This window comes from Desulfovibrio sp. 6_1_46AFAA (assembly GCF_000224635.1).
GTDB classification, from domain to species: domain Bacteria; phylum Desulfobacterota; class Desulfovibrionia; order Desulfovibrionales; family Desulfovibrionaceae; genus Desulfovibrio; species Desulfovibrio fairfieldensis.
The window spans coordinates 320,599-432,026 of the sequence record NZ_JH114304.1 but is presented as its reverse complement, the minus strand read 5'-3'; the positions used below and the strand labels follow the sequence as shown (position 1 = coordinate 432,026).

General features: G+C 60.1%; 98 protein-coding genes, 4 tRNA genes, 1 pseudogene and 1 riboswitch. Of the genes and pseudogenes, 42 read left to right on the top strand and 61 right to left on the bottom strand.

Going from position 1 to position 111,428, the window contains the following annotated elements; all coding sequences use genetic code 11:
• Positions 1-536 precede the first annotated feature (536 nt).
• From HMPREF1022_RS14555 to rsfS, 5 genes are all read right to left on the bottom strand, one after another.
• Positions 537-1,556 (bottom strand): tyrosine-type recombinase/integrase, encoded by a 1,020-nt coding sequence (locus tag HMPREF1022_RS14555; RefSeq protein ID WP_009303733.1) that lies wholly within the window; start codon positions 1,554-1,556, stop codon positions 537-539.
• A gap of 737 nt (positions 1,557-2,293) precedes the next feature.
• Complete coding sequence (locus HMPREF1022_RS14550; RefSeq protein WP_009303732.1) at positions 2,294-3,820, bottom strand: outer membrane homotrimeric porin; 1,527 nt, start codon at positions 3,818-3,820, stop codon at positions 2,294-2,296.
• Positions 3,821-4,021: 201 nt separating this feature from the next.
• Positions 4,022-4,267: a hypothetical protein gene (locus HMPREF1022_RS14545; protein ID WP_008685473.1), complete on the bottom strand. Its 246-nt coding sequence runs from the start codon at positions 4,265-4,267 to the stop codon at positions 4,022-4,024.
• Positions 4,260-5,828 carry a 2,3-bisphosphoglycerate-independent phosphoglycerate mutase gene (gpmI, locus tag HMPREF1022_RS14540; protein ID WP_009303731.1) on the bottom strand — a complete coding sequence of 523 codons (1,569 nt, stop codon included), beginning with the start codon at positions 5,826-5,828 and terminating at the stop codon, positions 4,260-4,262. Before gpmI ends, HMPREF1022_RS14545 begins: the two co-directional genes overlap by 8 nt.
• Complete coding sequence (gene rsfS, locus HMPREF1022_RS14535; protein ID WP_008685471.1) at positions 5,825-6,280, bottom strand: ribosome silencing factor; 456 nt, start codon at positions 6,278-6,280, stop codon at positions 5,825-5,827. The genes gpmI and rsfS overlap by 4 nt, the downstream gene beginning before the upstream one ends.
• A 401-nt stretch (positions 6,281-6,681) precedes the next feature.
• Here rsfS and HMPREF1022_RS14530 point away from each other — a divergent pair, with 401 nt between their 5' ends.
• The 5 genes from HMPREF1022_RS14530 to HMPREF1022_RS14510 all read left to right on the top strand — a co-directional run bounded on the left by HMPREF1022_RS14530 (position 6,682) and on the right by HMPREF1022_RS14510 (position 8,481).
• Positions 6,682-7,986, top strand: a complete 1,305-nt coding sequence (locus tag HMPREF1022_RS14530) for a phenylacetate--CoA ligase family protein (protein ID WP_008685470.1) — start codon at positions 6,682-6,684, stop codon at positions 7,984-7,986.
• Between the two features lie 143 nt (positions 7,987-8,129).
• Positions 8,130-8,204: transfer RNA gene (locus HMPREF1022_RS14525), tRNA-Gly, on the top strand.
• 11 nt (positions 8,205-8,215) lie between these two features.
• A tRNA-Cys gene (locus HMPREF1022_RS14520) sits at positions 8,216-8,289 on the top strand.
• Positions 8,290-8,320: 31 nt separating this feature from the next.
• Positions 8,321-8,395, top strand: a tRNA-Gly gene (locus HMPREF1022_RS14515).
• Between the two features lie 11 nt (positions 8,396-8,406).
• Positions 8,407-8,481, top strand: a tRNA-Gly gene (locus tag HMPREF1022_RS14510).
• 100 nt (positions 8,482-8,581) lie between these two features.
• On the opposite strand, the gene HMPREF1022_RS14505 is transcribed toward HMPREF1022_RS14510, so the two are convergent.
• The 9 genes from HMPREF1022_RS14505 to HMPREF1022_RS14465 are packed head-to-tail and all read right to left on the bottom strand — an operon-like array spanning position 8,582 to position 27,877.
• Positions 8,582-20,731, bottom strand: a complete 12,150-nt coding sequence (locus HMPREF1022_RS14505; RefSeq protein ID WP_009303730.1) for a PLxRFG domain-containing protein — start codon at positions 20,729-20,731, stop codon at positions 8,582-8,584.
• Positions 20,732-20,743: 12 nt separating this feature from the next.
• Positions 20,744-22,270 carry a hypothetical protein gene (locus HMPREF1022_RS14500; RefSeq protein ID WP_009303729.1) on the bottom strand — a complete coding sequence of 509 codons (1,527 nt, stop codon included), beginning with the start codon at positions 22,268-22,270 and terminating at the stop codon, positions 20,744-20,746.
• An 8-nt stretch (positions 22,271-22,278) separates the two neighbouring features.
• Positions 22,279-23,031 carry a hypothetical protein gene (locus HMPREF1022_RS14495; protein ID WP_009303728.1) on the bottom strand — a complete coding sequence of 251 codons (753 nt, stop codon included), beginning with the start codon at positions 23,029-23,031 and terminating at the stop codon, positions 22,279-22,281.
• Positions 23,032-23,041: 10 nt separating this feature from the next.
• On the bottom strand, positions 23,042-23,707 hold the full coding sequence (locus HMPREF1022_RS14490; protein ID WP_009303727.1) for a hypothetical protein: 666 nt from the start codon (positions 23,705-23,707) through the stop codon (positions 23,042-23,044).
• Positions 23,695-24,258, bottom strand: a complete 564-nt coding sequence (locus tag HMPREF1022_RS16765) for a hypothetical protein (RefSeq protein WP_009303726.1) — start codon at positions 24,256-24,258, stop codon at positions 23,695-23,697. Before HMPREF1022_RS16765 ends, HMPREF1022_RS14490 begins: the two co-directional genes overlap by 13 nt.
• Positions 24,255-24,878, bottom strand: a complete 624-nt coding sequence (locus tag HMPREF1022_RS14480) for a hypothetical protein (RefSeq protein ID WP_009303725.1) — start codon at positions 24,876-24,878, stop codon at positions 24,255-24,257. Before HMPREF1022_RS14480 ends, HMPREF1022_RS16765 begins: the two co-directional genes overlap by 4 nt.
• On the bottom strand, positions 24,868-26,661 hold the full coding sequence (locus HMPREF1022_RS14475; RefSeq protein WP_009303724.1) for a hypothetical protein: 1,794 nt from the start codon (positions 26,659-26,661) through the stop codon (positions 24,868-24,870). Before HMPREF1022_RS14475 ends, HMPREF1022_RS14480 begins: the two co-directional genes overlap by 11 nt.
• Positions 26,661-27,047: a hypothetical protein gene (locus tag HMPREF1022_RS14470; protein WP_009303723.1), complete on the bottom strand. Its 387-nt coding sequence runs from the start codon at positions 27,045-27,047 to the stop codon at positions 26,661-26,663. The genes HMPREF1022_RS14475 and HMPREF1022_RS14470 overlap by 1 nt, the downstream gene beginning before the upstream one ends.
• Before the next feature lie 8 nt (positions 27,048-27,055).
• Positions 27,056-27,877: a reverse transcriptase/maturase family protein gene (locus HMPREF1022_RS14465; protein ID WP_198005400.1), complete on the bottom strand. Its 822-nt coding sequence runs from the start codon at positions 27,875-27,877 to the stop codon at positions 27,056-27,058.
• Positions 27,878-27,943: 66 nt separating this feature from the next.
• Between HMPREF1022_RS14465 and HMPREF1022_RS18695 the strand changes: the two genes are divergently transcribed.
• The gene (locus tag HMPREF1022_RS18695) at positions 27,944-28,207 is read left to right on the top strand and encodes a hypothetical protein (protein WP_198005399.1); all 264 of its coding nucleotides are present in this window, start codon (positions 27,944-27,946) and stop codon (positions 28,205-28,207) included.
• Between the two features lie 177 nt (positions 28,208-28,384).
• Here the strand turns inward: HMPREF1022_RS18695 and avd are convergent, their stop codons facing one another.
• The 16 genes from avd to HMPREF1022_RS14385 form a co-directional block, all read right to left on the bottom strand.
• A complete protein-coding gene (gene avd, locus HMPREF1022_RS14460; RefSeq protein WP_009303720.1) occupies positions 28,385-28,792 on the bottom strand; it encodes a diversity-generating retroelement protein Avd in 408 nt (135 codons plus the stop codon).
• 61 nt (positions 28,793-28,853) lie between these two features.
• The gene (locus tag HMPREF1022_RS16760) at positions 28,854-29,198 is read right to left on the bottom strand and encodes a hypothetical protein (RefSeq protein ID WP_009303719.1); all 345 of its coding nucleotides are present in this window, start codon (positions 29,196-29,198) and stop codon (positions 28,854-28,856) included.
• Positions 29,195-29,611: a hypothetical protein gene (locus HMPREF1022_RS14450; RefSeq protein ID WP_009303718.1), complete on the bottom strand. Its 417-nt coding sequence runs from the start codon at positions 29,609-29,611 to the stop codon at positions 29,195-29,197. Before HMPREF1022_RS14450 ends, HMPREF1022_RS16760 begins: the two co-directional genes overlap by 4 nt.
• On the bottom strand, positions 29,604-29,882 hold the full coding sequence (locus HMPREF1022_RS14445) for a hypothetical protein (RefSeq protein WP_009303717.1): 279 nt from the start codon (positions 29,880-29,882) through the stop codon (positions 29,604-29,606). Before HMPREF1022_RS14445 ends, HMPREF1022_RS14450 begins: the two co-directional genes overlap by 8 nt.
• Positions 29,883-30,025: 143 nt before the next feature.
• On the bottom strand, positions 30,026-31,927 hold the full coding sequence (locus HMPREF1022_RS18320) for a collagen-like protein (RefSeq protein WP_009303716.1): 1,902 nt from the start codon (positions 31,925-31,927) through the stop codon (positions 30,026-30,028).
• Between the two features lie 138 nt (positions 31,928-32,065).
• Entirely contained in the window at positions 32,066-33,772 is a 1,707-nt protein-coding gene (locus HMPREF1022_RS16755; RefSeq protein WP_009303715.1) for a hypothetical protein, read from the bottom strand.
• Positions 33,773-33,781: 9 nt separating this feature from the next.
• Positions 33,782-34,366, bottom strand: coding sequence for a hypothetical protein (locus HMPREF1022_RS14430; RefSeq protein WP_009303714.1), 585 nt, complete (start codon positions 34,364-34,366; stop codon positions 33,782-33,784).
• On the bottom strand, positions 34,363-35,076 hold the full coding sequence (locus HMPREF1022_RS14425) for a phage adaptor protein (RefSeq protein WP_009303713.1): 714 nt from the start codon (positions 35,074-35,076) through the stop codon (positions 34,363-34,365). Before HMPREF1022_RS14425 ends, HMPREF1022_RS14430 begins: the two co-directional genes overlap by 4 nt.
• A gap of 2 nt (positions 35,077-35,078) precedes the next feature.
• Positions 35,079-35,624: a hypothetical protein gene (locus HMPREF1022_RS14420; protein WP_009303712.1), complete on the bottom strand. Its 546-nt coding sequence runs from the start codon at positions 35,622-35,624 to the stop codon at positions 35,079-35,081.
• Positions 35,625-35,636: 12 nt separating this feature from the next.
• Complete coding sequence (locus tag HMPREF1022_RS14415) at positions 35,637-36,665, bottom strand: N4-gp56 family major capsid protein (protein WP_009303711.1); 1,029 nt, start codon at positions 36,663-36,665, stop codon at positions 35,637-35,639.
• A gap of 25 nt (positions 36,666-36,690) precedes the next feature.
• Positions 36,691-37,599: a hypothetical protein gene (locus HMPREF1022_RS14410; RefSeq protein WP_009303710.1), complete on the bottom strand. Its 909-nt coding sequence runs from the start codon at positions 37,597-37,599 to the stop codon at positions 36,691-36,693.
• A 10-nt stretch (positions 37,600-37,609) separates the two neighbouring features.
• On the bottom strand, positions 37,610-37,837 hold the full coding sequence (locus tag HMPREF1022_RS14405; protein ID WP_009303709.1) for a hypothetical protein: 228 nt from the start codon (positions 37,835-37,837) through the stop codon (positions 37,610-37,612).
• Positions 37,834-39,987 carry a hypothetical protein gene (locus HMPREF1022_RS14400; RefSeq protein WP_009303708.1) on the bottom strand — a complete coding sequence of 718 codons (2,154 nt, stop codon included), beginning with the start codon at positions 39,985-39,987 and terminating at the stop codon, positions 37,834-37,836. The genes HMPREF1022_RS14405 and HMPREF1022_RS14400 overlap by 4 nt, the downstream gene beginning before the upstream one ends.
• 8 nt (positions 39,988-39,995) lie before the next feature.
• The gene (locus HMPREF1022_RS14395; RefSeq protein ID WP_232221616.1) at positions 39,996-40,235 is read right to left on the bottom strand and encodes a hypothetical protein; all 240 of its coding nucleotides are present in this window, start codon (positions 40,233-40,235) and stop codon (positions 39,996-39,998) included.
• Positions 40,236-40,242: 7 nt separating this feature from the next.
• A complete protein-coding gene (locus HMPREF1022_RS14390) occupies positions 40,243-40,539 on the bottom strand; it encodes a hypothetical protein (RefSeq protein ID WP_009303706.1) in 297 nt (98 codons plus the stop codon).
• The gene (locus tag HMPREF1022_RS14385) at positions 40,539-41,177 is read right to left on the bottom strand and encodes a pesticin C-terminus-like muramidase (RefSeq protein WP_009303705.1); all 639 of its coding nucleotides are present in this window, start codon (positions 41,175-41,177) and stop codon (positions 40,539-40,541) included. The genes HMPREF1022_RS14390 and HMPREF1022_RS14385 overlap by 1 nt, the downstream gene beginning before the upstream one ends.
• A 169-nt stretch (positions 41,178-41,346) precedes the next feature.
• On the opposite strand from HMPREF1022_RS14385, the gene HMPREF1022_RS14380 reads away from it, so the two are divergent.
• Both HMPREF1022_RS14380 and HMPREF1022_RS14375 read left to right on the top strand, forming a co-directional pair.
• Positions 41,347-41,679 (top strand): type II toxin-antitoxin system RelE/ParE family toxin, encoded by a 333-nt coding sequence (locus tag HMPREF1022_RS14380; protein ID WP_035061986.1) that lies wholly within the window; start codon positions 41,347-41,349, stop codon positions 41,677-41,679.
• A complete protein-coding gene (locus HMPREF1022_RS14375; protein WP_009303704.1) occupies positions 41,676-41,981 on the top strand; it encodes a helix-turn-helix domain-containing protein in 306 nt (101 codons plus the stop codon). The genes HMPREF1022_RS14380 and HMPREF1022_RS14375 overlap by 4 nt, the downstream gene beginning before the upstream one ends.
• A 6-nt stretch (positions 41,982-41,987) precedes the next feature.
• Here HMPREF1022_RS14375 and HMPREF1022_RS14370 read toward each other — a convergent pair whose 3' ends face one another.
• The 16 genes from HMPREF1022_RS14370 to HMPREF1022_RS14290 form a co-directional block, all read right to left on the bottom strand.
• Entirely contained in the window at positions 41,988-42,224 is a 237-nt protein-coding gene (locus HMPREF1022_RS14370; RefSeq protein ID WP_009303703.1) for a hypothetical protein, read from the bottom strand.
• Entirely contained in the window at positions 42,224-42,883 is a 660-nt protein-coding gene (locus tag HMPREF1022_RS14365) for a hypothetical protein (protein ID WP_009303702.1), read from the bottom strand. Before HMPREF1022_RS14365 ends, HMPREF1022_RS14370 begins: the two co-directional genes overlap by 1 nt.
• 8 nt (positions 42,884-42,891) lie before the next feature.
• Complete coding sequence (terL, locus tag HMPREF1022_RS14360; RefSeq protein ID WP_009303701.1) at positions 42,892-44,355, bottom strand: phage terminase large subunit; 1,464 nt, start codon at positions 44,353-44,355, stop codon at positions 42,892-42,894.
• Entirely contained in the window at positions 44,355-44,912 is a 558-nt protein-coding gene (locus HMPREF1022_RS14355; protein ID WP_009303700.1) for a hypothetical protein, read from the bottom strand. The genes terL and HMPREF1022_RS14355 overlap by 1 nt, the downstream gene beginning before the upstream one ends.
• A 174-nt stretch (positions 44,913-45,086) precedes the next feature.
• Positions 45,087-45,518, bottom strand: coding sequence for a RusA family crossover junction endodeoxyribonuclease (locus tag HMPREF1022_RS14350; protein ID WP_009303696.1), 432 nt, complete (start codon positions 45,516-45,518; stop codon positions 45,087-45,089).
• Entirely contained in the window at positions 45,515-45,814 is a 300-nt protein-coding gene (locus HMPREF1022_RS14345; protein ID WP_009303694.1) for a helix-turn-helix domain-containing protein, read from the bottom strand. The genes HMPREF1022_RS14350 and HMPREF1022_RS14345 overlap by 4 nt, the downstream gene beginning before the upstream one ends.
• A 2-nt stretch (positions 45,815-45,816) precedes the next feature.
• Positions 45,817-46,401 (bottom strand): hypothetical protein, encoded by a 585-nt coding sequence (locus HMPREF1022_RS14340; RefSeq protein WP_009303693.1) that lies wholly within the window; start codon positions 46,399-46,401, stop codon positions 45,817-45,819.
• A complete protein-coding gene (locus HMPREF1022_RS14335; protein WP_009303691.1) occupies positions 46,391-47,386 on the bottom strand; it encodes a hypothetical protein in 996 nt (331 codons plus the stop codon). Before HMPREF1022_RS14335 ends, HMPREF1022_RS14340 begins: the two co-directional genes overlap by 11 nt.
• Before the next feature lie 121 nt (positions 47,387-47,507).
• Positions 47,508-47,747: a hypothetical protein gene (locus tag HMPREF1022_RS14330; protein ID WP_156803004.1), complete on the bottom strand. Its 240-nt coding sequence runs from the start codon at positions 47,745-47,747 to the stop codon at positions 47,508-47,510.
• Positions 47,748-47,776: 29 nt separating this feature from the next.
• A complete protein-coding gene (locus HMPREF1022_RS14325; protein WP_009303687.1) occupies positions 47,777-48,139 on the bottom strand; it encodes a hypothetical protein in 363 nt (120 codons plus the stop codon).
• Positions 48,132-48,836, bottom strand: coding sequence for a hypothetical protein (locus tag HMPREF1022_RS14320; protein ID WP_009303685.1), 705 nt, complete (start codon positions 48,834-48,836; stop codon positions 48,132-48,134). The genes HMPREF1022_RS14325 and HMPREF1022_RS14320 overlap by 8 nt, the downstream gene beginning before the upstream one ends.
• The gene (locus HMPREF1022_RS18975) at positions 48,833-50,554 is read right to left on the bottom strand and encodes a DNA cytosine methyltransferase (RefSeq protein ID WP_009303683.1); all 1,722 of its coding nucleotides are present in this window, start codon (positions 50,552-50,554) and stop codon (positions 48,833-48,835) included. Before HMPREF1022_RS18975 ends, HMPREF1022_RS14320 begins: the two co-directional genes overlap by 4 nt.
• Positions 50,551-51,441 (bottom strand): hypothetical protein, encoded by an 891-nt coding sequence (locus HMPREF1022_RS14310; RefSeq protein WP_035061868.1) that lies wholly within the window; start codon positions 51,439-51,441, stop codon positions 50,551-50,553. The genes HMPREF1022_RS18975 and HMPREF1022_RS14310 overlap by 4 nt, the downstream gene beginning before the upstream one ends.
• A 241-nt stretch (positions 51,442-51,682) precedes the next feature.
• A complete protein-coding gene (locus HMPREF1022_RS14300; protein ID WP_009303677.1) occupies positions 51,683-52,732 on the bottom strand; it encodes a DNA-methyltransferase in 1,050 nt (349 codons plus the stop codon).
• Entirely contained in the window at positions 52,732-53,253 is a 522-nt protein-coding gene (locus HMPREF1022_RS14295; protein ID WP_009303675.1) for a phage regulatory CII family protein, read from the bottom strand. Before HMPREF1022_RS14295 ends, HMPREF1022_RS14300 begins: the two co-directional genes overlap by 1 nt.
• 48 nt (positions 53,254-53,301) lie before the next feature.
• On the bottom strand, positions 53,302-53,529 hold the full coding sequence (locus HMPREF1022_RS14290) for a hypothetical protein (RefSeq protein ID WP_009303673.1): 228 nt from the start codon (positions 53,527-53,529) through the stop codon (positions 53,302-53,304).
• 97 nt (positions 53,530-53,626) lie between these two features.
• Here HMPREF1022_RS14290 and HMPREF1022_RS14285 point away from each other — a divergent pair, with 97 nt between their 5' ends.
• From HMPREF1022_RS14285 to HMPREF1022_RS14205, 19 genes are all read left to right on the top strand, one after another.
• Positions 53,627-54,100 carry a hypothetical protein gene (locus HMPREF1022_RS14285; RefSeq protein WP_035061865.1) on the top strand — a complete coding sequence of 158 codons (474 nt, stop codon included), beginning with the start codon at positions 53,627-53,629 and terminating at the stop codon, positions 54,098-54,100.
• 29 nt (positions 54,101-54,129) lie between these two features.
• On the top strand, positions 54,130-54,549 hold the full coding sequence (locus tag HMPREF1022_RS18315) for a hypothetical protein (RefSeq protein WP_156803003.1): 420 nt from the start codon (positions 54,130-54,132) through the stop codon (positions 54,547-54,549).
• 478 nt (positions 54,550-55,027) lie between these two features.
• The gene (locus HMPREF1022_RS14280) at positions 55,028-55,264 is read left to right on the top strand and encodes a hypothetical protein (RefSeq protein WP_009303671.1); all 237 of its coding nucleotides are present in this window, start codon (positions 55,028-55,030) and stop codon (positions 55,262-55,264) included.
• Between the two features lie 201 nt (positions 55,265-55,465).
• Positions 55,466-55,666: a hypothetical protein gene (locus tag HMPREF1022_RS14275; protein WP_009303669.1), complete on the top strand. Its 201-nt coding sequence runs from the start codon at positions 55,466-55,468 to the stop codon at positions 55,664-55,666.
• Between the two features lie 183 nt (positions 55,667-55,849).
• Positions 55,850-57,151, top strand: coding sequence for a hypothetical protein (locus HMPREF1022_RS14270; RefSeq protein ID WP_009303667.1), 1,302 nt, complete (start codon positions 55,850-55,852; stop codon positions 57,149-57,151).
• 9 nt (positions 57,152-57,160) lie between these two features.
• Complete coding sequence (locus tag HMPREF1022_RS14265; protein WP_009303665.1) at positions 57,161-58,150, top strand: hypothetical protein; 990 nt, start codon at positions 57,161-57,163, stop codon at positions 58,148-58,150.
• Complete coding sequence (locus tag HMPREF1022_RS14260; RefSeq protein WP_009303664.1) at positions 58,143-58,733, top strand: hypothetical protein; 591 nt, start codon at positions 58,143-58,145, stop codon at positions 58,731-58,733. The genes HMPREF1022_RS14265 and HMPREF1022_RS14260 overlap by 8 nt, the downstream gene beginning before the upstream one ends.
• Positions 58,730-59,014, top strand: coding sequence for a hypothetical protein (locus tag HMPREF1022_RS14255; RefSeq protein WP_009303662.1), 285 nt, complete (start codon positions 58,730-58,732; stop codon positions 59,012-59,014). The genes HMPREF1022_RS14260 and HMPREF1022_RS14255 overlap by 4 nt, the downstream gene beginning before the upstream one ends.
• The gene (locus HMPREF1022_RS14250) at positions 59,011-60,789 is read left to right on the top strand and encodes an ATP-dependent helicase (protein ID WP_009303659.1); all 1,779 of its coding nucleotides are present in this window, start codon (positions 59,011-59,013) and stop codon (positions 60,787-60,789) included. Before HMPREF1022_RS14255 ends, HMPREF1022_RS14250 begins: the two co-directional genes overlap by 4 nt.
• Positions 60,790-60,834: 45 nt before the next feature.
• Complete coding sequence (locus tag HMPREF1022_RS14245; protein ID WP_009303657.1) at positions 60,835-62,220, top strand: hypothetical protein; 1,386 nt, start codon at positions 60,835-60,837, stop codon at positions 62,218-62,220.
• A 1-nt stretch (position 62,221) separates the two neighbouring features.
• Positions 62,222-62,401, top strand: coding sequence for a hypothetical protein (locus HMPREF1022_RS14240; RefSeq protein WP_009303655.1), 180 nt, complete (start codon positions 62,222-62,224; stop codon positions 62,399-62,401).
• 2 nt (positions 62,402-62,403) lie between these two features.
• Positions 62,404-62,601, top strand: coding sequence for a hypothetical protein (locus tag HMPREF1022_RS14235; protein ID WP_009303652.1), 198 nt, complete (start codon positions 62,404-62,406; stop codon positions 62,599-62,601).
• Positions 62,602-62,674: 73 nt separating this feature from the next.
• The gene (locus HMPREF1022_RS14230) at positions 62,675-63,082 is read left to right on the top strand and encodes a hypothetical protein (RefSeq protein WP_009303650.1); all 408 of its coding nucleotides are present in this window, start codon (positions 62,675-62,677) and stop codon (positions 63,080-63,082) included.
• 71 nt (positions 63,083-63,153) lie between these two features.
• Positions 63,154-63,672 carry a hypothetical protein gene (locus HMPREF1022_RS14225; protein WP_009303648.1) on the top strand — a complete coding sequence of 173 codons (519 nt, stop codon included), beginning with the start codon at positions 63,154-63,156 and terminating at the stop codon, positions 63,670-63,672.
• Positions 63,669-64,022, top strand: coding sequence for a hypothetical protein (locus tag HMPREF1022_RS14220; protein ID WP_009303646.1), 354 nt, complete (start codon positions 63,669-63,671; stop codon positions 64,020-64,022). The genes HMPREF1022_RS14225 and HMPREF1022_RS14220 overlap by 4 nt, the downstream gene beginning before the upstream one ends.
• Positions 63,991-64,299: a hypothetical protein gene (locus HMPREF1022_RS18310; RefSeq protein WP_156803002.1), complete on the top strand. Its 309-nt coding sequence runs from the start codon at positions 63,991-63,993 to the stop codon at positions 64,297-64,299. Before HMPREF1022_RS14220 ends, HMPREF1022_RS18310 begins: the two co-directional genes overlap by 32 nt.
• Positions 64,300-64,301: 2 nt before the next feature.
• Complete coding sequence (locus HMPREF1022_RS14215; protein WP_009303644.1) at positions 64,302-65,432, top strand: tyrosine-type recombinase/integrase; 1,131 nt, start codon at positions 64,302-64,304, stop codon at positions 65,430-65,432.
• 505 nt (positions 65,433-65,937) lie between these two features.
• The gene (locus HMPREF1022_RS14210) at positions 65,938-66,930 is read left to right on the top strand and encodes a tyrosine-type recombinase/integrase (protein WP_332248529.1); all 993 of its coding nucleotides are present in this window, start codon (positions 65,938-65,940) and stop codon (positions 66,928-66,930) included.
• A gap of 48 nt (positions 66,931-66,978) precedes the next feature.
• Positions 66,979-68,622 (top strand): hypothetical protein, encoded by a 1,644-nt coding sequence (locus HMPREF1022_RS14205; protein ID WP_009303641.1) that lies wholly within the window; start codon positions 66,979-66,981, stop codon positions 68,620-68,622.
• Between the two features lie 602 nt (positions 68,623-69,224).
• Here HMPREF1022_RS14205 and HMPREF1022_RS18680 read toward each other — a convergent pair.
• A complete protein-coding gene (locus tag HMPREF1022_RS18680; RefSeq protein WP_009303639.1) occupies positions 69,225-69,668 on the bottom strand; it encodes a hypothetical protein in 444 nt (147 codons plus the stop codon).
• 336 nt (positions 69,669-70,004) lie between these two features.
• Between HMPREF1022_RS18680 and HMPREF1022_RS14195 the strand changes: the two genes are divergently transcribed.
• Entirely contained in the window at positions 70,005-71,537 is a 1,533-nt protein-coding gene (locus tag HMPREF1022_RS14195; RefSeq protein ID WP_009303637.1) for a serine/threonine-protein kinase, read from the top strand.
• 202 nt (positions 71,538-71,739) lie between these two features.
• On the opposite strand, the gene HMPREF1022_RS18675 is transcribed toward HMPREF1022_RS14195, so the two are convergent.
• On the bottom strand, positions 71,740-72,192 hold the full coding sequence (locus HMPREF1022_RS18675) for a hypothetical protein (protein ID WP_009303636.1): 453 nt from the start codon (positions 72,190-72,192) through the stop codon (positions 71,740-71,742).
• A 468-nt stretch (positions 72,193-72,660) separates the two neighbouring features.
• On the opposite strand from HMPREF1022_RS18675, the gene HMPREF1022_RS17650 reads away from it, so the two are divergent.
• Together HMPREF1022_RS17650 and HMPREF1022_RS14185 are read left to right on the top strand one after the other, a co-directional pair.
• Positions 72,661-72,834, top strand: coding sequence for a helix-turn-helix domain-containing protein (locus HMPREF1022_RS17650; protein ID WP_083823328.1), 174 nt, complete (start codon positions 72,661-72,663; stop codon positions 72,832-72,834).
• A 386-nt stretch (positions 72,835-73,220) separates the two neighbouring features.
• Positions 73,221-74,477: a dicarboxylate/amino acid:cation symporter gene (locus HMPREF1022_RS14185; RefSeq protein ID WP_009303635.1), complete on the top strand. Its 1,257-nt coding sequence runs from the start codon at positions 73,221-73,223 to the stop codon at positions 74,475-74,477.
• Positions 74,478-74,750: 273 nt separating this feature from the next.
• Here the strand turns inward: HMPREF1022_RS14185 and HMPREF1022_RS14180 are convergent, their stop codons facing one another.
• The 6 genes from HMPREF1022_RS14180 to HMPREF1022_RS14155 all read right to left on the bottom strand — a co-directional run bounded on the left by HMPREF1022_RS14180 (position 74,751) and on the right by HMPREF1022_RS14155 (position 81,902).
• A complete protein-coding gene (locus HMPREF1022_RS14180) occupies positions 74,751-75,884 on the bottom strand; it encodes an MBL fold metallo-hydrolase (RefSeq protein WP_232221615.1) in 1,134 nt (377 codons plus the stop codon).
• Positions 75,885-76,005: 121 nt separating this feature from the next.
• Entirely contained in the window at positions 76,006-76,971 is a 966-nt protein-coding gene (locus HMPREF1022_RS14175; RefSeq protein WP_009303633.1) for a DUF362 domain-containing protein, read from the bottom strand.
• Positions 76,972-77,021: 50 nt separating this feature from the next.
• Positions 77,022-77,762 (bottom strand): carboxymuconolactone decarboxylase family protein, encoded by a 741-nt coding sequence (locus HMPREF1022_RS14170; protein ID WP_009303632.1) that lies wholly within the window; start codon positions 77,760-77,762, stop codon positions 77,022-77,024.
• A 476-nt stretch (positions 77,763-78,238) separates the two neighbouring features.
• Positions 78,239-79,675 (bottom strand): mannose-1-phosphate guanylyltransferase/mannose-6-phosphate isomerase, encoded by a 1,437-nt coding sequence (locus tag HMPREF1022_RS14165; protein ID WP_009303631.1) that lies wholly within the window; start codon positions 79,673-79,675, stop codon positions 78,239-78,241.
• 522 nt (positions 79,676-80,197) lie between these two features.
• Positions 80,198-80,812: a flavodoxin gene (locus tag HMPREF1022_RS14160; RefSeq protein ID WP_009303630.1), complete on the bottom strand. Its 615-nt coding sequence runs from the start codon at positions 80,810-80,812 to the stop codon at positions 80,198-80,200.
• Between the two features lie 406 nt (positions 80,813-81,218).
• Positions 81,219-81,902 (bottom strand): XRE family transcriptional regulator, encoded by a 684-nt coding sequence (locus HMPREF1022_RS14155; protein ID WP_009303629.1) that lies wholly within the window; start codon positions 81,900-81,902, stop codon positions 81,219-81,221.
• A 468-nt stretch (positions 81,903-82,370) separates the two neighbouring features.
• On the opposite strand from HMPREF1022_RS14155, the gene HMPREF1022_RS16750 reads away from it, so the two are divergent.
• The 7 genes from HMPREF1022_RS16750 to HMPREF1022_RS14130 all read left to right on the top strand — a co-directional run bounded on the left by HMPREF1022_RS16750 (position 82,371) and on the right by HMPREF1022_RS14130 (position 92,401).
• Positions 82,371-83,252, top strand: a complete 882-nt coding sequence (locus HMPREF1022_RS16750) for a Mor transcription activator family protein (protein ID WP_009303628.1) — start codon at positions 82,371-82,373, stop codon at positions 83,250-83,252.
• Between the two features lie 219 nt (positions 83,253-83,471).
• Positions 83,472-83,624 (top strand): hypothetical protein, encoded by a 153-nt coding sequence (locus HMPREF1022_RS18305; protein WP_156803001.1) that lies wholly within the window; start codon positions 83,472-83,474, stop codon positions 83,622-83,624.
• 441 nt (positions 83,625-84,065) lie between these two features.
• On the top strand, positions 84,066-85,028 hold the full coding sequence (locus HMPREF1022_RS14145; protein ID WP_009303626.1) for a tyrosine-type recombinase/integrase: 963 nt from the start codon (positions 84,066-84,068) through the stop codon (positions 85,026-85,028).
• A gap of 353 nt (positions 85,029-85,381) precedes the next feature.
• Positions 85,382-90,586 carry an autotransporter domain-containing protein gene (locus HMPREF1022_RS14140; RefSeq protein WP_009303625.1) on the top strand — a complete coding sequence of 1,735 codons (5,205 nt, stop codon included), beginning with the start codon at positions 85,382-85,384 and terminating at the stop codon, positions 90,584-90,586.
• 414 nt (positions 90,587-91,000) lie between these two features.
• Positions 91,001-91,150, top strand: coding sequence for a hypothetical protein (locus tag HMPREF1022_RS18300; protein ID WP_156803000.1), 150 nt, complete (start codon positions 91,001-91,003; stop codon positions 91,148-91,150).
• A gap of 325 nt (positions 91,151-91,475) precedes the next feature.
• The gene (locus tag HMPREF1022_RS14135; protein WP_009303624.1) at positions 91,476-92,054 is read left to right on the top strand and encodes an OmpH family outer membrane protein; all 579 of its coding nucleotides are present in this window, start codon (positions 91,476-91,478) and stop codon (positions 92,052-92,054) included.
• Positions 92,055-92,056: 2 nt separating this feature from the next.
• Entirely contained in the window at positions 92,057-92,401 is a 345-nt protein-coding gene (locus tag HMPREF1022_RS14130; protein ID WP_009303623.1) for a DUF3467 domain-containing protein, read from the top strand.
• A gap of 81 nt (positions 92,402-92,482) precedes the next feature.
• On the opposite strand, the gene HMPREF1022_RS14125 is transcribed toward HMPREF1022_RS14130, so the two are convergent.
• From HMPREF1022_RS14125 to HMPREF1022_RS14115, 3 genes are all read right to left on the bottom strand, one after another.
• Entirely contained in the window at positions 92,483-92,914 is a 432-nt protein-coding gene (locus tag HMPREF1022_RS14125) for a hypothetical protein (RefSeq protein WP_009303622.1), read from the bottom strand.
• 107 nt (positions 92,915-93,021) lie between these two features.
• Positions 93,022-93,597, bottom strand: a complete 576-nt coding sequence (rbr, locus tag HMPREF1022_RS14120) for a rubrerythrin (RefSeq protein WP_008685449.1) — start codon at positions 93,595-93,597, stop codon at positions 93,022-93,024.
• 552 nt (positions 93,598-94,149) lie between these two features.
• Complete coding sequence (locus HMPREF1022_RS14115) at positions 94,150-94,626, bottom strand: FlxA-like family protein (protein ID WP_009303621.1); 477 nt, start codon at positions 94,624-94,626, stop codon at positions 94,150-94,152.
• A gap of 340 nt (positions 94,627-94,966) precedes the next feature.
• Between HMPREF1022_RS14115 and HMPREF1022_RS14110 the strand changes: the two genes are divergently transcribed.
• Complete coding sequence (locus HMPREF1022_RS14110; protein WP_009303620.1) at positions 94,967-95,935, top strand: M48 family metallopeptidase; 969 nt, start codon at positions 94,967-94,969, stop codon at positions 95,933-95,935.
• A gap of 3 nt (positions 95,936-95,938) precedes the next feature.
• Here HMPREF1022_RS14110 and HMPREF1022_RS14105 read toward each other — a convergent pair whose 3' ends face one another.
• Entirely contained in the window at positions 95,939-99,079 is a 3,141-nt protein-coding gene (locus tag HMPREF1022_RS14105) for a sigma 54-interacting transcriptional regulator (RefSeq protein ID WP_009303619.1), read from the bottom strand.
• A 498-nt stretch (positions 99,080-99,577) separates the two neighbouring features.
• Between HMPREF1022_RS14105 and HMPREF1022_RS14100 the strand changes: the two genes are divergently transcribed.
• Entirely contained in the window at positions 99,578-101,188 is a 1,611-nt protein-coding gene (locus HMPREF1022_RS14100; RefSeq protein ID WP_009303618.1) for an amidohydrolase, read from the top strand.
• Positions 101,189-101,252: 64 nt separating this feature from the next.
• Entirely contained in the window at positions 101,253-102,680 is a 1,428-nt protein-coding gene (locus HMPREF1022_RS14095; RefSeq protein ID WP_009303617.1) for a sodium:solute symporter family protein, read from the top strand.
• Between the two features lie 137 nt (positions 102,681-102,817).
• Here HMPREF1022_RS14095 and HMPREF1022_RS14090 read toward each other — a convergent pair whose 3' ends face one another.
• Entirely contained in the window at positions 102,818-103,477 is a 660-nt protein-coding gene (locus tag HMPREF1022_RS14090) for a potassium channel family protein (protein WP_008685441.1), read from the bottom strand.
• Between the two features lie 148 nt (positions 103,478-103,625).
• Positions 103,626-104,975 carry a TrkH family potassium uptake protein gene (locus tag HMPREF1022_RS14085; protein WP_232221614.1) on the bottom strand — a complete coding sequence of 450 codons (1,350 nt, stop codon included), beginning with the start codon at positions 104,973-104,975 and terminating at the stop codon, positions 103,626-103,628.
• A gap of 296 nt (positions 104,976-105,271) precedes the next feature.
• On the opposite strand from HMPREF1022_RS14085, the gene HMPREF1022_RS16745 reads away from it, so the two are divergent.
• Both HMPREF1022_RS16745 and thiC read left to right on the top strand, forming a co-directional pair.
• Positions 105,272-108,799: a response regulator gene (locus tag HMPREF1022_RS16745; protein WP_009303616.1), complete on the top strand. Its 3,528-nt coding sequence runs from the start codon at positions 105,272-105,274 to the stop codon at positions 108,797-108,799.
• A 131-nt stretch (positions 108,800-108,930) separates the two neighbouring features.
• Positions 108,931-109,065, top strand: a riboswitch (TPP riboswitch).
• A 57-nt stretch (positions 109,066-109,122) separates the two neighbouring features.
• Positions 109,123-110,403, top strand: a complete 1,281-nt coding sequence (gene thiC, locus HMPREF1022_RS14075) for a phosphomethylpyrimidine synthase ThiC (protein ID WP_008685438.1) — start codon at positions 109,123-109,125, stop codon at positions 110,401-110,403.
• 680 nt (positions 110,404-111,083) lie between these two features.
• Here the strand turns inward: thiC and tnpA are convergent.
• A pseudogene (gene tnpA, locus HMPREF1022_RS14070) lies at positions 111,084-111,362 on the bottom strand (IS200/IS605 family transposase); the annotation flags it as partial.
• Positions 111,363-111,428: the final 66 nt, after the last annotated feature.

Here is a 111,428-nt window from a genome sequence, read left to right as displayed (position 1 = left end):
TTGCCGTACAGACAGTCCGTTGCCTCGCAGAAAGAGCCGTCCAGCCCACAGGCCAGCAGCGTCAGGGCATGGGCCTCCTGTCGCAACACTGAAGAGGCAAAAGCCGCTTCCCGCAGTCTTTCCTCTCGCCCGGTTTTTGCCGTCATCCGCTCTCTGGCGTTTTCCACAGACATAACACCTCTGACACATCCGCGCTCTCCGGTATTCGAGGGGAGCGGGACGTTACAAATGACTTCGACAGTCGCACTGTCAATTTTTGAAAGTCAAAAAGTGGACAGAAATGAAATATCAGGCTGGATTTTATAATTATCTTTAAAAAAGCAGTTATGGGAAAATTTTTAAAATGGACATGAATATTGTCACCAGGAGCCTTTGAGAGTATTGTTCCACAAACATTCATTGACAGTGCGACTGTCGATGAATGCTCCATGTACGGCCAAAGACGGTCAGGCAAGACCGCGTCTGGCCAGCGCCGTTCACAGAAATCCCCTATCCTTCACGTTCGTCGTCTTCTGTTTTTACGCTTTGCCCCAGCCCTACCACGCGGCGCGCGGATGTATGCGCCCCCTTCCTTTATATGTCCCGCGCGGCAAGGGCGGGATGACGTTCCTGTTTCTGTCGCCCCTGCTGTTCCGGGCAAGACACGCGCTTACGGTCTGGGCGGCGGCCAGCAGCGAGGCTTGTCCCAGATGGGCGTAACGCATGGTCGTTCTGGGATCGCCGTGCCCCAGCAGTTTCTGCACTTCGTAGAGCGAGTGCCCGGCATTGACCAGAAAACTGGCGAAGGTATGCCGCAGGTCGTGAATGCGTACATCCGCAAGCCCCAGGCCGCGCCGCAACCTGTTCCAGAATATGTAGATGTCGGAGAGAGGTTTGCCCGGCCCACGGCCGGGAAAAAGCCAGGGACAGCCCGGCACGCGGGGAATGGAACGGATGACTTCCACAGCTTCGCCAGACAGTGAAATATGGCGCGGTTTGCCGGATTTGGAGACCGGCACGGTCAGCAGGCGCTGATCCGGACGTATGTTCTCCCAGCGGGCCTTGAGGATTTCGCTCTTGCGCGCGCCGGTCAGCAGAAGCAGGCGGATGGCTTTGGCTTCCTGCCGGTCGCTTTTTTCCAGCGCCCGCATGAGCCGCTGTGCCTCGTCTTGCGTGAGATAGCGTTCCCGTTGCGCGTGGATTTTGAAAGGCGGCACGCCCGCGCAGGGGGATTGTCCGGCGGGCAGAAGCCCACGCATTACGGCCAGAGAGCAGATTGTCTTGAAGACTGCCAGAATACGGTTGCAGGTGGCCGGAGCCAGACCATGAACCGACAGCCCGTGCAGCCAGTCTTCCACTTCGTGGCGTTGTATGTCGGCAAGTTCCCGCGCTCCGAACGTCGGGGACAGATGCTGCCGCGCAATGCGCTCATCCACGCGCCAGCTCCGCTTGCGGAGTTTGACGTGCGGCAGATAGACGTTTGAGACAAAGGCGTCAAAGATGGTGGAAGTATCGTGCCGCCCGGCCTGTGCGGGCGACTGATGTGCCGGGGAAGCTGGCGGCTGGTGATGGGCCATGTGCGGTTCTCCTGCTGGAAAAAGGGAAATGGCTTGCCATCTTGCATCAACAGCCTTCTTTGTTGAGCAGGACGGAGTCCGCACAGCGTATCATGGCTTTTTCAGCCGACTCCTGATCTGAAGAAGAGGCCATAGCCGAAGCAATCCGCATACGTCCGACTGAATATTGCATGGGCGGCAATTTTTTGCTTGACATGGTTTGACGCAGAAAATTTTCTGAGCATCTCTTCACCGTTGAGCAGGATTTACGTGGAGAATTTGATGCCTTCACAAAGCGGCATGGCAGGCGTGGAGAAATGATGATGCCGGGAGGCGTTTGACCTGCCCGGCATCTGGAGACTGGCTGCTGAAGGCTCATATAGTCCTCTGAAAGCCAGAAAAAATGTTGGTATTATAGTTGGTAGAAATATTTTAGAAATATTTTTTTATAAAATATTTCAATTTGTTATATATCTAACACGACTCCACTTTGGAATTTTACAAATTTCAAAGTTGGCACCGTGTGCAGCGTTAGAGCAATTTGATTTTCAAATTGCTCTAAGGTGACCTCTCTACATACAAAATTACTCTGACTACAGGAGGAAAATGGAATGCCCCTGGTCACGCCCGTCGCCCATTTTTCGCAGCCTACTCCCCGCGCAACAAGCAGGCAAGCCGGAAAACAGACGCGAAAAGGGGGAGCCGAGGCTCCCCCTTTTACAATCATCCTACGGGATAAATCCCGCGCAGAATCGGGCTTAGAAGCTGTACGCGAAGATCAGCTGGGCTTTCCAGGCGTCCTGCTTCTGGAACGAGCTGGAGTTGTTGGCCTTCTTCCAGGTGTCGTTGTCCATGAAGTTGGCAATATAGCCCAGCTCCAGGTTCACGTCGAAGTTTTCGTACATCTGGTAGGAGTTGACCAGGTTGAATTCCAGCAGGCCGTCGTTGGTGGTCAGGTACGGGGAAGCATTGCTGCCCCAGCCTTCATTCCAGGAATAGGCGTTGTTCATGTACTTGGCCATGGAGGTGGAGTTGGTGCCGCCCCAGTAGGCCACGCGGAAGGTGTGCTTGAGGTCTTCCAGGAAACTCATATCACGGACCTGCAGGCCCAAGCCCCAGGTACCGGAGTATTCCAGAGAGTTGTCAACCCACATCCAGCCGTAGTTGCCGTCGCCCATAAAGGAGGTGAAGTTGCCCATGGGCACGATGGAAGGCATGCGCTCGGAACCGTTCTTCACGTTGCCGTCATCGCCGGAACCGTACCAGCCGAAGATGCCGGGAACGCCCCAATCCATCTTGTATTCCACCAGGGCTTTGGCCAACCAGCCCTGACGCTCGGTGCTGCCGCGCTTATAGACGGTGTTATGGTTCTTGTAGGCATCATAACGGCCCATGGCTTCCACATAGCCGTAGTTGATGTCCACTTCGATGTTCAGCGGATCCCAGGCGGTGATGGCGAAGGGCAGACCGGCCCAGAACATGGAGCCATAAGCCTTGCTGGTTTTGCCGATGGGCCATTCGTTATTGGGGGTGCCGAAATAGGGACGCGTGGTAAAGGGCAGATTGCCGTCAGCCGTGGAACCAAGATCCGTGAGGGTGTTCTTGCCGGCAGCGCCGTACATGGCCCACGGGGTGATTTCAAAGCCGTCCAGCTTCACGGGCACCATCAGGGCGAACAGATCCATGTTGTCCAGGAAGTTCTGATTGTAGTGCTTGTTGTCGCCCCTCTGATAACCGAGGTAGTTGTCATTGGCGGGACGCGCCCACAAGGCAGTCAGGCCGACATTTTCGTTGAACTGATAAGAGGCGGTGATGCCGGCGGCGTCGGTGTCCATGATGGCGGAACCACCGGCCTTGTTGGGCAGGGTCACGCCCTGGATGCCCATGCGGAACTTCAGGTCGGTCTGCGGCACCATCCAGTCGATGTAGGCGCGCTTGAGCTTAATGGTGTTGGCGCCGTCAGCGCCCAAAGCGCCGCCGCCCACGCCGGCTCTATTGGAACCCCAAACCTGGTTGCCGATTTCAAAGAAAACCGTGCCCGACAGAGATTCGGAAGCCACGGCGTCCAACTGCAAGCGCACGCGCTGCTGCGCGGCGAACTTGTCGTTGCTGTTCAGCTTTTCTTTAGGGCCGTTGCCGGTACGGGTCTTGTTGATCAGCTGATTTTCGCCGCCGGCGAAGCCCATCAGCCACTGGCCCTTGGCCTTGAAATCAATGGCGCTGGCGCCCGTCGCCACGCCCAGCAGCATGCCAGCCGCCAACAGAAGCGTACAGATACGTTTCATGTTTTTTCCTTCCTCTCGTTTGAGCCCTCAAAAAGTTAAAAAAGTTGTCCTGTCCCATACAGGTTGACATACTGTTTATCGGCTTTCGGGTAGGAAGGCAAGGCTTTTTGTAAAAAAATTTTTACCGCCTCGCGCTTCGCCCCAAGACAAAGAAAAACCGGCCCCGAAGGACCGGCTGCCGGCACGGCAACATATATAAAGCTATAAAAAGTCCGGGTCCGCCGCCGCCTTGCCCCCGGCCAGCATGATCCGCACATAATGCAGGCCGTGCTCGTCCACCGGGATGATGGGGAAGGCAAGGCCGCAAGCATCGCAGGAGATCATCCGAGGTTCCGTGGGGCTGACCAGCGGGATATGCTTGCCGCATTGCGGGCACTGGTAGAAGAAGAGGATTTCCATGCCGTCCGGCGGCACGGGCGTCAGGGGACGGTTTTTCTTGTCAGCCATGCCGCACCTCTTTGGCGGCCAGATTCCGGCCGGTCATGGGCGCTGAGGGCTCCATGCCCCAGAGCCCGAGCAGGGTCGGGGCCACATCGGCCAGCTTGCCGTCGGCCAGAGCTGTGACGGCGCCGCCCGGCTCCAGCAGAATGCAGGGCACGGGATTGGTAGTGTGCGCCGTGTGCGGTTGCCCCTCGGGGGTCAGCATGACCTCGCAATTGCCGTGGTCCGCGATGATCAGCATGCGGCCGCCGCGCGCCTCCACGGCTTTGAGCATGCGCCCCACGCATTCGTCCACCACGGCACAGGCCTCCACCGCCGCCTTGAGCACGCCGGTATGGCCCACCATGTCGCCGTTGGCCAGATTGCAGACCACCAGGTCGTAAATGCCCTTGTCCCAGGCTTCCACAAACTTGTCGGCGACCTGGCGGGCGCTCATGGCCGGTTTGAGGTCATAGGTGGGCACGTCGCGCGGCGACGGCACCAGAATGCGGTCCTCGCCGCGGAAGGGTTCTTCCACGCCCCCGTTGAAGAAGTAGGTCACATGGGCGTATTTTTCCGTTTCCGCCAGGCGGAGCTGGCGCAGACCGGCCCGCGAAACCACCTCGCCCAGCCCCATGGTCACGGCTTCCTTGGGAAAGGCCACGGGAATGCCGAAATGCGCCTCATAGGAGGTCATGGACCCGATGCCCGCCAGTTTGGGCAGCGTGCCGCGCTCAAAGCCCTTGAAATCCGGCTCGATAAAGGCCTGGGTCAACTCCCGCATGCGGTCGGCCCGGAAATTGAAGAAAAAGAGCGCGTCCCCGTCGGCCATGCCCACGGGCTCCTCGGCCCCATCCGGGAGGGGAGCGCTTGCGCAGCGCACGGGCTTGACGAACTCGTCGGTGATGCCCTCGGCATAGGAAACCTCAAGGGCCTTCACCGCGTCCGGGGCCACGCGGCCCTCCGCGCTCTGCCCGTGGACCAGCAGATCCCAGGCGGCCTTGACCCGGTCCCAGCGCTTGTCGCGGTCCATGGCGTAGAAACGCCCCACCAGACCGGCAATGCGCGCCAGAGGCTGGTCCTTGAGATGCTCCTCCAGCGCGCGCGCAAAGCCCACGCCGCTTTTGGGGTCCGTGTCGCGGCCGTCCATGATGCAATGCACCCGCACGGGCACGCCCGCACGGGCGGCCATATCGCAGATGGCTTCCAGATGCCGGATATGGCTATGCACGCCGCCGTCCGAGAGCAGGCCCGCCAGATGCAGCCTGCCGCCGCTCTTTTTGAGCGTTTCCAGCAGCCCATTGAGCACCGGGTTGGCGGCAAAGGAGCCGTCCTCCAGGGCCACATCGATACGCGTCATGTCCTGGTAGACCACGCGCCCGGCCCCGATGTTCAGGTGGCCCACCTCGGAATTGCCCATGTAGCCTTCAGGCAGGCCCACGGCCCGGCCCGAGGCCGTCAGTTGCGCATGCGGGCAACGGGCGTTGAGGTTGTCCAGATTGGGAGTGGGCGCGAGATACGGCGCATTGCCGGGAGTGGGCGCGGCCAGGCCCCAGCCGTCAAGAATCAGCAGCAAGGTGGGAGTCATGCCGAGGCCTCCCCCCCGGGTCCGGCCGCCGAAGCCGCATGGTCGGAGGCGCGGGCCGGAGACTGGCCCCAGAGGGCCTCCAGACGGTACAGCTCCCGCACGGGCTCCAGAAAAATGTTGATGACGATGTCGTTCAGATCCACAAGGATCCACTGTCCGGCCTCATAGCCCTCGACGCGCAGATATTCGTAATTGCGTTCGTGGCAGAGAGCGGCCACCCCGTCGGCCAGGCTCTGGGCATGGCGCATGGACCCTGCGGTGAGCACCAGCAGGGCGTCGGCAAAGCCCCCCTGCTCGGTGAGATTGAGACTGACGATGCGTTCCGCCTTGTGTTCTTCAAGCCAGGCCGTGATGACAGCCAGCTTTTCGGCCAGGGGAACGTCCGCATAACGCTTGCGGCCCGGGCGCGCGGCCTGGGCCTCGGTATTTTCGGTAGAAGGAATCTGTTCCATGTCAAGCACATATCCCAAAGCCGGACTGAGAGCAATGGCGTGGTGGCCAAGGCGGCGGCACCGCGGAGTTCCAATGGATAGCCGCCGGAAGGCAAAGCCGTGCGCCGGGCCGGTTGACCCGGCCCCCACATTGCGGCATACCGGAGTGACGCCGCGCGCCGCGCGCGTTTCCCTGTTTTTCTGTCCCAGGGCATTTCAACTTTGAAATTGCTCTAGCGCCGCACACGATGCGGCGCGGATTCTGACGAAGCGGCCGAAGGGCTGTCCCCGTTGGCGACAACGGAGCCATACGAAGATCGACAGCAGCGATAACCACGTTTTTCGTCAGAATGCCGACTTTGAAATTTGCAAAATTTCAAAGTTAATCTGCTCTAGTTCCGCCATATAATAAGGAGTGGCCCGTGCTCTTCAATATCAAACAGGAAACCCTGCCCCGCGAGGAACTGGAAGCGCTGCAATTGCGCCGCCTGCGCGATCTCTGCAACCGCGTGTACGCCAATGTGCCCTTTTACCGCAAACGTTTCGACGAGATCGGGATCACCCCCGCGGACATCAAAACCCTGGCGGACCTGCGGCTCCTGCCCTTCACCGAAAAGCAGGATATGCGCAATCACTATCCCTACGGCCTGTTCGCCGTGCCCAGAGAAAACATCGTGCGCCTGCACGCTTCCAGCGGCACCACGGGCAAGGCGGTGGTGGTGGGCTACACGGCCCGCGACCTGGAAAACTGGGCGGAACTGGCCGCGCGCAGCCTTTCGGCGGCCGGGGTGAACCGCACGGACATCGTGCACGTGGCCTACGGCTACGGCCTGTTCACCGGCGGTCTGGGCGCGCACGGCGGCGCGGAATACCTGGGGGCCACGGTGGTGCCCGCCTCGGGCGGCGCCACGCGGCGGCAGGCCTTTCTGCTGCGCGACTTCGCGGCCACGGTGCTCTGCTGCACGCCCTCCTACGCCCTGCACCTCTGGGAGGCCGGACAGGAAGCGGGCATCGACTTCCGCGACCTGCCGCTGCGCATCGGCGTGTTCGGGGCCGAACCCTGGACCGAAGCCATGCGCCGGGACATGGAACAGAAAATGGGCATCGACGCCCTGAACATCTACGGCCTTTCCGAGATCATGGGACCGGGCGTGGCCATGGAGTGCGTGGACGCCAAATGCGGCATGCACCTCTGGGAGGACCACATCCTGCCCGAAATCATCGACCCGATCAGCGGCGAGCAGCTGCCGCCCGGCGAAGTGGGCGAACTGGTGCTGACCACCCTGACCAAGGAAGGCATCCCCCTGCTGCGTTACCGCACCCGCGACCTGACCAGCCTGGATTACACGCCCTGTCGTTGCGGGCGCACCCATGTGCGCATTTCGCGCCTGCGCGGCCGCAGCGACGACATGCTGATCATCCGCGGGGTCAACGTCTTCCCACAGCAGATCGAAGGCATTCTCATGGAGAGCGAGGGCCTCACGCCCAACTACCAGATCATTGTGGACCGCTCCAATAATCTGGACACGCTGGAAGTGCGCGTGGAAGTGAGCGATTCGCTCTTTGCCGACGAAATCCGCAAGCTCCAGATGCTGGAAGGCCGTTTGCAGAAGAATATCAAGGAATTTCTGGGCGTCACGGCCAAGGTGCGCCTGATGGAGCCGCATTCCATCCAGCGCTCCGAAGGCAAGGCCCAGCGCATTGTGGACAACCGCCTCAAGGATTGAACGCCGCGCCGGGATGCGGGCCGGGGATGATTTCAACAGTCCGTATTCCGGCGTTTTTCCGGCACAAAAGAGCGATTGGGAAAAAAGTTTCAGCCCGGCGCTTGACAGCCGGGAAAGGAACGCGTAAAAGATTTTTTCGCTGAGCGGGAGTAACTCAGTGGTAGAGTGTAACCTTGCCAAGGTTGAAGTCGCGGGTTCAAATCCCGTCTCCCGCTCCAATTTTTTTATCGGCGGCATAGCCAAGTGGTAAGGCAGAGGTCTGCAAAACCTCCATCTCCAGTTCAAATCTGGATGCCGCCTCCAGAGTATTTTCACGCCTCGCCGTTTCGTATATGCGGGAGTAACTCAGTGGTAGAGTGCAACCTTGCCAAGGTTGAAGTCGCGGGTTCAAATCCCGTCTCCCGCTCCACCGCCCTTTCTGCGGGAATAACTCAACGGTAGAGTGTCAGCTTCCCAAGCTGAAGGTTGCGGGTTCAAATCCCGTTTCCCGCTCCATAAAATCAAGCACTTACGACAAAAATCGTAAGTGCTTTTTGTTTGGGCACATGGCTTGGGCACATGAGTGGGCACTCAACCGGCCCGCCTTCCCTTTTTTCTACCCCCATACCGCCTGCTGCCGCTCTCTCTTCTGCATGGCCTTCGGCGTCGCCCGGTTCTCCCGCCGCCGCGACTTCACCCGGCGCATGACGTCCTTGAGGTTGATCAGCATGTGCGGCTTGCCCTCGGCCTTCATTTTTTCGTTCCACTCCCGCAGTTCCCGGTTGGCTTCTCTCCGACCCGCCGAATCGCCGGTATCGTAGGTTTTGAGCGCCAGCACGGTCAGCTCGTCAATCTTATCGCTACGCACCTGATCCGCGTGCTTGGTGGCCGCATAGGCGTCATAACTCTTGGTACTGCTGACCGGCTGGAAGCCAAGCAGCTTTCCAACGGATTCACCGCTGGTCAGACGCCGCGCGCCCTTCTCGCCGGGGTCGTTGATGGGCCGCCCGCTCATGGTGGTCTGCCCCTCGGAGTAAAGGCGCCATGCCTGCATCCCGTTTTTCACGGCCACCGGGGCCGTCTCTTCCAACATGCGCCACGTATTGCCCTTGCTGTGGGCTTCCATCACACGGGAAGGCTTGACTACGAGCAGGTCATACGGAATGCCGATAATGTCCCCAATGCTGTCCGTGAGGACTTCCTGCGGCGTTTTGCCGCCCGTCAGCCCCTTGGTCAGGGGCGTCTCCATTTTCAATGAGCCGCCGATGTTCACCCCGGCCATGGCCGGAGCGCCGTAGCAAACCACGTCCCGCAGCAGATTGCTTTCCGGCAGGCGGCTCCTGAGAAACTCGGTCCAGTCGTCGTCATCCCCGGTCACGGCCTGGAACAAAGCCATGAGGGTGGCATAGAGGGGCAAGGCCGTCACGCCGCCCAGGGCCATGGTGGCGCCCAGGCTCTTGGCCACAAAGGCCGCGCCCTCCTTACCCTGAGTTTTCAGTGCCCAGGCCCACATGGCGACCATGTTGTGCGTGAAGGTGCGGAAGGTATACATGCTCGCCATGGCGCGGCCTGCGGTATTGCTCCGCATGAACTCCGGCATATTGCTCTTGCCGTAGACAAAATGCGCGTCGCGCACCACGTCCGAGGCGAATGCCTTGGCCTGCTCATAACTGGCCTTGCCCGTGACGCCGTATTTCTCCCTGGCGCGCGCTTTCAGCTTTCCCGAACGGGCGGCCCGGAACGCGGCCAGAGCCAGCGAGGCGCGGTTGAAACGCTCCACCTCGCTCATGGGCAGGCCAAGCACCCGGGTAAACTTGTTCCACAGAGACGCGCCGCTTACCCCGCGCAACTGGCCGCGCACCTCTTGCATAAAGGCGTCCGTAATGACGCTCTCGCCATAGAGTTCCCGCACCAGCCGGGCCTCGTCTTCCGTCAGGCCCTTGCCCTGGTTGCCGGTCACCCGATCCACAAGCGCGCTCCGGGCCCCGGCAAGCCATTCCCGGCCGCCGCCGGTCACGTCCATCTGCAGGCGCGGCACGCCCACCACGAGGTTCTGGGTCGCATTCACAAACGCTGTTTTGATGGAACCACCCAAGTACCACGCGAAGGCCACCGTCTTGATATTGCCGGTAATCCTATCCACCCGGTCGCTGTTGCGTAACATGTCCTTGACGTATTGCGCGGTGTACTTCCACAGATGGGGCGTTTTCCGGGCGTCAATTCCGGAAAGCGCCTCGCTGAAATCCCTAGCCGCCTCCATCTTGGTGAGCCAGCCGTTCAGGCCCGCTTTGTAGTCGTAGAGCACCCGTGCAATGTCCTCAGTTTCAAAGCCGGGGATGCCCTTGCGTTGGATGCCATGCGCCCCCCACCCGCGCGCTTTGAGCACGTCGGAAACGCCCTCGGCAAGCAGCTCGTTGATTTCTCTAGCCCGATCCTTGTCCCCGATTTTTACCGTGGCCGCCCGAATGATCTGCTCCATGGCTTCGGAATCGATGGGCGCGCCCAAAACCTCGTCGGGCAGGCGGTCATTCTTGCCGTCCGACCACTCGGCATCCGGGTAATTCTTGCGCTGCTCCTCGACAATTTTCCGGGCCTTGGCCATGGCCGCCTTTTCCCCCAACGCGTCGAAGTGCTGGCGGAACACCACGTCCTTGCCCACTTTCGCCTGGACGAAGTAGCCGCCGTAGCGGTGGTGCGGGAAGTAGTTGGGCACATGGCCGATGCTCTGCCGAAACGCCGTGATGGCGTCGTCGCTCATCTCGGACATGGCCGCCATGCGGTTGTGAGCCTGCACAAGGTCTTCGTCCAAGCTCTTGCGGATTTCCAGCATGGCCGCCTTGGCTGCTTTGGTTCCGTCCAGACCGCCAAGCCATTTTTTGTAGGCATCATAGAACTCGGGATTGACTTTGATCAGTTCCCGGCCCGTGGCCAACGTCTCTTCCGTCAAAAACTTTTCGATACCTTCCAGTTCTTTTGGCTCCTTCCCTTCATGCTCCCAGAGTAACTTGCGCAGGCTGTCCATATCGGCGGCCTCTAAGCGTTGCTTTCCGAACATGCTGGGGACGGTTTCAAGGCTCATCTTCAGTGCGGCGGAGCGTTCATCCATGCGTTGCAATTGTCGTTCGTACACCTTGGCAAAATCCGGGGCCTGCTTGGCTATCCAGTGCGGCAGTTGGATGATGCCTTGCAGCAGGCTGATGTCGTTTTTGCGGAACAAGTGCCGGATTTCCGGGGCGTCCGCCGACTTCGCCGCCCCGCGCACCGTCATATCCAAGATACCGCGTGGAGACAGCGAGGCCAATGGGGCATCGTCGTCCACTTCCGAGAATCCGTACTTTTCCGCGTCAAAAGGCTGTTTGCGCGGCAGGTCGGCAACCCCACGCTTCTTGTTGATGCGCTCGACTTCAGCGTCGGAAAGGATGCGGTTGACCTTCATGCTACCGGCGATAATCCAATTGCCGGTCATGTTCGGATTGGTCTTGTAGCGATAGAGCCCATCCGTGGGTATCCGGTCGGTAATGTGTGCCGTCCTGGGGATAATATTCCCGGCTTTATTCCGCTGCGCGCGTTGGTTCGCCTCCATCTGCCAGTCAATGTCGTTCGCCAGTTCCACCTCGGCCCAAACCTGGTTTTCCGGCCTGAAGGACGGGGCCTTGTCCCTGATGTTCGCTTTGTCCCCGATATGGGTTGCGACAGGGGCATCCCCGGCGTGCCAGCCAGGTCGCATGGCCAACGCTCCGAGCTTGCTTTTCACTTTTCCGTTTCCGGCATCCGGACCTATTTCAGCGTCAAGCCAGATTCCAGTATCAATGGCCTCGTCAGCACCGACAAAAAGAGGGAACAGCTTGCCGGGCTTATCCTTGCGGACGCGGAACAGCTTGTAGGCCCTGACGGTATCCTTGGGGGCCGGTGAGGTGCGCAGGGAAGGAAACACGCCTTCGGCGGAGAAAAACCCCATGTTTCCGCCAAGCCCGAAGCCGGGCGACATCCTTCCGTCCATGACGTACCCGCCAAGATAAGAAAGAAGCTGATCCACATTGTCAAAGCCCATGGATCCGGAACGACCGGAAACGGCGCCTACGAGGTTGTTCCAGGCGCGCAGTACAGCGTTCACGATACGCTTCCACAGGTTCAGTTCCTGCGGCGTCATACTGTCCATGGCGCGCTTTTCGGCCATGGAAGCGACAACCTCTTCCATGACGGTGAGACGAGCCTTCACGTCCGAGCGGGGGTCAAGCCCATACAACTCAGCCACCTCACGCACGGCTTGATTCTGCATTCCCCCGAGGCTTGTCCAAAGCTGTCCGAGGAGGTGTTTGCGCTCCGTGTCCGTAAACAAGCCACGCAGCCCGTGGTGAACGAACTGCTCATGCGCCCAGACCTCAGCGGCGCGCGTTTCACTGCTGAGATTTCCGGCCACAAGCCATACTGTTTTGCTGTGTGTGTCGTAGGCGCCTTCTATAGTATCAAGGCTGTCCGCGTGTTTCCTGCGGATACTGACGGGCAATTCCGACGCGTCCCCAACGACGTTGACGGGGGCCGCGCGCTTGGCGCGTTCCCCAAGTCTTTTTGCCACACGCTCTATGGACGCTCTTCTGGCGGACCTGCGGGATGATGGTTCCTTCGGTAGAAACGCGGCGGGAGCAAGGGACGCCATGGGGGTATCCTCGCTGCTGGAATCGTCCCGCACCTCTTCCTTTTCCTCCTGCTGCGCCTTGGTTGTGGCTTCAAGCTCGGATTCAACCTCTTCCAGGCGCTGTTTCGCGGCGTCCAGCTCGTTCTGTTGGGCAAAGGGCCGCTTTATCTCTTCCTCAAGCGCGGCAATCTGAGCGCGCGTATCCTTTATGGAGGCGTCGGCGTTGGCCTGCGCCCTGCCTGCGCTCGAAAGCGCATTTCCGAGGCGGGTGAACAGGCCCTGCGCGCCGGAGAAATTGTCTCCCTGCTTGATGTCATGCGGACCCTGAAGGCGGTAGCTACTTGTGGTTCCGTACTCTGTTTGCTCTTCCTTGGTTTCGGCAAAGTCGATGTAGGGTTCAACCGCAAGCGTGACGCTCAGGCCGTGGCCCAAGTCAAACTCCCGGCTCTGCGCGAAGGAAGCGCGGTTCTTGGTATACCATTGCGCCGCTGTATGAATATCGGATATCGAATTGACGACGGCGGCCTCCGTCGTTTCCAGCCATGCGTCGATTTCCTTGGAAAGCTGCTTTTTCCCCTCGATTTTCCCTCCGGGGAAATTCCGCTCAATGTATTCGGTAAGGCTGTTGGCTTCGGAAAGGCGTTCTTCCTGGCGCTCCAAAAAAGCCTTCAAAGAACGTAGCTTGCTCCGTTGCCCCGATACCTGGGCGACATGGGAAGAAAGCATAGCCCGCAGCCTGCGCACGTCCGCCGTGAGTTGCATCTTCTCTTTCGCCAGAGGGTTGCCGGAGAAGGCGGCCATCATATCTTCAAAGGTAGCCTGCGTGGCGTCAAAAGGATTTTCAAAACTGCGGTCGGATACGTTTCCGCGCAAAAGCTGGTTGATGAACTTCTGCTTGCTGATGAGTTGCTGGAAGGTCACGGAATCCAGCGTATTCTTTGTGCCGTAGGTCAGAATTTCCACTTCGGGAAAAACATTGCCGGGCCTGCGGATACGCCCGTTGCGCTGCTCAAAGTCCATGGGCCGCTGCGGCGCGTCCAGATGGTGCGCGGTCAACAGACGTTCCTGCACGTTGACGCCCACGCCCAGCTTTTCCGTGGTGCCCATGAGCACACGCACGCCACCCCGGTTCACCGCATCAAACAGCTTCTTGCGCGCTTCATCCGTCTTGAAATCATGAATGACGGCAATTTCCTTTTGCGGGATGCCGCGTTTCACCAACTTGCATCTGATGTCCTCAAAGAGGTTGAATGCCTTGTCCCTGGACTGGAAGGTGTCGGAAAAAACAATCTGCGTCGCATTCGTATCCTGATTCGCCTGCCACCGCTCAAAGATACCCTGTACGGCTATGTTGGCCTTGCTGTTTGGTTCATCCGGCAATGTCGAGTCCACAAGGCGTAAGTCTATGGCCGCCTGTTTCGCCCGGCCATAGATGGTCAAAGGCACATGGGACTGTGCCCGCTTTTCCTTGCCCGTCAGCCTGTCCCAGGCAAGGCGCTCCTGGCGCAGAGCTTCAATGTAGTTGGACAGGGCTTCCGAGCGTTCCACGGGAACTTCATGAATTTTTCCACCCTGCAGCTTGGGGAGCCCCTTGATGCTGGTCAGGTCTTCGGTAATGGCCACGTCCGCGCCGGAGCGCCAGAGAGTGAGCAGTTCAGGGCCATTGACATACTTGTTGAACCGCTCCACATCCTTCCACTCGCCCGTGGCCGTCTCTTCTTGAGAAATGCTGGTGGTGGCGAAGGTGGTGGCAAAATCGTCGAATTGCTCCACGCCGAACTCGCGCAACAGGTCCGGGCGTGTGTAACGGAACATGGTCCACATTTCGGTAAGCGTATTGGATATGGGCGTGCCCGTGGCCATGACGACATTTTTCCCGCCGGTTTTGTCCTGTACTAGCCGCGCCTTCATGAGCATTTGGAAAGAGCGCTGCGAAGAGTCCCGGTCCAGCCCCTTCACGTTGTCCATTTTGGTCACGAACTGGCCGCGCTTGTAGGCGTGGGCCTCGTCAATAATCAGCGCGTCCACGCCCAGCTCATCGAAAAAGATGTTCTCGTCCTTGCGGGTATCGGCAATATTTTCGAGCCGCACCTTCAGCCGTTCAATTTTCTTCTCAATCTGTTTGCGCGTGATTTTTTCGTCTTTATCAATGCCATGTAACAGGTCTTCGTATTCGCTCACCTGCTCACGAATAAAACGCCCCTCTGTTTCCGGGGAGACGGACACGCCATTGAAAAAACCGTGCGGCGTAATCACGGCATCCCAATCACCGCTTGCAATCTGCGCCAGGAGGCGTCGCCGGTTCTTCGCGGTACGCTGTTTTTCAGTGGGAGCCAGAATGCGCGCGCCGGGATAAAGCGCCTTGAATGACGCCGCGAACTGTGAAAGCGTGGACCCCTGCACGACAATCCAGGGTTTTCTGGCCGTGCCGAGGCGGCGCATCTCCATAGCTAGAGTAATCTGGAGCATGGTTTTGCCGGAGCCCACGCCGTGCGCCAACAGGCAAGATTCCTGCAAGGCGCGCGAAACGCCAACTTTTTGATTGTCGCGCAATTCAATACTATGGGATGCCCCGGGGTAGTATTTGATGTCCGGAACATCGAACGTCCGCACGACAAAACCGTTGAAGCGTGTGTTGTAGATGTCCTCGACAAGTTTGGCGTGTTCCTCGTTACCTACCAGCCACGTCCTGAATTCTTCCTGCAGGAGTCGTTGCTTCTCCTGGGCGGCCATGGTTTCCTTCTCGTTGCGGACGTATTTCGTCTTGTCTCCGTCCTTCGCAGGGTCCAGCACCACGGTGCGCTTGAGATTCAGACAGTCCTCGACGAGGCTCAAAATGTCGGCGCGCTCAGTGCCCCAACGATTCCTGGCTTCCGCAGACAGCCCGTGCCCCTGCACGCTCCACGTCGCCGTTCCTTCGTCCCCGGGAAGCCGTGTCAGCGTCACTTTGGCGTTGCCGACGCCGATGTGTCGCAGGAAGGCCCCGTATGTTTCCGGCGACACCCACGAGGAACCAAGCCGGGCGAAAATGGCGTCTATGCCTATTCTCGGCGGCTGCACCTGCCGCAACGCCGCGACATTGGCCTCGTAGGCGGGATTGTCCTCAGCCGCGCGTTCCGCCCGCTCCAGCTTTTCGCGCACGTTGCCGGAAAGATAAATGTCCTTGGGTTCGAGAAGACCGGATTCAGGAGCCTCAAAAATCTCTCCGGTCTTGAGGAGTGCCGCTTTGGCCTCGTTCGTCTCCATGCCGAGCAGCCCGGCTATATACGGGAGGTCGATACCGTTTTTGTAAATGCGGCTGATTTTTACCGCGTCCTCCGGGGTGTCTGCGTGCTCCGGGGCCCGGAAAGGAAAAATGGTGCGGGCGCTAAAAATGTCTGCCTTGGAAATTTTGTCTTCCATCTCGCGAGTGCGTTTCCCTTTGTTAGGACCGCTTTTGATGATTTTTTCCACAGGCTCGCGTGTCACATGCTCCAGAGCGGCGACGGTGGGAAATTCAATGTCATCCTCAAGGAATCCGTTGCCGCGCTTATTGATGGGGCCGTATTTTTTCACATAGGCATCGTAGACGGCATTGAGCTTCTCGCGCAGCGCAGCGACCCGTTGGTCGTTCGTGTCCGAGTTCATAGCCGCAATAAGACTCATGGCGTTTTCCTTGACCCCAATGTAAGCCTTGGCCTGTTCCGTATGCCGCTTATTTCCGGCCCATTCAGGAGCCTCAAGACGCCCGTCAACCACCAGAAAGACGCCCTTGTCGCCTTCATCCACAAGCGAGCCCTCTTTGGCCCCTTCGTGAGCGGATTCCCCTTCCATGCTATTTTTTTCAGTGCCGGTATTGCTAGCTTCGACGCCGTATACGTCAGGGGGAATGTTCGCCGCGGCTCTGCGCAATCCCTCTTCCAAGGATTCTCCCTTGGCGGGAAGAAGCGCGTATTCATTGCCGCCGTACATGGTTCCGCTCAGGGAATGCTCACCGAGAACCATCTCAGGATGAGCCGCAAAGTATTCGTTGATGCCGGTTTCTCCCTGCGGCGTCGTAATGGTGACAATATTTCGGAAAGAGTTGCCGAGGTCGAAACGGCTGTCCGCCTTCTTGCGGAATACAATGATGTCCGTGGTGACTTCTGTGCCCGCGTTTTTTTCAAACGCCGTTTTTGGCAGCCGCACGGCCGCCACAAGGTCGGCTTTGCGGCCCCATTCCTCGCGCAGCCTCGCGGCGGCGCCACTGTCCAAGGTGTAGTGAGAGGTGATTTGCAGCACGAGGCCGCCCGGACGTACGGTGTCCAGGGCGCGGGAGAAGAAATAGTTGTGAATGGACTGCTTGCTGTATTGCGGGCGAGATTTATCAAAGACGGTGAAGTCACCGAACGGCACATTGGAAATCACGAGGTCGACGGAGTTGTCGCCCAGGCGCTTGGCCTTCTCAAAACCTGTAATCTGAATATCGGCGTCGGGGTAGAGATGCTTGAGGATTTTCCCGGTCATCTCGTCCAGTTCCACGCCTGTGAGGACAGAGCTTCGGGAGAGGTGCTCCGGCATAAGCCCGAAAAAGAGGCCCGTCCCGGCGGACGGTTCCAGAACGCGCCCGCCTCGGAAGCCGAGCCTCTCCGCCATATCCCACATGGCGGAAATAACCTTGCGGTCGGTATAGTGGGCGTTGAGGGTGGACTTTTCAGCGGCGGCCCACTCCTTTTCCGTCAAGATGCCGCCGAGAGCGGGGTGCAGGGCTTCGCCGTACTGGCTTTTCCACTTGCGGTACTTGGACACGGCGTCGGCATTGAGATACGAGGGCAGGCCTCCGCGCCCTTCCATCCGTGCGTAGGAAACAAAATCGGGATTGAAAACGGCTTGGGCCAAAGACCCCCAACCCGTGAACTGCGTGAGGATTTTCTTTTCTTCGGGCGTCGCCGCGCGGCCTTCCTTTTCAAGCTGCCGCACAAGTCTGATAGCGTTTATATTCGCCTTTGCGCGCGCCACAGCGCCGCCGGGAACGAGTGTGTCGCCGTCGGCTATGTGATGGTTGCCGCCAGTCTCGCTTTTTACGGCACGGTGATCGTCACCAACCTCGCGTCCTCGCCCGTTGGGTTCGGAAACTCCAGGCTTTCCGCCCATTCCAGAATTCCCAGTCTCGTCTCTTCCGGCATCTCTTCTTCCGGCTCGTCCACGTCCGCCGGACAAATCGCCGCCGCTATCATTTCCTCCTTCGCGTCCTGCGGCATCTCGCCCATCATTTCGTCCAGATACGCTGCTTGCGTCGCCATCCCGTCCAGATGCTCCAGGAGCTTCTCGTGGTTCGGGCTGTTCCACCATTCGAGAGCCAGATCGGGGCTGTAATCCAGAAGCCATATCAGTCGGCTCATCCACCACGGGCTGTTTTGAGGGTTTCTCATCGTGAATGTTTCGGACATGGCGCTCATCTCCTTTTGCTGTATCCGATTTTACCACGCCGCTTTCCGCTTCGGAAGCGCCATTTTCCGGCTCGAAAATTTCCCGTTCCTTTTTTCGCTCCGCCTGCGGCGCGGCCGCTGCGGCTTCCTTCCCGTCCTCTTTACCTGCCTCTTCCTTCGCGGCGCTCGTATGTTCGGCCTCCGCCGGAAAAGACTTGAAAAACGGCGGTTCCGCGTCTTTTTCCACGCCGTTGGACAGGATGTCCACCAAGTCCCGCACGTCCGCCGGGCTGAGATTGTCGGCCCTCCTGCCGCGCAGCAGGAGTGACCGCCATTCGTTCGGGGCGGCCTCCTTGCGGGCCTCATCCAGCAGCCAGGCCGCAACCTTGGCATTGCTGGACTTGTGCTTGCGGGGCGTCGAATAATCCACCTGCGGGAACGGCGCCAGCCTCCGCCCGCTGGCGCAGGTGAACACCGTGCCGCCCGGTGCGGTAGGCATGGGGTAATCCTCGACCGTGTAGTCGATGGTGTTCCCGTCAAACTTCACCGGATTTTTCTCTGCCAGCACCCGATCCTGAAGCTGTGCATTGGTCAGACGCCGGGCCTCCTTGCGGCTTTCCGGGGGTAGCTGACGCAACAAGTCGGCGCGATTTTCGCGCGGCGCGGCCGCGTCTTGCTTGGCCTGAGGAACCGGGGAGGTAGACGCTCCCTCGGTTTTCACCTTGGGGCGTCCGTATTGCGCGGTCACGAAGGACGGCAGATAGTAATTATACCCTGGGGGAGTCACCGGCGGAACAGCCGCGCCGCGCATGGGTGACTGCGGATCCATGGCAGTATTTTGCGTGGTCGGAGTCTGCACCGCTGGCCTCTCTGCGACATCAATCCCCGGCGCTAAAGGAGTCGGCGCGGGCATCCCCAAGGCTTCCGCCTGCGCCGTGGTGTCGGCGCGCGGCGCGGTCTGCGTGTTGGTGATTTGGCTCGCCGTGGGCATGGCCCGGGCCGGAGCGGTTTGAGCTCCATCCTGTCCGCCCATGAAACCCAAGCCCTGCATCATGCCCCCGCCGTATGCGAGTTGCGAGCGCCCCCCGGCCCAGCGTCCCTGACCGGCGGACGGCCCGGCCTGCTGTGGAAGAGCCGGACGCGGCGTAAACGGCGTGGCCATGGGCGGGCCCGCAAAGTCCGTGGGCGGCGCTATCGGCCCTTGCCCCGTCGCCCGCGTCCCCATGGGAAGAGCCCCGGTTCCTGGCGGAAGGGCAAACCCACCTATTCCCTGGGCCACGCCCGTCGCATTCGGAGGCAGAGCCAACAGGTCAATCGGATTCCCTTCTTCAAGGGCAAGTTGCAGGGGCGTGAACCTCTGTGTTTCCGGCCTGCCGTATTCACTGAGCAGCGACGCGTCGGCCTGCGCCTGCTCGCGGGCCTCATAGTCCCGGACAAAGGCATCAATGTCGGCCGCGTCCGCTTCGCTTATAAACTCGCCGGGAGAAACAGGCACCGGCATATTTTCCGGCGACTGCTCAAAGACGTAAGGAGCGGCGGGGGTAATATCGTGTTCGGAAAGCGATTGCGCCTCTGGCGGTGGAGGCGTGGCGTCGTCATCCTGCCCGGCGTTGGCGTTCACATCGTCCGCGCGGCGGCGCATTCGGCGGCCGACAGCCTCGGCGGCCCGCATACCGCCAAGCTGCAACAAAGACCCCACGGCCACAGGCCCGGCCTGTTCCCTGGCAAACTCGCCCAAGGTCGGCGCATCGGGGCGCAAACCGTACCGCTGCCGGATACCCTCCTGGCCGAAGTAGGTAATGCCTTCGGTGGTTTCTTCTTCCCCCAGCTCCGCCCCCATTTTCGCGGGGATGCGGGTCAGGGCGCGCTTGCCGATGGCCTCGGCCATGGCTCCCATGCCGAACTTTTTCAGCGCCATGCCGCCCGCGCCCTTGATCAGGCCCAAGGTAAAAAACTGGCTTATGGCTTCGGGCCCGGCCTCCCAAAGCCCGTACTCCGTGGCGTCGGCGTCAATGGCCTTGTTCAGTTCAGCGGCTTCCTCGCTGGTCATGGTGCGACCCATGCTGGCCTGCATGGCCTGCTGCACCTCATCCACAAACTGGTCTTTGGCCATACGATAGAAAGCCGCGCCGCTCATGGTGGCGCCGCCGAACAGGGAACCCACAAGGCCGCCCGCCGCCGTGCCTACGCCGGGCGCTACAGACCCGGCAGCCGCCCCAGCGGCGCCGCCGAGGGCACTGCCTACAATCCCCGTGGCCATACTGGTGGCTACGGATTTCGGTCCCTGGTACAGCGAGTTGGCGAGCGTGTCGCCTTCGACTTCCTGAATGGATGGAATGCGCGCAGCGCTGTCCTTGGTCTGCTGACGAATGATGCTGTCCGCCGCACCAGGATTGGCCGGGTCAATGTCGCCACCACGCCATGCGCGGGCCATGTCTTCGGGGAACTGGTCGGTGACGGCATCGTAGATGCCCTCGCCCAGCAACCGAATCCCTCCCCAAATCCCGCTTCTGTCCTTGTCGCGGATGTCCTGGGCGGTAATGGGGTGTTCAGGATTTGCGGCGTTGTAGTCTCGGGCCGCAGTTTCGGCCTTGTCCTCCTGCAAGGGGCCGCCGAAGCCCTGGGCGAACTGTTCATAGGGCATATCCGCATAATGTGTGCGGTGCAAAGCCGTGGACAGTTCATAGTCGGTCAGGTTGTTGTACTCGGGATAGACAGCACGAAAATCCTGGAGCTTCAGCATGGATATACCCTCTTAGCGGACCTGATTGTAGCGGCCGGGCAGCTTGCCAGTTTTCTGCCATCCTTCCCGTTCTTCCGGCGAGAGTTCCTCCCACACGTCATGAATGGTCACCCGGGCGGCCCGTCTGCGGGGGGTTGGCTCCGGCCCGGCTTGCTGGCGGGAATATGCCTTGGCCTCATCAGGTGTGATGTCCTGTGGCCTGCCGTCCTCCCCAATGATGGCCCATTGCGAGGCGCCGTTTTTCGAGTACATGATGAGCTGACCGGCGTTGGAGCTTTTGGAAGGGGTCTCTTCCCGGCGGGGAATGTTGGGCGGAGCGGGGCGTTGTGCTCCATGCGAAGCAGCCTGCCCCCCTTGGCCGAGAATGCCCACCGGGTCACCCCTTCTTGCTCCAGACGTCATACCGGTCCCGCCAATGCCCTGGGCAACGCCGCCATGGCGCCCCGCCATTGCTTGGTACAACTTCATGTCGGCGGGCTGGCTGTAGTCGGCCTGCGGTTTCCCGTCCGCATCGGCTCCGGCCTTGAAATACCACTTCTGGTTTTTGTCCCAGACGTACCCGGCGTTCAGCATGGCAATGTGTGCGCCCCCGGCTCCGGGGCCAACCTTGGCCGCACCGCCGCGTCCCATCAGCTTGTCCGTTTTGGCCTTCACATCGGCCCGGGTGTAGCCTTGGTCGAGTAAGTCCTGCATACTGCCCGCCATGTACGAGCGACCGCCGCGCTCATCAAGAACGCGGTAGGATGGGGCTGCCGAGTAGTCATCGTGCCGGTTCTGGGGGATGGCATAGACGATGTGTCCGTCTTTCTGCATGGGAATCCACTGCCTGGGGTCGGCCATGGCCTGGGCGTTGCCCATGATGGTGCCCATCTTGTACCGGGCCGCCGCCGCGAGAAAATTCGGGTTCACCGCTCTGGCATGCATATCCATGCCGGAAAGAATATTCTGTTCCCCGGACATGATGCCGGTGATGGCTTCCATAACCTGCTGCGGAGTCATGCGCTGGCCGGTATCGACAAAACCGCCGTCCCCCGTGGACCTGAACAGTTCCGTGAAATTGCCGTCCTGCCCCATCTGATATTTGTAGGGAAAGGGTGAAATTTCCGAGAGCTGGCCCGCGAGTTGTCCGAATGTCCGCATGTCGCCCTTTTTGAACGCTTCCTGGGCGGCAAATGCCAGCGGCCGAAAATGGTTCTGATAAAGCGCGTCATCCGCCTGTTCCATGCTTTTCAGCATGGCAGCGCGGGATTGCTGGGTATTGGCCCTGTCAGCCATGTAACGGCCCATGGCCATGACGCCGTGGCGGGAATTGAGAACAGGGTCATTGTCCAAAGCGGCGATATTGCCATTCTGACCCGCTGCTTGCGCGAAATGTTCATAGGCCGCGCGCACTCCTTTTTCATCTTCGAGTTCCAGCCGCCCGGCCTCGGCGCGCTGGGCGTTCTGCATGGCCGTGCCCATGCTGTTTACGCCGTTAATCAGGTTCATGGCGATTTCAACGCCATCATTGCCGCCGCCGTTATAATATCCTCGCGTCATGGAACACCTCAGAGATAATAGGACAAAAGCCCGGCGGCCAGGCCGACCAGCGCGCCCACACCCGCTCCGACAGGACCGGCGGCGGAGCCCGCCGTGGCTCCCGTAGTGGTCCCGGCGGCTGCACCTCCGGCTGAGGCCGCGCCAGCAGTCACGGCTCCGGTTGTCGCCGCCGTGGTTGCCGCGCCAGTGGCGGCGGCCGTGGTTCCCGCTGCGGTACCCGCCGCGCCAGCACCGGCCATCCCCGCTGCTCCGGCCGCAGTTCCCGCCATACCAGCCGCCGAGGTGCCCGACATGGCGGCCCCGGTAGCGGCGGCTCCGCCCGTAGCCATGTTTTGCGCCGCCCCAGCCACAAGAGGAGCCGACTGCAAGGCCGTGGCCGCCGGAGTTGCGGCCGCCGTCGCGGCTCCAACTCCTTCCGCCCCCATGCTGCCGCCGATGCCTTGTGCGATCCCGGCTTTTGCGGCCTCCGCGCCGGTAGTCATGGCCTGGGCGGCCCCGGTGGCCGCCGCATTGGTAGGGGCGGAAAACATATCGCCCAAGGCGTGATAAAGAGCCTTCGAAGTTCCGGGTTCCATGTATTCAGCAGCCTGCATTCCGGCCCATGCGCCGCCTATGCCGGAGGCAAGCCCACCGCCCAGCGTTTTTTCAGGTTCGTGATATTTCGTTTCGGTCTTTTTGGTCATGCTCGCCGCGGTCCCGGCGGCGTTGCCCATGGCCGAAACTGCGGCGGTGTATGGGCTCTGTGTCCTGTATAAAGGCATGGTGCTCCTCCTATCCGTTCATGAAGCCCAGGCCCTGCAAAATGCCGCCTGTCGCGTTGAATCCGGCCGCCTTGGTCAGCCGGTCATAATTTTCCTGCTCGGCTCCCACGCGGGCCTGCGTGCGCGCTCCCGCAAGCTGCGCGGCCTTCTGCGTGTCGAGAGTGGCCTGAATTCCCTGGAAGCGGCCGGAGTTGGGGTTGACGCCCATGCGGGCGGCAGCCCGCGCAGTGGTCGCGTTCACGTCCTTCCAGGTGTTAGCCGTATCCGCCGTGGCCAAGGCCATGCGCTCATTCACGTCCACGCCCTGCGTCGAGGCGGTCAAAAACTTTTGGGCGGCCTCGGTCTGCTGCGGCAACAGTTGTGTGGCCGCCGTCAACTGGTTCTTGTACAAATTGGTTTCCAGAGGCAGCAGTTCTAGATTGGCCTGGGCCTGCGCAATTTCATAAGGCTTGTAGTATTGCTGCCACATGCCGAAGTATTCGCGCGCCCATGCCTGTTGCTCTTCCGAGAGCGTCGCCATGCGGGCATTATAGGCGTAGTCCACGCTGTTGACCGTGCTGCCTCCTCCGCCGCCCTTGCACTCGGCAACCGGCCCGGTCCACTCAAAGCCTTCCTGCTCGAGCACCGCACCCGTTCCCATATCGATTACAACGCGGGTATAAATCATGCGTCCCATACGGCCTCCATGACTTCTCCGTCCTTCACACCCATGCCTTCCCGTGTCGCCGCCACCGCCACGGCGGCCACCGATGTCCTTGTGTCCGCCATGTAGAGAAAGGCGGGAATCGTGCCCACCATGCCGCACCCACATTCGAGCGCGAATTTCCACGAGAGAGGATTGCTCTGCGGAGTAATCCCGACAATGCAATCAAACAGGTAGCCGTCGGCGTCCCGCATGGAAAGCGCGTACCGGAAGTAGCGGCGCCCTATGGGCACGCTGTTCCTGCGCCCCCAAAATTTGCGGAAAAAGGTGAAATGCCCGCGCGCGGCCCGGCCCTCGATGCTGTTCAGCCAGGTAAAGCAGGCCACTTCTTCTCCGGCCATAATCACAAAGGGCAGGGAGCCGGGCCGCAGCACGTCAGCGAGAAATTCTTCTCTGGTCCCAACGGTCCCGTCATAGAAAACGCGCGACAGCAGGCCCTCGGTGGTCATTTTGTCGAAAACATGTTCGAGCAGGCCCGGTGTGCCGGGCTGTTGCGCGTCGAGGTAGAGGATGGCGTGTTTCATCGCGCATATCCTATCGCTGCCCACTCAAAGTCTCCGGCCGCGTCAAATTCCCATTGTCCCGTTCCTTCGCCCCCTTCCTCCGCAACTTCACGGAGGTCGGCCACGCCGACGCGAGCCGGGCTCTCCGCCTGTTCCTCTTCCTGAATCGGAGGTAAAAAGGCCGTCATTGCGACGAGAGGGGCGGCGGCCCAAACGCCGGGCAGGGAGACGGTTTCCCCGTCCCTGGCTGTTCCGGAAACCAATACGGGTAGCACCCCGGCCGCCAGTTTGGTGACGGTAACGGCTCCGGTCGCGAGCGCCGCTTCGGTGACGGCTCCCGCCTGAATGGACTTGTCCGTCACCGCGCTCGGCGCCAGCTTGCCAGCCGTGACACACCCGTCCGCCAGCTTGGAGGAAGTGACGGCCTTATCCGCCAAATGCCGGTTCAGGACCGCCGCCTGTCCGATGCTGGCCGTGACCGTGCCGGTGCGGACGGAACCGTCCGAAACGCGCAGCGCCCGATCCGAACCGCGCGACAGGCCGGACAGACCGAGCAAAATACCGTGCAGGGACTGCAGGTAGGTGGTGAGTTCGCGCCCTAATCCCCTGGGGATTGAGGGGAGTCCCCGTTCATTGCCCATATTCAACCCCCTCGACGCTGCCGCCCAGGCGCGCCTCATACACTGTGGCCGTGCCGCGCAACTCCAGGCTCCACAGCTTTTCCGCCTTGCCCGTGGGCAGGCGTTTTGCCCGGCTGTCCGTCAGACGCAACCGCGCTCGCGGCCACTGTCCGTCCGGGCCGTACAGCGAGACGCTTACGGCGTTTTTACAGGTCTGATCACCTTCCACGCGCACGGCCGCCGGGCAGGTAAGTGCGGAGGTAAAAAACGGCTTGGAACGCCATTGATACGGCAGGGGCCCGCCCGCCTCCCACTGGTAGACGGCGCTCCCCTCGGGCGTGTCGATGGAGAGGTATACGCAATCGTCCTCGGAATGATGGTAGACGCTCCGCACCGCCCATTCTTCCGGCAGTTGCACGCGCACCACGTCTTTCGCGCCGAGGCTGAACAGCAGCCCCTGATTGCTGCCGGCGAAGAACGCCATGTAGCGGCCGTCATGTACCGTGCCCATGAGGGTGTCGGGTTGCAGAGCCTGCCATTGCTCCCGCGTGAAGGTCTGGCCGGTGAGCAGGGTCTGATTGCCGGACGTGAACAGCATGAGCCCGTCGGGCGAGGCATAGATCACACCGCCCGGCAGGCTGCCCACGGAGCGGGCGGAAACGCACGCCTGCTCGATGGGCAGGTGGGTGATTTGCAGACTTTCCGGCTCCGAACCCGCGGCGAGGTAGGGCCGCCCCGTGGTCAGCACGATGATGGTGCCGTCCACATAGCCCAGGGCCACTATGGAATCCTCGGTTGTCAGCCGGTAGGCCGTGGGAAAGGCGTAGGCGATGAACGGCTCACTCACCAGCAATTCATTGCCCCGGAAGCAGGCATAAAGCCCGTTGTCGGTATGGATCAGCCCGGCCGCGTCGTCGGGAATACAATCCCAGGCGGCCGTTTGCAGCACGTCCGAGGAAAGGTCGGCGTCGTGGACCGTGTCCACGTATTCTTCAACCGGAACTTCCAGCTCGGCTAGGAAGTGAAACTCGCTGCTTTTGGTGCCGGACGCCGTGCGATACAGGCGGATATGGGTGACCGTCAGCCCTTCCAGGTCCGGAATATCAAAACCGCTCAGGGTCACGCCGTCACCGTCCAGCACGTCCACCACGTCCGACGCGGGAGAGGGGGCCGACTCCTGTTTGAATATCCCATCGGCAAGCGACTGGACCAGCGTATAGCAGTAGGCCGAGGACCGGCTGACGCCGCTGTCCGTGGGCGAGGTTTCCGGCTCTTCCGAGGCGGATTCGGCAAACGCCGCCACGCTCACATTGTCTTCCTGGATGGCGGCAAGAGTATCCTCGTAGCCGTAGCGGGGCGGTATCTGCGCGTCCGAGTCCGCGCCCCATGCGTAACAGGCCACGGTTTTTTCCACCGCCCCCTTGGCCACGGCCACAAGCGGCGCCGCGTCTGGCCGGGGCACGCCCAGGCGGTGGATGCCGCCCCCGGCCAGATACTGCGTGGGGTAAGGCCGGTCGCCGGTAATGAACAGATGCCCCAGAGGCGTCTCGCCCGCGATGTCCGTAACGGAAGATTTCACCACGTCCACCGCGCCGGGCCAGGAAAGCCAGCCGTCCGTGGCGTGCTTGAAAATCGTTTGCGAGGCCCGCTCCAGATCTGCAACCTTCTTCGGCCCGGCCAAAGGTTCCAGACTGCCGCGCTGCAACTGGCAGTTGACGGCCATGCTCGCCTGCGTGGCTTCCAGCAGACGGGGCGCGGTGCGCGGCACTTCGCCGCCGAAGGTGGGAATGGTGATGGAGGCCATCAATAATTCTCCCTGTCGTAAGGGTCCGTGGTGGGCTTTTCCAGTTTGTCGAGTCGGTTTCGGATGTCTCCCAGACCGGGGATACTCACGACGCAGGTCACGTTCTCTGAGCCGTCAAAACTCACTTCCCCGCTCACATCGCCCGTAAGGGACAGCTTCATGGGATAGGTGAGCCGGAGCGCCGTATCGGCCCGCTTGGCGTGGGTGGCTTCGGCCACTTCCTCGGCCAGCGTCCCATCGGCGTTGCGGGTCACGTCCAGCCGACGCCAGGGCGTCCACTCTCCGTTCGGGGCGGAGCGCGCCCATATTTCCGTTTTTTTCGTATTGACACGCACCTGAACCGGTATTTTGTCGCTGCCCACAAAATGCAGGCCATAGAAGCGCATAAGGAGCCTCACTCTTTTTTCAAAACCAATTCGGAAAGCGCGCTATCAACCGTCCTGCGCGCCTTGCAGTGCCGCGTGTAGCCCAGGAAGGACATGACGCGCGCCCGGACAAAAGGAACGTCAACCTTGCCCTCGGCATAGAGCCGCCGCAGCAGGCGAAACTTACGCCGGGCGCGCCGGATGTTCCGCTTCCGGGGCAGGCGGAACGTGGTCCAGTGCCGGTATCCGGCAAAGTCCGTTCCGTGCGAGGCCGGAAAAATCGCCGTCTTCGGGTTCAGCCGCAGCCGCAGCCGTTCCCACAACACAACCTCGATCTTGGTCCGCAACTCCTGCAACTGCCGCTTGTCGGTGCTCACGATGACAAAATCATCCATGTATCGGACATACCAGCGCACGCCCAACTCGTCCTTGATGTAGTGGTCGAGCACGTCCAGATAGGCGTTGGCGAACAGTTGAGAGGTCAGGGCGCCGATGGGCAGGCCGCAGTCCTCAAAACCGTTCTCGCGCACAATCCGTTCCATGAGCCACAGCGCGCCCTCGTCGCCCACGGTGCGGGCCAGAACGGACATGAGAATGTCGTGGTTGATGTTTGGAAAATATTTGCTGATGTCGGCTTTCAGGACATAGACGCTCCGCCGTTTTCCAGTCGCGCTCATGGCCGCACAGCGCAAAAAATGTGTCAGCCGCTTCCCGGCGGCCAGAGTCCCCCGGCCTTTGCGGCAGGCATAGCTGTCGTGGATGAACCGCTCTTCAAACGCGGGATTGATCACCCGGACCAGCGCGTGATGAACTACCCTGTCCGCAAAAGGCGGGGCCTGAATAAGCCGCATCTTCGGCTCGTTGACAAAAAATTCGCGCCAGGGTCCGGGCTTCCATGTCCTATGCAGGAGTTCCCCTTGAATCCCGAAGAGGTTTTCCTCGACGCTGCCGCCGAATTTCAGGACTGGCATGTGATACCTCTTTCCGCGCTTCGCCTCTTCCCATGCCGCCACAAGGTTTTCAAAGCTGGTGATCCGCTGCCATATATTCTTCAGCGTCTTGGCCATATCGCCTCCCGTGTTGTGGGCGGGACCGGCCGCGTTCGTCGCCTACCGGCCGCCGGTCCCCGTTTTGTTGTTTTCCCGGCGCTGTTGGCCGAGAGGGATAACAGCCCCAAATAAAGCACTGGATGGATGCCCGTGGGCATACCGCCTTCTGGCTGAGGCCCTGTTTGCGAGGCGGCAACCGATGTTCGCGTTCAGGTTCGACGCCGTATTGTTGAAGTTGACGAGGAACACGCCCGCAGTGGAGCCGTTGCCCCAATTGCCGCCGGAGTACAGGCTGTTACCCTATATTGCTTATCTCCTGCCTTTCGGCTGGGGATTGGCGCGCGCGGATGACTCGGATGTTTCGGCGCTCCCTTGAGCGGCCCGCACGTTCTTCAACCATGCACCGAGCATTTTTCCGATTTCCCCTATCTTCGCGGACCACACCTCATACCGCTTCATGTCGATGTATTGCAGTTTTACGGCTTCACGCACCAGGGAACGCAGCAGTTCTATTTCGATGTCCAGGTCTTCAAGTGTGGTTTTCTTGTAGTACCGTTTGGCCGCCCGTATCAGCAGCCGCTTGATTTCCGTAAGCGCGGCCCTGATTTCCGCAGCCAGAAGAAACTTTTCGTACTTCGGGAACTGCCGCAGCGCGATTCGCGAATAGGCGCTTACCTCTTCCAGCTTTTCCAACATCGCCAAACTTTCAAAGGCCATGGCTCTCCCTGTAACCCCGCATGGGGGCAGTTGCGGTCTTACGGGCCGCAAAACAAAGATGTTACGATGAACAGCAACGCTCTTCCGGGGGAAGTTGACGCCCCGCACGTTCGCTCTCGTAGCTGGCGCGGCAATGGCCGGTATCGCCCCAGCAGCGGGCCAGCGCATCCACCAGTAGTCGCGGCCAGCGCCGGATGCCTGCCAGTTCCCAACGCCAGCAATGAGCACTGATGCTCTCGTCCGCCCACCAGAACCCAGCCGGGCGCGGCAGCAGGTACAGCAGACTCAGAATTGCCAGGGTGAAGCCGATGAGCGCATTCAAGCTCTGGTCAACGGCAATCAGAAACTGTTTGCCGTTGTGCCGGAACGCCGCCCAACGCTGAGCAAGACGCCGGTCCCATTTCATGCCGCACCACCGGGCAAGCTGTAGCTGACGGACAGCGCCTGCGCCCCCTCAACACTCGTGCAGGCGTCCAGGGCGTCCTCCATGCGCTGCCGCTGTCCGATGAGCGCGCCGGAGGCCGCCGAAAAGGCGGTGGCTTTGGCCAGTACGCGCCCGCACAGATCGTCCAGGGCAATGCCACGCGCCTCGGCCAGCGGCGTCAGCAAAGGGCAGGCCGCCGTAGCGTCGGCCTGACGGGCCTCGGCTTCCTGCTTCTGCTGGTCGAAGGTCAGGCGTTCCGTATCCGGATACGTCGCCGTCAACCCTTGTAGGGCCGCTTCACACTTGTCATTGATTTCCGCCAGTTTGAGGGCTTTGGCATTGGCAAGCCCGGCCAGCATGGTCTTGCTGTGTACGCCGTTCTCGGTCTTAGGCATGGCATTCCGCTCCATCGTAGGTTTCCAGGGTCTTCAGGAGTAAACCGCCCCCGTCCGCGCCGTTGTTTTCAAGCCGGGCGTGGCAGAGCAGCCGGGCCTCGCCCACCGCGCAGCCTGGCTCCGGCTCGATTTCCGTGTCCTGCCAGACGCCGATGTAGTAGCCGTCCTCGCTGTATTCGACGGGCACCCGGTACAGCTTGGCGTGTCCGGCCCCGGTGCCGGGGTAATCCGTCTCAAAACTCGCGCCGTTGTGGGAAAAAATGATTTTCATGATGAAAAATCCTTTTTGAAAAGAGCCGCCTGCGGCGGCAGGATGGAAAGTCGCGGGCCAGCTTCGCTGGCCGCTCCGTCGCCGCTGCGCGGCGGGGGCCGCCTACCGGCGGCCCGAACAGGAGCCAGGGTTCAGTACCCAGGCTACACCTTTGCGAGGCGGCAACCGATGTTCGCGCTCAGGTTCGACGCCGTACTGCCGAAGTCGACGAGGAACACGCCCGCAGTGGAGCCGTCGCCCCAATAGCCGCCGGAGTAACAAACGCCGTTCGGGCTGGCCCCGTAGTGATTGTCGGCATAGGTGCCGTTGGTTTCCGTGGGGTCGCCGCTTTTCGGGATGAAGACATCGCCCATGTCGTAGCCGTCCGCCACATCGCTGAACATTTCCGTAATCCAGCCCGTGTAGCCCTGACTGCTGTTGTAAATGGTCATGGCGAGGTTGGTGGAAACATAGGCGCGCGTGCCGTCATTGCGGTAAATTTCAAGGCGCCGGTTGGTATCGGCCCGTACCCCGTCCACCATCTCCCAGACATTGCCGTAAAGGCCGTGAAAACCGCGCCAGGGCGTATGGTTGGCCGCGCTGTCCACCGTGACGGCGCCGCTCCCGGCCACATGCCCCATGCCCAGCATGGCCTGCATGTCCGGTGTGGCGAACTCGGCCAGCATGAGCAATTTCACGGCGTCCGTCTGGTAGATGTCCTGCATCATGAAGCCGCTCACACCGTCCACGTTGCGCGCGGCGCACAGGCCCTTGAACGTGGAAAAGTCCTTGCTCACCGCCGGGTACACGCCGTGTACGGACTGGCATTTGGTGTTGGTGCTGTCCAAGCTGGCCTTGTAGCAGCCGAGCAGGTAATAGGGGATTTCCTGCCCGTTGTTCATGAAGGCCGGATGCACATGATAGCCGTCCAGGCGCGTGGGCGAGATGTAGGTGATCTTGCTGCCCGCAAGGCTGCCTGAGGCGGGCGTGTCGTGCTTGACGTAGAACTTGGGCACGCGGTTCATGACCTGCCCGTCCACCAACACGCGCTCAATGCCGCCGTATACCGGGTGACGGTCGAAATAGGAGGTCTTGAGACTGAGCGGTTCCCCGTCCTTGTCGCAGTGGAACCACAGCCCGGCGCCGCCGCCGGTCTTGAGCCGGGCAATGCCGAACACGGGATCGGTGCTGCCGACAATAATGTCCGCCACGGCGTCGGATGCCGCTTTCTGGCCTTCGGCCTGGGCGATGGACACAACCGCAGCCCGGAACGGACTTTCAGGCTTGTCGATGCCATGTGCGTTGGCTTTTGCTTCATGCCCGGCAACGGCCGTGTTCACGGCTTCCTGCGTCACACCGTCCACACCGTCACGCCCGGGCGTTCCCGGTTCCCCGGGGTCGCCCTTGTCCCCTTTTTCGCCTTTGAGGTCCACGCCGCGTTCCGGCCAGGAACCGTCCGCGTTCTGGAATTTCAAGGCCGTCCCGTCCCACTGGTGTTCGGGAGCGGGACCGGGATCGCCTTTCTCGCCCTGGGGACCGCCCGCCGGGCCGGGTGCTCCGGGAGCCCCGTCCTGTCCAGGGTCGCCCTTGTCGCCCTTGGCGCCCTTCAAGTCGACACCTGCCTCCGGCCAGGAGCCGTCAGGCTTCTGAACTTTGAGGGAGGTGCCGTCCCACTGGTGGTCCGGCATGGGACCGGCCGCGCCGGGAATACCGGGCTCGCCTTTCTCGCCGGGGTCGCCTTTCTCGCCGGGCGCGCCCCGTTCGCCCTTCAGGTTTACGGGCTCGGTGGCAATCGAACCGTCCGTGCTGGCAAAGACCAGACTCGTGCCGTTCCACAATGGCTTGGGCACGGCCTTGGTGATGTTGGCCCTCGTTTCCGCTCCGTGGGCGTCGGGGTCGGAAAGATGGGCGATAACCTTCTCTCTGCCCTCAATCAACGTCTGCTGGGCATCCTGCAAGGCGGTCAAGGTTTTGCTGACTTCGTTCAGCACATCGGCCGTGTTCGCGCCAGCATCGGGGGTACTCCCGCTGGGAGTCTCGGTGGGAGTCGTAGTGGTATCGCTCATGGGATGCGCTCCTGTGCGTATTTGTTGTGGTTTCCGGGCGGAGCCAAAAGCCCCGCCCGACTGGCCGGACCCACCCGGCGAGCGGCGCGGCGCGTGCCGCCGGAACCGGGGGAAGTTCCGGCGGCACCGTCTGTCCGGTCAGTTCCCTCCCGCAGCCCGCATTTCTATGCAGGTCACGCGGTCGGAAAGTTGTGCGAATTGCCCTTGCGTCTGCGCCGTGGTCAGCTCGTTTTGCAGCCCGGCCAAGACGGATTTGGTGAATCTGTCGGAGAGGGTCACGAGTTCCGTGGCCATGCGCGCCACGCTCGTTTCCGCGTTGAACTCATGTTCCAGCTTCCCGGCAAATTCGGCCGCCCGCAGGGCCGCGCCATCGGCCTGGCTCGCTGCGGTTGTGGCGCGTTCGGCTTCCGCCTGCGCTGCGGCGGCGGAAACACCCGCCGCCGTGGAGGACTGTTCCGCTCGCCCGGCCGCAGTTGTGGCCTCGGCCGTGGCGGCGTCCACCGCGTCGGATACAATCCGGTCGGTCACGATACCGGCGGCGGCTCCGGTAATGGCTGCGTCAAGGTCGGCCGTCACCTCGTCCACATGCGTCCTGTGCTCCGCCACGGCTTGTTTGGCATCCAGCGCCATCTTGGCGCTTTCATCGGCGCCCTTAGCGCTGGCCCCGGCCGCTGCCGAATACTTCCCGGCCGCTTCTGCCGAGTCTTTGGCGATGGTGGCATTTTTGCCCACGGAATCAGCCGCAGACTCTGCCCGCTGGGCGTCGGCCCTGGCGCAATCCCCCGCGCTTTCAGCGCGCTGGGCGGCGGCCAAGGCGTCATCCCGATACCGCTCCATGCCCTGTGATGCCTGTTCCGCGCGCGTGGCGCACCCGCACGCCCTGGTGGCGGAGTCCTGGGCGGAGGCCGACGAGCAGCCCGCCCGCTTCGCGGCCGTCAGAGCCCGTTCGGTCAGGTTTTCAAAGTCCTCTCCAAAAAGCGCCGCTTCCTCGCGCAAGGCGGCGAGGCCGCTGCTTCGCGCGTCGTCGATTTCCTCAACAGCATGTTCCCGCGCCTCGGCTACGGTATTCACCGCATTGGTCCGGGCGTCGGACGCGGCCTTGGAAATCTCGTTCAGGACATCCCCGGAACGGAGTTCAACGGCCTGCAGGGCGTCGGCCTTGTATTGCGTGATACAGGTGGTGGCGTCCGCCATCAGCCTGGCCGCCGTCCGCTCCGTCCGATCCACAACTGTGAGCTCGAAGGTGCTGATGGTGTCGGCAACGCCGTCCACCATCTCCTGCGCGCGCCGCTCGTGTCCCTGGGCCTGCCGGGCGGCTTCTTGGGCCGCTCCCTTGGCTGCGTCGGCTTGGTCCGCTATGCCGTTCAGACCGGTTTCCATGGCCGCGACAGCCTCTTTGGTGCTCTCGGCCGCCGCCGCGTGCCTCCCGGCCTCCGCCGCGTAGGCGGCCACCTCGGACGTGATGACCTGTCCCGATCCCCGCTGCTCGTAAGGCGGCAACTCGGCAATATCGTGCAAGTTGCAGTCGGCATTGGGCACAGTGGCGTGGTAGCGCAGACTGTGCAGGGGCGGCAGGTGGCTCGGGTGTTTCCCGCCGCTAACCTGGCAGGCTTCGGGGAAGGTCACCGTCACCATGTACTCGCTGGATTCCGTACCCAGCTCGTTGGGCCACACCTTGAGCACGGCGAGGCCCTGGGGGTCCGTTTCGGCGCGCGCTTCACGCGGCACAATCAGGCCGCAATACCGTTCCACGGTGGTCAGGCGCATCACAATCTGCGCCCGGTGAACGGGGCGGCCCTGCTGGTCGCTTATCCGCGCCGTGACATTGACCAAGGGTATATCCATGCTATCCTCTCAATCCCCCGAATTGGCATACAGGGTTCCGCCACCATGCCGACGGCGGAACATCCGCGTCCGGGCGGCGGCGCATCCCTCATTGTAAAGGCCGTTGTGCATGGCCGCGCCCTGGGCGTCCGTCCACTCTATCCGGGCGCCGCTCATGCTCTTGAGCCGGGCCAGCGCCCCGTGGACGATGACATCTCCCCACGCTTCCATGATTTCCGCCGGAAGCGTGGCGGCCGTTCTGGCCGGGCGCGCCGTCGCCTCAATGGTGGCCACGGCGTCGCTCTGCGGCGTAAAACGCAACACAATGTCATAGGGCGACGGAACATAGTCCGCGCGGTCGAGGCGCCGTCCGTCGAGATACAGGTCCAACACATCAACCAGCACGGTATCGCGGGGCGTGGCCACGGCAATCCGGCATTCACCAGCCAAGACGCTTTCCGCCAGTACCATGCTCCAGGCCCCCGTCTCCTTGCAGAAATCGCCCGCCACCATCTGCACGGCGTCAAAGGCCATGCTACGGGGGCAGGGCAGCACCTGCGGCAGGATACGGGGCAAAAGCCCATCCATGCGCTCCATGCGCGTATCGAACGTCATGCGCCGCCTCCGGGAACTGCGGAGCTTTTGGCCTTGGGCCACGCGCCGTCCACCTGCGTTTTGATGCCGAGCAGCGAGCCGTACATCTGCATGTGATACGCGGCCTTCCCGGCGTTGCTGCTCTCGTTGTCGCCGGACAGGACGGACGCCAGCATGTGATGCACCAGCGCCTGCGCATAGTCGTCGGGTACGCCCATATCCTGGTCCGGACTGACAATGACGGTGGGTGGCGCGCTGTACGTCGCCTCCACCCAGACATCCACGTTCTCCGGCACGCCGGGGTAGACGTAGTAGACAGCCTTGTTGGTCAGGCGGTCATAGGCGTAGTTTTCCACCATCTCGCCCACCCGGCCCGGGTCGGCCCAGGCCAGCAGTACATCCGGAGATGCCGACACGATGGCCGGGCCGGGCGTTTCACCGTCCCGCCCCAGATTCCGCACCAGTTCAATCAACATGGTCGCGTCCCTGCTGGCCTCGTGCGGCCTGCGCCGTGGCAGACATTGCCGCATCCCCGGTTCAAGGCGGATGGGTTCAGTGACCGCCGTAATGTCGGGACGCTGCATGGAGACGGCCCGCAGGGCGGCATTGAGGAAGTCCAGCAGACCGATGCGCCCGTCGTCTCCACCCTCCCACGGCCAACGGCTTTCAAGCCCCGGCTCCAAGTCCTGCAAGGCCCCGGACACCAGTCGCAACACTTCGGCGGCGCGCATCGTTATCCTTGCGCAAGTTCGCCCGTCGCCGGGTCGATATGGCCGAGCACGCGGTAGGAAAAGCGTTGTGCCGGTTGAAAGACGATTCTGATTTGGCCTCCTTCATCCACTTCTTCCGGCACCTGCTCCACGGCCAGGTCGAGCACGTCAAGAACGCCCTGCGGCACATCCACGGGCTTGTCGCGCACAATGAGATACTCGCGACCGTTCACGCCCACGGTGACAGGGCAGCGGTCCTGCGGGTCTTTGCCGCTGGCGATGACGATCCGCACTTTGCGCTGTGAACGGAGCTGGCGCCGGATGGCCTCCTCCTGCCGCGAGACTTCCGCATCAAGGGCGTCCGACTGCTCCTTAAGTTTCGCTTCGGCCGCCTCGGCTTCCTCTTTGGCGGCACGGGCCTCGGCTTCGGCTTTACGGACCAGGGTTCTGGCCGCCTCGGCTTCCTCTTTGGCGGCCGCGTTTTCGGCTTTGAGCCGTTCCAGTTCAGCCTTCAGCGCGTCCGCGCTGGCCGTGTTGGCGGTCTGCGCCGCTTGCTTGGGATCAGCCATGGGTTATCTCCTCTAGACCTTGGACACGGCCACTTCGGCGCGCGCCATGTAGAAATCGTACAAAATGATGGCGGCGTGGTATGCCTTCCAGCCGATGGTCCCACGCTGCCCCAGCGGGTCACCGCCGCGCGGCTGGCCGGGATTCAGAACCATGGGGGTAATGGGCGAGGCGCCATTTTTGCTGCGCGCAAGAGGAATGTTGCCGAAGGCGTTTTTCCCGAAAAAGAGCACCGGATACACATCCGCGCACGCGCCTTCATTGGATTCCACAGGTTTCCCGGCGGCGGGGGCGGCCCCGGCGTCCAGCCACGGGTCGAGTACCGTCGTGCAGCAGTAACGCACGCCTTCCACACTGCCGATTTCACCGTCCATTGGCTTGTAGCTGCCGTATTTTTCGACAGGGACGAAACCGGGCATTTCCCGGATGTCCGCCTCACAGTCGGTATGGCAGACGGCAAGATACGAGGGCGCGATGGGAGACGTGCCGAAATTCGGCGAGGCGTTCACCACGCTGGTAAGAGGCATGGCAAGCTGGCGCTTGAGCCCCCGCATAACGCGGCGTTGCAAAGCCAGGGTCAGCGGCTGGTTCACACCCGCGCGGCTGGTGGCGATGACGCCGCCGGTTTCGCCGCTGAAATGGACGTTGGTCCCGGCCTGCAAGACGCCAATGGTCACCCGCTCCAGCATGATGCCGGACTGCTCACCCAGAATGTCGGAAAATTCGGGGATGAGCGGGTCTTCGTGGGTGTCGGCCAGAACGTCCGTCAGTTCGACGTAATCGCCGTATTGAGCGATGCTCACCTCAAGATCGCGGAATGTGGGCTTGGAAGCGGCGGGGGTCACGCCTTCGGTCAGCGGCTTAGGCTGATTGGGAAGATGCAGATACCCACGAAACTTCATCACCTTACCCGCGTTTTTGGGCAGGGGCTTGGCTTGGCCGAGCCGCGAGACAATCAGCAAGGGCTGAGCGCGCTTGAGCAGTTCCTTTGAAAAATATCCCGCCGTTCTGGGCGAGATGTCGCCAGTGGTCGTCATGGGCATGGGTTAAAACCTCATTTTGGACGGGTTATTGATTGGCGTTCCACCCGGCATCGAAATCGTCCTTGTCTCCGACGCCGGTCGGCGCGACAGGCGCGCCTCGTCCGGGAACAGCAAGCGCGCCGGTGGGGTCGGGCTGTTTGCGCCCGCCTCCCCGCTCGCGCTCAAATCTGGTGAGCAGCGCGGACACCTGGGCGGGGTCGCGCCCGTTCCGGGCTACCTCCATAAGCTGGGCGGCCTCCGCATACGGCTTGGCGGCTATCCAGTCGAAAACATCCTGCTGATACTTGGCGGCCTCGGCCTTGCGACCGGGGTCGGCAAGCATGGCGGCGTAATCGGGATGGTCCCGCGCAAACATGGCCTTGAACGCCGCATTGTGCGCCTCCCGCGCCTGCTCAAACCGGGCCGTTTCGGCTTCGCGCCGGGCCTGGGCCTGCTGGCGCTGGTACAAAACCTGCTCCGCCCTGTCCTGCGCCAGCTCCGCGCCATACTGTTCGAGCCGTGCCCGGACGCTGGCGCCTTCCGGCGAGTCTTCCAGGGCCAGAGCCGCCGCGTCGGGGTTCAGCGTTTTCAGCGTTTCCAGCTCGCCCGTGATTTCTTCCGGCACATCCACCGTCTTTACCGGAGCGGGGGCCGGAGTCGGTTGAGGCGCGGACTGAGGAGTGGTTTCCGGCTCGTAACCGCGAAACTCCGTCCCGGAGGGAGCCGGGTCCACCTGCGGCGTGGCGGGAGGCGTCTCCGCCGTATCAGCCTGCGGCCGTTCCTCCGGCCGCAGGTTTTCACCTGCGGGCTGTTCCTGCTGTTTCGCAGGGCCCGTATCCCGTCCTTCGTCTTCCCCGCCCAGCCCGAATCCTTCGTCGAACTGGGTTTCGGCCTGTTCCTCGGTCTGCGTTTCGGGCCGGGCCTGGGCCGCTGTCTCATCCTGCAACTGACTCATGTGAAACCCCCTATCCCGCGTTGCGCGGGGTTATGGCGGCAAGCAGGTTCCGGGCTCCAGCGGCCCGGCCTTGCGCCCGCCAGATAGCAATGTTGCCGCTCGCCGATTCCAGTTCTTCCTGGGCCTCGGCTATCTCTGCTTCCAACAAGTCTGTCAGGTCCGTGTACAGCCCTTGACCGTGCGCTTTTTGCAGCGCGCACGCCGCGTCCGCTCTACGGACGCGAATATCCGTCTTCATACCGCTACTCCTTCCGGCTGTGCGGCCGGGATTCCCGCCTGTCCCCCACTGGCCGCCTGCGCGAGCTGGGCCAGCAAGAGCAACACCTGTTGCTGTATCTGCTCCGACGTCATGCCCTGGCGCTGTAACTGTTCCATCAAGGCTTCGGTCTGGGCTTGCGCCTGGGCCTTGGCCTGTGCCCGCATCTGCTGCTCTACGTACTGCTTGGCCTCTTCCTCGTTGCGCAGAATGCGCTCCGCTGGCAGGTCGGTCTGTTCGAGAGCCACTTCCAACAATTTTGCCGCGCGGATGTATGGCGCAAAGTCTTGGATGCCCATGTAGCTGATGAGAGCTGGAACCTGCTGGGCGCGGACCTCTTTGGCAATCATGCTCTGGCTGCCGGAGGCCACCACCTCGAAGTCTCCCTTGATGTCTTCGCGGGGATTCCACTGCATATTCCATCGGAACATGGCGCGGATGAACGGCGCGACAATGCAGTCGTCAAAGTCCTTGATGTGGTCCTTGAGCAAAATGTTGGCCGCCCCCATGAGCATGGACAGTCCTGACGCGGTTTTTCCGGCTCCGGCAATGTTGCCGTCACCCTGGTTGAAACGCGGTGTGCTCACTTCGTCCGCGCCTTGCTGCCAGAAATTGGCGAGCGCCAGATTGTGTTCGATGGCCGAGGGCACCGTCACGGCCTGGAACGCCTGCGAAAGGTTCACCCCAGACTTGTTGAACAAGAAAAATCTGTTGGCCTGCATCTCAAGCGGGTCTTCATCGGGAGCCAGGTAGGCCATGTTGATGCCGTAGACGGGGCCGGACGAGGCCCCGGCGTTGTCCTGCATGGCGCGCACGGACGCATTGATGCCAGCCTGCGGAGCCCTCAGTTGGTAGGCGATGCCCTCGGGCCAGAAAGATGTGTCGTCCTGTTGGTACGGATAAAAAAAATACGGAATGTCCACGCCTTCCAGAGGGTTGACCATCGCCTTGATGATGTTGTCGCCCAGAAGCCAGACATTGGAAGAGTAGACATTGCTCTGCTGTTCCTCGCTGATGTCCGCTCCTGCGGCGGCCAGTTCATGGCCAGATAGGAAACCCCAACGCTCATACACGCGGTAACGGTTTTTCAGCAGGGCGCCGCCACCCAGATTGTCTTCATTCAGGTCACGAATCTGGCTTTCCCATGCGCTCAACTGCGCGTCGCCGTCCGGGTTCTCCTGGATGTACTTCTTGACGTTCTGGCCGTTGAATCCTGGAAAGTTGGCCAGCTCCAGCAAATCCTTGTCCGTCATCATGTGCACTTGCCAGACGTAACGGAGTTCTGCGGGCAGACGAGCGCCGGGATCGGGAAAAATATCCCAGACAGAGACGGCCTCGTGATACGGCCGCAGGTCCGTGGAAAACACCTGTTCGCTCCAGACCGTGTTGCCGTTTTCGTCCTTGGTCGGCGCAAAGCGTTTTGTTTCCACGCGCTCCACGAGCGGCCCCTTGAGCACGCCCATGCCGTACAGGCAGGCGCTTTTCACCACAGACCGGCAGTTCTGCTGCAACGAAGGCCGCCGCTGGCCGTTGGCGTTGCATTCGCGGAGCTGGTCATCAATCACCCGCTCCATGGCCGTGGCCCTGTCCTTAGCAATCCTTACCCTGGCTGATGTGGTATCCACCTGTTGAAATGCCTGTTGAAACGCCTCGGCCATGAGGTTTTGGGCGGCCCACATATCCGGAACCGTGTTCTGTGCCTGCAATCCCTGCATGGTCTGCCCCATGATTTGCTCTGCGGCCGCGCTGATTTCGTCCTGCATCTCCTGCATGACAACATCGTCGGGCAACATGGGGTCCGGCGTGGGCTCAATCGCCCAATTCTTCACGCGCTGCGGAAACAGCAGGTCCATAAGGCGCGCGGTCATGGTGTTGATTTTGGCCGTGGTCATCCGGTAGTAGACCTTGGCCCGCTTGGTTTTTTTGAGCCGTGCGAGCACCTCCGGCGCGTACATGCCGCGGTACTGCCGCAAGTCCTCCAGCCAGCGTAGATTGACCATGCCCCGGGCGCGCTCGGCCTCGTCGTACTCGGCGCGGAGCTGTACGGCCAGAGCGCCGGTGTCCAGAGGCGGCCGTCCGGCGCGCGCTTCCTGTTCCGTCTGCTCTTCAAGGCTGGGGGAAAGGTAGGACATGGCATCTCTCACAGGCCCAAAAATTTGAAAATAATCGCGGGCATTGCCGATCCGACAATACCGGCTCCGGCTATCCATCCCGCCTGCCAGACCGCGCGCCTCTCCAAAACGCCGAGACGTTTGCCGTGATCCTTGACCTGAGTGGTGATGGCCTCGTCAAAACGAATGATGAGGGCGTCAACTTTGGCTTCCAGGCGCGCGATACTCGCGGCCGTGTTCAAGTCATGCTCGGAAAGTTCGCGGTCCACGGTCACGCTAAAACCCCATGCCGAACAGCGCGGAAACGGCCAGCCATATTTCCTTGCCCATGCTGGGCGGCAGGGTCAGGTCGGGCCAGTAGGTGATGAGTATGGGCCGGGCGACGGCCTCCCATGCAACCAGGACACATAGCAGGTACATCATGAGCTTGCGCGGGGTCATGCGCCCGCCGCTGGTCCGCTCCGTTTCCGCGTTGATTTCCAGGTTCTTTTCCTGGAGCTTGGCCCGGTCGGGAAAAATCTTGTCCAACGCCTTGCCGCCGATGCCGAACAAGGACTTGAGCAGGTCGAACATCAGGCAATCTCCTTGAGCAACCGGCCTTCGACAGCACGCCGCTCGGAATATTGCGTAAACCCGGTACACAACTCTTCGGCGGCGGCCTGCCAGTCCCTGCGGACCAGATGACCCCACGTCTTGGGCATTTTGGAGGCGTAGCCCGTGCCACGCTGGTACAACACGGAAAAGATGGCGGCCTGTGCCTGCCAGGGCAGAGAAGCAAAGGCCCCAGCCCCGGCGTCGCGGGCATAGCGGGCGCTGATAAGCTGGTAGTGGTGGCGGTGTATGCAATCGTCCAGCATGTCCGCCTCAGCTTGGGAGATGGCAAGACCGCCGACGCGGTGAAAGACTTTCACGGCGTCCTTGTCCTTTTTGCCCAGAAAGGGAGAAAACAGGCTGATAACAGCAGCATCAACGCCAATTTTGCGGAGCGTTGCGGCGTCGGTCTGCCCCAGGTCAACTCCGGTGGCGATGGTCACACCGGAAACGCCGATGGGGTCATGCGTGCCGTAGGCGTCATGCCCGGTGCAATTCAGATTGCGCCCGGCATTATTGCCATCGAGGATGTGGCTCGGGATATACCCTTGCAGGCGCTGCGGCCCTTCGATTCCGGGACGGCGGAGAAAATTTTGAATCCTGGTCAAATTTGCGGGCATAACGCTACACTCCCGTTTTGCCGGGAACGTAGCATGGGGATTTCGGCTAGGGCACACGCGGGCGTATCGAGGGCATATCAAGGGCGTATCGCGGGAGGGGGTTGACAGGGTTTTCAGGACTTGACTTTGTAGCCCAATGGGCTACATTTAGCACATGCAAGATGCCCCCATGACCGTGGTCGAGATGCCGACCTTCCTCCGGAACGCCAAAGGCCATCTCAACGAGGATGAGCGCGCATCGCTTGTCCTGTACCTCGCATCAAATCCGGAATGTGGAGATGTGATGCCGGGTACCGGCGGTGTACGCAAAGTGCGCTGGGCACGAGAGGGGGGTGGAAAGAGCGGCGGTTATCGTGTTATTTTTTATTATTACAATGAAACGATACCGTTATTTGCCCTTGCGTTGTATGCAAAAAACGAAAAAATCAACCTAACCCAGGCAGAATGCAATGAAATGACTCAACTTGTCAGGATATTGCAAAAGTATGGGAGGGAATTATGAGCGGAAAACGTATTATAGACGGTCTGCGTGAAGCGGTGGAATATATGGACGGAAAGGCGGACAAATCATGCTACAAGGTCCATGAAATTGTGCCTGTTCGGCCGCCTGAACACGTTGATGTAAGGGCAATCAGAAATGTCATGGGCCTCACACAAGCCATGTTTGCCGCACAGTTCGGATTTTCCATCAATACCCTCAGAAATTGGGAACAGGGCAAACGCAGACCTGACCCGGCCGTCCGCGCGTATCTCCGGGTCATTGAAAAAGCGCCGGACACCGTGCGGGCGGCCTTGGCGGGCTGACAGAACTCAGGGGCCGGGGGACAATTCCCCGGCCTGTCCTTTACCGAGCGACTCACGCCAGAGCTGTAAGCGTACCGCTTCGGCGCTGTACCGCGCATTTCTCTTGCTCCCCTCCACGGCAATGGGGGCGCCACAGGCCGCCCAACGACGCACAACTTTCGCGCCGACGCCCATTTCTTCACAGATTTCCCGCATACTCTTCAGGATTTTCGGGGTATACGACACACCATTGACACGCTCCATCAGTAGCCCCCTAGCTCGTCGGCAGGCCCCCCGTAGAGTTTGGTGCGTTCGCCCCAATCCGGCCATGGGTCAACGTCGATTTCCGCGAGCGCGAAACACAAGGCTGCCGCGCCTGGGAAGTCCGTGGGCTTTTTGGTCATGTCCTCCGCCTGCAACTTGGCGATTTCATCGGCTCCCGTGCAGGCGTCACCCAAGAACAGGGTCTTTTCACTCTTTGTACGACGCTGGACCAGAGCATGGTAAAAGGGCAGCAGCCCCTCACCCCGGCCCTTCCACCCTTGCGGATCACCGTATTGCAGGAGCGGGCGGCGAAGTCTGCGCAGGTTGTCGTTCACATCGTCCAGCAGGTACGCCCGATTGTCCGCCATCGGCGTGGACCAGTACCTGACCAGCCAATCCTCTGTCATGCGGGCCATCTGGGACACCAACACCGACACGTCGTCGCTCCGGACCTCTTCCAGTCTGTGCACATCGTGCCTGCGGGCGCCCAAGACGTTCTGGCGGGAGCGCGTCTCCCCCAGCACCACAAGGCAGCCTGGCCGCTCCCCGCAGGGCCACACCAGAGAGCCGACAGTGCGCCGGAAGGCCATGCCTGTGGCCGCCTCCTTGAAATACCGCTCTCCGGTAATCAAGTCTCTCAAAAGTCTAATCCTTGCCATGCCGCCTCCTATGACAGGTCCATGCCCTGGGACACGCCGCCCCCTGCCTGCAAAAATTCGTTGAGCGCGTCCACTGTCACATCCACTTGGTCATCGTGCTTGTGGGTCATGGCCGGGGAAAACGCGGCCAACTCGCCCAGATAGGCCGCAAGCCACGGGGCGGACTCGGGCACAAACAGCCTACCGGCCCGGATGAACGGCAGCACGTCATTGACGCGACTCACCTTGTCCGTGCTGCGCTGCACGGCAATGATGGGCATGTCCAGCAACGCCTCATCACGCCGTAAACTCTGAATCAAGCCCGTACCACTGGCCTTGTCCTCAATCAGTACGCCGCGGACTTTGAGCGTTGACGGCCGCCGTGGCCGATGCCGGTCCAGAAAGACAGCCGCAGCCGTCAGCAGGTCCGGGGCCTCCCATTTGTCGCGCGCCACGTCCAGCAGGTAGACATCCAGCCCGGTGAACCCCCATAGCGACAAGACGGAGTAGTCGTTGCGCTCGCCCGTCTTGAGCGCGGTGTCCATGACAAAGAGCAGAGTGTGCAACGTGTCCGGTGGACTCGCGTAATGCTGTATCCAGTCCGTCTTGATCATGGCGCCGCCGGGCGGCGTCGGCCGCTGCTGCACCTGGGCGTAAAACGTGTAGGGGTCACGCTCCCGCAAGTCCCGCATGGAGGCGAGGCTGTCCTTGTCCTCCCAATAGCTGCGCTCCCCCGGCGTCCCCTCGTCCTGTACGCCCTGAATTTCCAAGTGCTCAAACCCGGCTGCAAAGTCTCCGGCCAGGGCGTGACCGGCCGGGTCGTCCTCGTGCAGGCGCTGCATGATCAGGATAATGGGCGTGTGCTCGGAGCTGGCCCGGCGGCTGCGGATGGTGCCGGTGAGCTTGCGATTTGCCGCGTCCCGCCTGGCTTTGCTCCAGATATCGTCAGCCTTGAGGGGGTCATCGATGAGAATCGCGCCGGAGAATCCCGGCCGGATGTACCCGGCCCGGAACCCGGTTACCTGCCCGCCGGTGGACGTGGCGTAGACGCCCCCGGCCGTGCGGCCATACACGTCGATGTTCCAGCGGTTTTTGGCGCGCGTATCCCTGCGGATGACTCGTGGCCACAGGGCTTGATACTCCTCAAGCTCAATGATCTCCTTGGTGGTGGCACTATTGAGCGCCGCCAACTCCCCGGAGCCGGACAGATGCAGAAAGCGGCAGTAGGGCGAGCGGGCAAAACACCACGCCATGAAATGGATCACGCACAGCTCGGTTTTTGTGCCTCCTGGCGGCATGGTCACTAGCAAGTTGTGGATTTCGCCGCGATACACGGCCATGAGGGCGTCGGTAATGCGCTCATGGTGCCAGTTGACCAGGAAAGGCTGGGCCATGCGCGCGCGGAACATGATGGCCGTGAACGTGAGCAGGTCGGCCTCGCAGGAGCGGCGAATTTCGTCGCGCTCGGCCTGTGTAGCCTTGGCGAACAGCATCAGGCGTCATCTCCCTCCAGGGCGCCGCGCAGCACGGCGCGTACGGCCCCCTCGGGCGTTGGGGGAGCCGGAGGGGTTGAAACTGCCTCGGCGGCCGCCCCGGCCTGGGCCTGCTGATTCACGGTGACGGTGGTCTGCTGGGCCGGGGCCTGCTGCGCGGGCGCAAGGTTTTTGCGCGCGCGGGAAAGCGTCTCGATGTCCGCCGCCCTGGTGGCCTGGCTGGCGAGCGTGATGGCCTTGGTTGCCAGAGCCACGTCCAGGGACGCCAGCATCCCCTCGGCCTGCAGGCGCTCCTGCACCACGCTTTGCAAGGTGTGCCGGAAACGCAACGGCAGGTCTTGCGTTTGCGTTTCAACCGCCGCGAGTTCCTTGACCGCCGCGACTTTCCGCTCCGCGAGGTCTTGCATTTTGCCTTGGACCCAGCCCTCGGCCCGTGCCCGCCTGGAAACGCTGGACGTGGCCACGTCAAAACGCTTGGCCACATCGCCCAGACTCACGCCGCGGACTTCGTACTCGGCCCGGGCCTGCTCCCATTGGTCAGCGGTCAGCCGGGCCACGTCGCGCCTCCCTCTCAAATCTGGCCTGCCTCGCCTCGGAGCATGACGGGCACCTATGTGCGCCCCGGTCCACGGTCCAGCCCGCGTGTTTGAGCGCCCGCCATACAGCGGACCAGTTGCCCTCGCCGCCCGCCACTTTGCCGCAATCGTCGCATTTCGCGCCGGTGATTCTGCTCATATCGCTTCGCCTCCCGCCACTTCGCGTACACACACCTCCCAATGGCCCACCTCGCCGTACCGTTTCTCACTGGCCGTGCGGACAACCTGCCGGTCGTCGCCCCAAAAGTTCAGACGTGTCATGGCGTCTTTCAACTGCTTGGTCAGGTTGTCGAGGTCCGGCTTTTTGGTGTGATGGACCCACCCTCGCAGCATGGCCGCCCGCTCTTTTTTGCTCACGCTTTTCGGCGGCGGGAATACGGCCCGGAACTCCAACACCACGGCCCCCACCATGGGCGCTGTCGGTGCATGGGGCGCCAGCAGAGCATCAAGGGTCTGCTCGGCCGCTCGCTGGGGGCCGGACTTGTACGTCATGCTGTGACCGTTGACCACGCCGTGCCGGGCGCGGGCCTGGGCCGTGGGAATGGTATTCAGTGTAAACGCAATCATCGCCATTCCTCCCTGCAGGCGTCCAACACCTTTTTCTCCGCATCCGTCGCATCCCGTAATCCGTTCTCCAGTTTACTCAGCACAACCACTCCCAAGCCGGTCAGCACGCTTAACTCCATCAACGTCAGCTTGGCGGCCAGCCTCCACGCTCTCAACTCCCATGCCCACCGCGATGGTTCAGGCAGGCGGATGTCCGGCATTTCCACGCACTCGCCCTGTATACCGGTCCCATGGCAATGATCGCAGCCCTCCCCGCCGCAGACCGAGCATTCTCTATCAACGAATACCAATGCCATACTCACGCTCCTATCTGCTTTTTGCTTTCGTCCAGGGCCATCAGCCCGCCGGACAAGGTCATGCCCACGCGCACAAATCCGCCACGGGTTTGTGCGATGGCCCTCTGGACCCCTGCGGCCCCCATGACCAGCACGTCCGCTTTGCCGTCTGCCTGAGTCCACAGGTCCACAAATTCACGGCGCTTGAGGTCCAGATACCGCGTTTCCCACGCGCACACGGCCCGCCAACCGCCCATAACGCACACAACATGGGCCGTTGTCGGGTGCATATCCTCCGGAGGGGCGTAAGAGCCGCAGCGGGCTACGTCTTCCTGCAAGCGGGTCCATTCCGCCGCCGCCTTGAGTCCCGTGGCTTGCGGCCCGGCCCCCATCACCTCCTCGATGGCCTCACGCAGCACCGCGAACGGGGGCATAGTCTTATAGGCGTAGGTTTCAATCACCCGCACGGCTCCCGCCTCCACCGGTTCCGGCGGATACGGTCGCAGCAGACGGAGCCAGATTTTCAACAGGTCCGCCGAAAATTCTTTGCCGAAATTTTCCGCGATACCGCCGATGGCCGCCGTCTTGCGCTCCAGGTCAGTTGCCATTGTCCGCCTCCATTTCCGCGAGTACCCGCATGGCCGTCGCCTCGTTGCGCTCCGTCACCGTCTGGCCGGGAGGGGCCAGGGGCGACGCGCGGGCGGCGGGCCGAGGCATCATGCGCCACCATTCTTCCCGGAAAAACTTGGCGAGGCCGGGGGCCTTGCCTGCGAGCCACTCGCCATCATGCTGGGAAAGGCGGTCGATGGCTGCGTAGATGGCAGACTGCCCCGGCCACTGGCGTGTGGCGTGGAGCGTGAGATATTCCTGCCATCCCGTTTTAGGCGCTTCCTGACGGCCATGCGCGTTGTAGTAAAGCCGAAGCTCTTGAAATTCGATGCTAGGTGCGTTTTCCGCATTGGGAGATTCGGTATATTCCCCATTCCCCCCACCCACAGAGGGCGCGGGCGCGCGATCAGCCTGAGAGTTAGAAGGGTGTTGGTTTAAGATATCTTCTACTTCCTCTTCCCTTTCCTCTTCCTTTACTTCAAGGGGTATGCCTATGGTATCCATACCGTTTGATAGGGTATCAATATGCCTTGATACCCTATCGCTACCCCTTGGTATGGTATCGTCAGAAGGTAAAGGGGCATCAGCAGGACGCGATACACTATCCATGAGGTATGGGTATTGTTCGATAATGGCCTTATAAAACAGAGCGGATTCGACGCGGGGGAGTAGTTTTCTGAGGCCAGCAATAATTTTTGAAGACGTGGAAGTCTGATTCTTGATGAAGTTTCGCATCCAGATAGCTTCCCCATCGCGCAGGATTTTTTTGTCCTTCTCAAACCTCGATAACACTTCTTCAATTACGGCATTATCCAGACCTGTTTCAAACACCATTCTTCTTCGGGAAACATTGAGGATGCCCAAGTTATTGGCGTAAGGACAGGTGAACAGATAGATATACAAAAGTTTCTCTTGAGGTTTCTCAAGAGTTTCAGTGTACGGGTCTGTCCAGTACGACATTCTTACCGTGCGATATTCAGCCATGGTAGGCTCCGATATTATTGACTTCACCATGATTTTGGAGCATGATAAATTCCTCTCTTGGAGGCTTTTGCCTCTTTGTTTTACTGCCCCTCGGATGGCCCTCCGGGGGGCTCCTTTTTGTTCAGGCGAGTTCCAGACCTTTCACCCGAAGCCAGTACAGCCGCCCCTTGCCCCGGCCTGTGGGCGTGGACACATGGATGATGTAGGACTCATGGTCGCGCGCAAGCCCGAAGTCCCCCATGAAAGACGCCCCGGTCTCTTGATGGGCCGCCGTAAAGGCTTCGCGGGGATGGCCGTAAGCCGCCACAACGCGGACCACAGTGCCGCATTTCTCCTTGTCGTAGCCACCGGACGTAGACACCCATCGAACCTTGTCACCGACATTGAACGTCATGCCTCTTCCTTCTGCGGCGTCTGGTTCAGCCGCCATTCTTTCTTGGTGATGAAATACTCCAGAGTTTCTTGTCGGTCGGGCACATACAGTTCCACAGCGTTGCCCAGAATGCGGCGCACCACGGCGCAGGCCGGAACCCCATCTATCGCCAAATCCCACAGCGAGTTTTCGCATTTCTGGCGGCTCGAATAGTAAAGCCAGGCATTGCGAGGGACGCAGGGGCGCAGGCGTTCGACAAGCGGACGTGCTCCCTGCTTTGCCATCGCTTCTTTGACTCGCTCCCATGTCGTGTAGCCGCATTCCTCCGGACGCTGCGGCTTGATTTTGCACTTCAAGGCCACAATCTGGATGTCATGCATGGAGAGTCTCCTTTGCGTTCGGATAGGCGCACCATTCCCCGGAATCGTCTTGCTCCAGATGGAATTCGGAGAGGACGCCTTGCGCGGCCAGCTCGATAATTCGGCCCGCTGCGGCTTTCGGAGATGCCCAGTGTGTGGGAACCTTTTGGACAAGAGTTTTGACTTTGATGCCCGGCCAGTTCCGCACCATCTCCGTGAGGTCGATGATGGTGCCGCGGTAGTGGGTCAGCTTCGGAGCGCCTGCACACCCGGCACAGCCGTCCGTATGGGCATGGTACTTTGGGCGCAAGAATGGTTTCCAGACCTCAACCTTTGCGTGGCGGTTCATGGGCACCCAACAATCCACAGGTCCATGAGTCATAGGGTGGCCAGATTCGATTTCAGTCATGCCAAGCAAACGGACGCCACAAGCCTTGAAAATTTTGGCTTCATCATCCCATACTGATATCCAGCCAGGGACCACGGCATAGACGTAATGCGCGTAAGGGAGCCATCCTTTTGCCTGTAGCAAAAGCTCAAAGTTCACTCTGAGCTTGCACTCGATAGCAATGAAAAGTGGCCGCTGAACAGCAAGAATATCAAGGGTCCGTCCGCCCATCTTAAGCTGAACTTCTTGATAACACTGCCAACCGTAGGCGTTCAAAACAGTGATGACGCGGGCGGCGAGTTCCTGTTCGGACATCTTTGCCTTTTTCATGCCGATGCCTCCCGCCGCAAAATCGCCCGTTCAATCCTTTCCCCAATCCACCGCATGACCTTCGTCGGCATACTGTTCCCCACAGCCTTGTACCGGGGACCGTCGGGGCATTCCTCAGCCGAACGCCCACGCCACGCAATGCGCGTGTAGTCGTCGGGTATTCCCTGGAGACGCTCGCTCTCTACTGGGATGAGGCGGCGCACCTGCATCTGTTTGGTCATAATCTGTAGGCTATGAGACCTGCCTCCACCTGGATTTTGCTGGCAATATGCCTGCTCTTCCTGGCATTCGAGCGCCCGGCCACTTGCCCGTCCACGTTCGGTGAAAGCAATGGCCTGTACCTCGGCTTGCGCTTCAAGGGTGTACGCCAGGCCGGATGTTGGATTTTCGCGGAGAGCCCCAGCATGTAAGGTCACGCACAAATTTTCATGGCTGTCTTGGGGCCTTGCCCGCAGGGGGCCTATTTCGGGACGCCAAACACCAGCACCGGATGTGCTGTAGACGGAATCGGCCCCACGGATGGGGTCGTGGGCGGTGACTGGAGTAGCTACCGGCCCGCAGATTAGATTGTGGTGTTCATCTCCTGCTGGCCCGGACATGCCCTTGCTCCATTTGCACGAGATTGCCTGCTGCTCCTGTCCACCCAGAAGGGCAACACAGGTCTCTTGGCCTTGATTCCGCCCTACAGGGTGGCTGATTTCTCCTGAAACGTCCGGGTCTTGTGATCCATGGAAGGCAATAATGGTTGGAGGGTGAGCCCGTGCGGAAACAGCATGGCATGGAGCCCCCGGCTTGGGATTGCTGCCGTTGTGAGGACTGGTGATTTGCGTTGTGTCATAGGCAATCACAGTCGGCCCACGATCAGCGCAGGGCGAAGCATCCGCCCCTTCGCTTGTCAGGGCCGCCGCGACATCGCCGTACTGTGAGATGTAAAATCCGGCTTGGGCCTTATTGTCGTCAGGCCCGCCGCTTCCAAGACTGCGGGTCAGGGATTGGCATACCTCTACGCAGGCGCCGGGGGCTGTTCCCGCCCCGCGACTTCTTCCAAGGCTCGCCTCAACGGTTCCGGCAATGTTCTCCCCCGTTTCGCGGCTCGGCGGAGTATCCCGGCGCACGCCGTCGAACTCAAAAAGTATTTCTGCGGGATTGAGCCCGTTTCGAGGACACGCGACAACGTAGACACGGCGGCGGCGTTGGGCCAAGCCGAAATATTGGGCGTCCAACACCCGCCATGCGATTGAGCGTCGGGGTCCAAGCACATAACCAGCGTTCGGCCATTTTCCCGGCCTTGCAGGGACCAGTGGCCCGTCACTCCCAGCAAGTCCGCCCAGGAAACACCCGAAGGCGTTGTCTTTTGAAGACAGGACTCCGGGTACGTTTTCCCAGACGACAGCGACAGAAGGCTCAATTGCATCGGCAAGCTCCACGAATTTGAGGGTAAGGTTGCCCCGTTCATCAGACAATCCGAGTCGAAGCCCGGCCACGGAATATGACTGGCAAGGAGTGCCCGCGACCAGAACATCAACGAGGCCGCGGTAGGCCTTGCCGTCAACGCAGGTCATATCGCCAAGGTTGGGCACGCCTGGGTAATGGTGGGCCAGCACGGCGGACGGAAACGGGTCGATTTCACAAAAAGCCACCGGAACCCAGCCCAGGGGGGTCCAAGCGAGGCTTGCGGCCTCAATCCCGCTGCATCCGGAGAAGTAACGCAGGGTCATGCCGCACCCCCCTGATATTTGGGCCAAGGAACAGTTTTGAAGATGGCCTTGTGATTGCACCATCTTGCGAGGCGTCGCAGATTTTGGGCAGGAACGCTTTTTGAGCCTGGTTCGCGGTAAGGCTGGGCAAACGGGTCTACGCCCAAGCTGCGCAAAAACTCGATGCGCTCCAGGGCATCTGGTACGTCCTTGACCAAGACGTAGCAGGAAAAATTGTATTTTTTACCTCCGTGCCGACGTATGGAGGTCACGGCTCTTTCAACGGCGGGCATTTGAGATTTGTGGTCACAAGCCAGACGGATGCTTTTTAGCCAGTGTACCCGCGAAAGCAGGCTGGCAAGGACATCGTCCGCAGCGATGAGCCGCGCATCCAGACCCTGATTGCAGTCAATCCTGAGCCCCAAGTCGATACTGTGTTCGAGCTGCGAGACACCGTGAGGATGGGCCAGGATGTTATTATCCATTAGTATGACATCGCGGCAACCCGACCTGAGGAACTCCTCCAGTTCCGCATGGGCATGAATCGTCCCCTCTTTTCCTGGCACGATGCACCACGGGCAGGTGCGAATACAGCCGCGCGTGGTGAACCCCAGGCTTGCCTGGAATGCCGGGTACAGGCTGTAATCCGGCATGATGTGCTCCACGTCATCCGGCAAGTTCGAGCCAGGGCCGTACCCCGTGCCGCCCCGAATCACGCCGCGAGGAAGGTTTGGTTCATCCGGGGTGAACGAGAAGACCTTGGAGGAATACACACGGTCATAGCTGTCGTTCATGAGGGGAATAAACCGTTCGACGGTATCCCCCTGTGCCCGATGCCACGCGGAGAGCTTCATCAACGGCAAATTCGGAAACCGTGTGCGGTCAGAATCGTGGAGAGCGACTTTCACACCCGTCCCCTTGTCGCTTTCCAGTCCCACCAGGACGGGGCGGCCTCCGCTCTATGCCGCATGTGTGGCGGCAGTTGCCAGTCCGGTACAAACAAAGCCTTGAACTGTGCCGGGCCGAACACCTTTACCTCGCCGGTTTCCGCGTCAATGACCTCCCAATCCGATCTCGCGTTGCCGAATTGACGGCAGTAGACCACCCGCGACGTGTGGAGGGAAACGGCTTTTTGATAAGATGGAGCGGTCATATCGCGCGCTCCAATTGCAGGAGGCTGGCCTGTTTGGGGGCCTGGGCCTTCATTTCCGCTTCCGCAATTCTATCGGATGCCATTGCCACATAATCGGGATTCAATTCGATGCCGAGGTAACGCCGAGCCCCTTCCACGCAGACCACGCCGACAGTACCCGCTCCGAAAAACGGATCGAGCACCACGCCGCCCGCTGGGCATCCGGCCAGGACGCAGGGACGAATCAGGGCCGGGGGAAAAGTTGCAAAGTGGGCATCTGGGAAAGGATGCGTGGCGACGCTCCACACGGAGCGTCGGCTGCGGGTATAGGGGGGGTAGGTTATTTCCCCACGCCCTTGGTTTCCGCCTTTGGTGTCAACGCCGGGGCGGACGGAGTGGCGCTTTACCGCTCGTGTCCGGTTCCCTTTGTGGGTGGGTTGTCCTGGGGGCTGATAACCGCCCTGTCCGGTGTAGTCGTGCTTGTTGCTGGCGACAGCAGGCTCCCGCACGGCCTCATGGTCGTAGTAATAGCGCTCAGACTTGGAAAAGAGAAAAAGGTACTCGTGTGCGCGCGTGGGCCTGTCCCGCACACTTTCCGGCATGGGGTTAGGCTTCGCCCATATACAATCGCAACGCAGATACCAGCCCGCATCTTGCAGCGCGAAGGCTACTCGCCAGGGGATACCGGCCATGTCCTTATTCTTGAGGCCGTCCGCCCCAACAGAAGTGGGACGCATGTTTTCACGGTATCCGTTTTTGTCGGAAGGCGCTGCGGATCCATGGGCCATTTTGTTGCCATGGTACCCGATGTAGGAATCGCCCAGGTTGAGCCACAGCGTGCCGTCAGCACGGAGTACGCGATGAACTTCATGAAAAATCGGAAGCAGCGCGGCAACATATTCCCGTGGTGTTGCCTCAAGACCGATTTGCCCCGGTACGCCATAATCACGCAGGCCCCAATACGGAGGCGAGGTGACGCAGCACTGCACGGACTGGTCCGGCAGCGTGCGGAGTACGGCCAGGGCGTCGCCGGTGAGGATATCTCCGAAAGCGGTTATTTCATCCATCACCAAAACCTCCACCAGGGCCGCTTGGCTTTCGGGCGTACACTCAGCAACACATCGCACTCGGTTCTGTCCGCGCATTGCGCGACGTGCTGCAACATGGCCATGACAGCCCGACAATCTCCGATTACGTCTCCCATGAGCCCACGCACATCACGGGCGCAGGCCGGGTCAATGCCGCCGTCCTCGCTGTCGGCCAAGCGCCGCTGTACGTCGCCCAGGGACGCGGCCACACGCGCCACGGCGGTCAACACCTCCGCCCGGCTCCGGGCCGGGGGAACCCCTTCCGCCGTTCGGCCAAGCTGCGCTTGCTGCCACTGGATCAGGACTGTGTTGTGCATGGCGCGGCAGAGGTCCGGAATACGATCAAGGCCCGGCGCATAGTCGTCACCGCGTTGCAGGTAACGCCGTATGACCGCAGCGCTCGTCCCGATAGCCGCAGCTATTTCCTCTGCTGTCAGGCCGGACACGTCCTTGGCATGGCGCATGGCCTCTGTGGCCGTCATGTTCTGGTAGTCGGGCATGGTGTAGTTCCTCAAATCTTTGCAGGGTTACGCAACCGCACCTTCGGCCTACGCTTCTTCAAGCGAATCACTGGAATTGCTTACCGACTGCTCTTGAGAAGCGACGGCTTTGGCCTTGAGGACTATGAGCTCAGCCGTGCGTTTAGGAATGTGGGCACGCCCATTGCGAAGGGCACAATAGTGGTCACGAGTCATGCCCAAATAGCTAGCTGCAGCCCCATGCGTTCCAAGCTTGTCTCTGAGGATATCAAAGGCGGAGTTGAGATTCGGGTCCATGTGAGCCTCCTGAGGTTAATGGTACGAGTATTTCTCGTATTATTCAATACCAAAAAACACGCATTGATTTTGAGTGCTCCTCAAGTAGGGTGTTTTCATGGATAATCTAGATTTTGAGAGGGCCATGGTGACCACGCTCATAGAAATTATCGAGAGCCGTGGCCTGAAACATGACCCAACAGCACAGAAAGCATGGCCCTATAAAAAGGCGGCTGGTCGAACATGGCAAGCCGTTCGGTCTGAGCAGACCGGCCAGAGGCTTACGATAAGGGACGCCCATGCCTTGGCACAATTCCTTGGTGTCAGCATGTCGCAACTTTGTGCACTGGTTGAAAGCAAGGAACTCCAAAAGCAGGTCGAAGATAAAAATTTTAAAAGAATCGGAGGGGTGGTCGTTCTCCAAAAAACTGGGCAGCTACCAAAATATGAAACATTGCTCTGCCCAGAATGCAAAGAGCCACTAGCAGAAACCGATGGCACCTATGTTTGCCCTCGTTGTAAACACAGCGTGAATAAGCTTCAAGCTGATGAAGCGGTGACAAGGGACAAATCTCGATACGGTGTGCGGTAGTCTTTAGATATTAAGCAATGAGTATTGCAATGAAAATTTGCGGTATATATTTTATATGCAGTATTTTTATTCTCAGTGGTTGTAGTGCACATACTCGTTACTACATAAATAAAAATGGAAATAGAAATTTTAATGTTGACTACGAATATTGTAATGCTGTGTCTATGAATTATTATTCAAAGCCTCCTGTTCTATTTGATAACAGTATAGCTTCAAATACAAATGGAAATATAAATATTTACACACCTGATGGTATATATACAGGTATATATTCACAGCAGACAACAACTATAAATAATATGGCCCATGTAAATAACATGATGCAACTTGCAAATCAAATTAGAGCAATAAATAATCGTGATGCTGTCTTAAATTTTTGTCTATATAATCTAGGATGGAAAGAATCAACAAAAGAAGAGCACGATAGAATCTTGTCAAATATCAATTAAAACAATAAACTAACCATGCATCTCAAGTCTCGTTGTGACCATGTTATTGAAATAACGTTCTTCTAATCTTCTGGCTCCTCCATAGTATACTCTCCTCTTCACCCGCTTCGGCGGTTTTTTTATGTCTGCCTTCCCGCAGGCATTTTTGTTCCACCCACAAGTGCCCTTTGCCTCCATAATTAATACGAGAAAACATCGTATTTTTATATTGCTTACTACGATAATTTCTCGTAATATAACTTTGCCAACGGGGAGAAAGGCCAACGGCACCACGGCAAAGCCCGCTGCTCTGCCGGAACGCACGACTCCCTGAAAGCACCTCGCCGGGCATGAGGAAAGCGAGACGCCCGGGATTCCGACCGAAGTTCACCCTCCCTTGGCAGGATGCGGGGGCGACGGCGGAAACCGACCGGGGCCAGACACGCACACGAAGAGCGGCCCATACAGGCGAGTGAATCAGTCAAAAGGAGAAGTTTCGGTGTCTGAAAAAATCACTATCCGCTTCGCGGGCGTGGATGATTGGAGCCGCGTTGTTTTCAAAGGTGACAACGGGCGTTTCTACAAAACCATCGATCTGGCCCCGGACTGCGGGTTCGACAATCTCTCTGCCGAAGAAAAGCAGGAACTGCTCAAAAGCCTGCACTCCTGTGACGGCAGATTCGATGGCGAACCGTGCAGCCCCTGCAATCTTGAGTGCTTCATCCTTGCCGAGTGAGGGGAAACGCCATGAAAGAATGCCCGCGATGCAGTCGTACCGGCCCCCGCCAAACTCCCATCTTCATGGACTCGTGCCCTGGACAACCCCGGCGGGCGTTCGGGTTCGCCAGGACTGGATATGCCCGCGCTGTGGGCTGACCATCATCGAGCACGCCAGCGGGCTTGTTCAAACCGGCCAAAAGCTGACGGAGAGAGCGGCATGACCATCAGTGAAACCGCGCAGTTCATACAGGACAGAGCGCTGACCCTCTGCTACGAGGGAACTCATTTTCGCGCCACGGCGCCCGCGACAATGGCGTGGCTTGAGCGCGCCGCAATATGGGCGTGGCACCATGACGATGAACAACTTGCCGCGCACCTGTACGTCAGAATTGCGCAGGTTCAATCGGCCCGGAGATAACGCCGTGTGCTACGACTCCTGCCTCTATTTTGAAGCCTGCTCAGAACGCTGCGGCCGCCCGCATGGGATGCCCTGCCCGCAAGAGTACGGCACTGACGAGGCTTATGAATCCGCCGTGGCGGACGCCGAATGGCTTCGGGACCAGAGCGCAATTTTTACCCGTGACATACAAGGAGACAGATTATGAGCAACAATCAAGGGAATGCACCCGAACAATCCCTTACGGTGCAGGCAAAGGAATCTTTCGCCCGCATCCAGGCGGCCTGCCCGGAAGACGGCGCCGTCCTTGGGCGGTACCTCGCGGCTATACACCAAAAAAACGTCATCGCTCTTGGGGACGGCGAGGCTTTTGTCCTGACTGACGCGGAAGGCCGCAGCATCAAGGCCACCAAACGCACGGTGCATCTGAGCGCAGAAAACGGCGGTCTGACGCAACCCGTCTGGCAGGGGCCATACGTTATCAGCGCGCCGGGCTACTCCATGCTGGCGCACACGGCCGGGGCCGTTGTCATGAACGCCCCCACGGTCATCGTGGATGGCGTGGAACAGCAGAACCCTTTTGTGCGCCGTGGGCCGGACGGCACCATCATTGAGGTGCATTGCCGGGCGATGGCCTTCCGCTACAACGAAAATGGACAGCCCATGGTCAGTGACCGGACCACGATTTTTGACACGGCAACGTATGCCTTGGCCGATATGGTGGGCAAAGCAAAAAGGATGAAGGACGCGTTCAAGCTCCTGCCCTCTGCCGTACCTGCTCCCATCCCTCCCGAGGAATGGGCCTGCTACCGCGTGGATGATGCCGTCAATCTATGGATGAAGATCACCCACGCGGAGGTCATCAATTTTCTGGGGCAGGTGCTGAACCGCAAAAAAAAGGCCCTGGAGTTTGCTCAGACCTTCGCCCAACGGAATGCGCTGAAACACCTGTTCGGCATCGCTGTTGTTCCCGGCCAAGGCTCGGGCCAAAACTGTAACCCCATTTCACAGTGGGATGTGCCCGTGGTGTGCTGGGCTCCGAGCGACGGCGGCCTCATCCGGTTTGATACCTCGCGCTATGCAGTCTCCACGAAAGTCATTGAGGCTCTTTCTGTGGGCAGGCCCGTCGCTCTGCCCGAAGCCAAGGAGCCTTTGGTTGTCTCCCGTGGCACAGACGATGTGCATGGCGGTGATATGGATGAAGAGGCGGACCCGCTGGAAAACCCCGACCGATACGAAAATCAAGAATCGGGAATGGTTATGTCTCCCCCCATCGAAGAGCCCGCTGTGGCAGCGTCGGATACGGAACAGCCCCAGGAAGAGCCCACCCGGGACTGGACGGCGGAGGAACTCAAGGCGTGGAAAAACCTGCATGTCGCGCGGGAGAATTTTCCCGACGAATATGCAACCGCTCTGGCGGACTGCGGCCTGACAGATGAGGAGGTCAGTCCCGGTAACGCGGCCGAAATCAACCTCGCCATCAGCAGTATGCTGGATGCGCAGTAGGGGGGCGGCATGATTACCCGTATTTACGCTACCGGGTTCAAGGGGTTGGATTTCAACCAACCTCTTGGCCTCCGCACGCTGATTATGGGGCGCGTCGGGAGCGGCAAAAGTTCCCGCTCTCTCGCGCTGGCCCTGCTGGTGACCGGGGGCCTCCCCGGCACCGGGATCGCCCGCACCAACGCAGAAATTTTCAAGGCCGTGGGTAGCGGCGACACTTTGACCGTGGGCATGGAGCTTGACGGCTGCAAGACCTTTGAGCGCACCTACAGATGCAAAAAGGGCGGCGCAATTGGTTGTGGCTACCGCATCGACGGAGAACCCACCCCCAAAAATATTTTTGAGATGGAACTTGACCGTCAAGGCATCGGTATCGCGGACGTGGCTGGTTTTCTGGCGCTCTCGGACGCCAAAAAAGTTGATGAGCTTTTCCGCCTGTTCCCGCCAGCCGGTGACGTGCGCGGCCTGAATGCGTCCATCTCGCGCGCCAAGGAACGCATTTCCCAAATCGAAGGCGACATCAAGGGCAAGGAACAGTCTTGCCAAAGCCTGGCAACGTCTATCGCTGAACTCAAGTTGCCCGCAGGCACCTTGCCGGAAGTGCAGGCCGAAATCGCCAAGGTCGAGAGGAAACACCAAGAGGCCCGCGACGAGATGGTGCGGGAACAAGCGCGTCTGGAACAGGAGGCCGCAGCCCGCGCAGCCAGAGAGCAACGGGCCGCGGAATCAACGGAGCCGGGGTCCGGTCTGGCCCAACATTCCTTGACCAGTGCGGCACGGAGTCAGGCGCCGCTTCCTTTCTCGGTTCCCTGCCAAGAACCTTCCCGTGTCCGTCAAAACAGCGAGCAGGGTCACGACACCCCCAGGAATACGGGAGTTCTCGCCCTTGAGCGCGTCTTGTCCGCGCTGGAGCGGGCCGGGTGCGACGGATGCGCCGCGCGGATGGTGCTCAAACGCGAAATCAAATCTCTTCGGGCCACACAGGAGGTCGTCAATGGATAGCTCACTGCAAATCATGGAGCAGCGGGTTTCCGGGCTCCGGACACGGCTGGACACGTTGCGGGCCGAAGAGCGCCTTTTCCAACGCGCGGTCGGGCTCAGGACGCAACAGGAAAAAGACCGCGCGGCCGTGCTGGCGCTGGAATCACAACTGGAGGCCGAAAAGAAGGCGCTGGAAGACCTGCGCAACAAAAAGTCGGCGGCCATGCAGGCCACGGCCACGGCTGTCGCCCAGAAAATGGGACACATGCTGCCCTATGGACAAGCCGTGTTCAGCGTGGGCGATGACGGCGACGTGGTTCTGGGCTGGGAAATCCCCGGTCACGGCTTTGTCGCCCACGGAGGTCTGTCCGGCGGCCAGCGTGTGATTTTCGATGGCGCTCTTGCCTATGCGCTGGTGCCGCAAGGGCAGAAAAATTCGGTCATCCTGATAGAAGGCGCTGAACTCGGCCAAGAAATCGGGCTGCTGCTGGAAAGCGTCGCCAAGTCCAATGTAGACACGCAGATTATCGCCTGCACCTGCCACGAACTGGCCTCCGTCAGCGACGGGTGGACAGCGGTGCATGTTGTGGAGGCCGCCCAATGACGCGCCCCACACTGGACGCGAACCTGCCCGCGTTACCCGGTGGGGTGGGAGTTCTCTCCGATACCCTGGCGGTTTTATCCAGACGCATTGCGGAGTCAGGCGATATTCTGGCGGATTACCGCGCCGCTCTAGTGGCCGCCAGACGGAACGGCATTTCCATCCCCAGGGAAATCCGTAAAGAGGCGCGTGCCGCCATGCGCCCAATTGCGCGGATGCACACCTTGGCCCGCCTGCGGTTGTATTTGACCCTGCTCAATGCGGGATACGGGAGAAAGTTATGAGCTTTTCCGAACTGAACCAGGAACAGCAGGCCGCAGTGCTGGCACAGGAAAAAAATGTGCTGGTGCTGGCCGGGGCCGGAAGCGGCAAAACACGCACCATCGTTGAGCGAGTGGCGCACCTGCTCGAAAACGGGGCCAGCGGCTATGAAATTGTCTGCACGACCTTCACCCGCGCCGCAGCCGGGGAAATGCGGGCGCGTCTTGAAGCCCGCATCGGCAGAGAGGCGCACAAGGTCACGGTATCCACATTTCACGGCCTGGGCCTGGGCCTGCTGAAAAAGTACGGCCACCATATCGGCCTGCGCTACGGCAACCTGACCGTCTACACCCCGCTGGAAACGGAAACCCTGCTCCAGCACTGCGGGGAACAACTCGGCATGTACGCCAAGGGCAAGTGGAAGCACGGCAAAAAAGCTCTGGATGAGATGTTCGCCACTCTGGAGCGAAGCGGAGAAAAAGTCGGGACCGCGCTCCCGTACTACCCCGTGTTACAGGCATTTGAGGCCGCTTGTCGCCAGAACAACGCCATGCCCTATTATGGGCTGATTCACGGGCTTGTGGAGCTGGCGGAAGCCGGCAAGGTCAGAGAATTCACCAACTGGAAATACCTGCTGGTTGACGAGGTGCAAGACCTTGACCTGATGCAGTGGCGCGCTCTGAAAGCCATCACGGAACATACGGAAGGCGCTGAATTGTACGCTGTAGGCGACCTTTCACAGTCAATTTATGGATTTCGCGGGGCCGTGCCTGAATACCTGCAAAATCTGATCGAGGCTGGCGCCCTGACCGTCTACGAACTGCGCAGCAACTACCGCAGCCCCCCGGACATAGTATCCGCCGCAAACTGCCTGATCCGCCACAACACCAGTCACCGCGTCATCGAAATGCGACCCATGCAGGCAGAAGAACCGCGCATACTTTCGCGCCTCATGAACGCGAACAGCGCCGCCATTGCGGACTATATCGGCAGGGGCGAATTTTTTCACCAGACGCCCCCGGCTGTCCTGTGCCGGAACAACCGGATGCTGGACAAGCTCAGTGAAGAACTGACCGTGCGCGATATTCCGCACAAGAGAATCGGCAAGCGCACATCAGCTTTGCACAGCCCCTTATTTGTGAAGGCGAATGCGGCACTCAAGTGCATCGTGAATCCCTTTGACGAAACGGCCTTTATTTTGGCCCATAAGGGGCTTGGGTTGGATGCGGAAAGATACGCCAAAATTCGTGTCCAAGCGGCAGAGGAAGGAAAGTCGTGTTTCGAGGTCTACAGAAATTCTCTGAGAGTGTCCGATCTGGAGTCAATGCCCACGGAAAACAGTACCGTGCAAGATGCGTTTTTATGGATTGCTTCCGGCGGATACCGCTTCGATCCTGCGGACGGCGACGATGGTTCCGAATACCTCGACTGGCTTTCAAATTTTATCAACCAGTTTCCAAACACCACCATTGCCCAATATCTCGACTGGCTGGCCCTGGTGGACGTGCAGGACGAAATGCCCGCCAAAGACGAGGAGCCGGGCATCCTGCTCATGACCTGCCACGCCTCCAAAGGGTTGGAGTTCCCGTGCGTCATCGTGGCCGGATGCAATGAAGGCATCATGCCAAGCAAGCAGGCCGTCAAGGCCGGGGATGCAGGCATAGAGGACGAGCGACGCCTTATGTACGTGGCCGTTACCCGCGCCATGAACCAACTGATTCTGGCCGTCAGGCCGGAAAAGGAAGGTTCCGACGAACCTCCCTCCAGATTTCTCACGGAATTGGGCTTGAACAAATAATAATCTTCATTCCGGCCGCTGCCGACCCTAATAGGAGCATACCCCATGTCCCATGACGATATGATCACCATCCACGCCGACATCCTGCAACTCACCGACGCCGCCGTGCTGGTGGAATGTGAAGGCGAGGAGGTCTGGCTGCCTTTGTCCCAAATCGACTTTTGTGGAGAACGCGGCGACACCGATGTGCCCATTACTCTGCCTGAATGGCTGGGTGACGATAAGGGCCTGTCCGACGGCGACGGTATGGCCCGCACCACGGTGACGGACTTTAAGACCGGTACGACGAAACGCGAGGAAGACAGAGAGAACCCGGACCTTCCCGGCGACCCGCCCGACACCACGCGCGTCACGCTGACGATGGTCGAATTTTCCGAGGACGGCGAAACCGTGCTCACCGAAGACCGGCACGGCAATCGGTGGGAGCTTTCGACCTTGGATTTCTTGCAGGACGGCGACGACCTGGACTCCGGCGATACCGTGCTGTGTTACATCCGGAACTCAGCCTTGGCTGCCGAGGGCTGCACATTGCGGCCGGATGAACCGGAAGACCAGGAACCCGTTACTGACTCCGAAGACGGAGAGGACGAACCGGACACGCCGTCCCGGCCTGCCGAAGCCTCTTTCCTGAAGACGGAAACCATCACGGTTTCCGTCCCCCTGGACCTTGAAGAACGGGAATCCGTTGGTGACCGTATGGCGAGCGCCTTGGAGAAAATCTCCGAGCTGGAAGATGACCTCGACAGCTACCGCAAAAGCATCAACGCCGAAATTAAGTCTCTCCAGAAGGATGCCGAGAAGGCCCGCAAGGAATGGCAGGAAGGAAAAATCGAGCAGGAAGTTTACTGCGATGTCATGGCCGACTATGACGCCGAGGCCATTATCTGGCTCGTCCACGATACCAGTAAAGAAATGAAGCGTCGGGCCATGACGGCGGAAGAACGCCAATACCGGCTTCCCATCCCCCGCCCTGGTGACCACACAGCCGCGGCTCCAACCGAGCCCACTGAGAAGCGGCCCGCGCCTGTGGCCATGGGTACACCCAAGACCTGTATCACCTGCGGCAGCCTCGCGAACAGAGACGGCGACGACTTGCCCGAAACCTGCCAGGCCTGCGCCCAAGCGAACAACGGAGAGGACGACAACTGGCACCCCATCCGTGAATGCCGGACCTGCATCCACTCTCACACGCAGATCAACATGCCGCCCTGCGCCGGGTGCGCCCTGAACGTGGAAGAAGCCCAGCGCGGCGATGCTGACGCCTGGGAATGGAAGGACGAAGAGCCCGCGACGGACGCTCCCGATGAGGCGGCCAGCACGCCGGAAGCGGACCTGGACGAAAGCAGCGAAGACGGAACGGAGGCGCCCCAGGGCGAAGTGGAAGAAGAACCGGAGGCCGGAGAAGTCCCCATGCAGGCTGAGGAAAACTGACATGGGCGACGTAGGCGATTACTGGCGCGAGCACCGCGCCGCCGTGCGGCACAAGGAATCCACCGGCCTCTGGCCGGGGCAAAAATTTTGCAAGGGCTGTCACCGGGCTTTTTATCCTCTCGAGCCCTGGCATACCCGCTGCCCCAAATGCCACCGCCGCAAGAAAAAGGAAGGGAAGTAGCCATGCCCGGCTATGACAATCCGAACCGTCCGGAGTGGCGTGGTAAGCGCAAAGCCAAAAATTTCGCGCACATCTACGCATCCTGCAAGGGCGAACGCCTGAGCGACGAAAAGCCTAACCGTGAATGCGCTAAGTGCGGGATGGTCAGCAAAAAGAAGAAGTGCCCCGGCTGCGGATGCACTGTGTTTAGGAAGCTGTAGTGATTTACGGCAAGCGCCGCGCCGGCCGCCTGCTCGACGGAGTGGAACACAACGAGTTCCCGGAGGTTACAGTATGATCTTACCTACCATCTCCATAATGCAGCCTTGGCCCTATGCCATTTTCCATCTCGGAAAGGATTTCGAGAACCGCTCCTGGCGGCTGCCGCCGCAGTATGATGGTGTGCCGGTGCTCATCCATACCGGAAAGAAGGTGGACAAGCCCGGCCTCATGTACCTGAATCTGGAAGCGGGCTTTACCATCCCGTCCGATCTTCCCCTGGGCGGCATCGTGGGCTTTGCCGTGTTCACCATCCAGTGCGGACGCCGGAGAACCTCCGACTGGGCCGCGCATGGCCTGCACAACTGGCCCATCGTCGCGTCCGGCGAGCTGCCGTTCCATCCCTGTAAGGGGAGCCTCGGCTTTTTCAAGGTAAGCTACCCGCATCCGTTGCCGGAGGAGGTCTATGTTAACCGCTACTGAGCGGACCTGCAGCACATGCAGACTGTATCGCGCCCGCATCGCCGTCGAAGCTGAAATGGGAGGTACCGAAAATGGACCCGTATTTTGAAATATACATCCCGCGCCTGACGCGGACGCTCAAGCTGTCGAAGCTCCGGGCGCTGACCAAGCTGCATAACCCCAAGAGGTACAACGATGCTGAAGATCGGGAGAGATGGGAAAAAAGTCATCAGCATGACGCCGCCAAGCTGGAACAGTCCGCTGAAGATTTCTTCATTTACATCGGGGAAAAACTGGTGTGCCGCGAAGATAAAAGAAAAGTCAGTGAGGCCATGTGGACAATCATCGGCGTGCTGGAAGGAAATGGCGCGTGCGGCAGGACGCACTGCCAACACAACAACAGCAGAAGCCCCTACTCGTGCGACGCGGGGAAACGTACCCATATCTGCAAGGAATACGACAAGTACATGCGCCGTAAGGCGTTTGGTGCTGATGTATGCAAGGATTGTCGCTACGCCAGCCAGACAAAAAAGTGGGGGGCGGTGTGCTTCATGCCACAGTACAACCCAAAAGTGCCACAGGGTTGCCCGCGTGAAAGGGAGGCATCATGACCAACGCTGAACAATGGCTGGCCGACCTGGAGGCAAAGGCGAAGGCGGCGACGCCAGGGCCGTGGGTTATGGATGGGGTATATCCGATATATTCAATCGGGCGTGGTGGGTTAAAGGATAAAACAATAGGACACGCCCAACGCCAGTGGGACGGCGACTTTATTTCTGCCGCCAACCCCGCCACCGTCCTGCGGCTCGTGAACATGGTGCGATGGCTGGCGGCGGGCTGTGATGAACGAATCACACAACGCGCCTACGACTTCACGAGTCCCGACATGGCCAAGTCCGAATCGGGCGACACATATCGAGGGAATAGACATGAACATGGCCGACATACTGATGACGCTTGATGAGGTTGCCGTCTGCGTCAAGGCAAAGACGCCAGGCGAGGCAAAGGGATGGTTGAAGCGGGCCGGAGTGAGCCCCGTCCCATTCGGCGGAAAGCTCGGTACGCGCTATATGCGGCAAGACGTTCTGGAAGCCATAGAGGCCGCTAAGGGTATAAAAGCTGAAGAAAATACACCTTTACGCAGACACCCACCTTTGAGCAAAAGAGCAATATCTGGACGTTCAAGGCGTGAATTGATTGCAGAGCTTTCTGGGCCAAAAAATTCTCTTATGCAATAACAATGGCAATTCGCACACGAAAAAACAGAGCCGCGCAATATCAAGTATACTGGAACAATCCATATACTGGAAAGCGTGAATCAAAGTCCTTTGAGGATCATGAAAAAGCATTGGCTTTTGATTCTCTCATTCAGCATAGATTACGCTTTGAGAAAGAAAGTTTTAGAATTGCCATAACACAAGATGGTAGCGCCCCCACGATTGAGGACGCTACCTATCTTTATCTCAACGAGAAACGCTTCTCTCCAAAAGATACGGAAAAATTTCTCTCTGCCATGTCCTCTATATTCGAGCATATTGGGCACATACCCTTGTGTGAAATCAATACGGATGACATTGAGCGTGTGCAAAAATTGATGCGACTTGAACGATCCCGCAGACACAAAGAAGTTACAAAAATTAGTGACAGCACAAAGACACATAAAAAAAACAAGACAGAAATTCCTTTTATAAGCGAAGCAACGGTTCATAACCGCATGTCAAAACTCCGCACCGTCATTCGATGGGCCGCTACCAACGGGATGCTTACCGTTATACCTGCAATGAAAATCGGGGCTCCGGCATACAAAAAATTTCGTCCACCAACCCCTGAAGAGGCCGAGGCCATTTACGCCGTAGCCGCCGAACACGTCCGGCGGTCGATACTGCTGGGCGGAACGGAAGGCTTGCGCGTCGGAGAGTCAGAGTTGTTTGCCTTACGATGGGGTAAGGTATTTTTGAACGGAGACGAGGATAGCTACTTGCTCATTGATACGAGCCGTAAAAACAAGAGTCAGCCCATGCGCGCTGTCCCCATTCAACAAGAACTCGTGCCTCTGATGCGGCAATGGCTTGCAGCGGACAAAGCCAACGGGATTGAATACGTCATTTCGTACAAGGGTCATCCGATACGGAGCATAAAGACAGCATGGAGGGCCACATTGCGCCGCGCCGGCATAAAAGAGTATTTCCGCCCGTATGACCTGCGCCACGCATTTGCCACCAATCTCATAGCCGCCGGATGGGACTATGGCACTGTTGCCGATCTCATGGGTAACAGCGAGCGAATTGTGGCCCAGCATTATCAATATGTCTCCACCCCCAGAAAACGCCGGGCTATGTCTGCTCTCTCCCTCCCCACCAACGCGCCATGAGATTGCCATGTGCCCTGGGCACATAGGAACATGGCTCATGGGCACATAGCAAGGCTTTTTGAATGTGCCCAAACCAAAAAAATTAAGTAAAAACAATGTAATACAAGATAAATAATCGCCTTCCCAAGCTGAAGGTTGCGGGTTCAAATCCCGTTTCCCGCTCCAGATTTCAAAACAGCCGAGTCCGGCATGGTCTAAAAACCCTTTCCTGGCAAGGGAAAAACGGAAATAGATTGTCCGGGCTCGGCTCAAAAAATCCATAGACAGCCCACTCCTTTGGGGGTACTTCTGGGGGTATATAACCCCTTGCCAGGAGTCTATACCCTCATGTCCCTCACAGATACCGCAGTACGTGGCGTAAAGCCCACAAGCAAGCCGCAAAAGCTCTTTGACGGCAACGGCCTCTTTCTCTATGTCGCTCCTAGCGGCGGCAAAAGCTGACGCTTGAAATATCGATTTCAAGGCCGCGAAAAACTTCTTACGCTCGGCACACCCCCAACTTTCCTTGAAAGAAGCGCGAGAAGCCTGTGCCGCCGCTAAGAAACAACTTGGTGGGGGTATCGACCCGTCCGTGCAGAAAAAGGTGATTGCCCGCGCTTGGGAAAACACCTTTGAGGCCATAGCGCGGGAATGGCACGAAAACAAAAAATCCGCATGGACGGAGCGCTATGCGGAAGACATGCTTGAGCGTATCGCCAGCAACATCTTTCCCTACCTCGGCAATCGCCCTATCAGCGAAATTACCCCACCTGAACTCTTGAGCGTGCTACGGAAAATCGAAGCGCGCGGGGCTTTTTATCAAGCCAACCGTTTGCGCGAATCCTGCTCTCTGGTCTTCCGGTACGCCATAGCCACAGGCAGAGCCGAGCGCGACACCGCCGCCGATCTGCGCGGAGCGCTCAAAAGTCACGTTACCACCTCACGGGCCGCCATTACAGAACCGGAGGAAGTAGGCGGCCTGTTGCGGGCCATAGACGGCTATACAGGGCACTTTGTAACGAAGTGCGGCTTGCAGCTTTTGGCGCTGACTTTCTTGCGCCCTAGGGAAGTGCGCTTGGGCGAGTGGTCGGAAATCGACCTGGACGAAAAGCTCTGGCGTATCCCGGCGAAGCGCATGAAAATGCGCCTTGACCATTTAGTGCCCTTGAGCACCCAGGCTTGCGCCATTCTGGAAGAGCTACGCGAACTCACCGGACGCGGACGCCTGATGTTTCCGGGGCTGCGGGCAAAGGAACAGCCCATTAGTGACGCGACCTTTATCGCCGCCCTGCGGCGCATGGGCTTTGAAAAAGATGAAATGTGCGCTCACGGCTTCCGCTCAATGGCAAGCACCATTCTCAACGAGCAAGGCTACCCCGCCGATGCCATTGAAAAGCAGCTTGCCCACAATCCGCGTAACAAGATACGCGGTATTTACAACCGCGCCGAGTACTTGCCAGAACGCCGGAAGATGATGCAGGATTGGGCGGATTATTTGGAAACATTGCGAAATAGTTAAGCAACGCTTGCTTATCCATGTATTCTGGTTGCAGCATAGGGATAGTTCATGAGTATTGAAATTGACCGAAAACGATTATTGCAAAATAGTAATCTAGCAGTACTGACTAAAAAATTTTCCACCGAGGAATTGATTTCAGTTTACCTTTCAAACAAGGGCAAAAACTGTGACTACACGATATTTCCAGCAATCATTCCTTTAAAAAAAGCAAAACAAGTTCTATCAGATCAAGGGTGGGACTTTTTGGAGGGGCGAGGCAAGCCCGGCATTATTGTTTACCATGAAGGGAAGCAGGAAAAACCAAGATATTATCGATATGGTAATAACGATGGCTTTGAACCGTTTGTGCTTACTAGAAATTTCAGAAACAAAAAAGGCTGCTTTGAGCTTTGCGAAGAATTTCGACTACTACACAATTTATACCATGATATTGATTCCAATACCTATTTGAAATTATTCGATAATCACGAGGAAATTATAGCCACTATCAAAGAAAATGAGGTAAAAGTTCGATTAAAAGAAATACAGCAATTTTTGGCAATAAAAAGAAAATACCTCTCTATCCAATTCGATTTTCGTGAACATTCTTTACATCCCCTTGAAGATTTAAATCTTGTCGGATGCGATAGAGAGCATGTGGAAACACTAGCCAGCTGGATCATTGGCTTTGCCGATTATGGTGGCGCAGCAGGTGAAGATAGAGCCTTTAGCCGCTTGTTAGGCAAGAGGTTAATAGCGCCGTTGCCATTTACAGAAAGTGGTTTTGTAGGTGCTGCACCTGAGCGCCCCAAAAGATATGTCGACTTTATTATTGGCACAACCCCAGAGAGACAAGAAGTCATTTATACTTCGAATCCAGGTTGTTTAGCTGATTTTTTCGGAGCCAACCCAGATGCTCCAAATTACTTAACTCCAGTTCATTTCAACAAAGAAGTTCTTGAGAAATACTATCAACGCCCAAGTAAGTACAAGGTTGAAGACGGACTCCTATGCTGCGGTAATGATTGGGCTTTACAAATTGATAATCATTTTGATGACAAGGTTATTGCGTGGCTTGGCGACCTAGGACGTGATCTTCCATACGATGAGCAAATGTTTTGGAGAGCATATAACATAAGCCCAGGCGCTAATAAGATAAGCAATATTTTTTTCAAGCGACAACTACTTGCTCAACCAACAGATTCAACGAACATTGAGCACTTGTTTCAAGACCGCTATGCCAAGTTAAGAAAGGTATGCGAGGAGCATTTAAGTTGGCAAATCCTGCTACCGCTGAACCAAGACGATTCTTACCATATTGACTGCGTACGGACTTCTTTAACGAATGAGCAGAAAGAATTCGATGAGCAGTTGCTCAGCCTAACCAAAATACTGATAGACTCTTTGAATGAAAAACAAATATCGCAGTTACTGCCATCAAGTTCGGATATCGTTGGTGGTATCAACAAATTAGAAGCAGTCTTTACTTTGAAAAAAATAGAAGGCGCGGAACAAATTGATTTCCTAAGAAAACTTCAAAAGTTACGCTCAAAAAGCGCTGCACATAGGAAAAGCCAGGAGTACAGGAAAACAATAAAAGACCTTAGCTACCACCAAATGCCACTCAAAGAGGTATACTCTGACCTCTTGCAGCAGGCAGTAGCTTTTCTCTGCTTTCTAATACACATAATTGAGAATAAGCAACTGCAATAATATATGCCGCTGCCAGCGAGGCGGCGCGAACCTTGCGAGGCACACCACTAAGAAGTGTGCCGCTGCAAGGAGCGTGACGCCTCAGTTCTATGGCAGTCTTCTTTCGGTCTTCCGGCTGTCTTGGATGCGTCCTTTTCAGAAGACTGTGAATGGGCAGTGTTCCCTCTTCTTGGCTCTCCCGGTCAAGCTGGAAGCTTGCCCACGTTTTACGAAGTAAAGCATAGTGAGCTATACTTCTGCTTTCCGCAAAGATCAGAGGCAGACCCATCCGCCACGCTCGAAGCCTCGCAGAGCGCACTCAGTTTCCATAGGAAACTGGTAAGTGCGCTCTACTTTCCCGTAAAAATTCAGAGCGTATATCCAACGGCACAGCTAGCAGATTCAGGGGGCAATAAACCAATCTCCGCCCACAGGTGACGTATCTATTGCACTTTTATGCAAATACCGCCCAATCATGACGCGATATTGAAAATAGCAACGCAAGTGGGCAGTGGGCGTTATTCGGTTAATAGTTTGCAATCAAGAGATAGAGCAGGACAGGTGAGGTAGCGCTACCTCCCGTCCTGCCCTGCGTGGCTGCTTATTCGCCTTTCGGCTCAACGCTAATTCACGGACTCAACCTTGTCATAGAAATTCTTCATCCGAAGCACCAGGGCGGACACCTGCTCAAGCAAGCACCCCAGACTGGCAATGACATAGCCTTTCACGCGCACGTCATGGTGTGTGTTTTTCATCACCTTGACCAAGCCGACCAGTAGCATGTGTGTTTCTGCCAGAAGCCCGCGAAAATCTTCTGCGCGGTAACGCTTCAATAGTTCCCGCTCATGCTGCACCGTTCCCGGTGAGAGATAATAGCAACGGGTTTCTCCATTTTCAGCAGGCCGCAGAACGCCCTCCCGACTTTGTTCTGACGGCTCATACATCGCAAGCAAGTCTTGAGTGGCTTCTTGAAATCTTTCGATTCGCTTTGCCATTTCAGGATGGCTTGGAGGATAGGACGCGGAAGATTGAGGCTGCGGAACAGCACTCCGGGAGTGATGGGACATAAGGCACCTCGTGATTTGTACGATTGGCATTGCTACAAATAGCAAATGCCGGGTGTCGTACCCGCCCACGAGAGCGGTTTATGGCTTTTGGCCTTTCGGCTTGGACATGACCATAGCACCCGGCAATAGATAGCCAGAAGCGCCAACCAATGGGCGCAAAAAAGCCATACTGTCGGGATGGTAGCCGCTCGTGGAGGTGGGTACGAATCACCTATCAAAAAGAAAACACACTATTTCAATAAGGTCAAGAATCACGCTGCCCGTGAGGATTGAAGCGAATAATATATTAGCGTATATCTAGGCATCCGAAGCAATAACAACATAATTTAATTTACTATGCTTACTCCACAATCCTTAAAAATTGAAATTCTAGCTAATATCAAGGCAGATTTTGGCGAAAAAAGCCCATTATATCAGTCATTGATGATGTCTGAAATGGAGTATGAAGATTCTGGCCTTTTTTCACGAAAAATATGGAATGTTTTCTCTCGCCATTTAAAGATATTCTGTCTTTCTGAAAACAAAAAGGCATTAGACAACAATATAGAATATTTATTTAAGGTGGCTGATGGAATACACAGTGTTCAATCAAATGGAACATCAGACTATTGTATCACAGAAATTAATATACTTGTCAGAAATAATCTCAATCCAGATGTATATTCAACTGATGAAATTGTTATAAATTCATCGGTAAAAATTGATACAAGTAAAAATTATATTAATCAAGGTGGATTTGGACGTATATATAAGATTCATGATAGCTTTTTAGATAGAGATTTCGCCTACAAATTTTTTGACCCGAGTCCATTTAATGAAGAAAGCTTAGACGACTTAGTTAGGCGATTTATCCGAGAGGGTAAAAAGCTTTTGCGGTATAGACATGAAAATATTGTTGCAGCATATGATGTTGGATGCGTATCCGGTTCAAATGTGTATTATTTGAAAATGGAATATATAGATGGTGTAAATTTATTAGATTTTATTTCTTGCAATACATTGGATACAAAAATAAAAATAAGTATTGCGGATCAATTTATATCTGCAATGGGATATATCCACTGTATTGGAGATTTGCATAGAGATATAAGCTATCAAAATATTCTTGTTACTAAGGATAATAAAGTTAAAGTTATTGATTTTGGATTTTCTAAAGGTCGCGATGATACCAGTTATGAAACAACAAAGTATCCTCTTGCTTCAAAATTTGCGGCCCCTGAAAGCACTGGTCAAGTAAAAGATAGCTTTAGCGCGGAAGTCTACTCAATCGGTGCCGTGCTGTATTCGATATTTACTCAAAGTAAATTTCACTCACAAAATATTTTGAATCTTGAAGAGTACGACATACCTGACAATTATAAGTCAGTAGTGTTGAAATGTTTAGAAACGAATCCAGACAATAGAATAAAGAAAGCAAACCATATTAACTGGCATTTAAGAAATTATTTGAATAAAAAGAGCGACACAAGCATCGATTTGACAAGAAGAAATGAATACAATCTTGATTGGCTGGCGTCTTTCATTAATGAGGTAATAATTAAGATTATATTCAACTATGGTGAGTATCCAGACTTTGATTCTGTACAGATATGGATTACTGAAGAATTCAAAAGCGCCATAGAAGATAATGCATTTATTAAAGAAATTCATTTTTCAAATTTGATATTCAGGCTTCACGGGGTAAAAAAGATAGAATATTACAAGGGCATAAGCAAATATTTAGATTTTTCGCTTCTTTATGAAGCCTATACCTACTATATAAACCTTCCAAATGCTCAAAAGGTCTTGTTCTGCAAGACAATAATGACGATAATCCAAAGAAAATCCTATCAGGAGGCAGCATCTGGAATGGATGATGTCCCTTTTTAGCGTCCAGCAAGAACCTATTTATTCGGGGGTATTTTTAGGGGTACAAAATTTTCTCTCGAAATTTATTATGTTTTATTTAAGATTGTTATATATATTTTTAAAATCCCGTTTCCCGCTCCAAAAATTTAAGCCCTCGCGATGACAGATCGCGAGGGCCTTTTTGCATGAAGAAATAGTGACGCCAAAAGAGATTGGGAGCTGCTTACCGGCTGACCCTTTCCATCCTGTCGTAGACGTTCCGCATCCGCAACACCAGGTTGGACGCCTGCTCAAGGAGGCAGCCCAAGCTGGCAATGACATAGCCTTTCACGCGCACGTCATGGTGCGTGCTTTTCATTATTTTGACCACGCCCACCAGGAGCATATAGGTTTCCGCCAGCAGGTCGCGAAAATCTTTCGCGCCGTAGTGTTTCAAAAGTTTGCGCTCATGCTGCACCGCTCCCGCAGAAAGGTGATAGCAGCGGGTTTCGCCGTCCGAATCCGGACTGGGACGCGGATTGAGCCCGCTGCCCTGCCCTGCCGGTTCATAGATGGCCAACAGGTCTTGGGCGGCGGCCCGGAATCTTGCGATCCGTTCCGCCAGTTCGGAATGACTTTGAGAAGGGGGCGTTGACGACTGCGGCTGCGGAGCAGCGCTCGGGAAATGATGGGACATAAGGCACCTCGCGGGTTTTTACATTGGCGCTGCCTTACGATGACAACGCCGGGTGTCGTAAACCGCCCGCGAGCGGCTTGTGGCTTTTAGCCTTTCGGCCTGGACATGACCACAACACCCGGCAATAGATAGCCAGTAGCGCCAGCCAAAGGGCGCAAAAAAGCCATACTGTCGGGATGGTAGCCGTCGCGGGAAGGTGTTTTACGAGCACCTGGATTAAGAAAAGCACACTTCGTTTTTCCAGTCAAGACAATGAAGCATTGCAAAAATACATCAAGCCAAGTTAAATTTATCTATATTAAGCAACAATGCAATGGAGCAATTGGGTCAGATTTACCAGAATATAGTATTAATTTAACGAGTGAAGAGAATTAATTTTTCCATATATGAATGATATAAAAATTTTCCCACGTGGCAGAGAGACTCTTTGAAAAAGCTTTATTGGGGAGACAAAATAAAAGGTGTCGCATGATAACGAGCAACGTCAAAAAGATTATGGATGACAGAAAGATAACGATACGTGCTCTGGTCGCGCTGTCAGGTTTGTCAGACAAAACGATCCTGCGCACACGGAATGAGCACATAGTGGAATGCCGGTTATATACGCTGCAAACAATCGCCAAACATCTTGGGAAGCACTGATTAATGGTCTTTTTGCCCTCTGCCCGCGTCAGGCTCGCCCCGTGCGAAGGTCGAATATGTTTGGATATACTCCCTCCGCCCGCAGTTCGCCTTCCTTGGCAGAGAACAAAAATCTTCATTAATCAGCACTTCCCTTGGCTGCAAAGTCAAAGATCTTTTTACTGAAAGGCAATAATTTTTATGCCGCTGCTGTGAACAGCCGCAAATCCCGCCCCGTTGATTGACCCGGTCGCGAAATACCATTATCTCCCTGAACCGGTCTGAATACGGCCGCCCGGCCTCCGGGAATTCCGCAATCCAGCCCGACCGCGCCTGTCGCCATCACCGGCGGACAAGAACGTCATGGGCGCGGCTGTTGCCTGGAAATATTACTGATGGGGAATGGTATGGCAAAGATCAAAATGGGCTTGCCCATGCAGATGGGCATCGGCATGGTTGCGGGCGTTCTTGTGGGCGTGGTCGCGCAGGACTGGGCGCTGGGCAGCGCCGTCTTCAAATTTCTCGGCGACATTTTCATCCGCCTGATCCGCATGGTGGTGGTTCCGCTGGTCTTCGCCACCCTGGTGGCGGGCGCGGCGGGCATCAGCGACACCACCAAACTGGGGCGCGTGGCCACCAAGACCCTGCTTTACTACCTGATCACCACGGCGGTGTCCGTGGCCGTGGGCCTGCTGCTGGCCAACATCGTGCAGCCGGGCGCGGGCGTGAACCTCTCCACCGACAATCTGCACGTCAAGCCGGTGACCCCGCCGGCCCTCAACGACACGCTGATGAACCTGATCCCGATCAACCCGGTGGAAGCCATGTCCAGGGGCAATATGCTCCAGATCATCATCTTCGCCATTATTTTCGGCTTCGGCATCAGTTCCCTGGGTGAGAGCGGACGGCATCTGCACCGTTTTTTCGACTCCTGCGGCGAAGTCATGATCAAGGTAACGGGCTTTGTGATGCACTATGCGCCCATCGGCGTCTTCGGCCTCATGGCCTACACCGTGACCAAGCACGGCCTTGCCGTGCTGCTGCCCCTGGGCAAGGTCATTCTGCTGATGTACGCCGGTTGCGCCATTCTGTACTGTTTCATGTTCCTGCCGCTGGTCAAGTTCGTGGTCAAGATTCCGGTGATGCGCTTCGTCAAGGGCATGCTGGAGCCCTTCATGATCGGCTTCACCACCTGCTCCAGCGCGGCCGCCCTGCCTTCGAACATGCGCTGCACCGAGGCGCTGGGCGCATCGCGCACCGTGGTCAGCTTCGGCATCCCGCTGGGCAACACCATCAACATGAACGGCACCGCCCTGTACATGGGCATCAACACGATTTTTGTGGCGGAATTCTACGGCATCTCGCTGCCGCTGGACGCGCAACTGACCGTCATTCTGATGTCCATTCTCGCCGCCGTGGGCACCATGGGCGTTCCCGGCGCGGGCCTGATCATGATGAGCATCGTTTTCGTGCAGATGGGCATGCCCCTGGAAGGCGTGGCCCTGATCGCGGGCATCGACCGCGTTCTCGACATGGCCCGCACGCCCATGAACGTGCTGGGCGACAGCCTCGGCGCGCTGGTGGTCTCGCGCCTGGAAGGCGACTTCAACGACAATCCGGAACCGGTGCCGCAAGCGCGGGAGCAGGCGCAAGGGCAGGCATAGAGCATTTCAACTTTGAAATGCTCTAACGCCGAACACGGTGAGGCGCGCCGCGAAGACCGACCCGACGGGCGGCCCGTAGGGCCGTGCCTGTAGCCCAAAGAGCGTACAGGCATCGAGAGCAACGCGGCGTGGATTCTGGCGAAAACCATGTTTTTCGCCAGAATGCCGACTTTGAAATTTGTAAAATTTCAAAGCTAATCTGCTCTAGCCGCCCGCGCGCAATGCAAAAATCCGCAAAAGGGCGGCATCCGCACGATGGATGCCGCTCTTTTTTCACCCCGGCAGTTCTTCCCACCAGCGGGGAAAAACCGACCACGGCGCACCCGGCGCGGGCAGTGTGACGACTTCGCCGATTTTGGGCGTGAGCAGACTGTACGGCTGCCCTTCGGCCGCCGCCACGGAACGCCGGAACGGATCATCCCAGGAATGAAAGGCAATGGAAAACTTGCCCACATGGGCGGGCAGCAGGGCCTCGGCTTGCAGATCACGGGCCGCACGGGCCGCCTCCTCGGGCGTCATGTGAATATACGGCCAGTCGGCGTCGTACTGGCCGCTGTCCAGCATGACCAGGTCAAAACCGCCGAAGGCCTTGCCGATGGCCTCGAAATGCCTGCCGTAACCGCTGTCGCCGCTGAAAAAGAGCCGCCGTTGGGGCGTGGTCAGGGCAAAACCCAGCCAGAGCGTGCTGTCGCGGGCAAAGCCACGGCTGGAATAGTGGCGCGCGGTCTGGGCATGCACGTTCAGGCCGCCGCCCAGCGCGACGGATTCACTCCAGTCCAGTTCCGTGACGGCCGCCTCCGCATAGCCCCAGCGCACGAAAGACGCGCCCACGCCCAGCCCGCAGACCACGCGACGCACCTTGCCCCGCAGTGCCGTTGCCGTGGGATAGTCCAGATGATCCCAATGGTCGTGGGAAATGAGCAGCGCGTCGATGTCCGGCATATCCGCCGCCGAATAGATGTTACTGCCCGCAAAGGCCGGGTTGCCGCGCGGCAGGGGCGCGGCGTTCTCGCTGAACACCGGGTCGATAAGCAGACGGTGGCCGCCCAGTTGCACGAAATACGAGGAATGCCCCAGCCAGACAACCACATCCGTGTTGCGGTCCAGGGCGCGCAGGTCGGTCTTGCATGTGGGCAGGGGCGCGGGCGGCGCGGGGTTCACCTTGCGGCGCAAGGCATATTTGATCAGGGCCAGGGCCATGCCGCCCTGGGCCCCGTCCCGGGGCACGGGCTCCAGATTGTGAAAAATGCCGTCCCGATACTGGGGCGAACGCTGCATACGCTCCAGGCGTTCGCCCTGGGACCGGGCCCCGAACGGCGGCGACTGCATATAGGCGTAGCCGCCGAGAACCAGAAGCAGAATGCCGAACACCAGTCCCGCCAGCATGCGCCGCCACCGCCTTTTCATGACTGTTCTTTCCTGTATGCCGCCGTGGAGCGGCTCCCGGTCCCAGAGCAAACCGACTTTTAAAGTTAAACTGCTCTAAACCGCTCGGGGGAGCCGACCCGCCGAAAACAATTTCTACCACTCAGATTGTGATCAGCTCATACTGATCGCTGCCCATGCCCATTTCCTTCATATAGGAAAGCTGACGCAGGCCGCTGCGGGATTCGATGCGCTCCACCATATCGCGCCGCACGTCTTTTGGCAGGGCGTAGATCATGTCCACGGAAGCCTTGTCCACGGCCAGGATGTCCGTGGAGGCCAGGATGCCCAGGTCGGGCAGCGTGACCGGCGCGGCGTTGACGCCTTCGCAGTCGCAGCTCACGGACATGTTGCGCAGCACGTTGATGTAGGCGATGTGCGGGCCGAAATGGCTTGTGACGGCCTTGCCGCCCTCCACCATGCGTTCCATGAAATTGGGGCCGCCGGACCAGAGTTGGTTGCCCTCGCGGTGCAGTTGGGCCTTGCCCACCTTGCCGGAGGCGCAGCCGATGGCGATGTTTTTCAGCGAGCCGCCGAAGCCGCCCATGACGTGCCCTTTGAAGTGGGTAAGCGCCAGCAGGGAATCATAGTTAAGCAGATGCTTGCCCACGGCCACTTCCTTGAGCCGTCTGCCGCCGGGCACGGGCAGGCTGACGTCGCCCTCGGCGTCCATAATGTCCACGGCGCAGAAGGTCCAGCCGTTGGTCTTCAGGGTTTCCCGGTGCCCTTCCGTAGTCTGGCGCGGGCTTTCGTAAAGCACGTTGCACTCCACAATGGCGCTGTCGGGAATGGAAGCCTGGAGCCGTTGCACCCAGGGGCGGGGCAGAATGTTCGGCCCGTTGGGTTCGCCGGTGTGCAGTTTGAGGGCGACCTTGCCGGTCATGCCTTCATTGACCTTGGCGTAGATGTTCAGCAGGCCCTCGGCGCTCAGATCCCTGGTGAAAAAAACCTTGGCCTTGGCCGGAGGCGCGGCCAGAGCCGGGCCGCCCTTCAGGGAAAGGCCCATGGCCAACGCTCCCGCGGTCAGCGTCCCGTTTTTCAGAAAATCGCGTCGTGAAAATTCGTTCATATGTTCTCCTGAGAGGTCGTTTGCCCTCAGTTTGCTCTCAGATTTGGTCGCTACCGGGCCTGGCCGGAGCGCGCGGTCAGTACCGCGTCCAGCACCTTGCCCGCCTCGACGGCCTCTTTCTTGCCGACTCCGGCGTCAAGCACGGCGATGAAGTCCCGCAGCTGCGCCGGGCTGAGTCCGGTATTCATGGCCGCGCCGAGATGGAAGCGCAGCTGCGCGCCAAGGCCCGGCATGGCGGCCAGGGCCGCGATGGTCGCCAGTTCCCGGCTCTGATAGTCCAGATTGTCGCGGGCAAAAATGTCCGCGAACAGATGTTGCTTGAGAAAGGCGTCAATGGCGGGCGTAAAGAGCTGATAGCCGGAAGGCGCGGGAATGCTTTTCCACCCGGCCAGCTCGGCCCTGACCCTGGCCCCGTAGGCGTCCCGGTCCAGGTTCGCGGGCAGCGGGCTCGGTTCCCGGCCTTCCTCGTCCCGGATGCCCCGTGCCTTGCGCTCGTCCATAACGGCCATGAAAACGCCGATGCCGTTGAGACTGCGCGGAAAGCCCGTGTAGGCATACAATTGCACAAGGACTTCCTTGATCTCGTTGACGGTCAGACCGGCTTCCAGACCGTCGTGCAGGGCGGGCTTCAGCTTTTCCAAATCGCCGTTGGCGGTAAAGGCCGCGATGGTCACAATGCCCCGTTGCCGGGCGTTCAGAGTCTGGGTTTCGTCCATGGAACGCGCCTCCGTAAGCGTGATGGTCAGCGCCAGCGCGCAACAGACGGCGCGGAACACAAACAGTTTTTTCATAATTTCCTCCCGTTGCCGGAGTTACATCCGTTGGAATCAGCATATCCGCCGGACGGGCAGGCTTAAAGACACAATTTTCGCAAAAAATTGCCTGATCCTGCCTCGAAGGCTGAAGGGGGAGAAAGGGAAAATGCGGAGAGGGGGAATCGCCCGGCCGGACTGAACCGGCCGGCGGAAAATAACAACTTGGCAGCCCTTGGAGCAGATTGCCTTTGAAACGTGTAGCGTTTCAAAGGGGGCATTCCGGCAAAAACGCGGTTATCGCTGCTGTCGATCCCCGTATGGCTCCGTCGTCGCCAACGATGACAGCCCTTGGGGCTGCCTTCGGTCGCTTTTCCGGAATCCACGCCGCGTTGCTCTCGATGCCTGTACGCCCTTTGGGCTACAGGCACGGCCCCACGGGCCGCCCGTCGGGTCGGTCTTCGCGGCGCGCCTCACAGTGTTCAGCGTTAGAGCAATTTCAAAGTGAAATTGCTCTAACAGCGGCCGTAATTGTCCTCAAAGCGGACAATATCGTCTTCACCCAGATAGGAACCGCTCTGAATCTCAATGATCTCCAGAGGCTGCGGCCCGGCATTGGCCAGACGGTGCATGGTCCCGATGGGGATGTACGTGGACTGGTCCGCATGCAGTTCCACAAGCTTATCCCCCACGGTGATCTGTCCCACGCCGCTGACCACCACCCAGTGCTCGGCCCGGTGGTGGTGCAGTTGCAGAGACAGTGACGCGCCGCTCTTGACCATGATCCGCTTGACCTGAAAGCGCTCGCCCAGGGCCAGGGTTTCATACCAGCCCCAGGGGCGGAACACACGCAGATGGGTGTCCTTTTCCGGGCGGCTGTGTTGGGTAAGCCGGGCCACCAGGCTTTTGACATCCTGCGAGCATTCCTTGCGCGTCACCAGCACGGCGTCGCCGGTTTCCACCACCACCAGATCCCTGACGCCCAAGGCCGCCACCAGACGACCGCTGGAATACAGATAGCTGCCCGACACGTCTTCAGCCAGCACGTCGCCCACCCGCACGTTGGCGTCGGCATCCTTGGCTGCCGCCTCGTACACGGAATTCCATGAGCCGAGATCGCTCCAGCCCGCGTCCAGCGGCACCACGGCCGCCAGCGGCGTTTTCTCCATTACCGCGTAGTCGATGGAATCCGCCGGGCAGGCGGCAAAATCCTTGCCCAGCCAAACGAAATCCCGCTCCTCGCTCCGCTCGCGCCAGGCGGCGGAAGCGCCTTCCAGCATGGCCGGAGCGTAACGCCCCAGTTCGCCCAGAAAGGCCGAGGCCCGGAACAGAAACATGCCGCTGTTCCAGTAATAACCGCCGTCAGCCAGCATGGCCTCGGCCGCGTCGCGACGGGGTTTTTCCACAAAACGCCGCACCGCGAAGCCCGTCGCCAGCGCGTCCCCGCGCTGGATGTAGCCGTAACCGGTTTCCGGGCCGCCGGGCTCAATGCCGAAGGTCACCAGCCGCCCTTCCGCCGCGCAGGCGGCGGCCCGGGCCACGGCGCGGGCAAACACCCCGGCGTCGCCGATGACGTGGTCCGAGGGCAGCACCAGCAGAAGCACGTCTTCCCCGTCAGGGGCCGCTCCGCCCGCCGCATTCAGGGAAGCCAACGCGGACAGGGCCGCCACGGCAATAGCCGGGGCCGTGTTGCGGCCCTCGGGCTCCAGCAGCACGCGGCCCGTGGGGTCCAGACCCTGCTCCTGCATCTGGGCGGCGGCCAGAAAGCGCTGTTCCTTGTTGCAGATCACCAAAGGCGGCGTCAGTTCCGGCAGGCCGCCGAGCCGCTTCAGAGTGTCGCCGAACAGCGTATGGCCGCCCAGATCCATGAACTGCTTGGGATACAGACGGCGAGAAAGCGGCCAGAGCCGGGTGCCGGTGCCCCCGCATAAAATCACGGGACAGAGTTTCATTATGCCTCCCCCAACAGGACGAAAATGCGCTTCCCGGCCGGAACCGGAGCGGAAAGAGTCCGCGCGGCCCGGCCGGAATGCGGGAAAGATTTTACCTTGATCAGAAAGGTGCATTCTATCCTGATCAGCGTATTTCGACAATGCGTCCCGAGGTGGAAAACAGAGCTATCGAATGAAAGCCTTCATCGCCGGATAGTCATTTGATTTCATAAGGGCACCGTCCTTATACCCGCAAACGCAGCCGACACAGTCGGCAAGTGAGTGGGAGCTGGTTTTGCGGGAATTTTGCAAAATTGGCGATTTTTTTTGTGCGGGCAAGGCAGCGGCGCGTTTTTGAGCGGAGCGTACTCAAGTACGTGAGCATCAAAAACGCGCCGATAACGCCGCCCGCGCGGAAAAGGCGGATTTTGCAAAATAACCGCAACGTTATAGAAAGGCTAACGCAAAAGTATGACTCTCTCGTGCTCTGAACACAAAAAGTTTATTCCAGTGCCCCGTGGGAGAAAGCCGCGCATCGCCCGCTCAGCGCGCCAGACCGTTGCGCCGCAGCCAGGCATCTGTAATTTCCTGAGCATCCGCCACGCTCTCGCCGTAGACAGCCAGGCCCGGCAGTACAGTGGCTTTGGGGCAGAGCTTTTTGATGTCCTCCACGGCGCGGCCCAGGCGGCTGCCTCCGTGGGTGACAAAGGGCGCGATGGTCTTGCCGGAGAAATCCGCGCTTGTCAGAAAGGTCATCACCGGCGGCGCAATGGTGCCCCACCAGTTGGGCGATCCCACGAAAATCACGTCATAGGCCGCCGGGTCCGGCGGGGTGGTCTGCAGCGGCGGCCTGTAGCCCGAGGCCAGTTCCTTTTTGGCCTGTTCCGTGGTGGCGCGGTAGTCCTCGGGATAGGGCGTAACCGTGCGCAGCTCCAGCAGCTCCCCGCCCGCCGCAGCCTGAATCTGCCCGGCGATGGTCCGGGTGTTGCCGGTACGCGAAAAGTAGGCAATCAGATGCCTGCCGCCCTGTGGGGCCGCGGCCCCGGCCTCGCCGGAGCCGAGGACAGCGGGCGCGGCCAGCAGGCCCAGCCCGGCGGCGGCCAGCTTGCAGAAACGCCGCCGCGCCGTATTGACGGAACATTCGTGGTGCTTGCTCATACCTGTCTCCTTTGGGATGCCGGAGCATCCCGGAATGCATTTACAGCACCGACATTACAACTGTCCGCCAACGAAATGGATATCCGATCCTCTCCAATCCTTGCCCGATTCTCTCATGCCGCCGCATAGGGAGACTACCGGCTCGAACCGTGCCGAAAGAATTGAGAGCTGTAAGGACAGAACATACCTTCTCTTTGTTTTCTCCGGCACGAACGGAACCAGGGCAATTTCAAAGTAAAATTGCTCTGGCAGCATCTTCCAAGGCCCGTTGCCGCTGCCGGAGTTTTGCTCACCGGCAAGGAGAGCAAGCCTTTTATGGAGGGAGTGTACTCTTCTGGTACTCGACCGGAATAAAAGGTGAAGCTCGACGCAGCCAGCGGGCAAAAGAACGCAGCGGCAACGAGCCTTAATCCAGTTCGCGGCCCACCCACACCGCCCTCCCGATAATCCGCACCAGATCCGCCAGATGTTCGCAGGTATCCGCCTCGATCGGGGCATAGTCCGGATTGACGCTGGTCAGGATCAGCTTGCCCGGCATGGCATTGACGATCTTCAGATAGACCATGTCCTCCACGCCCACGGCATAGATCCGCCCGGGCACGGGATCGCTCTGGGACTGGTCGATGAGCACCACGTCGTTGTGCAGGATACGCGGCTGCATGCTGTCGCCGGACACGCGCAGCAGCACCATCTGGGCGGGATTGCCCTTGCGGTGCAGAAAATCCCAGCGGAAGGCATAATGGCGCAGGATTTCGCCGCCGGATTCAAAGCTGCCCGTGCCCGCCGAAAGCCGCGCCTCCACCATGGGCACCATGACCAGCCGCGCTTCGGGCGTGTCGAGGACGCCGCCGTCGGCGTCGCCCTTGCCCGCCAGCAGCCAGTCCAGGGAGCAGCGCAGCGCCTCTGACAGGCGCACGGCAAATTCGCCCTTGGGCAATTGCCCGTTTTCATATTGCTGAATGGTGGTCAGGCTCACGCCCACCTGTGCCGCCAGATCCTGCTTGCGCAGGGCGAGCTGCACGCGGCGCTGACGCAGACGCTCGGCGAAACCGCTATGCAGGCCGCCGGAAGAGAGAGGAACTGCTTTCATAAGGCTCTCGTTTTTAAGCTAAAGAAGCGCTGGTTAATGACCCAAGGGAGTTAGGGAAAACCTCCTGAGGAAATTAACAATTTTTCCTTTGAAAAAAATCGGAAAAATATATTAGAATAGGCATTGTTCTTAGTGAAGATAAACCGGTTTTATCTGTAACGCAAGGTTTCCCTTGAAATAACCACAATGCCTTTGCCCGGAGGCGACCTGCCGGGCGTGACCCGGCCGGGGATATTTTCACGCGTATCAGATGGAATTATTTTAAAAATTAAAATTTTTCTTTTATTTATGAACATTTTTCCTGCAATATAACATAAAAATCTATAATCCATATGGAAACAGTTTCACATACCGGGAAACTTTCATGAGGAAGCATAGCATGTCCGAACTACGCGATGAAATCCGAAACCTGAGCGCTGTGCTGGAACTTTTGCAGACTGAGGCCCGCCGCCGTGACGGAGGCTTGCCATGTACGCCAGTAAGGCCGCATCCCGTCCGGGCCGTCCGCCTCTGGCGCGGGGGCGCGATTCCTGGGGCCATGCCCTGCGCCTCTCCCAGGAGGAACGGGAATGGGAGGGAATTCTGCTCCATCTGCCGAACAACGTGCGCCAGCTCTGGCGCGTGCTGCATGCCTACGGCGGCCAGGACCTGCGCGTGCCCCGGCAGGAGCCGAAGCGCGACAGTCCTCTGCGCCGCCTGGGCCTGCGTTGCCTGCGCAAGCTTATGGCCGCTTTCGGAGGGACGCGGGTCTATGTGCCGCGCTGCAATGCCCTGCTGGGCAAGCTGCGCCAGCGGGAGATCATTGAGGGCTTCAGCCGCCATACGGGCCACGGCCTGAGCAGCACGGCCGCCGTGGCGGCCCTGGCCCAGCGCCACGACATGTCCGACCGGCGCATCTGGCAGCTCCTCAAAAAGGAAGCCTCGGCCCCGGCCCGTGTGCTTTACCGCTTGGGCGATTCCGCGGCCCTGGCCGAAACCGGCGCCGACGCTCAGGGCGCGGCGGTGGCCCTCACCGCCCTGAAAATTCCGGGCCGCATGGAGCCCATGCCACTGCGCGTGCCCGCCACTGAAGCCTTTTCGGCCGAAGAGGTGCAGAGCCTGGCCTTCAGCCTGGAAGAGGCCGATACCCCGGACTCCGCCAGCGATTCCTGGTCCGCCGTGCCCGGCGCGGTCTGGACCGCCGCGGGCGCGCAGCTTGCCCTTGGTGCTCGTATGGAGCCCCGCTTTCTGCCCCACGCCGTGCGCAAGCCCTGGCTGCGCCTCAATTTCACACATACGCCGCAGCGGAAAAAGCGCGAGCGCAGGCAGGCTCTTCGCGGCCCTGCTGCGAGAGGAGGATATGCCGTATGAACCGGCCCTGCAGGTAACGTAAGGCGGCGCTCCGTTCTTTTGCCCTCTGCCCGCGTCAGACAGCGCGGCCCGCCTCGGCCGTGTAGACGGTCCGCTGCGGCGGGCCGCTTGTTTTCCTTGCCGACGGACAAAATTCCTGTCGCGCCGATCCACTTCGCACGATCATAAGCAGCCTGCGCCGCCATCCGTGGCAGAAGCACCATACCCCAAAAGATGCCCATGACCATCAGTCAAATCTCCATATGGAACCGCGCCCTGGGCTTTCTGGGCACGCGCACCGTGGCGTCGGAGCGTGAAAACACGCCCGAGGCCCTGCAATGCCGCCTGTACTGGGATTCCGCCCGACGGCAAACACTGCGCGACTTTCCCTAGAACTTTGCCAGCGCCGGGTCTGCGCGGGCGCGGCAACACCGATTATCTGGGCCTGACCACCACCCTGCTCAACAGCGCGGGCCGCACGGGCCGCAATTTCTTCAACCTGGATAGGTAGGGTCCGCGCCTGCCCTGAGGTCCCCCCGGACCCATCGCGACGTCATCCGCAAAAAATAAAATTTTTTTCTGACGGCGAGGCACGGGGGAATTAGGCTAATCTGTATTTCAATACAGCAAAGCAAATTTCCATGGTATAACGCGCCCACGCGGAAAAATCCGACTTTGCGGCCGGCCGTTTGCGCGTATTCTCCCCCGCGTGCATCTGTTCTGAAAACCTTTCCAATAGTTAGATAAGACCATGTATATAGAGCCCCCGCTCTCTCGCGGGGGCTCTCTGTCTATACTCCCGTTTCCCATAACTCTTTTGCAGGAGAAAACAGCATGGCCCAGCACCGTCCGCAGCACTCCGCCACAAGCCGCCCGTCCGGAAACTCCCGGCGGCGCGATGGCGCGCGGGCCGCCATACTGCGGCTCGATGCCTTTGTCGCCGCCGTCTACCTGCCGCATGTCCGGCTTCGCAAGCGGAGCTGGCGGGTGGACGAGCGCATTGCCCGGCAACGCCTTTCCCCGGCCTTCGGCGCCCGGAGGCTGGACCGCATCCGGCGCGGCGAAGTGGAAGACTGGCTGGGCGATCTGGCGGAGGAGGGGCTGTGCCCGGCCACCTGCAACCGTATTCTGGCCGTCTTCAAGAGCGTCTGCTCTCTGGCGATGCTGCACGGCGTCCTGCCCGCCGGGCAATCGCCCTGCGCGGACGTGCCGCCCTTCAAAATTCATCTGCAACGGGAACGCTATCTCGCGCCGGACGAAGCCCAACGGCTCATGCGGGAGCTTGAGCGCTCCGCGCGGCCCGAGGCCGCGGCCATCCGGCTGCTTCTGCTCACCGGCGCGCGCAAGAGCGAAATTCTCAAAGCCCGCTGGGAAAATGTGCGCCTGGACCTGCGCCTGCTCACCGTGCCGTTGTCCAAGTCCGGCAAGCCGCGCCATCTTCCCTTGTCCGACGCGGCCGTGGCCGTCATCCGCGCCCTGCCGCGCGGGCCGGGCTGCCCGTGGCTTTTTCCCGGCCATGCGCCGGGCAAGCCGCTCAGCGACGTCTATCTTTTCTGGGACGGGCTGCGGCGCGGCCTGGGCCTTGCCGATGTGCGCATCCATGACCTGCGGCACACCTTTGCCAGCTTTCTGGTCAATGCCGGGCACTCGCTCTATGAGGTGCAAAAACTGCTGGGGCACAGCGATCCCAGAACAACCATGCGCTACGCCCATCTGGGGCAGGCCTCCCTGCTGGCGGCGGCCCAGAGCGTCAGTTGCTTTCTGGTCCCGGGCAAAGGGAGAAAGAACACGAAATAAACGGTGCGGACAGACAAAAAACAGAAAAAAAACTTTTTCCATTTGTCTGTCCGACTTGGATGGACGCCAAAATGGGTGCTAGCGCATAGTCTACCAAGTGTTCATTGACAGATGCACTGTCAATGAACACTTGGTACAGAATACTGTCAACAGGCTAAATGTGCAATATAATTTTTCATGTAAAGTTTTTCAAAATTTTTTGCTCTATAAAAGTCTTTATTATTTCATCGAGATAACCTTCCTCCAAATCCACCTGTTTCCCCCAAAAGCCGACAGTGCATCTGTCGGCAAAGGAAGGGAGCATTGGGCTCCGTATGAATTCTTGAGGAGCGGGTGCTCCTGGGAGGTATGCTATGTTGACGAAGGGCGCTATCGGTAATCTTGTCAATAAATATCGGGCCGTACTTAAAAAATGCCGCCTGCTGAACATTTTCGGCACCCTGGCCCTGACGGGCGCGCTGACCGTGGGCGCGGCGGGCATGGCCGGGGCCGTCCCCTATGACCAGACGGGGGATTTCACGGCCGGTACAAGCTATGATTCCACCTCCGGCGGAGCCTCTGATACGGTTGTCGTCACCAAAGCCGACGGCGCAATCACGGGCACCGGCACAGTGACCATTGACGCCGCGAAGGGTCTGGAAATCAACGGTGTTTCCAGCGCGGGCAAGCTCAGCGTGGGCGACAGCCAGGGCATGACCGTTAACAACGGCCTGAAGCTCGCCGCCGGTGATGCCACCACCAACGACGCGACGCTGGAAATCAACGCCACTGGCGCCGCCGTGGAGCTGATGGTTCCGGCAAGTGAATTGATCGGCTCCGCCACCATTACAGGTGAAACCGGAACAAGCGGCAACGCCGCCATCGATGTCACCAAGGGTACGCTGGGCGCATACACGGCTGACGGCAAGCCCGCCGGTATGACCATTTCCGGCCCGGTGGTCGTGACTGTGACCGCGACTGACGGCAAGCTGGTGGCCGGAGCCTTGAAGCTGAGCGAAGAGGCCACGCTGACCAACGGCAATGACGTGACCATTGACGGCATCGGCAGTGACGACGGCGCAAAGATGGCTCTCATACGGATTGAGAAGGGCAGCACCTATACGGGCAACCTCACGCTGGGCGACACTGTCACGAACCCCCTGCTTTTCTCTCTCGATGTTGATGCAAGCACCCTTGACGGCGATCTGACCGTCGCCAACGGCAACGCGCGTCTGGCCAAAGCCACCGTTACCGGAGACGTCATTGCCACGGGGGGCAATCTTGACGTCTATATCAGCAAGGAAGAGACCGATACCACCTCTCTGAAGTCGCTGACAATTAACGGCGGCAACGTGGAAGTGCACGCCGGCACGCTGGATGTGAGCAATGCCCTGACCTTGGGCGACACGCGCGGCAGCGAGTTCACGCTGGCAAACGGCGCGAAGCTGACGGCGGGCAGTCTGGCCTCCGGCGAATCCAACAACGGCGGGGTCATGTGGCTTAAGGGCGAGGCTGAGATCACTGCTGCGTCCGAACTCAAGAGCGGTGCGATCTTTGTGCAGCAGGGAGCAACCACGTTCATCGACAAACTGACCCTGAGCGGCGGCGAGAACATGCCGGGCGCGGCACTGACGGTCAGCCAGGGCGGCACGCTCACCACCTCCGATGTCGATCTCACAAAAAGCGGCAGCCTTGAAGTGAAACAGGGCGGCACCCTGGTTCTGGCGCAGAATAAGACGATCACCGTAGGCGGAAACGTTCCCGGCTCTTCTCGCACCGAGGCGGACGGCAGCCTGTCGCTCTACGGCACGGACGCCTTCGGTATGGGCAAAATTGAGGGCAAGGTGGATGTCAGCACGGGCATGCTGGCCTTCAATTCCGCTGTGGACCTGACCAGCCTGCTGGTCGACGGCACAACCTCCCAGAACGGGAAAATCGTGATTTCCGGCGCGGGCACAGTGCGCGCCTATCAGGGCCTGACCCACACCGGGGCCAACCTTGCGCTGGGCGACGCGGGCTCCACGCTGCAAAGCGGCGATCTCAGGCTGGGCACCACAGACTTTACGATGACCAAGGGCACGCTGATGAGCACAGCCGGGCTCACGGTGGGCGACGGCACGGGCACCCTGACCCTCACGCAGGACAGCGCCCTGAATCTCTATTATTCCTCCAGAGAAAACAAGACGGTGAACGCGGGCAAGATTGATGTGGCGGCGGGCGCAATGAACGTGCAGCACGGCGCGTGGACTGTGGCCGATGTGACCGTGGGCGCGGGCGGCACGCTGACCGTGGGCGGAACCACGGATACCACCGGGCAGGCCAATCTGACGGTTACCGGAGCCTTTGACGCCAAGACCGGTTCCACCGGCTCCGCCGAGATCGAGAACGGCACCCTGACGCTGGACGGCACAGTCAAAACCGCTGACAACAGCCTGAACGTCGGCGACCTCGGCCAGGTGGTCACGGATCTGGCCACTGCCTATAACGTCGACGGCGGCGCATTGGCCGCTGATTTCGGCGCTCTAAAGGGCAGCGGCCTGCTGACCCTGCGCAATGACGTCGCCCAGGAGATGAGTCTGGCCAATTACACAGCCATGTCCGGGGCGCTGAAAGGCAGTGCCGGCAAAATGATCGGCATTGTCGTGGAAAATCTGAATATCACCGGCACCGAGGGGGCCACTCTGGATCAAAGCGGAGGCACCAATGTTGAGAACGTAAGCTTGGCGGATGTGGTAGCCTCGGTCAGCGATCCCACCGTGGCGCTTGACGGCACGCGCACCGACCTCAAGGGCCTGGAGGTGGCCGAGGCGGGCACAGCCATCACCGTGGGCGACAGCACAGCTACAGTGCTGACCCTCAAGGGGGATGCGACGGATACGAAGTTTGATCTGGACGCGGGCGGCAAGGCCGATCTGGTGGTAAGCAATGCCAGCACCCTGAATCTGGGCACCCTGGACGGCGACCAGACCCACGGTGCTCTGAGCGGTTCCGTAACGCTGACATCCACCGCTGACAAGTTGAACGCCGTCAACGGCGACTTTGCCGTTGACGGCGGCATTACGGGCTCCGGCGCTGTCACCGTTGCGAGCGCTGCCCTGAACACCACCTCCATTAACGCCCAGACCATGGACGTGACCAACGGCGGCGTCGAAGCCAATGGCCTCATTACCGTGACGGGCAATCTGAACGCGGAAAACGGCACGATTCTGGCCGGTTCCGGCATGAGCGCCAACAGCGTGGCCGGCACAACCACTCTGAGCCAAAGCACGCTTGAGGCCCGCAACAGCGATTTGACGCTGGGCGGAGCCGCCACGCTGGCCGACTCCACAGTGGACGCTACCGGAGCGCTGACTCTCAGCAACGGCGCAACCACTACTGGTACGAGCTACATCAGCGGCGCGTCCATTGATGCGAGTGGAATGAACATTGTCGCCACTGACGGCACGCTTTCCGTGGTCGCCACCGCCGGAACCCTCGCAGCGCAGGACATCACCGCCACCAACGTGCAGGCTCAGGCGCTGACCGCCAGCGGCGCGGTGACCGTGACTGACGGCGTTCTGATTGCCACGGGTACCGGCTCGGACGCCAGTTCTGTAGGCTCTCTGGCTCTGACCAATGCCCAGGCGTCGGTGGGCGATCTGAGCGTGGGCGGCGCGGCCACGGTGGATAGCTCTTCATTCCAGGCCGGCAATCTGGACATAACCGGCCAGACCATGCAGGTGCTGAACTCGACGGCCAGCATCAAGGAGCTGACCGCCACGGGCGGCACATTCTTTGTGGACCCGGCGTATGTCAATATCGACGGCCTTGCCGCTGATACGGTCGATTTCGCCCTGCTGGTAAGCGACGGCTCAGTGGTGAACATCGGCGGCACGGGCGGCGCTGATCTCCGCACGGCACTGGCCCAGGCGGGCATGAGCGTCGGTCCCGACCTGACGTTGGCTACCGGCCAGAGTGGCCTGGCCCTGACCTCGCCGGTGACGGTGAGCGGCGCGGGCAAGATCGTGGTGGACGCCGGAGTGGACGCTTCCGGTCAGATCGGCGGTGCCACTGTCAATCATCAGACATACTTCGGCGCGGATTCCGTGCTGGTGGTGGACGCCTCCAAGCTGGGTGCTGACGCCGCCATCACCAGCGGAACTCCCACTGGCTCTGTTACCAAAACCGCCGTCATTGACCCCGACGGCCACTTGCAGGTCGTCAACGCCACCAAGGGCGAAGTCACCCTGCTGGACGGCTTTACCGGCGGCATCAGCAGCGATGGCGCCACAGGCACGGACTATGGCTGGGTCAAGAACGGCGTGGCCAATCCGGATCGCATGCTGACTTCCACGGCTGCGGTGGACCCCGCTGGCAGCGTCACCCTGACCAACACGGTCAACAAGGCCAGCGATGTGCTGCCCGGCCTGGACGGCGAGCTGAATCCGGCCATGGCCGATGTCTGGGACAACGCCAAAAACGACGTGAACGCCGAGGCCAAGGGCGTGCGCTTCCTCAGCCGCGCCGCGCGCGCCGACTATATCGCGGACGCCAGGCAGGCCGCCGTGACCATTGAAAGCGCGGCGCGCATGGCGCTCGTCGGCGCGGTGCCGCAGATGACCATGGCGGCCAGCAACGCGGCGGGCAATGCCGTGACCCAGCGTACCGGCCTGGCCCAGCCCGGCGGCAACGCCATCCAGAGCATGGGCACGGACGGCTCCATGCAAACCGGCGCTTCCGCGGGCGACGCCGCCAAGACCGGCTTCGCCATGTGGGTCATGCCTCTCTACCAGAGCTCCAACGGCTTCGGCATGAAGGCCGGAAACTTCGACATGGACTTCAGCGGCGGCCTGGGCGGCGTGGCCCTGGGCGCGGATTACACCTTCGACAACGCCATCCGCGCGGGCATCACCTTCAACATCGGCGGCGGCTACGCGCAGGGCTCCGGCGATCTCAACGAAACCACCAACAATATGAACTTCTGGGGCATCGGCGCGTATGCCGGATGGACCCCGGGCAACTTCGGCCTGACCGCCGACGTGAACTACACCTCCACCTACAACAAGCTGGAACAGGACCTGCCCGCAAGCATGCAGATGGGCAAGCTCAAGAGCGACGTGACGGCCTACGCCATCAGTGCGGGCCTGCGCGGCGAGTACAAAATCGAAACCAGCGCGCTGGATATCATCCCGCACGTGGGCGTGCGCTACATGAGCCTGAACACCGACGAATACGACGTGAAGTCCGGCGGCACACTGCTCAAGGGCGACGCCATCAACCAGAGCATCTGGACCTTCCCCATCGGCGTGGCTTTCAGCAAGCAGATCGAGACGGGCAACGGCTGGCACTTCAAGCCCAGCCTGGACTTGGCCGTGATTCCGGCCGCCGGGGACATCGACGCCAGAAGCGACATCCGCTTCACCGGCACCGGGACCAAGGCGGAACTGGACACCCAGACCATGGATTACGTCTCCTACATGGGCCAGGCCGGTCTGGAATTCGGCAACGAAACCACGTCCCTGGGCGTGAACTACAACATCCAGCTCGGCGCGAAGAGCACGGCGCACGGCGTGTTCGGGACGTTCCGCTACGAGTTCTAGAGGGTGCCGCCATGAGTGTCTTTTCGGTTATCTCCGCGTCGAACATCGCCTTTTATTTCGGTCGAGTACCAGAAGAGTACACTCCCTGCATGCTTTAGCCGTTATGCGAGGAACGAGCATTACGGATAAAGACAGCAGCGCTAAAAGGCTCGTTCTCCTTGACATTACACGAAAATCCATCTCATGACGACACCCTCTAACATCAGCGCGGCGGCTCCATTGGGTAAGGAGCCGCCGCGCCCGGACATCCGGGAGGCGGGGGCTTCCCGGGTCCGGTTGCCGTCCGCCGACATCGCTTCCCCGGCGGGCGGCACCTCCTGAAGTCCGCGCTCTTGTCCCTTCCTGAAGGGCGCGGGCAACGGCGCGGCGGGTGAATTCCGCCGCGCCGTTTTTTTGTGGAGCGGGGCTTGTCATATGGATGAGGCTTTGTGTGCCCTGCGGGCACAGGAGCTTTACGCCTCTCGGCGTTTGGGCCGCCTCCCCGGCGCGGGGCAGGGGGCCGGGGACGGCTGTCCCCAGGCCCCCTACAACCCCCTGCCCCTGCTCTACGTTGTAGCCCGATGACGCGGCGTCCCACGGGTCTTGCTCGCGGGGCGCGCTACGCCCCGAAATCGCCGCGTGTCAACAAATTCCGGGTATGGGACCAGCGGCTTTCTCAACGCCAAACAGTGGATGGTATTGTGCGGCGCGGAGGGAGGCTTCAGCCGTTGGGGCAAGGCCGCCTTACGGATGAAGACAGCAGCGATAGGCGGCCCAAACGCCGAGAAGCGTAAGGCCCTCGTGCCCGCAGGGCACACAGAACATCATCCATGTGACAAGCCCTTTCCGTCTGACAGGATAAAAAGACCCTCAACGACACAACACAGATAAAAAACAGGAAATCATCCCCATGCGCCACATTGCAACAACGCTTGCCCTCACGGCCCTCCTTGCCGCCTGCCTTCTGGGCGGCTGTCTGGAGGGCAGCACCAGCGCCGCGCCCCAGACCGCCGTGGTCGACCTGGAGCGGATCATGTCACAATCCCGCGCCGCCGAGGCAGGGCGCGCCCATCTGGCCCAAGCCCGCCAGCGCCTGGAACAGGGCTTTGCCGATCTGCAAAAAGCCTGGGCCAAAGCTCCGGACAAGGAGCGCGAGGCCGTGCTCCGCGACGGCGCGCTGACCCTCCGCCGCCAGATGGCCGCCGAGGAGGCCGCCGTACAAAATGTCGTCAACGGCCTGCTGCTGGAAGAGGTCAAAGCCTGGCGCAAGGCCCACAAGGCCGCCCTGGTTCTGCCCCGCCGGAATGTGCTGGACGCCGACGCCAGTCTGGACATCACCACGGACGTGCTCAAGGGCATGGACGCCCGCAAGGCCGTCTTCCCGGCGCTGCCCGTGGTGTCCGTCAAGCTGCCCGGCGAGAAGGGGAAAACGCCGGAAACCCCCGGCCAAGCCAATCACAACGCCGCCCCCGGCGCAAAAAGGAAGTAAGCATGAGCGCACAGAAAAATTCCGGCAAGACCGGGGCCGAAGCCGCCGCTTCCGCCGAAGGCCAACAAATCCGCGTGGCCCTGAACAGCGCGCGGCTCCGCACGTCCTACGCCAATGTCTTCCAGACCCGCTGCACGGCCGAGGAAATCATCCTCTGCTGCGGCCTGAGCCAGCCCGAAAGCCTGAACGCCCCGGACGGCGGCACTGAAAACGTCCTGGCCGTGGACCTGGACCGGCGCATCGTCATGACCCCGGCCTCGGCCCAACGCCTGCTCCTGGCCCTGGACCGCGCGCTCAAGGAGCATGCCGCCCGTTTCAGCGGCAATATCGGCGGGGAAAACGCCTGACACAAATACCCCGGCAAACGCGGCAAGGCCCCCGCATTCCGATGGATGCGGGGGCCTTGCCGTCTGAGGGAAATAAGCGGGCTACGCCATGAACGCGTCGTACAGATCAATGCCGGTCCAGCACTCATAGAGCACCAGAATCATCAGAATGGTATTGCCCACCCCGTGAATCAACGGCAGCCAGAAGCGTTTTTTCTTGTATTTGTTCATGATCCCGCCGGTGATCAGTCCCAGAATGGACAGAACAATGATCGGCCAGGCCAGGGTGGCGTGGATGCCGGTAATATGGGTGGCCCCGAACAGGCTGTGCGTCACGTAAAAGCCGAAGGCCCCGGCCGTCCAGAGCAGCAGCCCCACAGTGCCCAGGCGCACGTGGGTCCGCCAGGGAAAGATGACCTTGCGGCCCCGCAGCATTTCAATGCGCTTCCAGCCCTGCCACATGGCAAGCAGGCCGATCAGCACCGCCAGGCTCTGCATGGCCGGATGCACCCAAAGAACCAATGTATCCCACATAGCACAATCTCCGGTAATAACGGTATGGCGACGTCCGACGCGCCACGCAAAAAAAAGCCCGCGCGCCTCTTGCGAAAGAGGGCCGCGCGGGCGGGCGTGGAACAGGTTTAGAACGTGTAATTCAGCTCTTCAAAATAGGCTTTGGGATGGGCACAGGCGGGACAGACGTCCGGCGCGCTGGTGCCTTCCACCAGACAACCGCAATTGAGGCAACGCCACACGGTAGGTTTGGAGCGCATGAACATGCGGCCTTCCTTAATGTCGCCGGCCAGTTTCAGGAAGCGCTTTTCATGATAGGCTTCGGCCACGGCGATGTTGCGCATGACCGAGGCGATTTCGGAAAAGCCTTCCTTGGCGGCCACATCGGCGAAAGAAGGGTACATCTGGGTGTGTTCATAGTTTTCACCGCTGGCGGCCTCGATCAGGTTGGCCTCGCTGCCCGCGATGACGCCGGCGGGATAGGCGGCCTGAATTTCCACTTCGCCGCCTTCCAGGAACTTGAACAGGCGCTTGGCGTGTTCCTTTTCCTGCAGGGCCGTTTCCGTAAAAATGTCGCTCACGAACACGTAACCGTCTTTCTTGGCCTTGGAGGCGAAGTAATCATAACGGTTACGGGCCTGGGACTCACCGGCGAACGCGGTCAGAATATTTTTTTCGGTCTGGGTGCCTTTCAGCGATTTCATAGCTACCTCAACTCTGAACATGCCTGGCATGGTTGAACAGTTGAAAAGACAAGGGGATAGAGCCGTTCACGCATAAAATGCGTCAACCGCTCTACAAGGATTTGTCTGCAAATCCTTGCCACGAAATGCGAGTAGGCGGGCTTTGCTCGCCGTAAACGAGCATTTCAAGTGTACATCTCACCAGACCCGCTATCCCCTGTTTCTTTTTCGTAACCTTTATCAATTTGCCTGTCAAGGCATGTATGCTCCCGCTTTATGACAATCGAATGAGCGCTTCCTCTCCGGATACGCATTTGATTCCATCCGTGCGTCTTCCTTCCTTAAGACCCGCGAACACAGCCGAACACAGTCGGCAAGTGAGCGGAGGCTTATTTTGCGGGAATTTTGCAAAATTGGCGATTTTTTTTGTGTGGGCAAAAACGCGCCGATAACGCCGCCCACACGAAAAAGGCGGATTTTATAAAATAACCGCAACGCTACAGGAAGCCTGACGCAAGAGCATTTTTCTTTTTCGTTCTATTTATTCGATTGTCCTGGTGCCCGCTTTAGGCCTCAGGCCTGCTCGGCGGCGTTGAGCTGGGCCTCCAGGGCCGCAATCTGGGATTGCAGGGCGTTCATCTTGCTGGTGACGCCCGCATCCGCCCCACCGCCGCTCAATTGGGAAGCCAGGCTCATAAGCTGGCTCTTGAGCGACTCGATCTGCTTCTTAATGGCTTCCGTGCTGTCGCTGCCCGAAGCGGACGCGCCGCCCGATCCGCCGCTGGCCCCGCCGCCCTGCGCTTCAGACGCCTCGGTTTCTTCTCCGCCGCTGTTCTGGTTCGCGTTCGCGGTTGTCGTTGTGGAGCTTCCCTTGTCGTACTGGTGAATTTTTTCCGAAAAGAGCTTCCGGGCCTCATCGGAAATGTCCACCGTATCGCCGGAAGAACCGCTCTGCCCCGTGGACGAGGATTTTTGTGAAGACGAATCCACGCCGTTGAGGGCGTTGAGATCCCAAAGGCCGCTTGCGCTGTAGGCGGATCCGATTTCCATGGTTGCGCTCCTGTGCTGGCTGGAGGGTGTCGTCATGAGATGGATTTTCGTGTTATGTCAAGGAGAACGAGCCTTTTAGCGCTGCTGTCTTTATCCGTAATGCTCGTTCCTCGCATAACGGCTAACGCATGCAGGGAGTGTACTCTTCTGGTACTCGACCGAAATAAAAGGCGATGTTCGACGCGGAGATAACCGAAAAGACACTCATGGCGACACCCTCTGGGAAAATATTGCTCCCACTGGTTGTCCCCGGCCCCTACAAAGCAAGTTTCGCGCCAAGAACGTCCGGGCTGTCGATACGCCGCTTTACAGCCTCCCCGGCCTGTGGCAGCCTGCCCCCATGCCTGCAAAAATTGCCGCCCCCGCGCCGGACGCCACGGCGGACTTCACGCTTGCCGACGGCACGCGGCTCACGGCCCGCGTGCGCCGTTCGCCCCGCGCCCGCCGGGCGCGCCTGAGCCTGGCCCCGGATGGCGGCTTGTTACTGACGGTGCCCGGCCACTGGTCCCCCTCCGCCGTGGACCAGGCCCTGCCCCGCTTTCTGCCCTGGCTGGAACGGGCCTGGCAGCGACATCAGCGCCGCGCGCCGGAAAAAGGCCTGCCGAGCGCCGTGGTCCTGCCCCTGCCGGGCCTGGAGTTCCGGGTGGAAACGGCCGGAGATCTGGCCGAGGGACGGCGGCACAGCCAGGCCCGCGCGCATTCCCTATTGGTCAGCCAGGGGGCGCGCCGCCTTCTGCTGCTGGAAACGCCGGGCCTGCTGCGCCTGTTCGGCCCGCCGGAGGACGCGGACCTTGGCGCTCTGGCCCTGCGCCGCTGGTGCCGGGAGCAGGCCGCCCGTCTGCTGCCGCCCTATCTGCTGCACCTGGCCGCCAGGGAAGGTTTTGCCGTGTCCGGCGTGAGCGTGCGGGACCAGCGGAGCCGCTGGGGCAGTTGTTCGCGGACCCGGCCGGACGCGCGGGAACAACGCGCGGCCCGTCCGCGCCGTGGCGTCAGCTTCAAGGATTTTTTGGGCAGGCTGCTGGGCGGGAAGAGTGAAAATGAGCCGGACAACGGCGCTGCCGTGCAGAACGCGGCGGGGCACATTAACCTGAACTGGCGGGCTCTGCTCCTGCCTGTACCCCTGCTGGAGCACCTTTGCTGGCACGAGCTCTGCCATCTGCGCCAGATGAACCACTCCCCGGCCTACAGGGCCGAACTGGCGCGCTTTTCACCGCACTGGCCGGACATGGAAAAAGAGCTCAACCGCGCCTGGCGCGGCCTGCCCTGGTGGGCCCTGCCCGGAACAGGCCCGGACGCGCGGAACCGCTGAAGGCTACCGGTAACCGGCACCCATTCTATCCCCCCCGCAGGCTATGCCGTGCCTGCGCAGTTTGGCGTAAAGGGTGGGAATCTTCATGCGCAGCAGCGCCGCCGCCCCGCCTTCGCCCCGCACCTTGCCTTTGGCCAGCCGCATGACCCGGCGCAGATAGAGTGCCTCGGCCTCCTCCAGGGTCGGCAGGTTTTCCGGCGCAACCGGGCCCTCCGGGAGAGGCGGCTCCGCCTGTCCGCCTTCCTTGCCCCCGGCGGCTGTCGCCGGGCCGCCGTGCAGACCGAACAGCAAGGGCAATCCGCCGCCCCGGTGCAGGATCACGGCCCTTTCCACAAGACTGCGCAGTTCCCGGATGTTGCCGGGCCAGGCATACGCCAGCAGTTCCCCGGCCTGCGTCTCGCTGAGCGGGGGAACGGTTTTGCCGTAGCGGCGGGCGAAGTGGCGGATGAAGGCGTTGGTCAGCGGCAGAATGTCCTGCTTGCGCCTGCGCAGGGGCGGCAGGGTCAGCGGGAACACGGCAATGCGGTAGAGGAGGTCCTGCCGGAAACGCCGCTCGCGCACCTCCTGCCAGAGATCGCGGTTGGTGGCCGCGATGAGCCGGAAGCGCGAATGCAGCTCCCTGGTGCCGCCCACGCGCATGAAGCGCCGCTCCTGCAGAACGCGCAACAGTTTGGTCTGCACCAGGGGCGACATTTCGCCGATCTCGTCAATGAACAGCGTGCCCTGATCAGCCATTTCAAACAGGCCGATCTTCTGCTTGAGCGCACCGGTGAACGCGCCCCGCTCATGCCCGAAAAATTCGCTCTCAAAAAGATTCTCGACCATGCCCGCCGGATGCACGGGGATGAACGGCCCCGGCCGCCCGCTGGCCGTGTGGATGTGCCGGGCCATGAGTTCCTTGCCCGTGCCCGTCTCGCCGCAGATCAGGATGGGCACGTCCGTGACGGCCCCGCTGGCGGCCTGAAGCAGAAGGTCGTGCAGGCCTTCACGCAGCACCAGGCAGTCGTCGCGGTCTTCCCGCAGAAAAATCGTGCGCAATTTGTCGTGCTGCTGGGCGATTTCCCGCTCCCTGAATGCTTCCAGGCGCAGGATGGCGCGCAGTTCCGCAGCCAGCAGGCGGCCTCCCCGCAAGAGCTCCTCCGCCGGAGCGGTGTCCGAGGGCGGCCCCGCATAGAGGCTGCTCATCCACAACAGCCAGGGACGGCCGCCGCTCTCGGCTAGGCGCAGCACCAGGCCGTGGCGTTCGTGCCGCAGCAAGGGGCGGCGGCTGCGCCGCGCGGCCTCGGCCAGCCAGTCCAGGCAGGGGCGCATGGCCGGGGAGCGCAGTTCCAAGGCGGACACGTTGGCGATATGCGCAAAGCGCGGCTCTCCTCCCTCGCCGGGACGAAAAAGCCCGCCGCGCTCCTGGCGGAAGGCGTCCATGGCCGCCCGCACGAAGTGCTGCAGAGCCTCCTCGCAGGAATCAGGCAGGTCAAGCGCGCTGAAAATGGCGTGACAGCGTTCGGACACGCTCTTGCCCACCAGGCCCGCTTCGGAGAAGGCCGCCCCGAAAAGCTCGAAAGCCGCCGGGCATACCTCCAGGCAGGCCCGGCAGGCCTCGTGGTATTCCACGCCGCGCAGATCCCGCCCCGTGGCCTCGCGCACCATATCGTGCAGCAACCGGGCTTCCCCGGCGTCTCCGTCGCGCTCCTGGGCCCGGGCCAGAGCGTGGACCGTAAGAGTCAGGGAGTGCGGATCGCCCAGCGTGCGGAATATGTCCAGGCTTTGCCGCAGCAGGGCCACGGCGTCGCACGGCGTCGCTGCCGCATCCAGCAGTTGCAGGGCTCGGATGCGCATGGCCGTGCCCTTCAGATGCCGGTTGGCCCCCTGTAGAAAGCTCCGCAACAGGGCGTCGGCTTCATAGCCGGGAATGGCCGGCCAGCCGTTGCGTGAAAAGACATACAGCATATCCAGCACCAGGGGATCCTTGAACGTCACGGGCTTGTCGCCCCGCGCCAGAAGACGCCGGGTCCGGACATCCAGCAGAGTGTGTGCGCCGCGCGCGTCGCCCTCCATGAAAAGCAGCAGGGCGTGCGCCCTGGTGACGTGGGAATGCACAATGGAGTGTTCCGCATAGAGCGGCGAGGCCTCCAGAGCGCGCAGCACGGCGCGCATGCGCTGCCTGTCGCCCTTGCGCAGGAGCAGAAAGCAGGAATTGCTCCGGAACATGGCCGCTGTGAGTTCGTCCCCGGCCAGCATGGCCTTGCGCTGAAAGTGCTCCACGCTGCCGAGCGCGAAATGGAACTGGTGCAGATAGCCCGCGCTGAACAGGGCGCAGACCCCCAAGGTGTCGTAAAAGCGGCGGTGGCACCAGGCCATGTCTTCGGAACAGCGGTTGAAACAGGCAATGATTTTTTTGAGATCCCCGCGCATATAAGCCAGTTGCCCCTCGAACAGGGGCAGAAGGTTGTCGTCTTCCGGCCCAAGGAGCGCCTTGACCGTATTCAGGGCCGCTTCCAGCCTGTCGGCCAGGCGGCTGGAATTGTTGCCCACAAAAACGTGCAGATAGAGACGGGAAAGCAGCAGCATGGCCATGAAACGCTCATTGCCGCTGTTGCGGGCCATGCGGTAGGCGCGCGCCGTCAGGCGCAGAATTTTACGCAGCAGAGAGAGGGAACTCAGTGGGAAGCCCTGCAGGGCGAAGAGCAGATTCAGAAAACCGCCGTCCAGAGCCGCCGGGTCGGCGGCGCGGCGCGCGCACCAGCGCATCAGAAAAGCCACCAGCACTTCCAGCAGGGGCACCAGTTCCACATCCGCACGACCGCCAGCCCAGGCGCCGCGCAGGATGTCCGTGCACCGGCGCGGTCCGGCCCCCTCGTCGAGCAGACTCAGAAGGGCTCCAGCCCGATGTTCCGGCGGCCAGAGGCCCGCGAAGAGCCGGGCGCGGACAAAGGCACCGGCCGCAGGGCCCGCCCTCCAGCGTGGCGTGCCGCCGGGCACGCGCTCCGCCATGCGCAGGCGCTCCAGCGCGGCCAGGCCCTGTTTTCGGGCCGCATCGTCGGGCCGCGCGGCCTCGCCCGTAAGCCAGCGGAGCTCATCGGCGCTCAGGGGACGGGGGGCAAGATGCAGGGCCAGAACATGGGCCGCTTGGTCGGGCGACAGCATGGCGGGACTCCTTCAGCGCGTATCCGCGCCTCAGATGATGACAAACCCCGCTTACGCGGTGTTTGCGCCGCCGTCGGCTCGTTTTCAGAAAAACTTGCCGGGCGGAAAGGCACAAAAATCAGTCGCTGCGCTACGGTCCGTTTCCCTAAGCCGCGTTACAGCCAAGAGAAATACCCGGCGCCGGGCACCCTTCGGACAGCTAACGGCACGGCAACGCCGTGACCTGCTTCTGATTTTTGGCCGCGTTGGCGTTGCCAACGCTCAGAGGCGCGTATCCGCGCCTCCACGGCTTTGTATACAAAGTTATATTTATTCAAAATCAAAGACAAGTTTTGAATAAATTTTCATACAGAGCAGCGTCGCCCTCTCTTCAATTCATAATAATTATCTGTTTTTCAAGAGTATTTTTCAGAACAACTTCTGGCACCTCCCTTGCTCCATACGGAGTACGGGCCGCCCTCCGCGCGGTCCGAAATTCCGCTCCACACGAGGTGCCGTATGCAATGTTGCGAAAAGACCCTGTACCACAATGGCCGCATCGTCATGCTGGACGCTGGGGAACGCACGGCTGAAGCCGTTCTGGTGGCTGGCGGCCGCATTGAAGCCGTGGGCGGGGCGGCGGAGCTGCGCCGCCTGGGCGGCCCGCGCCTGAAAGAAACGGATCTGGACGGGCTGGTCGTCTATCCCGGCTTCATCGACACCCACAGCCACCCGGACATGCTTGCCGCCTGGGCTCCCTATGCCTACTGCGGCGGCACGGCCGACCTGGCCTCGGCCTTGGACGTTCTGCAACGGCACGGCCGGGAGCAGAATCAGCCCGTTCCCATGGGTTACGGTTTCGACGACACGGCCGTTGCCGAACAGCGCGGCCCGAACCTGGCCGAAATGGACGCCCTTTTTCCGGACAGGCCCGCGCTGCTGCTGCACATCTCCATCCACGCGGCCTACGTCAACAGCCGCATGTACGGCCTGCTGGGCATTCCCCCGGACCGGCCTTCGGACAATCCGGACGTGGTCTGCGAAAGCGGCCGCCCCAACGGCCTGATCACCGAAACTCTGGCCCTGGAAGCCCTGGGCAAGCTGCCGCCCGTGACAACCACAGCCCTGAAACAGGGTCTGCTCCGCGCCGTGGAAAGCTACAACGCCCAGGGCTTCACGGCCTGCATCGGCGGCGGCGCGGGCCTGGGCGGGCTCACGCCCTGGATGGTTTACGAGGCTCTGGCCGGGCTGGAGATTGAGGGCCGCCTGCACCTCCATATGCACATGCCCGTGTTCGCGGACTGGTTTGAGCGGGTGCTGGAAACGGGCCTGCTGGCCGGAACAGGTTCGCCCCTGCTGCGCTTCCACGGCATCAAGCTGCTCGTGGACGGCTCCATCCAGGCCTACACCGCTGCCGTGCCCGAGGGCTATCACAGCCGCCCCGAAACGCGTCCCGCCCCCATCATTCCCCAGGACGAGCTGGAGAACGCCGTCTTCAAAGCCCACAGCGCGGGCCAGCAGGCCGTCATCCACGGCAACGGCAACGGCGCTGTCGAAGCCGCGGTCCGCGCCGTGGAAAAGGCCCAGGCCCGCTGCCCCCGCAGGAACCCGCGCCACCTGCTCATTCACTGCCAGATGGCGTCGGACGAACAACTGGCGCGCATGAAGGCCGTGGGCCTGTGGCCCTCCTTTTTCGGCCTGCACGTCTGGAACTGGGGCGACCGCCACCACGACATCTTTCTCGGGCCGGAGCGCGCCGCGCGCATTGACCCCTGCGGCGGCGCGGCGCGCCTGGGCCTGCCCTTCTCCCTGCACGCCGACACCCCGGTGCTGCCGCAGATGACCATGCAATCCATCCACACCGCCGTGAACCGGCGCACGCGCGCGGGCCGCCTGCTGGGCCCGGACCAGCGCGTGCGCGTTTTGGACGCCCTGCGCGCCTACACCACCCATGCGGCGGCCATGTGCTTCGAGGAAGACCGGCGAGGCAGCATCGAACCCGGCAAGCTGGCCGACTTCACCCTTCTGGATGCCGACCCGCGCGCCGTTGCGCCGGAAGACATCAACAAAGTCAACATCGTCTCCGTGATCAGCATGGGCCGCCCGGTTTGGGGCACTCTGAAGGACTGACGGTTTCCACTCCCCACATGAAAAGCCGCCCGGACGGGCGGCGCCACAGCACGAGGAGGATTCCATGGGCTGGTATCTCGGCTACATCATCGTCTATTTCCTGATCATGTTCGGCATCGGCTTTTACTATTTCCTGAAGGTCAAGAACGCCGACGACTATCTTATCGGCGGCTGGAGCATGGGCTTCTGGCCCATTGTGGGCACGGTCATCAGCACCTGGTGCGGGGCTTCGGTCTTTATCGGCACCGTGGGCCTGGGCTTCCAGGTGGGGGCTTCGGGCTATATCCGTTTCAGCCTTGCCAGCGTCATCTTCACCCTGATTCTGATCCTGGCCTTCGGCCGCGCCCTGCGCCGCCAGCGCCTCTACACCCTGGCCGACCTTTTCGGGCAGCGTTTCGGCGTGCGCGCGGGCATCATTCCCTCCCTGCTCTCGGCCGTGGTCTACGCCATTCCCACCACGGCCATGCAGTATCTTGCCATGTCCACCATCTGGTCGGCCTGCTTCGGCATGGACGTGGGCAACGCGCTGGTTCTCTCGGCCGTGCTGGTGCTGGCCTTCACCGTGCTGGGCGGCCTGCCCGGCACCATCGTCACCGACGCCCTCCAGGCCGTGCTGATCATCACGGGCATCGTCATTCTGGCCGTGGCCTCCGTGAGCCTGGCCGGGGGCATGGGGCCCATGCTGGCCGCCACCCCGCCGGAATTTCTCTCGCCCGCGGGACCATACGGAGCCAAGGAGGTCGCCCTGTTCTTCATCTCCGTGGGGCCTTTTTATCTGGTCTGGCAATCCTCCTGGCAGCGCATCTTCGCCGCCAAGTCCGAAAAGGTCTCGCTCAACGCCAATACCCTGGGCGTGCTGATCTGCTGCGGGGTTTTTGTCTGCCCCATTCTCATCGGCCTGGCCGCCCGACAGTTCCTGCCCCCGGACATCAACCCGGATCTGATCTTTTCCACAGTGACGCGCGATCTGCTGCCCCCCTATGTGGGCGGCCTGATCTACTGCGCCCTGCTGGCCGCGCTGGTGACCGGGGCCGACTCCTTCATCCTGCAGGGCTCGTCCAACCTGACCCATGATTTCTACCGCCAGCTCATCAATCCCAAGGCCGACAACCGGCGGCTCATGCTGGTTTCGCGCCTCACCGTGGCCCTAGTGGCCCTGGCAGCGCTGTGGGTGGCCTTCAACTTCACGGGCATCATTGCCATCTACCAGTGGGCTCTGCGCCTGACGGCCACCACCATCGTGCTGCCCTTCCTCGCCACCATGCTCTGGCGCGGCCTGACCCGCGCCGGGGTTATGACGGGCATGCTGGGCGGCCTGGTCTCCACCGTGGCCTGGCCCTATCTGGGCCTGGACTTCGACCAGACCCTGTTCGGCTTTCTTTTCAGCGCGCTGGGCGTGTTCGGCGTGAGCCTGGTCACCCGGCACCATCCCGAGGAGCATGTGGCCGCCGTACTGTGGGACGATCTGCCCACCGCCACCATGCGGCGCTGAAGAAGACGTATTCCGGACGCATCCTCCGGTCCCAAAGGGAGGCCGCCGCCTCCCCCAACGACAGGGTCCCGCGAATTTTCGCGGGACCCTGTTTTATCAACCTTAGAGCAGTTCACGCATGCAATGCGTGAACTGCTCTAAGGTTGCAGATCGCCCATGGAATCCGCCCGCCCGGCCACCACCAGGGTGTCGCCGCGATGCAGCACCGTGCGCGCCGGGGGCACGAAAATGAAAGAACGCTCGCCCACCGGGCGAATGCCCATGACCATCACATTGAAACGCTGCATGAGGTTGAGGTCCACCAGGGTTTTGCCGTCCCAGTGGTCCACGCGCAATTCCTGGATGGCGATGCCCCCGTATTTGGGGATCAGGTCCAGCATGCCCGGATAGGTGAGCTGATGGGCTGCCATGACCGCCGCGTCGGTTTCCGGCACCAGGGCGCGGTCCACGCCCAGGCGCTGGAGAATCTTGCGGTGTTCCTCGTTGGAGGCCTTGACCAGGATTTTAGGGCCGCCCAGTTCCTGCACGTTGAGCGTGACGTTCAGGGACTGCTCCACGCTCTGCCCCACGCTGATCACCACCCAGTCCAGATCCTGGATGTGCAGGGAACGCAGCACGCTGATATTGGTGGCGTCGGCCCGGTAGACCGAGTTCAGGGTCTCTTCGGCCAGTTGCACCCGGGTTTCGGACATGTCGATGCCCACCACGGTATGCCCCAGGGAAACCAGGGTGGTAGCCATGCGCAGGCCGAACTTGCCGAGGCCGATGATCCCGATCTCCAGTTTTTTTTCAGGCATGTGATTTCCTTTCTTCCACATTTGAAACAGGTGGATTTTTCGTCGCTGACAAGGAAGGCAAGTTTTTTATGAAGGGCGTGAACTCTTCGGTTCACAACCGGAATAAAAAACGAGGCCTGACGCGGTCAGCGGCGAAAAGGCCGCCTGTTTAGCCGATGGGGAGCTGGGCTTCGGCTACGGTATACGCCTTCTTCGGCTGCAAACTCTGCACGGCCATGAGCAGGCTGAGCAGGCCCACGCGTCCGGCGAACATGTTGAAGATGATAATCATTTTGCCTTCCGCGCTCAAATCCGGGGTCAGGTTCACGGAAAGGCCCACAGTGCCCAGCGCGGACACGGTTTCGAAAAGCAGGCGCAGCATGGAGACACCCTCGCGCCCGGTGCGGTGCAGAATGCCGTTTTCCGTAATGCTCAGCAGAAAAGTCGAAACCGCGATGAGCATGGAATAGAGAAAAAAGAGGGTCAGGGCGCGGGTGACGTTGCCCCTGGTCACGCCGCGTCCTTCCAGCACGATCTGCCGGTCGCCGCGAAACTGGGCGGCCACGTAGCCCGTGAGCACCCGGAAGGTGACCACCTTGATGCCGCCCGCGCAGGAGCCGGGCCCGGCGCCGATGAACATCAGGGCCATGAGCACCATGAGGCTCGCCTCGCTCAGAGCGGCCATGTCCACGCTGTTGAAACCGGCGGTGCGCGCGATCACGGACTGGAAAAAGGAGGTAATCGCCAGGTCGAAGCCGTCGCCCACGCTCTGCTCGTTGCCCGCCCGGAAAAATTCGATGCAGAAAATCAGCACGGTGCCCGCCACGATCAGAAACAGGCTGGTCTTGACCACCAGGCGGCTGAAACGGCTCAAGCGATGCACAGGGGCGCCGAACCTGCCGCCGCTGAGCAGGCCCAGGAATTCCCGCAGCACGCCGAAGCCGATGCCGCCCAGAATGACACTGCCCGCGATCACCAGGTTGACCACCGGGTCATCGCGGAAGGGCATCAGATTGTCGGGGCTCAGGGCAAAACCCGCGTTGCAGAAGGAGGAAACAGCGTGAAAAACCGCGCTGAAGGGGTGAAAAAAGCGGGGATCATGCAGATAGAGCAGCATGGCGGCAATGGCTTCGATACTGAAAACCAGGGCCAGCACCTGGCGCACAAAAGCCGCCAGATTGAAATCGCCGCCCAGCAGGGCCTGGCTGACCGCCTCGCGGTTGGTAAAAGGCACGTTGTTGCGCCAGAGCAGAAAGATGATGCTCGTATAGGTCATGACGCCCAGGCCGCCCAACTGGATCAGGAAGAGCAGCACGCCCTGGCCGAAGGGGCTGAGCACCGAACTGATGTCCACGGGCGTGAGCCCGGTGACGCAGACCGCCGAGGTCGCCAGAAAGCAGGCGTCCAGGGTCTGCAGTTCCCGGCCCGGATGCCAGCTCGGCGGCAGGCAGAGCAGCACGGTGCCCAGGGCGATGGCTCCCAGAAAGGAGAAGACCGGCCAGGTAAGAGGGCTGAACAAACGCTTGCACTGCATTGCAGTGGTGTATTCCAGGCGTGGGGGGATTGCAAGGCGCGCCGCCCACGCCGAAGCGGGTCCAGCCCTTCGGGCCCGGAGGCTTACGCATGCAGGCCCCTGGGGCGAATCCGTCCAGGAGGCTCCGCAGCGGCCCGAGCCGGTATATTTTTTAGCCCCGCGCGCGGCGGCCTTGCCTGACGCTCCACCAGGGGCTAGAGTAATTGAGCTGTCCTCTTTCATACTTATTCAATTCCACAACGGATGCGCCCCGTTTGGAATCCCCTGTCGATGAGGATGCCATGGCCGTTATTTCCTCGGGCAAGACATGCATGCAGATGGAACGCCGCCGTGTCCTGCTGGGCGCGAGCCTTCTCTGCCTGGGCATTCTGGCCCTGTCCGCCTTTTCCTGTTGGAGTTTTTCCAGCCTGCTGGCAAATCAGACCAGCGACCACGCGGTCAAGCTCGCCCGTTTGTCCATCAGCAAGGACCTGGCCCTGCGCGCCTGGGTGGCCGATCTCGGCGGGCTTTACGCGCCGGTGACCCCGGGCACGCCCCCCAATCCCTGGCTGGCCCCTGAAAACCGCGATTTCACCCTGAGCAACGGCATGGCCGTCACCCGCATCAACCCGGCCTATGCCTTCCGCCTGGTGCAGGAACGCTGGATGAAGGCCTCCACCGGCCAGGGACGGCTGGTGAGTCTCAGGCCCATCCGGCCCGCGAATCAGGCCGACCCGTGGGAGGCCGCCGCGCTGGAGGAACTGATCCGCAACGACGGCGAGGAAAAGCTCGGCCCGGACGATGCGGGCGGGCAACAGCGCGTCCGCCTGATCCATATCCTGCGGGCCGAAAAGAGCTGCCTGACCTGCCACGCGGTCCAGGGATACAGGGAAGGCGAGGTCATCGGCGGGCTCAGCGTCAGTCCGCCGCTGGCGGAAATGGCCCATATGCAGGAGGTGCTGAGCGGCAAAATCACCCTGCTGCACGTTCTCTTCGCCCTGTTCTGCATTCTGGGCGTGGCCTGGTTCAGCATGCGGCTGCTGCGGCGCGTTGACCAGCGCAACGCCGCGCGCGACGCGCTCCAGCATCTGGCCGACAGCCTGGAACGACGCGTGGAGGAACGCACCCGCCAGTTGAGAGCCTCCCAGGCGCACAGCCTGCGCCTGCTCAACGCCACCAGCGACGGCATCATCGGCACGGACAGGGACGGCGCCATCAGTTTTGCCAACAGCGCCGCCCAGGCCATGCTGGGCTATGCGGAAAACGAGCTGATCGGCAGAAACCTGCATGAAACCCTGCATCCCGTCCTCCCTGACGGCTCGCGCAATCCCAAGAAAAGCTGCGCGCTTTGCCGGGCGCGGCTGGGGTCGGAAAACATGCGTTTCAGCCTGAAATCCTTTCTGCACAAAAACGGCTCCATCGTGCTGGTGGACGGCAGCATCGCCCCCATTCTGGAAGACGGCGCGGCCACGGGCTCCATTCTGGCTTTTCACGACGTGGGCGCCGCCTACAAGACCGAACTCTGGCAGCGCCTCATTTTCGACAGCGCCGGGGAGACGTTCTTCATCTGGGATGAAAACCACAAACTCCGGGATTGCAACGCGGCCGCGGTCAAGTGGCTGGGCGTGGGCTCCAAGGAGGAGGCGCTGGCGCGCATCAAGGAACTGCAGCCGCCCCTGCAGGAGGACGGCACGCCCACGGCCCGGGCCCTGGCGCGTGTTTTCTCGCTCTGCGATCGAAAAGGCATGGTGCATACATGCTGGATGTTCCGCCACGCCGACGGCAGCCCGCTGCCCTGCGAAGGGGTGATGGTGCGGCTGACCTCTTCCCTGGCCCGGGGCTACTTCGCCTCGGTGCATGACCTGCGGGAGATCCGCGCCTATGAGGCGACGCTGCAAAACGAGCGCCGCCTCTTGAGCGACGTGGTGGAGGCCGCGCCCTCGGCCATGCTGATCTGTACCGGCGAGAGCAACGCGCGCATGTTCAACCCTTCGGCCGCGCGCCTGACAGGCTTGGCCGCGGGGGAAAACTGCTCGGGCATCTGGGCGGATTATCAGGGTTATCTCGATCTCTGCGCCGGAGCAGAGCAAGGCCTCCCGGCGGTCAACATCCCCATGGCCGTCCGGCGGCTGGACGCTCCGGACGGCCCGTGCCGGGAAACCCTCGCCAGCATCAGCACCATCAATTACCGGGGTAATCCGGCTCAGCTGATCTGGCTTCAGGACATCACCGAGCTCAGGGCCGCGCGCCTGGCGGCGGAGGCCTCCACCCGCGCCAAAAGCGACTTTCTGGCGCGCATGAGCCACGAAATCCGCACGCCCATGAACGCCATTCTGGGCATGACCCACCTGCTGCTCCAGACCCGCGTGGACGAACGCCAACGCCACTATCTGGAAAGCACCCGGCAAGCCGCGCGCAATCTGCTGGGCCTGCTCAACGACATTCTCGACTTCTCCAAAATCGAAGCCGGGCGCATGACCATGGAAAACGCGCCTTTTCTCCTTTCGGAAGTGTTGGAAAATCTTGCGGACCTGCTCGTTTTCAGCGCCGCTGAAAAGGGCCTTGAGCTGCTCTTCTACGTGGGGCCGGACGTGCCCTACGCTCTGGTGGGCGACAGGCTGCGCTTTTCGCAGGTGCTGACCAATCTCGCCAACAACGCCCTCAAATTCACCCATCAGGGCTCCGTGACCCTCAGCGTGCACCTGGAGTCCAAAGACGCGCATCAGGCGCGCCTGCGGGTGGAGGTGCGCGACACGGGCATCGGCCTGACCAGGGAACAGGCCGGCACGCTGTTCCAAGCCTTTCAGCAGGTGGACACCTCCACCACCCGGCGCTACGGCGGCACCGGCCTGGGGCTCGCCATCTGCGAGCGTCTGGTGGGCATGATGGACGGCCGGATCCAGGTGGAGAGCGAGCCGGGCAAGGGCAGCGTCTTTGCCTTTACCGCCGTTCTGGGCCTCGGCGACGGCGCGCCCGTGGACGCCGCCCCGAGGGAATTTCGCGGCAGGCGCGTGCTGCTGGCCGCAGGTTCCCCCGCATGCCGCGACGTGCTGGCGCGCCTGCTGGACGACCTGCGCATGACGGTGCGCACCGTGGATTCCGGCACGGCGGCCCTGGAGGCGGCGCGCGCGGCCCTGGCGGAGGGCGCGCCCTTCGACCTGGCCCTGGTGGACCATCATCTGCCGAGAGAGGGCGGCCTGGACTGCGCGGCGGCTCTGGGGCGGCTCAGCAACGGCCTTCTGCCCAGGCTGCTGCTCGTTCCGGCTTCCTATATGGATCAGTACCACGACGCGCCCGGCCTGGACGCCGGAACGCGCATCCTGCCCAAGCCCGTCTGGCGGGCCTCGTTGCGCAATGCCGTCGTGGCGGCCCTGGGCCTTGACCTGCCCCCCATCCCCCTGCGCGGGAGCATGGAGCGGGACGAACCCGACGATACGCGCGCCATGGCGGGCGCGCGCGTCCTTCTGGCCGAGGACAATGAAATCAACCAGGAAGTGGCCCTCAATCTCCTGGAAGGCCTGGGCATGCGGGTCGTCCTCGCCAAGGACGGGGCCGAGGCCGTGGAGCTCTGCCGAGGACAGTCCTTTGACCTGATATTCATGGACATTCAGATGCCCATCATGGACGGACTGACCGCCACCCGCAAAATCCGCGCGCTGCCGGGAATAGGACCGTCCGAGCCGCCGATTATCGCCATGACGGCCCATGCCATGAGCGGCGACCGCGAAAAAAGCCTGGAAGCGGGCATGAACGACCATATCACCAAGCCCATTGATCCCCGGACTCTCAGGCGGAAACTGTGTGCCTGGCTGGCGCGCACGGCAGCGTAGGCCTTTCGCCGCGGGGAGGCGGGGCGCGCAAGTCCCCCTGCGGGCAACGATCCTCGGCCAACGGCAGGCGGCGCGGCCCGTTGAGCACGCGCACAAAGTCCTTTACAGCGCCACGGGGCCAAGCTATAGATGACGAGAGCTAGGGGAGCCGCGCGGGATGTGTTTTGCGAAAACACGTCCAGGGCGGCTGAGAGTGGGGAATCAGCCCCAGACCCTGTGAACCTGACGCAGTTCGCACTGCCGGAGGGAAGCTGCAGCCGCACCCGCTTTCCCCGCAGGTTGTGGCTTTTTTTGCGCCCTGCGTCGCAACCCGCGAGGCACTCATGTCATCTTCGCTCTGCTCGAAAAACGCCGCCCTGCGCGGCCTGCTCGACCGGCATCTGGCCGCCCTGGCCCAGGAGGAGGGCCTGGCCCCCGAAGCCATCACCAGCGCCCTGGAAGAGGGCAGCATGGTGCTTCTGGGCAACCCGGCCCATGAGGGGCTCAGGCCCATCCTGGTGGGACAGCCCTCCCGGATCAAGGTCAACGCCAACCTCGGCACGTCGCCGCTCTGCAACTGCCCGGAAACCGAAAACCGCAAGATCAAGGCCGCCCTGGACGCCGGGGCCGACACGGTCATGGACCTGTCCATCGCCGGAGACCTGGACGCCATCCGCGAGGGCATGCTCAAGGCCTGCCCCCTGCCCCTGGGCACGGTGCCCATGTATGCCGTGGGCCAGCAGATCCTGGACGCCGAGCGCGACATCAGCAGCATGAAGCCGGACGACCTGTTCGCTGAGATCGAAAAACAGGCCCGCCAGGGCGTGGATTTCGTCACCGTGCACTGCGGACTTTCCCGGCGCGGCGCGGAACTGGCCGTCAAGGACAACCGCGTGCTGGGCATTGTTTCGCGCGGCGGCTCCATGCTGGCCCGCTGGATGCTGGAAAACAACCGTGAAAATCCGCTGCTGGAATATTTCGACCGCCTGTTGGACATCTGCCTGCCCTACAACGTCACCCTGTCCCTGGGCGACGGCCTGCGCCCCGGCGCGGGCGTGGACGCCGGCGACGCCGCCCAGTGGGAAGAAGTGATCAACCTGGGGCAGCTCGCCAAATACGCCCTGGAAAAGGGCGTGCAGTGCATGATCGAAGGTCCGGGCCACGTGCCGCTGAACCAGGTGCGCACCCAGATCCAGGGCATCAAGCGCCTGACCAACAACGCGCCCCTCTATGTGCTGGGGCCGCTGTGCTGCGACAGCGCGCCCGGCTATGACCACATCGCCGGGGCCATCGGCGGCGCTCTGGGCGTGGAAGCCGGTGTGGACTTTCTCTGCTATCTGACCCCGGCCGAGCATTTGACGCTGCCGGACGTGGACGACGTGCGCGCCGGGGTGATGGCCTCGCGCGTGGCCGCCCATGTGGGCGAAGTGGCCCTGGGCCGTCCCAGGGCCGTCGAACGCGAAGCCGCCATGAACGCAGCCCGCAAGGCTCTGGACTGGGAAGGCATGTCCAAAGCCGCCCTGGACCCGGCCCAGCTCGCCAAACGCCGCGAGGCCCACAAGAGCGAGGAAGTCTGCGCCATGTGCGGGAAGTTCTGCTCGGTGAAGATGCTGCGCGGCCATTAGGAGCTATTTCTAAATTGTCCTTTCGCCCTCTGCCTGCGTTAGGCTCGCCCCGTGCGAAGGTCGAATATATTTGAATATACTCCCTTCGCCCAGGACTCGCCTTCCTTGGCAGAGAACGAAAATACTTATTTAGAAACAGCTCCTAGAGCGGATTCACGTTAAGAATGTACATTCTTAACGTTTAAAGACTCTCACTTCGGCGCTTAACAGCGCAAATAAATTGCATTTACGCCTTCGTGGCGGGCACTTTTAAAGTGAAATTACTCCAGGGCCTGTTGACACTACTGGGATTTTGTTTGCCGGCAAGGAGAACAAGCCTTTTATGAAAGGAGTGTACTCTTCTGGTACTCGCTTCAGCCGTTGCGACGAAGGAAGCTACGGATGAGGACAGCAATGAGTTACACAAAACTCCTCTCATCGAAATCACTGTCGCTATCCGTAACACAGCAGAGCTGTGAACGGCTAGCGCGACTGGAATAAAAGGCGAAGTTCGACAAAGCCAGCGGGCAAAAGAATGTAGTGTCAACATGCCCTAAGCTGAGCAAAATGATTAATGAGTAAAATCAAAACCACCCGCATAGCGGGTGGTTTGCTCCAGCCCTATAAGGGCTTGTTACCGGCCAGCGTCTAAAGGCGCTGGCTTTCACTTTGTTCAAGCCCAGTGCCCTTGCCGCTTTGGCTTACCCCTGGAAGGGGTTTTGGTATTCTCGGGTACTTACTCGATCTTGCAGAATATCATGCTTCTCTTGCTGCTGAATGTATTTTTTGACCGTTACCTCATTGAGTCCTACCGTACTGACGAAATATCCTTCCGCCAAGAATTTCCTATTGCCAAATTTGTACTTCAGGTTTGCATGCTTATCGAAAATCATCAATGAGCTTTTTCCTTTCAGGTACCCCATGAAACTTGATACACTGATTTTTGGAGGAATACTCACCAGCATGTGCACATGATCCTGGAGTTGCCCCTGCTAAACCGGACACTCCAAGTTTTGCAATGAACGGATAAACTCACGAGGTGAGAG

What these genes read in the sequence shown, in the direction of transcription:
- HMPREF1022_RS14555 (WP_009303733.1), bottom strand. Translation starts at nt 1,556, where the DNA reads ATGGCCCATCACCAGCCGCCAGCTTCCCCGGCACATCAGTCGCCCGCA.
- HMPREF1022_RS14550 (WP_009303732.1), bottom strand. Translation starts at nt 3,820, where the DNA reads ATGAAACGTATCTGTACGCTTCTGTTGGCGGCTGGCATGCTGCTGGGC.
- HMPREF1022_RS14545 (WP_008685473.1), bottom strand. Translation starts at nt 4,267, where the DNA reads ATGGCTGACAAGAAAAACCGTCCCCTGACGCCCGTGCCGCCGGACGGC.
- gpmI (WP_009303731.1), bottom strand. Translation starts at nt 5,828, where the DNA reads ATGACTCCCACCTTGCTGCTGATTCTTGACGGCTGGGGCCTGGCCGCG.
- rsfS (WP_008685471.1), bottom strand. Translation starts at nt 6,280, where the DNA reads ATGGAACAGATTCCTTCTACCGAAAATACCGAGGCCCAGGCCGCGCGC.
- HMPREF1022_RS14505 (WP_009303730.1), bottom strand. Translation starts at nt 20,731, where the DNA reads ATGCTGAAGCTCCAGGATTTTCGTGCTGTCTATCCCGAGTACAACAAC.
- HMPREF1022_RS14500 (WP_009303729.1), bottom strand. Translation starts at nt 22,270, where the DNA reads ATGACGCGAGGATATTATAACGGCGGCGGCAATGATGGCGTTGAAATC.
- HMPREF1022_RS14495 (WP_009303728.1), bottom strand. Translation starts at nt 23,031, where the DNA reads ATGCCTTTATACAGGACACAGAGCCCATACACCGCCGCAGTTTCGGCC.
- HMPREF1022_RS14490 (WP_009303727.1), bottom strand. Translation starts at nt 23,707, where the DNA reads ATGGGACGCATGATTTATACCCGCGTTGTAATCGATATGGGAACGGGT.
- HMPREF1022_RS16765 (WP_009303726.1), bottom strand. Translation starts at nt 24,258, where the DNA reads ATGAAACACGCCATCCTCTACCTCGACGCGCAACAGCCCGGCACACCG.
- HMPREF1022_RS14480 (WP_009303725.1), bottom strand. Translation starts at nt 24,878, where the DNA reads ATGGGCAATGAACGGGGACTCCCCTCAATCCCCAGGGGATTAGGGCGC.
- HMPREF1022_RS14475 (WP_009303724.1), bottom strand. Translation starts at nt 26,661, where the DNA reads ATGGCCTCCATCACCATTCCCACCTTCGGCGGCGAAGTGCCGCGCACC.
- HMPREF1022_RS14470 (WP_009303723.1), bottom strand. Translation starts at nt 27,047, where the DNA reads ATGCGCTTCTATGGCCTGCATTTTGTGGGCAGCGACAAAATACCGGTT.
- HMPREF1022_RS14465 (WP_198005400.1), bottom strand. Translation starts at nt 27,877, where the DNA reads ATGCGGCTTATTCAGGCCCCGCCTTTTGCGGACAGGGTAGTTCATCAC.
- avd (WP_009303720.1), bottom strand. Translation starts at nt 28,792, where the DNA reads ATGGCCTTTGAAAGTTTGGCGATGTTGGAAAAGCTGGAAGAGGTAAGC.
- HMPREF1022_RS16760 (WP_009303719.1), bottom strand. Translation starts at nt 29,198, where the DNA reads ATGAAATGGGACCGGCGTCTTGCTCAGCGTTGGGCGGCGTTCCGGCAC.
- HMPREF1022_RS14450 (WP_009303718.1), bottom strand. Translation starts at nt 29,611, where the DNA reads ATGCCTAAGACCGAGAACGGCGTACACAGCAAGACCATGCTGGCCGGG.
- HMPREF1022_RS14445 (WP_009303717.1), bottom strand. Translation starts at nt 29,882, where the DNA reads ATGAAAATCATTTTTTCCCACAACGGCGCGAGTTTTGAGACGGATTAC.
- HMPREF1022_RS18320 (WP_009303716.1), bottom strand. Translation starts at nt 31,927, where the DNA reads ATGAGCGATACCACTACGACTCCCACCGAGACTCCCAGCGGGAGTACC.
- HMPREF1022_RS16755 (WP_009303715.1), bottom strand. Translation starts at nt 33,772, where the DNA reads ATGGATATACCCTTGGTCAATGTCACGGCGCGGATAAGCGACCAGCAG.
- HMPREF1022_RS14430 (WP_009303714.1), bottom strand. Translation starts at nt 34,366, where the DNA reads ATGACGTTCGATACGCGCATGGAGCGCATGGATGGGCTTTTGCCCCGT.
- HMPREF1022_RS14425 (WP_009303713.1), bottom strand. Translation starts at nt 35,076, where the DNA reads ATGCGCGCCGCCGAAGTGTTGCGACTGGTGTCCGGGGCCTTGCAGGAC.
- HMPREF1022_RS14420 (WP_009303712.1), bottom strand. Translation starts at nt 35,624, where the DNA reads ATGGCTGATCCCAAGCAAGCGGCGCAGACCGCCAACACGGCCAGCGCG.
- HMPREF1022_RS14415 (WP_009303711.1), bottom strand. Translation starts at nt 36,665, where the DNA reads ATGCCCATGACGACCACTGGCGACATCTCGCCCAGAACGGCGGGATAT.
- HMPREF1022_RS14410 (WP_009303710.1), bottom strand. Translation starts at nt 37,599, where the DNA reads ATGAGTCAGTTGCAGGATGAGACAGCGGCCCAGGCCCGGCCCGAAACG.
- HMPREF1022_RS14405 (WP_009303709.1), bottom strand. Translation starts at nt 37,837, where the DNA reads ATGAAGACGGATATTCGCGTCCGTAGAGCGGACGCGGCGTGCGCGCTG.
- HMPREF1022_RS14400 (WP_009303708.1), bottom strand. Translation starts at nt 39,987, where the DNA reads ATGTCCTACCTTTCCCCCAGCCTTGAAGAGCAGACGGAACAGGAAGCG.
- HMPREF1022_RS14390 (WP_009303706.1), bottom strand. Translation starts at nt 40,539, where the DNA reads ATGTTCGACCTGCTCAAGTCCTTGTTCGGCATCGGCGGCAAGGCGTTG.
- HMPREF1022_RS14385 (WP_009303705.1), bottom strand. Translation starts at nt 41,177, where the DNA reads ATGCCCGCAAATTTGACCAGGATTCAAAATTTTCTCCGCCGTCCCGGA.
- HMPREF1022_RS14380 (WP_035061986.1), top strand. Translation starts at nt 41,347, where the DNA reads ATGACCGTGGTCGAGATGCCGACCTTCCTCCGGAACGCCAAAGGCCAT.
- HMPREF1022_RS14375 (WP_009303704.1), top strand. Translation starts at nt 41,676, where the DNA reads ATGAGCGGAAAACGTATTATAGACGGTCTGCGTGAAGCGGTGGAATAT.
- HMPREF1022_RS14370 (WP_009303703.1), bottom strand. Translation starts at nt 42,224, where the DNA reads ATGGAGCGTGTCAATGGTGTGTCGTATACCCCGAAAATCCTGAAGAGT.
- HMPREF1022_RS14365 (WP_009303702.1), bottom strand. Translation starts at nt 42,883, where the DNA reads ATGGCAAGGATTAGACTTTTGAGAGACTTGATTACCGGAGAGCGGTAT.
- terL (WP_009303701.1), bottom strand. Translation starts at nt 44,355, where the DNA reads ATGCTGTTCGCCAAGGCTACACAGGCCGAGCGCGACGAAATTCGCCGC.
- HMPREF1022_RS14350 (WP_009303696.1), bottom strand. Translation starts at nt 45,518, where the DNA reads ATGATTGCGTTTACACTGAATACCATTCCCACGGCCCAGGCCCGCGCC.
- HMPREF1022_RS14345 (WP_009303694.1), bottom strand. Translation starts at nt 45,814, where the DNA reads ATGGCATTGGTATTCGTTGATAGAGAATGCTCGGTCTGCGGCGGGGAG.
- HMPREF1022_RS14340 (WP_009303693.1), bottom strand. Translation starts at nt 46,401, where the DNA reads ATGGCAACTGACCTGGAGCGCAAGACGGCGGCCATCGGCGGTATCGCG.
- HMPREF1022_RS14335 (WP_009303691.1), bottom strand. Translation starts at nt 47,386, where the DNA reads ATGGCTGAATATCGCACGGTAAGAATGTCGTACTGGACAGACCCGTAC.
- HMPREF1022_RS14325 (WP_009303687.1), bottom strand. Translation starts at nt 48,139, where the DNA reads ATGCATGACATCCAGATTGTGGCCTTGAAGTGCAAAATCAAGCCGCAG.
- HMPREF1022_RS14320 (WP_009303685.1), bottom strand. Translation starts at nt 48,836, where the DNA reads ATGAAAAAGGCAAAGATGTCCGAACAGGAACTCGCCGCCCGCGTCATC.
- HMPREF1022_RS18975 (WP_009303683.1), bottom strand. Translation starts at nt 50,554, where the DNA reads ATGACCCTGCGTTACTTCTCCGGATGCAGCGGGATTGAGGCCGCAAGC.
- HMPREF1022_RS14300 (WP_009303677.1), bottom strand. Translation starts at nt 52,732, where the DNA reads ATGGATGAAATAACCGCTTTCGGAGATATCCTCACCGGCGACGCCCTG.
- HMPREF1022_RS14295 (WP_009303675.1), bottom strand. Translation starts at nt 53,253, where the DNA reads ATGCCCGACTACCAGAACATGACGGCCACAGAGGCCATGCGCCATGCC.
- HMPREF1022_RS14290 (WP_009303673.1), bottom strand. Translation starts at nt 53,529, where the DNA reads ATGGACCCGAATCTCAACTCCGCCTTTGATATCCTCAGAGACAAGCTT.
- HMPREF1022_RS14285 (WP_035061865.1), top strand. Translation starts at nt 53,627, where the DNA reads ATGGATAATCTAGATTTTGAGAGGGCCATGGTGACCACGCTCATAGAA.
- HMPREF1022_RS18315 (WP_156803003.1), top strand. Translation starts at nt 54,130, where the DNA reads ATGAAAATTTGCGGTATATATTTTATATGCAGTATTTTTATTCTCAGT.
- HMPREF1022_RS14275 (WP_009303669.1), top strand. Translation starts at nt 55,466, where the DNA reads ATGACCATCAGTGAAACCGCGCAGTTCATACAGGACAGAGCGCTGACC.
- HMPREF1022_RS14270 (WP_009303667.1), top strand. Translation starts at nt 55,850, where the DNA reads ATGAGCAACAATCAAGGGAATGCACCCGAACAATCCCTTACGGTGCAG.
- HMPREF1022_RS14265 (WP_009303665.1), top strand. Translation starts at nt 57,161, where the DNA reads ATGATTACCCGTATTTACGCTACCGGGTTCAAGGGGTTGGATTTCAAC.
- HMPREF1022_RS14260 (WP_009303664.1), top strand. Translation starts at nt 58,143, where the DNA reads ATGGATAGCTCACTGCAAATCATGGAGCAGCGGGTTTCCGGGCTCCGG.
- HMPREF1022_RS14255 (WP_009303662.1), top strand. Translation starts at nt 58,730, where the DNA reads ATGACGCGCCCCACACTGGACGCGAACCTGCCCGCGTTACCCGGTGGG.
- HMPREF1022_RS14250 (WP_009303659.1), top strand. Translation starts at nt 59,011, where the DNA reads ATGAGCTTTTCCGAACTGAACCAGGAACAGCAGGCCGCAGTGCTGGCA.
- HMPREF1022_RS14245 (WP_009303657.1), top strand. Translation starts at nt 60,835, where the DNA reads ATGTCCCATGACGATATGATCACCATCCACGCCGACATCCTGCAACTC.
- HMPREF1022_RS14240 (WP_009303655.1), top strand. Translation starts at nt 62,222, where the DNA reads ATGGGCGACGTAGGCGATTACTGGCGCGAGCACCGCGCCGCCGTGCGG.
- HMPREF1022_RS14235 (WP_009303652.1), top strand. Translation starts at nt 62,404, where the DNA reads ATGCCCGGCTATGACAATCCGAACCGTCCGGAGTGGCGTGGTAAGCGC.
- HMPREF1022_RS14230 (WP_009303650.1), top strand. Translation starts at nt 62,675, where the DNA reads ATGATCTTACCTACCATCTCCATAATGCAGCCTTGGCCCTATGCCATT.
- HMPREF1022_RS14225 (WP_009303648.1), top strand. Translation starts at nt 63,154, where the DNA reads ATGGACCCGTATTTTGAAATATACATCCCGCGCCTGACGCGGACGCTC.
- HMPREF1022_RS14220 (WP_009303646.1), top strand. Translation starts at nt 63,669, where the DNA reads ATGACCAACGCTGAACAATGGCTGGCCGACCTGGAGGCAAAGGCGAAG.
- HMPREF1022_RS18310 (WP_156803002.1), top strand. Translation starts at nt 63,991, where the DNA reads ATGAACATGGCCGACATACTGATGACGCTTGATGAGGTTGCCGTCTGC.
- HMPREF1022_RS14215 (WP_009303644.1), top strand. Translation starts at nt 64,302, where the DNA reads ATGGCAATTCGCACACGAAAAAACAGAGCCGCGCAATATCAAGTATAC.
- HMPREF1022_RS14205 (WP_009303641.1), top strand. Translation starts at nt 66,979, where the DNA reads ATGAGTATTGAAATTGACCGAAAACGATTATTGCAAAATAGTAATCTA.
- HMPREF1022_RS18680 (WP_009303639.1), bottom strand. Translation starts at nt 69,668, where the DNA reads ATGTCCCATCACTCCCGGAGTGCTGTTCCGCAGCCTCAATCTTCCGCG.
- HMPREF1022_RS14195 (WP_009303637.1), top strand. Translation starts at nt 70,005, where the DNA reads ATGCTTACTCCACAATCCTTAAAAATTGAAATTCTAGCTAATATCAAG.
- HMPREF1022_RS18675 (WP_009303636.1), bottom strand. Translation starts at nt 72,192, where the DNA reads ATGTCCCATCATTTCCCGAGCGCTGCTCCGCAGCCGCAGTCGTCAACG.
- HMPREF1022_RS17650 (WP_083823328.1), top strand. Translation starts at nt 72,661, where the DNA reads ATGATAACGAGCAACGTCAAAAAGATTATGGATGACAGAAAGATAACG.
- HMPREF1022_RS14185 (WP_009303635.1), top strand. Translation starts at nt 73,221, where the DNA reads ATGGCAAAGATCAAAATGGGCTTGCCCATGCAGATGGGCATCGGCATG.
- HMPREF1022_RS14180 (WP_232221615.1), bottom strand. Translation starts at nt 75,884, where the DNA reads ATGAAAAGGCGGTGGCGGCGCATGCTGGCGGGACTGGTGTTCGGCATT.
- HMPREF1022_RS14175 (WP_009303633.1), bottom strand. Translation starts at nt 76,971, where the DNA reads ATGAACGAATTTTCACGACGCGATTTTCTGAAAAACGGGACGCTGACC.
- HMPREF1022_RS14170 (WP_009303632.1), bottom strand. Translation starts at nt 77,762, where the DNA reads ATGAAAAAACTGTTTGTGTTCCGCGCCGTCTGTTGCGCGCTGGCGCTG.
- HMPREF1022_RS14165 (WP_009303631.1), bottom strand. Translation starts at nt 79,675, where the DNA reads ATGAAACTCTGTCCCGTGATTTTATGCGGGGGCACCGGCACCCGGCTC.
- HMPREF1022_RS14160 (WP_009303630.1), bottom strand. Translation starts at nt 80,812, where the DNA reads ATGAGCAAGCACCACGAATGTTCCGTCAATACGGCGCGGCGGCGTTTC.
- HMPREF1022_RS14155 (WP_009303629.1), bottom strand. Translation starts at nt 81,902, where the DNA reads ATGAAAGCAGTTCCTCTCTCTTCCGGCGGCCTGCATAGCGGTTTCGCC.
- HMPREF1022_RS16750 (WP_009303628.1), top strand. Translation starts at nt 82,371, where the DNA reads ATGTACGCCAGTAAGGCCGCATCCCGTCCGGGCCGTCCGCCTCTGGCG.
- HMPREF1022_RS18305 (WP_156803001.1), top strand. Translation starts at nt 83,472, where the DNA reads ATGACCATCAGTCAAATCTCCATATGGAACCGCGCCCTGGGCTTTCTG.
- HMPREF1022_RS14145 (WP_009303626.1), top strand. Translation starts at nt 84,066, where the DNA reads ATGGCCCAGCACCGTCCGCAGCACTCCGCCACAAGCCGCCCGTCCGGA.
- HMPREF1022_RS14140 (WP_009303625.1), top strand. Translation starts at nt 85,382, where the DNA reads ATGTTGACGAAGGGCGCTATCGGTAATCTTGTCAATAAATATCGGGCC.
- HMPREF1022_RS18300 (WP_156803000.1), top strand. Translation starts at nt 91,001, where the DNA reads ATGGATGAGGCTTTGTGTGCCCTGCGGGCACAGGAGCTTTACGCCTCT.
- HMPREF1022_RS14135 (WP_009303624.1), top strand. Translation starts at nt 91,476, where the DNA reads ATGCGCCACATTGCAACAACGCTTGCCCTCACGGCCCTCCTTGCCGCC.
- HMPREF1022_RS14130 (WP_009303623.1), top strand. Translation starts at nt 92,057, where the DNA reads ATGAGCGCACAGAAAAATTCCGGCAAGACCGGGGCCGAAGCCGCCGCT.
- HMPREF1022_RS14125 (WP_009303622.1), bottom strand. Translation starts at nt 92,914, where the DNA reads ATGTGGGATACATTGGTTCTTTGGGTGCATCCGGCCATGCAGAGCCTG.
- rbr (WP_008685449.1), bottom strand. Translation starts at nt 93,597, where the DNA reads ATGAAATCGCTGAAAGGCACCCAGACCGAAAAAAATATTCTGACCGCG.
- HMPREF1022_RS14115 (WP_009303621.1), bottom strand. Translation starts at nt 94,626, where the DNA reads ATGGAAATCGGATCCGCCTACAGCGCAAGCGGCCTTTGGGATCTCAAC.
- HMPREF1022_RS14110 (WP_009303620.1), top strand. Translation starts at nt 94,967, where the DNA reads ATGCCTGCAAAAATTGCCGCCCCCGCGCCGGACGCCACGGCGGACTTC.
- HMPREF1022_RS14105 (WP_009303619.1), bottom strand. Translation starts at nt 99,079, where the DNA reads ATGCTGTCGCCCGACCAAGCGGCCCATGTTCTGGCCCTGCATCTTGCC.
- HMPREF1022_RS14100 (WP_009303618.1), top strand. Translation starts at nt 99,578, where the DNA reads ATGCAATGTTGCGAAAAGACCCTGTACCACAATGGCCGCATCGTCATG.
- HMPREF1022_RS14095 (WP_009303617.1), top strand. Translation starts at nt 101,253, where the DNA reads ATGGGCTGGTATCTCGGCTACATCATCGTCTATTTCCTGATCATGTTC.
- HMPREF1022_RS14090 (WP_008685441.1), bottom strand. Translation starts at nt 103,477, where the DNA reads ATGCCTGAAAAAAAACTGGAGATCGGGATCATCGGCCTCGGCAAGTTC.
- HMPREF1022_RS16745 (WP_009303616.1), top strand. Translation starts at nt 105,272, where the DNA reads ATGGCCGTTATTTCCTCGGGCAAGACATGCATGCAGATGGAACGCCGC.
- thiC (WP_008685438.1), top strand. Translation starts at nt 109,123, where the DNA reads ATGTCATCTTCGCTCTGCTCGAAAAACGCCGCCCTGCGCGGCCTGCTC.